Source organism: Rhodovulum sp. 12E13 (assembly GCF_003340565.1).
In the GTDB taxonomy this organism is placed as follows: domain Bacteria; phylum Pseudomonadota; class Alphaproteobacteria; order Rhodobacterales; family Rhodobacteraceae; genus HLUCCA09.
The window spans coordinates 55,516-168,749 of record NZ_QPLK01000007.1 but is presented as its reverse complement, the minus strand read 5'-3'; the positions used below and the strand labels follow the sequence as shown (position 1 = coordinate 168,749).

Here is a 113,234-nt window from a genome sequence, read left to right as displayed (position 1 = left end):
GACCTGCCCCGCATCTGGGAGGCACGGGGCACCACGACGCTGCTGGTGACGCATTCGGTGACCGAGGCGGTGACGCTGTCCGACCGCATCCTCGTCTTCTCGCCGCGCCCGGCCGAGGTGGTCGCCGACATCGCCGTGCCGCTGGAGCGTCCCCGCTCGGCCTCGGTCATCCACACCGACGCGGCGCGCGACATCGCCGACGCGGTGTCGGCCGCGCTCGCCGCAGGCGCGGCCGGCCGCGACCGGCCGCTCGCCGCGCAATGAGCCTCGCCGCCGCCGCCCCTGCCGGACTGGGCGAGGCGCCGTCGCGGGGGCAGACGGCGTTGGGGCTCGTCGCGATCCTTCTGCTTTGGGAGCTGGCCGCGCGGGCGCTCGCCGGGGCCTACCTGCTCGCCGGACCGGCCGAGGTGGCGGCCTATCTGGGGCAGAACGCGGGGTTGATGGGCCGGGCCTTGGCCGAGACGCTGAGAAACGCGGCGGCAGGCTTCGTGCTGGGCAACCTCGCGGCGGTGGCGCTGGCGGCGCTCGCCCTGATCGTGCCGCGCGCCGAGCGGGCCGTCGCGGCGCTGGCGCTCGTCGTCTTCTGCCTGCCGTTGGTGGCCACGGGGCCGATCCTGCGCGTCGTGTTCGGGCCCGGCGCCGGGCCGCAAGTCGCTCTGGCCGCGCTGGCCGTCTACTTCACCACGCTTGTCCCGCTGCTCGTGGGTCTGCGCGCGGCCCCCGCGACGTGGTTCGACCTCGTTGCCAGCTACGGGCGCGGGCGCGGCGCTGCGCTGGTGCATGTGCGCGCGATGGCCGCCCTGCCCTATCTCTTCGCCGGCCTGCAGATCGCCGCGCCGGCGGCCATCCTCGGCGCGATGGTGGGCGAGTTCACCGGGGCCGAGCGGGGGATGGGCGTGCTCGCCATCCAGGCCATGCGCGCGCTCGACGTCGAGGCGACATGGGCGCTGGCGACGCTGGCCGCCGCGACCTCGATCCTCGCCTACGCCGCGCTCGGCGCGCTGGGCCGGGCGCTGGCGCCAGAGGCGCCGCCCGCGTTGCTGGCGCCGCCGCCGGCCACGGAAGGCGCGAGGCGGCGCTGGAGCGACCGGGCGGTTCACGCGGTGGTGGTGACCGCGCTCGCGCTGGCGCTCTGGCAGGCGACGCCCTGGCTGCTCGGCCTCAACCCGTTCTTCGCCAAGGGGCCGGGTGACATATGGGCCTTCCTCGTCTCGGGGCCTGGCGCGGCCGAGCACCGCGCGACACTCGGCACGGCGCTCGGCGAAACCGCGCTCTATGCCGTGCCGGGCTACCTTGCCGGGCTCGCCCTCGGCGCGGGGCTGGCGATGGCGCTGGTGCTCGCGCCGGCGCTGGCCGCGGTGGCGATGCCGGTGGCGGTGGCCCTGCGCTCCGTTCCCATCGTCACCACCGCGCCGCTGCTGGTGCTGCTGCTGGGGCGGGGGGCGGTGGGCACGACCGTGATCGTGGCCGTGATGGTCTTCTTCCCCACCTTCGTGGCCTGCCTGCACGGGCTGCGGCAGGCGCCCGGTCAGGCGCTCGACGTGGCCGACAGCTTTGCCGCCGGGCGCCTCGCGCGGCTGGTCCACATGCAGGTGCCCGCCATGCTGCCCGCCTTCTTCGCCGCCGCCCGCATGGCCGTGCCCGCCGCCGTGCTGGCGGTGACGGTGGTGGAGTGGCTGGCGACCGGCCGTGGCCTCGGCGCGCTGATGGCGCTGTCGGCATCGCTGTCGGATTACGGCACGCTGTGGTCCTGCGTGGTGCTGGTCGCCGTCCTCTCGGCCCTGGGCTATGCCGCTGTTGGCGCGGCCGAGCGGCGGGTGCTGTCGGTCTACGCGGCCGAGCAACTCGCCCGATGAGGGCGCCGGCCGCCTTCGCCATCCCCGGCGACCTCTCCACCCGGACGGGGGGCTACATCTACGAGGGCCGGTTGCTCGAGGGGCTGCGCGCGCGCGGGCACGACATGACCTACCTGAAGCTGCCGGACAGCTTCCCCGATCCCACTCCGCAGGACATGGCCCAGGCGCTGGCGATGCTCGAGGCGGTGCCGCCCGAGCGCCCGCTGATCCTCGACGGGTTCGTCTTTGGCGCGGGCCAGGGGCTGGAGCGACTGCGTGCGCCCATCGTCGGCATGGTCCACCACCCGCTGGCGATGGAGGAGGGGCTGAGCGAGGCCCGTCGCGCGCACCTGCGCGCGACCGAGCGCGCGAACGTGGCCCGCGCCGCCCACATTCTCGTGCCGAGCCCGCATACGCGACAGGTGCTGGTGCAGCAGTACGGCGCCGACCCGGCGCGCGTCACCATCGCGCCGCCCGGCGTCGACCGGCCCACTCTGCCCCGCGCGCCGGAGGTGCCGCCGCTGATCCTGTCGGTCGGCATCCTGCACCCGCGCAAGGGCCACGACGTGCTGCTCGACGCGCTGGCGGCGCTGACCGATCTGGATTGGCGCGCGGTGATCGTGGGCAAGAGCTACGACGCGGCCCACGCCGCCGCTCTCGCGGCGCAGGTCGACCGGCTCGGCCTGGGCGGGCGGGTGACCCTCGCCGGCGAAGTCGAGCCCGCCGAGCTCGAGTCGCTCTATTCCCGCGCCGCGCTGTTCGCGCTCGCCACCCGCTACGAGGGCTACGGCATGGTCTTTGCCGAGGCGCTGGTGCGGGGTCTGCCGGTGGTCGCGACGCGCACCGGCGCGGTGCCCGACACGGTGCCGGCCGGCACCGGCCTGCTCGCGCCGCCGGGGCACGCGCCCGCCTTCGCCGCAGCGCTCCGGACGGTGCTGGCCGACGACGCGGAGCGCGCGCGGCTGACCGAGGCCGCGGCGCGCGACGGCGCCCGCCTGCCGACATGGGACGACACGGCCGAGATCGCCGGCGATGTGCTCGACCGCATCGCTGCAGGCGCGCGGTAGGGTCAGGCCGGTCGGGCCGCGCCCCTCGCCGCGAAACGGCCGGGGTGTCGCGACAGCGCCCGGCGCTGGTGTCAAGCAGGCCCCGGGCGCGGCAGGACCGGCACGCCGCGCCATCTTGACGGTTCCCATCCCCGGCGCGCTGGGCTACGCCCCGGGGCGTCACGTTCCTGTCATGCTGCCCCGGACACCGCCCGATGCCAACGCCCACCCAGCCCAAGCTGATCGCCGGAAACTCCAACCTCACGCTGGCCCACGGCATCGCCCGTCGCGTCTCGATGCATCGCGGCATGCAGGTCGGCCTCGTGGAAGCGCGGGTCGAGCGCTTCAACGACGCCGAGATCTTCGTCGAGGTGTTCGAGAACGTCCGCGGCGAGGACATGTTCGTCATCCAGTCGACGTCGAACCCCGCCAACGACAACCTGATGGAGCTGCTGATCATGGCCGACGCGCTGCGCCGCTCGTCGGCCGCGCGGATCACCGGCGTGATCCCCTATTTCGGCTACGCGCGGCAGGACCGGCGGACCAAGGCGCGCACGCCCATCTCGGCCAAGCTGGTCGCCAACATGATGGTCGCCGCGGGTATCGAGCGGGTGCTCACGATGGACCTGCACGCCGCCCAGATCCAGGGCTTCTTCGATATCCCCGTCGACAACCTCTACGCCTCGCCGATCTTCGCCCTCGACGTGCGCGCCGAGTTCAAGGGCCGGCTCGACGACATCGTGGTGGTCTCGCCAGACGTGGGCGGCGTCGCCCGCGCGCGCGAGCTGGCGCAGCGCATCGGCGCGCAGCTCGCCATCGTCGACAAGCGGCGCGAGAAGGCCGGCGAGGTGGCCGGCATGACCGTGATCGGCGACGTCGAGGGCAAGATATGCCTGATCGTCGACGATATCTGCGACACCGCCGGCACGCTGTGCAAGGCGGCCGAGGTGCTGCAGGAGCAGGGCGCGGTCGAGGTGCATGCCTACATCTCGCACGGCGTGCTCTCGGGCCCGGCGGTCGAGCGCATCACGAACTCGGTGATGAAGAGCCTCGTCATCACCGACTCGATCGAGCCGACAGAGGCGGTCAGGGCGGCGCCCAACATCCGCATCGTGCCGACCGCGCCGATCTTCGCTCAGGCGATCCTGAACATCTGGAACGGCACGTCGGTCTCGTCGCTGTTCGACCACGAGACCCTGGCGACGATCTACGAGGGCATGTACTGACCCTGCGCAGGGGTGCGCGTCAGAGTGCCCAGTCGTCGTCGTGCGGCAGGGGGCCGAGGGCCATCCATGCCACGCGCAGGCGGGCGATGCGCGTGTCGGCCCACACCTTGAACACGATGTCGGCGCTCTCGCCAGAGACATCCTCGGCGGTCAAATCGCCCCGGATGTTGGCCGAACTGTCGTAATCCCACATCTCGGGCGTGACGAAGACGGTTGGCGCCGCACGGAACGGGCGCAGGAAACGCACCGTGCGGCGCACGAGGCGGGGGCCGTCGCCCGTCCACATGGCGCCCCCCGTCTCGAAGTCGGAAAAGAGCATGAGGCTGCCCTTCGCGACGCCGAGGCCATTTCCGTCGATCCGCTCCATCACGCGCTCCCTGCCGCCGAAAGACGGCGGAATTGGGGCACGGCCGTGGAGACAGGCCAACAACGCGCTCCCTCAGCATTGATCGTGCACGATCGGGGCGACGGTTGCCGCGTGCGAGAGCGATTACGTCGGCACCGACGCACCGGCGGCCATCGACGGATCACCCCCCTGCGGGGAGGTGCGTTACACCATGTCCTCGATGAGTTGCACGAGATCGTCGACGAGGAGATGCGCGGCGTCGCGGTGCTCTTCCGGTGCCTCCTCCGCCTTGCGGCGGGCGGCCTCGAGATGGGCCTCGACCTCGGCCTTGTTGTCTGCGCTCGCGGTATAGGCGCGCTCTGCGAGCACCGCCGTGCCATCCTGCGTGATCTCGGCAAAGCCGCCGGTCACGGCGTAGCTCTTGACCGCCCCGTCGGCGGCGGTCACCACGACGAGGCCGGGGCGCAGCGTGGTGATCACCGGTGCGTGATCGGGCATCGCGGTCAGCTGGCCCTCGGCGCCGGGCAGGCGCACCTCGCGCGCGTCGTAGGAGTCGAGCCGCCGCTCGGGCGAGACCAGGTCGAAATGCATCGTGTCAGCCATCGTCAGCTCCCGATGAGCATGGCGCCGCCAACGGCCAGAGGCCCGGACTCATGGTCGAGGTTCCGGGCTCCCGGCCGAGGAGGGCGCGATCAGGCCGCCTCGGCGGCCATTTTCTCGGCCTTGGCGACCGCTTCGTCAATATCGCCCACCATGTAGAAGGCGCCCTCGGGCAGGTGGTCGAACTCGCCCGCGACCACGGCCTTGAACGAGGCGATGGTCTTTTCCAGCGGCACCTGCACGCCGGGCGAGCCGGTGAACACCTCGGCCACGTCGAAGGGCTGGCTGAGGAAGCGCTGGATCTTGCGAGCCCGGGCCACGGTCAGCTTGTCCTCTTCCGACAGCTCGTCCATCCCGAGAATGGCGATGATGTCCTGCAGGGCCTTGTAGCGCTGCAGGATCCCCTGCACGTCGCGCGCCACCTGGTAGTGCTCCTCGCCGACGACGGCGGGATCGAGGATGCGGCTGGTGGAATCGAGCGGGTCGACCGCGGGGTAGATCCCGAGCTCCGAGATCGCGCGGGACAGCACCGTCGTCGCGTCGAGGTGGGCGAAGGAGGTGGCCGGCGCGGGGTCGGTCAGGTCGTCGGCGGGCACGTAGATGGCCTGGACCGAGGTGATCGAGCCGGCATTGGTCGAGGTGATCCGCTCCTGCATCTGGCCCATGTCGGTGGCCAGCGTCGGCTGGTAGCCCACCGCCGAGGGGATGCGGCCGAGCAGCGCCGACACCTCGGAGCCCGCCTGCGTGAAGCGGAAGATGTTGTCGACGAAGAACAGGACGTCGGTGCCGGAGACGTCGCGGAACTGCTCGGCCATGGTCAGGCCCGACAGCGCCACGCGCATCCGCGCCCCCGGCGGCTCGTTCATCTGGCCGTAGACGAGCGCCACCTTCGACTTCGTCAAATCCTCGGCGTCGATCACGCCCGACTCGATGAACTCGTAGTAGAGGTCGTTGCCCTCGCGGGTGCGCTCGCCCACACCGGCGAACACGGAATAGCCCGAGTGCACCTTGGCAATGTTGTTGATCAGCTCCTGGATGAGCACCGTCTTGCCCACGCCGGCGCCGCCGAACAGGCCGATCTTGCCGCCCTTGGAATAGGGCGCGAGCAGGTCGATCACCTTGATGCCCGTGACGAGGATCTCCGACGTGGTGGCCTGCTGCGCGAAGGTCGGCGCCTCGGCGTGGATCGGCCGCGTCTCGTTGGCGCTGATCTCGCCCTTCTCGTCGATCGGCTCACCGACGACGTTCATGATCCGGCCGAGCGTCGCATCGCCCACGGGCACGGTGATCGGCCCGCCGGTGTTGCGCACATCCTGGCCGCGCACGAGGCCCTCGGTCGCATCCATGGCGATCGCGCGCACCGTGTTCTCCCCGAGGTGCTGGGCGACCTCGAGCACGAGCCGCTTGCCGTTGTTGTCGGTCTCGAGAGCGTTGAGGATGTCGGGGAGCTCGCCGTCGAAGCGCACGTCGACGACGGCGCCGATGACCTGCGTGATCTTGCCCTTGTTCTCAGCCATTCATTCGTCTCCGGTTCCCTTTGGGCGCCGCCGCCCGAATTCTTGTCATGCGTCCGTCGGGCGCATCCGCCCGGCCGACCGTATCGCCCTAGAGCGCCTCTGCGCCCGAGATGATCTCGATGAGCTCGGTCGTGATCGCCGCCTGGCGCGTGCGGTTGTATTCGAGTGTCAGGTCGTCGATCATCTCGCCGGCATTGCGGGTGGCGTTGTCCATGGCCGACATCCGCGCGCCCTGCTCGGACGCGGCGTTCTCCAGCAGCGCGGTGAAGATCTGAGTGGCCACCGAGCGTGGCAGCAGGTCGGCCAGCACCGCCTCTTCCGACGGCTCGTAATCGGTCAGCGTGCGCGCGCCCTCGCCTTCGCCCTCGGACTCGTCGAACTGGGCGGGAATGACCTGCTGTGCCGTCGGCTCCTGCGCGATCACCGACTTGAAGCGCGCGTAGAAGATCGTGGCGACGTCGAATTCGCCCTCGTCGAAGCGACCGAGAATGCCCTGCGCGATGCCGAGCGCGTCGTCGTAACCCAGCCGCTTGACGCCGGAGAGGTCGACATGGTCGTCGCCGAGCGTGTCGGGCTGGAAGCGCTTGAGCTGGTCGCGCCCCTTGCGCCCGACGGTCATGATGTGGACGCTCTTGCCCTCGCCCTTGAGCCGTTCGGCGTGCTGTCGCGCGAGCTTGACGATCGAGGTGTTGAAGCCGCCGCAGAGGCCGCGCTCGGCGGTCATGACGACCAGCAGGTGGCGCTGGTCGCTGCCGGTGCCGGCAAGCAGCTTCGGCGCGCTTTCGCTGCCCTGCACCGCGCGGGCGAGGCCGCCGACGACCGTCTCCATCCGCTCGGCATAGGGGCGCGCGGCCTCCGCCGCCTCCTGCGCCCGGCGCAGCTTGGCGGCGGCGACCATCTGCATCGCCTTGGTGATCTTCCGGGTCGACTTGACCGAGTTGATCCGGTTCTTGAGGTCCTTAAGGCTGGGCATGACGCTCCCTTATCCAGAGATCGGCCCGCCCTCAGGCGAAGCTCTTGGCGAATTCCTCGATCACGCCCTTCAGGCGGTCGGCGGCGTCGCCCTTGATCTTCGGATCCTCGTTGGTGATCCACTCGAGCACGTCGGAATGCTTGGTGCGCAGGTGGCGCAGCAGCCCCTCCTCGAAGCGGCTGACATCGCTCACGTCGACCTTGTCGAGAAAGCCCTGCGTGCCGGCGAAGATCACTGCCACGATCTCGGCGTTGGTGAGCGGCGAATACTGCGGCTGCTTGAGCAGCTCGGTCAGGCGCGCGCCGCGGTTGAGCAGGCGCTGGGTGGCCGCGTCGAGATCCGAGCCGAACTGCGCAAAGGCCGCCATCTCGCGATACTGCGCCAGCTCCAGCTTCATCGACCCGGCGACCGACTTCATCGCGCCGGTCTGCGCGGCCGAGCCCACGCGGCTCACCGAGAGGCCGGTATTCACCGCCGGGCGGATGCCCTGGTAGAACAGGTCGGTCTCGAGGAAGATCTGCCCATCGGTGATCGAGATCACGTTGGTCGGGATGAAGGCCGAGATGTCGCCGGCCTGCGTCTCGACGATGGGCAGGGCGGTCATCGAGCCGGCGCCCATGTCGTCGTTCATCTTCGCCGCGCGCTCGAGCAGGCGGGAGTGGAGATAGAACACGTCGCCGGGGAACGCCTCGCGGCCCGGCGGGCGGCGCAGCAGCAGCGACATCTGGCGATAGGCCACGGCCTGCTTCGACAGGTCGTCGTAGACGATCAGCGCGTGGCGGCCGTTGTCGCGGAAATACTCGGCCATGGCGCAGGCAGCGTAGGGCGCGAGATACTGCATCGGCGCCGGGTCGGAGGCGGTGGCGGCGACGACCGTGGTGTAGTCGATCGCGCCCGTCTCCTCGAGCTTCTTCACCAGCTGCGCGACGGTCGACCGCTTCTGGCCGACGGCGACGTAGATGCAGTAGAGCTTCTTGCTCTCGTCGTCGCCGGCGGCGTCGTTGTAGCTCTTCTGGTTGAGGATCGTGTCGAGCGCCACGGCGGTCTTGCCGGTCTGGCGGTCGCCGATGATGAGCTCGCGCTGGCCGCGGCCGATCGGGATCATGGCGTCGATGGCCTTCAGCCCCGTCGCCATGGGCTCGTGCACCGACTTGCGCGGGATGATGCCCGGCGCCTTGACGTCGGCCACGCGGCGCTCGGCCGACTTGATCTCGCCCTTGCCGTCGAGCGGCATGCCGAGCGCGTCGACCACCCGGCCCAGCAGGCCGTCGCCCACCGGCACGTCGACGATCGACTGGGTGCGCTTGACCGTGTCGCCCTCGCCGATGTCCCGGTCGGAGCCGAAGATCACGATGCCGACGTTGTCTTCCTCGAGGTTCAGCGCCATGCCGCGGATACCGCCGGGAAACTCGACCATCTCGCCGGCCTGCACGTTGTCGAGGCCGTGCACGCGGGCGATACCGTCGCCGACCGACAGCACGGTGCCGACTTCGGCGACCTCGGCCTCTTCGCCGAAGCCCTTGATCTGGTCCTTGAGGATCGCGGAGATTTCCGCAGCTTGCAGAGCCATTACCCGACCTCTTTCATGGCGTTCTGGAGGTTGGCGAGCCGCGTGCGGATCGACGTGTCGATCATCTTCGAGCCCACCTTCACGATCAGGCCGCCGATCAGTTCCTCGTCGACGGACGTGTTCAGCTTGATGTTGCGCCCGAAGCGCACGCGGAGCAGGTCCGCGATCTTGGTCTTCTGTTCGTCGGAGAGCGCGACGGCCGAGGTGACCTGCGCCTCGACCTCGCCCTTCTCTGCCGCAATCATGGCGTGCAGCCCCGACACGAATTGCGGCAGGGTGAAAAGCCGCCGCTTCTCAGCCATGAGACCCAGAGTATTGGCGGTCATCTTGGACAGGCCCATGGCGCCGGCGAGCGCCCCCACCATCGACACCATCTCGTCACGGCTGACGCGGGGCGAGGCGATCACGGCGCGCAACTCGTCGGAGGCATCGAGAGCCCCCGCAAGCGCGTCGGCATCGGCCTCCAGCGCCTCGAGGTCGCCGCCCTCCTTGCAGATGTCGAACAGGGCCTGGGCGTAACGCCCGGCAATGCTGGCTGAGATCGAAGCCGTCTCTGACACGTCCACCCCTTCGTCCTGTCGGCCCGCTCCGCCCCCGGCGGGCCAGGGGCGGACGGCACGCAAGGTCTCGCCCCCCTCGAAAGGGGCGCCCCCTTGGATTGGGAAGGCGTCTAGCAGAGCCATGTGGGCGCTGCAACTGCGTAGGCTGGCTCTTTCGCGGGTGCGGCGAGACGCGGCGGAAGCCCATTTTTAAAAGCAGGTTCAAAGGGTTGAAGCCAGTGCCAGCGTCGGGGCGTCGGCACAGGCCGCCCCGTTAGCGCAATCGAGCCGCCTGCGCCGCGGCACCGTCCGGCGGCCGGCCGCGGCGCGGCGCGGTCATCCCGGGTGCACGCGGGCGGGCTTGGGCGCGGGCGCGGTCACGCCGTCGAGGATTCTCAGAGGCGAGCGCACCTCGTCCTTCACCGAGGCGCCGCCGGGCCGCCGCCCCTCCTTGCATGCCTCGACGAGAAAGACCCCGCCGGCGAGCGAGTTCGACACGCGCCGCCCGGCCTTTTCCACCCAGCCCGCGCTCCTGAGCCAGAAGCGGCTTTCGGAGGGCGGCGAGAACAGGGCCGCCATGTGCCGCTCGGGCACGAAGGCGTGCCGCTTGAGCTGGGCCTCGAGCTGGCCGAGCGAATAGGGGCGGCCGAATCCGAAGGGCGTCGCGTCGCGCCGCGCCCACAGGCCCGAGCGGTTGGGCACCACGAACAGCGCCCGCCCCCCGGGGCCGAGAACGCGCGAGGCCTCCTCGAGCAGGGCGTGCGGGTTCTCGCAGGTCTCCAGCCCGTGCAGCACGATCAGCTTGTCGACGAAGCCGGTGTCGACGGGCCAGAGCGTCTCCTCGCAGAGGACAGAGACGTTCGGCGCGCCCGCAGGCCACGGCATCACCCCCTGCTGGGCGGGCATGAGGGCGATCACCCGCCGCGCCGTCTGCAGGTAGGGCCGCAGAAGCGGGACCGCGAAGCCGAAGCCGACCACGTTCTGCCCGCGCACCTCGCCCGGCGTCCAGAACGCCTCGACCCGGTCGCGCACGGCGCGCTGCGCGACCCGCCCGATCCGGGTCCGGTAATAGAAGTCTCTGAGGTCGAGCACGTCGAGATGCATTGCGCCGCGCCTTCGCTTCGGGCCACCCTCGGTGAACATATGCCGTCGACGGCGTTGACGGAACGCCCCCAGCGGAACGGACCGGATCAGGTGCATGAGGGGCACGCCGCGCTGTCTGCCGACCGAGTGGCGCCCTACGGACGAGGAGGAGACAAGATGACCGAAGCGCCTGCCAACCGTGCCCCCGAGATCGTGACCATCCCCTGCCGGACCGACAATTACGCCTTTCTCGTCCTCGACCCCGAGGGCACGGGCGCGGCCCTGGTCGACGCACCCGAGGCGAACCCCATCGCCGCCGAGCTGGAGCGCCGCGGCCGGAGGCTGACCGACATTCTCATCACCCACCACCACGGCGACCATGTCGCAGGCGTGGAGGCGCTGCGCGCGGATGGCGTCCGGGTGATCGGGGCACGCCGCGACGCCCACCGGCTGCCCGCCCTCGACGAGGCCGTGGAGCCGGGCGACACCTTCACGCTCTTCGGGCACGCGGTGCACGTCATGGAGGCGTCGGGCCACACCATGGGCCACGTTGCCTACCACCTGCCCAACGCGCACGCGGTGTTCACCGGCGACAGCCTGATGGCGATGGGCTGCGGGCGTCTCTTCGAGGGCGACGCGGAGACCATGTGGCACACGCTCTGCGGCCTCGCGGCCCTGCCCCCGGAGACGATCGTCTGCTCGGGGCACGAGTATACCGAGGCCAACTGCCGCTTCGCCGAGACCGTGGATGCCGGCAACCCCGCGCTCGAGGCGCGCATCCACGCGGTGAAGGCGCGGCGCGCGGCCGGGCAGCCCACCGTGCCCTCGCAGCTCGCCGAGGAACTCGCCGCAAACCCCTTCCTGCGCGCGCGCGAGCCCGACATGAAGGAAAAGCTCGGCATGGCCGGGGCGGAAGACGCCGAGGTCTTCGCCGAGATCCGCCGCCGAAAGGACGCGTTTTGACGGCCGCCGCCGGGGCGCTCCCGCGGGCGGCGGACTTGCGCGCGCGAGCGGGCGCTCCCATCTGTGCTCTCCGCCCGTCGACGCGGTGCACGAGCGGATCACAATTTGAGCATGCGCCGAAGGATACGGCGGATCGCGCAAGAAAAGACTTGAAGCCGCCGCTCGCCCAACCAAACTTTAATCTCATGAGGCCACGGTCGTTGCGGTCTCGCGCGCCCCGCGCGCCCCGTCGCGGCCCGACAGGAAAGGAACAGGTCACGTGCCGTCGTTCTCCAACACCCTAGAGCAAGCAATCCATGCCGCGCTGGGCCTGGCCAACGCGCGCCGCCACGAGCTCGCGACGCTGGAGCACCTGTTGCTGGCGCTGATCGACGAGCCCGACGCGGCCAAGGTCATGCAGGCCTGTGACGTCGATCTCGACGAGCTGCGAAAGACGCTAGAGGCCTTCATCGAAGACGATCTGTCGACGCTGGTGACCGAGGTCGAAGGGTCGGAGGCGGTGCCCACCGCCGCCTTCCAGCGCGTGATCCAGCGCGCGGCGATCCACGTCCAGTCGTCCGGCCGCACGGAGGTGACCGGCGCGAACGTGCTCGTCGCGATCTTCGCCGAGCGCGAGTCGAATGCCGCGTACTTCCTGCAGGAGCAGGACATGACGCGCTACGACGCGGTCAACTTCATCGCCCACGGCGTCGCCAAGAACCCCTCGTTCGGAGAGAGCCGCCCGGTCACCGGTGCGGGCGACATGGACGAAGACACCAGCGCCGAGGATGCCGCCGAGAGCGGCTCCGACAACAAGGAGAGCGCGCTCGCCAAGTACTGCGTCGATCTCAACGCCAAGGCCAAGAAAGGCGATGTCGACCCGCTGATCGGCCGCGAGAACGAGGTCGAGCGCTGCATCCAGGTGCTCTGCCGCCGCCGCAAGAACAACCCGCTTCTGGTGGGCGACCCCGGCGTGGGCAAGACCGCCATCGCCGAGGGCCTGGCGCGCAAGATCGTCGCCGGCGAGACGCCCGAGGTGCTTCAGGGCGCCACGATCTACTCGCTCGACATGGGCGCGCTGCTTGCCGGCACCCGCTATCGCGGCGATTTCGAGGAGCGGCTCAAGGCCGTCGTCTCGGAACTCGAGAACCACGCCGACGCGATCCTCTTCATCGACGAGATCCACACGGTGATCGGCGCCGGCGCCACGTCGGGCGGCGCGATGGATGCCTCGAACCTGCTCAAGCCGGCGCTGCAGGGCGGCAAGCTGCGCTGCATGGGCAGCACGACCTACAAGGAGTTTCGCCAGCACTTCGAGAAGGATCGGGCACTCAGCCGCCGCTTCCAGAAGATCGACGTCAACGAACCCTCGGTCGACGATGCGGTGAAGATCCTCAAGGGGCTGAAGCCCTATTTCGAGACCCACCACGAGATCAAGTACACGTCGGACGCGATCAAGACCGCGGTGGAGCTGTCGGCCCGCTACATCAACGACCGCAAGCTGCCCGACAAGGCGATCGACGTGATCGACGAGGCGGGAGCGGCCCAGCATCTTGTCGCCGAAAGCAAGCGGCGTAAGACGATCGGCCCGAAGGAGATCGAGGCGGTCGTCGCCAAGATCGCGCGCATCCCGCCGAAGAACGTGAGCAAGGACGACGCGATCGTGCTGAAGGAGCTGGAGCCGACGCTCAAGCGCGTGGTGTTCGGGCAGGATCCGGCCATCGAGGCGCTGTGCTCGGCCATCAAGCTGGCGCGCGCCGGCCTGCGCGAGCCGGAAAAGCCCATCGGCAACTACCTGTTCGCAGGGCCCACCGGCGTCGGCAAGACCGAGGTCGCCAAGCAGCTCGCCTCGTCGCTCGGCGTCGAGATGCTGCGCTTCGACATGTCGGAATACATGGAGAAGCACGCCGTGAGCCGCCTCATCGGCGCGCCGCCGGGCTATGTCGGCTTCGACCAGGGCGGACTTCTGACCGACGGCGTCGACCAGCACCCGCATTGCGTGCTCCTGCTCGACGAGATCGAGAAGGCGCACCCGGACGTGTTCAACATCCTGCTGCAGGTGATGGACCACGGCAAGCTGACCGACCATAACGGCCGGCAGGTCGACTTCCGCAACGTGGTGCTGATCATGACGTCGAATGCCGGCGCGCAGGAGCAGGCCAAGTCGGCCGTCGGCTTCGGCCGCGAGCGGCGCGAGGGCGAGGATACCGCCGCCATCGAGCGCACGTTCACGCCCGAGTTCCGCAACCGGCTCGACGCGATCATCAGCTTCCAGCCGCTGCCCAAGGAGACGATCCTGCAGGTGGTCGAGAAGTTCGTGCTCCAGCTCGAGGCGCAGCTGATGGACCGGAACGTGTCGATCGAGCTGACCAAGCCGGCCGCCGAATGGCTCGCCGAGAAGGGCTACGACGACAAGATGGGCGCCCGTCCGCTAGGTCGCGTGATCCAGGAACACATCAAGAAGCCTCTGGCCGAGGAACTGCTGTTCGGCAAGCTCGCCAAGGGGGGCGTCGTGCGCGTCTCGATGGAGGACGGCGCGCTGAAGCTCGACATTCAGGAGCCGGGCAACCCCCAGCTCTCGTCGAAGAAGCCGCCGCTCCTCACCGCCGAATGAGACCGGCCCACATCGGATCAGGGCGCCTTCGGGCGCCCTTTTTCGTTACTGTCGCGGCTCTGTCTGCGGGCGTCGCCGCCACGGCGGCGGCGCAGCAGCAGCCCCGGTTCGCGCTGCCCGTCGAGTGCACTCTGGGGCGCGACTGCTACATCCAGCAATACGTCGACCGCGACCCCGGGCCGGGCGTGCGCGACTTCGCCTGCGGCGCACTCGCCAACGATGGCCACAAGGGCACCGACATCGCCCTGCCCACCGAAGCGGCGATGCGCGCGGGCGTCGCCGTGACCGCTGCCGCGCCCGGCACCGTGCTACGCGTGCGTGACGGGATGGCCGACATCCGCCAGGGCACCGAGGGCGCCCCCGACGTGACCGGGCGGGATTGCGGCAACGGCCTTGTCATCAGCCACGGCGGCGGCTGGGAGACACAGTATTGCCACCTCCGGCAGGGCTCCGTCGCCGTCCGCCCGGGCGACCAGGTCGGCGCCGGCACCGTGGTCGGCCTGGTGGGCATGTCCGGGCTCGCGAGCTTTCCGCACCTTCATCTCTCGGTTCGCCACAAGGGCCGCGTGGTCGACCCGTTCCGCCCCGCCGCCGACGCATCCTGCGGCGGGGCGGAGCAGCCGCTCTGGGCTGATCCGATCGCCTACGATCCGGGCGGCGTGATCGACGCCGGCCTCGCCGAGTCCGTGCCGGAATACGACGCGGTCAAGGCCGGCCTGCCGGAAGACGGGCTCGGACCGGGCGCCCCCGCGATCGTGGCCTGGGCCTTCCTCGCCAACGGGCAGGCGGGCGACGTGGTCACCTTCGAGATCGCCGGCCCCGCCGGCCCCTTCGCACGCCACGAGGTGACGATCGAGCGCGCCCAGCCCTTCCTGTTCCGCGCGTTCGGCCGCCGCGCCCCCGAGGGGGGTCTGCCCGAGGGCAACTGGACGGCACGCGCCACGGTGATCCGCGATGGCGCCCCGCTCGACACGGCTGAGGTGCGTGCCGTGATTCCCTGAGCGCCTTCGCTCAACGCCGGGCGGCGAAGAACGTCTTGAGCAGCCGTTCCGCCTCGGCCTCGCCCACGCCGTCGATCACTTCCGGAGAGTGATGGGCCTGCGGATGGGTGAAGACGCGCGCCCCATGCGCCACCCCGCCTGACTTGGGATCGGCCGCGCCATAGATCAGCCGGGCGATCCGTGCCGCCGCGATGGCGCCCGCGCACATCGCGCAGGGCTCCAGGGTGACGTAGAGCGCGTGGCCCGGCAGCCGCTCGGATCGCAGCGCGGCGCAGGCGGCGCGAAGCGCCAGCATCTCGGCATGGGCCGAGGGGTCGGCCAGTTCGCGCGTGCGGTTGCCGGCGCGGGCCACCACCGCGCCGCCGGGCGAGACCACGACGGCGCCCACCGGCACCTCGCCCCGCGCCGCTGCCGCCCGCGCCTCGCCCAGCGCCGCCGCCATGTGCCCCGCAAACCGCATGGCCCCGGCCATGGCGCGGCCCGCGCCGCTTGGCAAGCCTGCGCCGCCCCGGTATGGGCGCCCCATGTCGGACATCCCCCAGAAGGGCGAGCGCATCGCCAAGGTCATCGCCCGGTCGGGCCGCGCCTCGCGCCGCGAGGCCGAGCGGCTGATCGGCGAGGGCCGCGTCGCGGTCAATGGCCAGCGCATCGACAGCCCCGCGCTCGACATCGCCCCCGAGGATCGCGTCACCGTCGACGGCCAGCCGCTCGCCGCACCCGAGCCGCCGCGGCTCTGGCTCTACCACAAGCCGCCCGGCCTCGTGACCACGGCGAGGGACGAGAAGGGCCGCCGCACCGTGTTCGACGCGCTGCCCGAGGGGATGCCGCGGGTCCTGTCGGTCGGCCGGCTCGACCTCACTTCCGAGGGGCTGCTGCTGCTCACCAACGACGGCGCGCTCAAGCGGCGGATGGAGCTGCCGTCGACCGGCTGGCTGCGCCGCTACCGCGTGCGGGTTCACGGCACGCCCACCGACGAGCGGCTCGCGCCCCTGCGCGAGGGGCTGGTGCTCGACGGAGAGCGGTTCCAGCCGATGCAGGTGAGCCTCGACCGCCAGCAGGGGGCCAACGCCTGGCTGACGGTGGCGCTGCGCGAGGGCAGGAACCGCGAGATCCGCCGCGCGCTCGAGGCGGCTGGCATGCCCGTCTCGCGCCTGATCCGCGTCAGCTACGGGCCGTTCCAGCTGGGCAAGCTCGCCCCCGGCGCGGTCGAAGAGGTGCGCGCCCGTGTGCTGCGCGACCAGCTCGGCCTCGACGAGCACTTTCGCCCCCGCGCGACGGAAAAGGCGCAATCGGCCGGACCCTCCCGGCCGACCGACAAGGCCCGCCCGCCACGCAAGCCGTCCGACAGGCCGGCGCCCCGCCGCCGCAAGCCCCCGGCGAGGGGCTGAGCCGCCAGACCCGGCACGATACGCCGGGGCAGCCGGCGCCCACGATCCGCCCGGGCGGCCCCCATGTCGCACCACCCTGCCCGCTTGTCGGGCCGCGTCGCACGGAGCGCCGCAGCCGCGCGCGCCCCCGCGCGCGGCCGGGCCCAACGGAGCGAGGGCGCGCAGCCGCCCGAGCGGAGGCGGGAGCGCCCCCGGCCCGGTCGCGCAGGGCGTCGGGCCGGGGGAGCCCCCTCAGCGGATGGCGGCCTTGAGCGCCTCTGTCAGATCGGTCTTTTCCCACGAGAACGCGCCGTCTTCCTCCGGCGCCCGGCCGAAATGGCCGTAGGCCGAGGTTTTCTGGTAGATCGGCCGGTTCAGCGCGAGGTGCAGGCGGATGCCGCGGGGCGTCAGGTCCATCGCCTCCGCCACGGCACGCTCGATGGCTGTATCGTCCACCTCGCCCGTTCCGTGCGTGTCGATGTAGATCGACAGCGGCCTGGCCACGCCGATCGCGTAGGAGATCTGCAGCGTGCACTTCTTCGCCAGGCCCGCCGCGACGACGTTCTTGGCCAGGTAGCGCGCCGCGTAGGCGGCCGAACGGTCGACCTTGGTCGGGTCCTTGCCCGAGAACGCCCCGCCCCCGTGCGGCGCCGCGCCGCCATAGGTGTCGACGATGATCTTGCGGCCCGTCAGACCGGCATCCGAATCCGGGCCGCCGATCACGAACGAGCCGGTCGGGTTCACCCACCATTCCGTCTTGTCGGTGATCCATTCGCCCGGCACCGCGGCGCGGATATAGGGCTCGACGATGGCGCGCACGTCGTCGGAGGTCAGGCCCGGGTCGAGGTGCTGGGTCGACAGCACGATCTGAGTCAGCTCGACCGGCATGCCGTCCTCGTAGCGCACCGAGAGCTGCGACTTGGAGTCGGGGCCGAGCTTTGGCTCCTTCCCCGCCTTGCGCGCCTCGGCCATCAGACGCAGGATCTTGTGGGCGTACTGGATCGGCGCCGGCATCAGCTCGGGCGTCTCGTCGGTCGCGTAACCGAACATGATGCCCTGGTCGCCCGCGCCCTCGCGGTCGACGCCCTGGGCGATGTTGGCCGACTGCTCGTGCAGGAAGTTCAGCACGTGGCAGGTGTTCCAGTGGAACTTGTCCTGCTCGTAGCCGATGTCGCGGATGCAGTCGCGCGCGAGCTGGGGGATGCGGCCCATGTAATCCTTCAGGCGATCCTGGTCGGACAGGCCCACCTCGCCGCCGATCACCACGAGGCCGGAGGTCGCGAAGGTCTCGCAGCCGACGCGGGCGTGCTCCTCCTCGGCGAGGAACGCGTCGAGGACGGCGTCGGAGATGCGGTCGCAGACCTTGTCGGGGTGGCCCTCCGAGACGGACTCGGAGGTGAGGATATAGTCTTTGCGGGCCATTGGGGGGTGCTCCATTGAGGTTACGCCGCCACGCCAGGAAGCCGTTGTGACGGACCGGCGATAGCGCCTACCCCTGCCCGCGGCCCCGCGCAAGCGCCTTGCGCAGCGAAAGCCCCGCGGCGATGCAGGCGAGCACGGTCAGCGCCGCCAGAACGGGCAGGCTGCCGAGGCGGGCAAAGGGCGTGGGCGGCAGGGCGCGCGGCAGCGCGACGTCGAGGTGCCCCGCCCGCCCGAGCGGGATCGCGGCCAGCACACGGCCATGCGCGTCGATCGCCGCCGAGACGCCGGTATTGGCCGCCCGCAGCACCGGCAGGCCGAACTCGACCGCGCGCAGCCGCGCCTGCCCCAGGTGCTGGTAGGGCCCCGAAAGCTGGCCGAACCATGCGTCGTTGGTGGCGTGAAGCAGCCATGCGGGCCGCTCGGGCAGGGCACGGATCTCGCGCGAAAAGATCGCCTCGTAGCAGATGAGCGGCATGGCGCGGCCCGCCGGTCCGAGATCCATCAGCCGCGCCCCCTGTCCGGGTCGGTAGCTGCCGGTGAGGTTGGCGGCGAGGCCGAAGATGCCCCAGCGCTCGAACACGTCGCCCAGCGGCATGTACTCGCCGAAGGGCACGAGGTGGTGCTTGTCGTAGACATCGACGGCCGCGCCGCCCGGGGCGAGGGCGACGAGCGAGTTGCGCCAATGCCCTCCCTCGTCCTGCCGCTGGATGCCGGCCGCGATCCACGCCGCGCCGGCCGCCTCGTCCATCCGGGCGAAGCCGGGCGCGGCGCTTTCGAGCAGGTAGGGCACCGACGTCTCGGGCCAGAGCACGAGATCGGGCGCGGGGCCCTCGGCGGGCGCGGCGGTGAGGTCGAGCGACCGCTCCCAGAACACGCCGATCATGTCGGGGCGCCACTTGAGATGCTGCGGCGCGTTGGGCTGGATCAGCCGCACGGTCACGGCGGGTTCGGCCGGGGGGAGAGGCGCGTCGGGCATGCGCCACGCGGCATAGGCGCCGGGCAGCGCCGCGAGCGCGGCCCCTGCGATGGCGCCGAGCAGCAGCCGGCGCGTGCCCATGAGGGTGGGCAGGGCGGCGGCCGCCAGCGTCAGCAGCGTCAGCGCGTCGGCTCCACCGAGGGCGGCGAGTTGCATCTGCGGCGTGCCGATCCAGATGTGGCCGATCAGCGCCCAGGGGAAGCCGGTGAACACGACCGAGCGCAGCATCTCGGCCCCCGTGAGCGCCACGACGAGCCAGAGCGCGCGCCCGGCCCGCCCCCGGCCCAGCGCCTGCGCGAGCCCGAAGGCCGCGGCCCAGAAGAGCGCCAGCCCCCCCGCCATGGCGACGAGCGCGAAGGGCGCCAGCCAGCCATGGCGCAGGGGGTCGACGAAGAAGGGCTCGACGATCCAGAACAGGGCGACGGCGAAATGCCCGGTGCCGAAGGCCCAGCCCCGCCACGCCGCGAGCCGCCAGCCGAGCGGGAGGGTGAACAGGCCGATGGCCAGCGCGCAAGCGCCGAGCGCCAGCCACGACCAAGACACCGGAACCTGCCCCAGCGCCGCCACGGCACCGAGCAGGAAGGCGAGGCCGAGGCCACGCCACCGCGCACCGACGAGGCGCAAGACGGGCGCAGGGTCGATCCGCGCCGCGCGCCGGCCGCCCGTGTCTGATCCTGTCGCGCTCACGGCACGAGGCAATCGCGTGGGCAGCCTGCGAGGGCAAGCCCCGATCGGGTCGCCCTCACGCCGCGGCGCGCATCACTCGGCCGCCTGCCGCGGCTGGCCCGTGGCGGACGCGCCCGGCATCCGCACCCGCAGCCGCTTGATGCGACGAGGATCGGCGTCGATCACCTCGATCTGCGCGCCCGAAGGGTGGGCGATCACCTCGCCCCGCGCGGGCACCCGGCCGGCCATCATGAACACGAGGCCGCCGAGGGTGTCGACCTCCTCTTCCTCCTCGGGCTCGACCAGCTTGAAGCCGACGGCCTCCTGGAACTCGGCGATGGGCGTGCGCGCGGCGGCGGCGTAGCAACCGGGCTTTTCCTCGGCCCACAGAACCTCGTCGTCGGTGTCGTGCTCGTCCTCGATCTCGCCGATGACCTGTTCGATCAGGTCCTCGATCGTCACGAGGCCGTCGACGCCGCCGTATTCGTCGATCACCAGCGCCATGTGGCTGCGATCGGTCTGCATCTTCTGCAGCAGCACGCCGATGGGCATCGAGGGCGGCGCGTAGAGCAGCGGCCGCAGCAGCGAGCGCAGGTCGAACTCGCGGTCGCGGTCGCCGTTGAACCCGTGGTTGAGCGCGAGATCCTTGAGGTGGATCAGCCCCAGCGGCGCGTCGAGCGTGCCGTCGTAGACCGGCAGGCGCGTGTTGCCGCTCTCGCGGAACACCTCGACGATGCCGTGCAGGTCGATGTCGACCGGCACCGCGGTGATCTCGACCCGCGGAATCGCCACATCCTCGACCCGCATGCGGCGGAGGTTGCCGAGGCCCGGTAGCGGCAGGCCGCCGTCCGTGTGGGTGATGTCGCTGTCCCCATGCACCTCGTCGGCACCGCCGAACAGGGTGGAGAGCCTGGCGAACAATCCGCCGCTCTGCTGGGGGTCTTCGGTGTCGTGCGCGCCATGCGCGGCGCTAGACGAATCGTCGGCCTTGTCGCCCATCTTTCCTTTTCCGGTTGCGGGCACCGTCACCCGGCCCCACTCTCACCCTCGCCGCGCGACGGCCCCTCCGAATATGGGTCGGGCTGCCCGAGCGTCGCGAGTATCTCGACCTCGAGCCCCTCCATCAAGGCGGCATCCTCATCGCAGATGTGATCGTAGCCCACGAGATGCAAGATTGCATGAACGATCAGGTGAAGGACATGCTCACCGAGCGGCTTGCCGCCTGCCTCGGCCTCGGCCGCGCAGGTCTCCCATGCCAGCGCGATGTCGCCGAGGAAAAGCTCGCCGGTCGCATCGGGCGCGGGACGCGGCGGCGCCTGCCCCGGCGCGGGCGGCGCGAGCGGCTGCGCGGGCCATGACAGCACGTTCGTCGGCGCGGGCTTGCCGCGGAAATCGGCGTTGAGCCGGGCCACCGCCGCGTCGGACGTGGCGAGCAGCGAGATCTCGGCCGGCCCCTCCATTCCCAGCCGCGCCAGCACCGCCTCTGCCGCCTCGTCCGCCAGCCGCTCGAGGTCGAGCGACTCCCAGCCCACGGCCTCGACGACGACGTCGACCTCAGCCGCCTTCGGCGTCGCGGTCATAGGCATGGATGATCTTAGCGACGAGGGGGTGGCGCACCACGTCCTTGCCCGTGAAGTAGGAAAAGCTGATGCCGTCGATCCCCGCAAGCAGCCGCTCGGCCTCTGCCAGGCCCGAGGCGATGCCGCGCGGCAGGTCGACCTGGGTGCGGTCGCCGGTGATGGCCATGCGCGAGCCCTCGCCCAGGCGGGTGAGGAACATCTTCATCTGCATGGCGGTGGCGTTCTGCGCCTCGTCGAGCACGACGGCGGCGTTGGCCAGGGTCCGGCCGCGCATGAAGGCGAGCGGCGCGATCTCGATCGTCTTTTCCTCCATCAGCTTCTGCAACTGCCGGCCGGGGAGGAAATCGTGCAGCGCGTCGTAGAGGGGCTGCATGTAGGGGTCGACCTTCTCCTTCATGTCGCCGGGCAGGAAGCCGAGGCGCTCGCCGGCCTCGACCGCGGGGCGCGCGAGGATGATCCTGTCGACCCGCCCGGCGATGAAGTGGTTCACCGCCACGGCCACCGCGAGGTAGGTCTTGCCGGTGCCCGCCGGGCCGATGCCGAAGGCGAGTTCGTGGCCGAACAGCGCGGCGACATACGCCTTCTGAGCGTCGGTGCGGGGCTCGACGATCTTCTTCCGCGTCTTGATCTCGACGTTGCCGCCCTGGAACATCTCGAGCTGGTCGGGCGCGTCTTCCGGCTCGGCCTCGCCCAGCCGGAGCGCCGTGTCGACGTCGGCGGGCTCTACCGGGCGGCCCGCCTCGAGCCGCTCGTAGAGGGTCTGCAGAATCGCGGCGCCCCGGTCCCGCGCATCTGCCTCGCCGACCAGCGACAGGTGGTTGCCCCGACGCAGGATCTGCACGCCGAGGCCGTGCTCGATCTGCGCGAGATTGCGGTCGAACTCTCCGCAGAGGTCGACGAGCAGCCGGTTGTCGGGAAATTCGAGCGAGGTCTCGACGATCTCGCCGTCGGGCGGGGGCGTGGTCAGGGCGTCGATTCCCAAAAGGGCGTCTCCGATCCGCGTGGGGCCGCTCGTCGCGCGCCCGTGGTCCGATGCTGCAACGGACAAGAGTGGGGTGGCAAGCGCGCGGGTCCAGTTTTCACGGCTTCGACACAAAAATCGGCGTGGCCGCCCCCGCCACGCGGAGGCACGCGGGCCGCGGCATCGGCAACGGCACGAATTGCCCACATTTCGAGCCGAATCGCCAGGCACGCGCCACGCGACACACGGGGCCGCGCGATCCCGACTGGTTCCGCTGACGATGGCAGGTCCGGGGCAGGCGGGGGCACCGATCCGGGGAATTGGCCGGGCAATTGGAAACGATCGCCGGCCCTTGCCGCGATTGTTCCGGTCAAAGGGGAGGATTCGACGCATTCGCTTCACACCTCGGGCAAGGGCGGTAATGTGCGCCCGTGGGCTTCACGACCCGATCGGCCAAGGGGGCGGCGGGGCGAGCGTGTGCGACAGCCCCACGGCAACCGCGCCCGGATGACAAGGGGAATGGGTAGATGAAACTGACTTCGCTCGCGCTGGCCCTCGCGGCCGGCCTCACGACGGCGGCAAGCGCCACTCTGGCCTCGGCGCAAGGCATGCCGTCGCCGCACAACGACGATCCCAACCTGATCAACATCAGCTGCTACCGCGGCCCGTTCGAAACGGTGGCCTGGGATCGTCCGAACTCCGTCTTCGTCGAGGATCTCGTCCAGATCGGCTACACGCGCGACCAGGCGACGGTAATCGGCGAACAGATCTGCCGCGACGAATACGGCGTGCGGAACCCCTCGCACCAGATCGACCAGCTGCGTCAGATCCTGCGCGACGATCCGCCGGGCCGCTGAGGCCCACCGCCTCACCGGGGCCGGAGGCCGGCGCCCCGGTCGGGCGGGCTCAGAGAGGCCGCCCGGCCAGCGAGTGCGGGGCGGCCCCGGTGACGAGCACGCGAAGCAGGGTGCCGGGCGCGGCATCGGCCTCGACATGCACCGCGTGCAGGTGCTCCGACTTGCCCACCATCTGCCCGGCCTCGCGGCCGGGCTTTTCGATCAGCACCTCCGCCTCGCGGCCCACCATCGCCTCGAGCGCCGCGCGCTGCTGCCGGGCGAGCAGGGCCTGCAGGCGCTGGAGCCGGTCGTCTGCCACATCCGCCGCGACCTCCTCGCGCTCGGCGGCGGGCGTGCCGGGACGCGCGGAATACTTGAAGGAATAGGCCTGGCCGTAATTCACCCGCTCGACCAGATCGAGCGTGGCGCGGAAATCCTCCTCGGTCTCCTCGGGGAAGCCAACGATGAAGTCGCCCGACAGCAGCAGGTCGGGCCGCGCCGCGCGCAGCCGGTCGATGATCCCGACATACTGCGCGGCGGTGTGCTTGCGGTTCATCCGCTTGAGGATCCGGTCGGAGCCCGACTGCACCGGCAGGTGCAGGTAGGGCATCAGCTTCGGCTCGTCGCCGTGGGCGTCGATCAGATCCTGCGCCATGTCGTTGGGGTGCGAGGTGGTGTAGCGGATGCGCGCGAGGCCGGGGATCTCGGCCAGACGCCGGATCAGCCACGCGAGCGAGCGCGTCTCGGCCCCATCGGCGCCGTGGTAGGCATTGACGTTCTGCCCCAGCAGCGTGATCTCGCGCACGCCCTCGTCGACCATGCGCGCCGCCTCGTCCAGCACGCGCGCCACCGGCCGCGAGACCTCGGCGCCGCGGGTATAGGGAACGACACAGAAGGCGCAGAACTTGTCGCAGCCCTCCTGCACCGTCAGGAAGGCGGTCGGCGCGCGCTTGCGGCGGCGCCCCGGCAGGGCGGCGAACTTGTCCTCGTCGAACTCGGTGTGCAGCGCCCGCTCGCCAGCGCGGGCCCGCGCCTCGAGCTCGGGCAGGCGGTGATAGCTCTGCGGCCCCACCACGAGGTCGATCGCCGGCGCCCGCTCCATCATCAGCGCGCCCTCGGCCTGCGCGACGCAGCCGGCCACGCCGATCCTGAGGTCGGGCCTGTCGTCCTTCAGCCGCTTGAGGCGGCCGATCTCGGAATAGACCTTTTCCGCGGCCTTCTCGCGGATGTGGCAGGTGTTGAGCAGGATCAGGTCGGCCTCGTCCGCGCGGTCGGTGGGCTCGTAGCCGCCCGCCAGCGCCTCGGCCATGCGCTCGCTGTCATAGACGTTCATCTGACAGCCGTAGGTCTTGATGAAGAGCTTCTTCGGCGCGCCCATGGGCGTTCCTCCTGTTCGCACGCGCGAGGGGTAGCCGATCTGCCGCGTCGGGGCAACGCGCGGCCGGCCCGATCCCCTGTCCGGGGCGGCCGAACGGGGGATCGGCCGGCAAGACGGGCGGCGCTCCCCCGGTGGCGGGCGATACCCGGTCGGGCTGGGGCCGCGGCCCTTCGCTCGGGCCCGGTTGCGCCACCTTCGCCCGGCGGGGGGCGGCCATCCGTTGCCCCGCCAGCGTGGATCGCGTAGCCAGTGTCGGCGGGGGGCGATGCAGGGGATAGCGGCACGGTGATCCGCTTCGACAGTCTCGACCGCTTCCGCGCGCGCGGGCGCGACGCCATCGGCCCGGGCCCCGCGGCCCTGATGATCGTGGAGGACAACGTCGAGCTCGTCTCGACCCTCGACCACCTCGGCGCCCGCGGCTTTCGCGCCGTCGTCGCCGCCGCCCCGCCCGACATCGCGCTGCCCGACCACCCGGTGCTGACCGCCGCCGTCACGCTGGACACGCGCGCGCCCAAGGCCTTCGTGCCGCTCGTCAACGCGGCCATCGCCGCTGCGCGGCCCGGCACCTGGCTGCATTACTGCTACAACGCCGAATACCTGCACTACCCGTTCTGCGAGCACCGAACGGTCGGCGAGATGCTCGCCTTCCATGCCGAGGAGCGGCGCGCGGCGATGCTGACCTACGTTGTCGACCTCTACGCGGCCGACCTCGCCACACACCCCTCGGGTGTCGACCGGGCCACCGCGCATCTCGACCGGGCAGGCTATTTCGCCCTTCCCCGGCCCGACCCTGCCAACAAGGACTGGCCGAAGGAGCGCCAGCTCGATTTCCATGGCGGTCTGCGCTGGCGCTTCGAGGAGCATGTCGCCCCCGACCGGCGGCGGATCGACCGGATCGGGCTGTTCCGGACGGCAAAAGGGCTGCGCCTGCGCGGCGACCACACCTTCGCCGATCAGGAATACAACACCTATGCCTGCCCCTGGCACCACAACCTGACCGCGGCGATCTGCTCTTTCCGCGCCGCCAAGGCGCTGCGGGCCAACCCCGTCTCGCGGGACGAGATCGACAGCTTCACATGGCCGGGCTCGGTGCCCTTCCGCTGGGAGAGCCGGCAGCTGATGGATCTCGGGCTGATGGAGCCGGGCCAGTGGTTCTAGCCTGACCGGGGTCTGCGCCGCCCCATCCGGCCCGGCGGCCAGAGTTCCAGCACCCCTGCCGCGAGCACCAGCGCCCCGCCCGCCAGCTCGAACGGCGCGAGGCGCTCGCCGTCGAGCCATGCGGCGGAGGCGGCGCCGACCGCGACCTCGGTCATCAGCAGGATGCCGACGCGCGCCGGTTCGAGCCGCGCCGCAGCCCAGATCAGCGCGGCGGTCGAGACCACCCAAAAGAGCGAAGCCGTCGCCAGCGCGAGGCCGAGCGCGGGCCAGAGCGCCACGCCCCCCGCCCTCGGCACGGGCTCGAGGAACGGGGCGAGCGCCGCCGCCGTGACGGCCGCGCCCAGGGCGAAGACGAGCGCCGCGCCCGCGGGCGGCACTTCCGGCCGGGTGCGGATGCCGGTGGTCGAGATTGCCCAGATCACCCCGCCCGCAAGGCCCATCCACTCGCCCGCGTCGCGCGGCACCGGCGGGCCGCCGCCCGCGCCCAGCATGGCGCCGAGGCCGGCGAGCCCCACCGCGATGGCGGCCAGCCGCAGGGGCGGCACCGCCCAGCCGAGCAGGACCCTCGCGATCAGCGTGCTCCAGACCGGCGTCAGGAACCACAGCAGGATCACCAGCGCCACGCGCCCGTAGAGAAAGGCGACGGAGTAGAGGGCGAACGCACCCCCACCGAGTGCCACGGCGACGAGCGCCACGCGATCCGCCCCCGCAAGGCTGCGCCGGACGAGCGCGACGGGCGCGAGCAGCGCGACCGCGCAGAGCGTGATCGCCAGCGTCCCCCAGGCGCCGGGCAGGCCGAGATCGGCGAGCCCGCGCACCGGGAGCCAGTAGAGCCCCCAGAGGGCGCCCGTTCCGGCGACGATGGCCGAGGCGAGCGCACCGGTCATGCCGGGGATCCGGCCCCGGTCACGCGGGTCGCCAGGCAGGATCTGCGGCCACGTCCGCGTCCGCCTCGACCGGCACGCTTCCGGCCAGCCGCGCGACCCAGTCGGGCGCGTGGCGGGCGTCGACCTCGGCCTCGCGGATCAACCCGTCGAAATGCTGCGACAGCGCGCGCACCCGGTCGCGCGAGCGGAAGGCGAGGTAGAAGCGGCCGACATAGACCACGCCGAGAAGCGGCCCGAACACGGTGACCGGCGCCGAGAACACCCGCCGCGCATCGTAGAGAAAGAGCCGCACCGCCGGGTAGAGCCGGTCGAGCACCTCGGCCATGTTGTCGAGCTGGCGCCGCCGCACGCCCGGATCGAGCCCGTCGTAGTAGCCCGCACCGGCCGCGAAGGCGCGCATCTCCCCCAGCGACACGGCGATCTCGTAGTCCGACAATTGCTCGCCCAGCCATTGATAGCGGTCCTGCGTGGCGCCGATGGCCTGCTGGGGCGTCTTGCCGAGGGAGCTCTGGTATTCCCAGCTCAGCACTTCCTCGGTCTTGAGCACGTCCGGCAGGGTGGCGGCGACGTGGCGGATCTTGTAGCCGGCCGCCTCGCGGTGCCATTCGAGCAACTGTTCGTCGGCCGAGGAGCGGGCGGCCTCGGTCACGGTGACGGCGGCGGCCAGCACGTCGCCCGGCCGCTCGGGCCGGTCGGACAGGCCCAGCAGGAAGTCGGCCGAGACGCCGAGCGCGCCCGCGCATTCCGCGGCGAGATGGGCGTTGGGCAGGCGCGCGTCGACGCCCGAGAGCAGTTGCGCGATGGTGGAGCGGTCGACCCCGCAGGCGCGGGCGAGTTCCGACCGGTTCACACCGCTCGCCTCCATCTGGCCCTGCAGGCGCGTGCGGAAGGTCTCGGCGCGAAGGCGCTTGTCCATCTCTGTCATGATCGTTGAATTATTTCAACAAGTCATAGGTTTCAATGACAAGATGCCAGATTTATACCCGCCCGCACTTTTCCTACATCTCGCGCCGGATCACGCGAAAACAGGAAAGGACGCACGCATGGAGACACCACTGCGCAGTCTGGCCAAGGCCGTCACCTGGCAGGCGCTCGGCCTTGTCACGATGACGGTCGTCACCTTTGCGCTCACCGGCTCGCTCGCCACGGGCGGGGCCGTGGCAGCGATCGGCGCCGTGATGGGCGCGATCTTCTATGTCCTCCACGAGCGGATCTGGGCACGCATCCGCTGGGGGCTTGACGAGGCACAGCGCCTGGCGCGGGGCGAGGAGAGCGGCCGCACGCCGCAGGTCTGAAGCCGGGAGGTCACCGCCAACGGCCCCTCCCCCTTTGCCGGCGGGCGCGCTCCCCGCGCGAATGGGGCGGCCAGTCGGCGCGGCGTGCGACACGGTGGCGGTGTGCGCCGCGCCTCGACCGTCGCCGAGGCCACGCCAGGCGATGGCGCCCGTGCCGCCAGAGCCGCCGCGATCGAGGCCCGGAACGCCGAGGCACCGGATTCTTTCTCGCAAGATCAGCGCCCTGGCAAGTAAATGTGAAAAACATTCACATCACGCCTTGCGGGGCGCGGCGCGCTCTCCCATCTTCCGGAATGTGAAAAGGGTTCACATAGAAACGGCAACGATGGAGACAGACATGACCACCGCCCAAACCGGGTCCCTCCACACCGCGACCGAGCAGGCCATGGGCTGGTTCGGCCGGGCCGAGGCCTGGCTCGACGCCCGCGGCAAGGGCGCCTGGATCGCCGCCATGGTGCTCGGATTCATCCTCTTCTGGCCGATCGGCCTCGCCCTTCTCGCCTACATGATCTGGAGCAAACGCATGTTTTCGGGCCAGTGCAGCCGCAGCCGCGGCACCATCCGCCGCAATGCCTACAGCCCCTCTGGCAACGCCGCCTTCGACGCCTACCGCGACGAGACGCTGCAGCGGCTGGAGGAAGAGCAGGAGGCGTTCCAGGCGTTCCTCGAGCGGCTGCGCGCAGCCAAGGACAAGGCCGAGTTCGACGCCTTCATGGACGAGCGCGCCAAGACCCGCGCGACCCGCACCGAGGGCGGCGACGAGGGCGAAGGCCAGCCGTCCTGACCCGGCCCGGCCCCGTGCCGCCCACGTGCCGGCCGCCTCCCCGCGGGCCGGCCCCCGCCCCGCCGCTCACGACAGCGGCGGGGCGCTTTCCGTCCCGCGGCGCGAGCCGCGACATTGATCCCGGCAGGAGGCTCTCCGATATGTCCGCCATGACCGATCTCGACTGGCAGCTGCCCGACCCCGACCGCCATCGCGAGTTCTATGCCGACGTGCCGGTGAAGCGGTTCGTGGCCTGGGTGATCGACGCCGCGATCGTGCTGGCCCTCACCCTGCTCGCCATCCCGCTGACGCTGTTCACGGCGCTGTTCTACCTGCCGTTCCTCTGGCTCGTGCTGTCCTTCGCCTACCGCACGGTGACGCTGGCGCGCGGCTCGGCCACATGGGGGATGCGCTTCATGGGGATCGAGCTGCGCACCTTCCGGGGCGAGCGCTTCGCCCTGCCCGAGGCCGCGCTGCACACGCTGATCTACTCGGTCTGCATGGCCTTCGTCATCCCGCAGATCGTGTCGATCGTGCTGATGCTGACGACGCCCCGGGCGCAGGGCATCCCCGACCTCGCGCTGAACACCGCGGCGCTCAACCGGCGCCGCTGAGGCCCGCTGCGGCTGCCCGCGAGGCGGGTTGCCGCAGGGCTTGGCGCGACGAGAATCGGCTGCTACGGTTTTGTGATAAAGCTGCCGCAGACTAGTCCGCCACGAGCCCCGTTCACGACCGACATCGCTGCCGCCCGTCCCGTATGCGCCACACGCTGCCCATCGCGCCCCAGTTCTACGTGACGGCGCCCCAGCCATGCCCGTATCTCAAGGGCCGGATGGAGCGTAAGCTGTTCACGGCGCTGCAGGGCGAGCATGCCGAGGCACTGAACGACACGCTGTCGAAGCAGGGCTTCCGCCGGTCGCAGAACGTGCTCTACCGCCCCTCCTGCGCCGATTGCTCAGCGTGCCTGTCGGCCCGCATCCGGGTGGCCGACTTCCAGCCCACCAAGAGCCAGAAGCGCACGCTCCGGAAGAATGCCGCGCTCGTCCGGCAGGCGACCTCGCCCTGGGCCACGGAAGAGCAATACGCGCTCTTTCGCCGCTACCTCGACTCGCGCCACGCCGACGGCGGCATGGCCGACATGGATATCTTCGAGTTCGCCGCGATGATCGAGGAGACGCCGGTGCGCTCGCGCGTGGTGGAGTACAAGCTGCCCGGCCTCGCCGACCGCCTGACGGCGGAGGCCGCGCCACGGGGCGGGGCGCATATCGAGAGCGACCTCGCCGCCGTCTGCCTGACCGACGTGCTCGATGACGGCCTGTCGATGGTCTACTCCTTCTACGAACCGGCGCTGAGACGGAACTCCCTCGGCACCTGGATCATCCTCGACCACGTCGAGATCGCCCGCGCGGCGGGGCTTCCCTACGTCTATCTCGGCTACTGGGTGCCGGGATCGCCCAAGATGGGCTACAAGGCGGGCTTCGGCGCGCTCGAGATCTACAAGGGCGGCCGCTGGCAGGACATCGGCGACCCCGCGAGCCATACAGGCGAGACCCACCCGCTGTCGGTCGACCCGATCGCCGAGCAGGTGGCCAAGATCACCCTTCCCGACATTCGCGCCCCACGGAAGTAGCGGCGTCCCCGGGCCACACCGCCGGACCGGGGGTTTTCCACCCCCCGGACCCCCGGAGGATATTTCCGGCAAGAAGAAGCGGGGGGCGGCGCGAGCCCCTGACGGACGCATGGGCCCTGCCGCGTGGCGACCCACGCGACGGCGCGAGGGGGGCGATGCGGCGGCTCCGCGCCCCAGGGGCGCTCGGGCGGTCCGCCGTGGGGACGCAGCCGGCACGGGCCGGTGCCGGCTGCGGCCCCCGCTCAGTTCGGGATCAGTTCGGGATCAGGTCGGGCACGAAGGTGACGATGCCGGGGAAGGCCCAGAGCAGGGTCAGGCCCAGCACCTGCACGAGAACGAAGGGCAGGACGCCGCGATAGATGTGCCCCGTGGTGATTCCGGGCGGCGCGACACCGCGCAGGTAGAACAGCGCAAAGCCGAAGGGGGGCGTGAGGAACGAGGTCTGCAGGTTGACCGCGATCATGATCGTTACCCATTTCGGGTCGAGCGTGCCGCCATAGATCACCGGGCCGACGATCGGCACGACGATGTAGATGATCTCGAGGAAGTCGAGCACGAAGCCCAGCACGAACAGCACGAGCATGACGATGAGGAACGCCACCATCTCGTTGTCGAAGCTGCGCAGCCATTGCTGGATGTAGTGCTCGCCGCCGAAGGAGATCAGCGTCAGGTTGAGGATCTGGCTGCCGATCAGGATGGTGAACACCATCGAGGTGACCTTGGCCGTCTCGCGCACCACGGGCGTCAGCACCGTCTTGCGCCAGAGGACCCAGCACGCATAGCCGATGCCGAAGATCGCGTAGAGATAGGCGGCCTGAGCCACGAGGAAGGCTGCCCAGTTCTCGAAACCCGCCGTCTCGGTCGTCACCCGCAGGTCGAAGTTCACGCCGACAAGGATCATCAGGACGATGGCAAAGGCGCCCTGGATGACGATCTTGCCCGAGCGGTTCTCTTCGCGCAGCAGACGGTAGGCGGCCAGCATGATCGCCCCGCCCGCGCCGAGCGCCGCCGCCGGCGTGGGGTTGGTGATGCCGCCGAGGATCGAGCCCAGCACCGCGACGATCAGCACGAGCGGAGGGAAGATCACCTTGAGCAGTTCCGACCGTCCCATCATGTCGATGGCCGCGCGCATCCCGTACAGGATCATCAGGAACGGCACGATCAGCCACAGGAAGCGCGCGCCGGGCGACATCAGCGGGTCGAACACGACGAGGTCGAACAGGAAGGCGAGACCGATGCCCGCAGCGCCGACGATCAGCGGCACCGGGTTGGCCGAGGGCGCGATCCCGCGACCGATGGACAGAAGCACCCCGAGCAGCGCGAAGCCAAGGGCGAAGCCCGTGCCGATGGGGGGCACCGCGGCGAGGGCCGCCTCGGTGCGCTCGGCGATCTCCTCGTCGGTGAGGTTGCGCCGCTCTTCGCCGCCCGCCGACTGGATGGCCTCTTGCTGGGCGACGGCGCGGTCCCACGCCTCCTGCCCGTGCAGGTCGATCATCGAGGCCTGGCACTGCTCGGAGACGTTGGTGCGCAGGCTTGCCTGGTCCGGCCCCGCGGTCGTCGTGCCGACCGACACGCCCTGCCCGCCGATCACCCCGGCGCCGCCCAGCAGCACCAGGGCGAGAACTATGGCCGACGGCACGCCGAGCAACCATGTCAGCCGCTCCTGCGGGCTGGCATAGTCGGCCGCCGCGGGGGCGTCATCCTCGAACAGGACGGGGGGGGCCTTGGCGGGGTTGTAGAGCGCATAGCCGAAGGCGAAGGCGGCATAGAGGCCGGCGAGCACGATGCCCGGCACGAGTGCCGCCTGGAACAGCGTGCCGACCGACAGCACCGCCGGCTCGCCGAGGAAGGTCAGCGCATCGGTGCAGCCGGCAAGGCGCGCGCGCGTCTCCTGCGCGGTCGAGTAGATGTCGCCCACCAGCGTGCCGAGCAGGACGATCACGATCGAGGGTGGAATGATCTGCCCCAGCGTGCCCGACGCCGCGATCACCCCCGTCGAGAGCTCGGGCGAGTAGTTGTTGCGCAGCATGGTCGGCAGCGCGAGCAGGCCCATGGTGACCACGGTCGCGCCGACGATGCCGGTCGAGGCGGCGAGGAAGGCGCCCACGACAACGATCGACACCGCGAGGCCGCCCGGCAGCGGGCCGAAGATGCGGGCCATGTTGGTCAGCAGGTCTTCCGCGATGCGGCTGCGCTCCAGCGTGATGCCCATGAGCACGAACATCGCCACCGCCAGCAGCGTCTCGATCGACTGGCCGGCGAGCACGCGCTCGTTGATCCGGTTGACCACGAAGGAGAGGTTGCGCTCGAGCGCCGTCTCCCAGCCCATCGGGAACACGGGCTCCTCGATGCGTGGCAGCTCCGGGTATCGGAAGATCGAGATCGTCTCCGGCCGAACGCCCTCGCCGATGAGCTGGGCATAGGCCTGCGACCCGCTGTCGATGGCCTGGTGGATGAGCAGGCCCGCCGAGTCGAGCGCCGCGATGATGGCGAACGAGATGACGCCCGCGCCGCCGATGGCGAAGGCCACCGGAAAGCCCGACAGGATCGAGGCGAAGAGCGTCAGGAAAACGATGATGAGGCCGATCTCGACCCCGTCCAGACCAAACAGCATGGGTCAGGCGGCTCCCGAATGGATCTCGTGTTGTTGTTCTTCGGCCGGGTCGCCGATCTTGTCGCGGTCGAGGTGCCTGTTCTCGCTCTCCTCGCCTTCCCGCATCTCGAGGATCGCGCGCCAGATCACCGCGATGGCCTGCATGAAGACGAGCGCCGCGAAGAGGACGAGCAGCACCTTGAACAGGAAATAGGCGGAGAAGCCCTGGGGCGCGAAGCCCGTGGTCTCGACGTTCCAGCGCAGGATCTGCGCGCGCTGGAGCAGCCGGTCGAGCGTGTCCGAGGCGGAGGGCGCCGGCACGACAAGGTGGCGCCACAGGAAGTACCATGCATAGTGCCAGATCAGCAGAGACATGGGGATCATGAAGAGAAGACCGCCCACCATGTCGATGATCTTGCGCGTGCGGAACGAGACGTTGGCGTAGAGGATGTCGACCCTGACATGCCCGCCCTGGACGTAGGTGTAGGACACGCAGAGCGCGACGAGCATGGCGTTGTAGAATTTCAGCGCCTCCGACCACCAGGACACGTCGAAGGTGACGGACGTGCCGAAGGCGAGCGAAATCTGGCTGACCGCGAAGATTCGCTGCACGAAGACGATAACGATCTGCTGCAGCACCATCAGAAGGCCGGCCCAGGCGGCCACCCGGCCGACCCCGTTGGCGATGCCCTCGAGCGTGCGCACACCGCCCCACATGAAGCCCGGGCGCCAGATCCCGATCAGCGTCAGCAGGACGACGGTGTTGAACACCACGAAGAACAGCTCGACCGAACCGCCGTAATAGACGACCCGTACGATCGCTTCGGGGTTCGACCAGTCCAGCCAGTCGCCCAGGTTCAGGATGGCATAGAAGAAATTGTAGAAGCCCAGCATGACCTGCTGGAAGAACCAGGCGATCGCGTCGAGCATCGCTCCCCCAATGGCGCCGTCGACGCGCCTTCCCGGGCTGCGGCCACCCGCGCCCTCGTTGTCTCGACCGCCGCCCCGACGTGGCCGGGGCGGCGCGATCTTCGGGCCGGAAAACCTGCGGAGGCCGGGCGCGGCGCCCTGCCGCGCCCGCCCCCGCAGGCCCGATCAGCCCGCGTTGACGCGGTTGCGCTGACGCATGTATTCGCCGTCGCCGATCTCGAACCAGGCCGACGACTCGGCCATGGAGGCGAAGTAGCTCTCGGCGATCTTGGCGTACATCGGATCGCCCATGCTCTCTTCGCGGACTTCGGCCGAGGCGCGGCCGAAGGCATCCCAAACGTCATCGGGGAACTGGCGTGCCACGACACCCTGGCTCTGCAGACGGGCCAGCGCGGCACCGTTCTCGGCCAGCGAAAGGGCGGTGTTCTGGGCGTGGGCCGCTTCCGTGGCGACCTTGCAGATGGTCTGCTGCGTCGGCGTGAGCGATTCCCAGACGTCGATGTTGAACACCATGTGCAGCGCCGAGCCCGGCTCGTGGAAGCCCGAGGTGTAGTAGATGTTGGTGATTTCCTGGAAGCCGAGGCGCTCGTCGGCATAGGGGCCGATCCACTCGGCGCCGTCGATCGCGCCCGAGGCCAGCGCCTGGTAGATCTCGCCGCCGGGAATGTTCTGCACCGACACGCCGAGGCGGCCGAGCACCTGGCCGCCCTGGCCGGGCATGCGGAAGCGCAGGCCCTGCAGATCTTCGGCCGAGGTGATCTCCTTGTTGAACCAGCCGCCGGGCTGCATCGCGGTCTGGCCGACCATCAGCGGCTTGAGGTTGAACAGGCCCGACAGCTCGTCGTGCAGTTCCTGCCCGCCGCGGCGGTAGTACCAGTTGTCATGCTCCTGCGTCGTCATGCCGAAGGGCACGCTGGTGAAGAACGCGAAGCCGGGATGCTGGTTGAGGAAGTAGTATTCGGCCGAGTGATAGACGTCGGCCTGCCCGGCGGACACGGCGTCGAACACCTCGAACGCGCCCACGAGCGATCCCGCGGACATCTTGTTGAAGCTCAGCTGGCCATCCGTCATCGCCGTGATGTAGTCGATGGCGAGCTGCGCGGCGTCGTCGAAAACCGCGAAGCCATCGGGCACCGAGGTGACCATCGTGAGCGTGCGGTTGCCCTGCGCGATGGCGGGCGCCGCAAGGCCCGACGCCGCGGCCGCGGCACCGCCCATCGCGGACGTTTTCAGAAACGAACGACGATCCATTGAGGACCTCCCCTTGTGTTCGGCTTGGCCCCTTGTTCACCGGAGCCGGTTCTTGAGTGGGGCGGACACTTACCCATCTGCGACAAAAGTGCAAACATAGAAACACGTCCCGCGACCGATCATTTCGCGGGCAGTGGCACAGAAGTTCGGCAGACACCCCCGCGACTTGCCCGGGTTTCCTAGAGAGACTCTCCCGTGGGTTGCGAGGCACGCGCCTCGACAAGCCGCCCCTCGTCGAGCCGCAGCACCCTGTCCATGCGCGCGGCGAGGCCGGGGTTGTGGGTCGCGACGAGGGCGGCGAGCCCGGTCTCGCGCACCAGCCCCATCAGCACGTCGAAGACGGCGTCGGAGGTCGCGGGATCGAGGTTGCCGGTGGGCTCGTCGGCCAGAAGCAGCCGCGGCCGGTTGGCCAGCGCCCGGCAGAAGGCGACGCGCTGCTGCTCGCCCCCCGACAACTCGGCCGGGCGGTGCCCGGCCCGCCCCGACAGCCCCACCGCGGCCAGGAGCTCCTCGGCCCGCGCCCGCGCCTCGGCGCGGCCCACGCCCGCGGCGAGCTGCGGCAGGACCACGTTTTCCGACGCGCTGAACTCGGGCAGCAGGTGGTGGAACTGGTAGACGAAGCCCACGAGATCGCGCCGCGCCGCCGTGCGGGCGGAGTCGGGCAGGTGGCTCATCTCGCGGCCGGAAAGCCAGACCTCGCCCGCATCCGCCGTGTCGAGCAGGCCGGCGATGTGAAGAAGCGTCGACTTGCCCGCCCCCGAGGGCGCGACGAGCGCCGCCACCTCGCCCGGCGCCAGCCGCAGCGCGGCGCCCGCGAGCACCCGCACCTCTCCCGGCTGGCCGGCCATATAGGTCTTGTCCAGCCCGCGCAGCTCCAGCACCGGCCGCGCGCTCTCGACCGGCGCGCTCGGGGAGCCCTCACTCATAGCGCAGCGCCTCGACCGGGTTCATCCGCGCCGCGCGCCTCGCGGGAAAGATCGTGACGACGAAGGACAGGCCCAGCGACAGCGCCACCGCCGAGGCGACGTCGCCCGCCTCGAGCCTGGCCGGCAGGGCGTAGATGCCGCGGATCGACGGGTCCCACACACCGCCGCCGGAGGCCCAGTTCACGAACGAGAAGATCGGGTCGATGTAGATGGCGAAGAGGCACCCGGCGGCCACGCCGATCGCCGTGCCCACCACGCCCACCGAGGCCCCGCACAGGAAGAACACGCGCAGAACCGAGCCTTCGGTCAGCCCCATCGTGCGCAGGATGCCGATGTCGCGCCCCTTGTTCTTGACCAGCATGATCAGGCCAGAAACGATGTTCATGGCCGCGATCAGCACGAGGATCGACAGGATCACGAACATCACGTTGTCCTCGACCTCGAGCGCCCGCAGGAACGAGCCCGAGGCGTCGCGCCATGTCCAGATCAGGGTGCGCTCGCCGCCCGCGCGCAGCAGGTCGAGCGTGTAGTCCTGCACCCGGTCGGGCTCTTCGACCATAACCTCCAGCTCGTCGGCCCGCCCCTCGCGGTTGAAGTAGGTCTGCGCCTCGGCGAAGGGCATGTAGAGGCGCGTGCGGTCGATGTCGTAGCGGCCGGCCTGGAAGACGTAGGTGACCTCGTAGGCATTGACGCGCGGGCTGGTGCCGAAGGGGGTGCGCGCCCCCTCTGGCGAGATCAGCCGGATCACGTCGCCCGGCGCCACCTGGAGTTCGCGCGCCACCTCCCAGCCGATCGCCACCCCCTCGTCGAAGCGGCCGATAGCGCCCGACGCCCGCTCGGGGTCGGCGACGCGCGGAATGGTCAGAAGGTCGGCCTCGGCGATGCCGTAGACCTCGACGCCCGCGCTGCGCCCGTTCGCGCTGGCCATCACCTGCCCCTTCACCAGCGGCGCCACGCGGGTGACGCCCTCGACCGCGCGGAGGCGCTCGGCCATCTCGACATAGTCGTCGATGGCGCGGTCGGGCTGACCGCCCTCGCCCACGGCCACCGAGCGGTAGACGGTGACATGGGCGTTGGCGCCGAGGATCGTGTCGACGAACTCGGCCCGGAAGCCCGAGCGCACCGCAAGCGTGGCCACAAGCGCGAAGACGGCGAGCGCGATGCCGATCAGGCTGATCCACGTCATCACCGACACGCCGCCCTCCGAGCGACGTGCGCGCAGGTAGCGCCACGCGATCATGCGTTCGTGGGCCGAGAAGGGGGGCGGGCTCTGGGCCAAGTCGGTCGCTCCGTTGTCGCGGCGCTTCTGTGGCCGCGTGCCGGGGCGGGGTCAACCGAAAGACTCGCGCCATGGCAGGGCGTGAAAAAAGTCAACAGACGGGGCGGGCTTCCCGCATCTGCGCGGCACGCCGGAAGGAATTGTCGCGCAAGCCGATTCCGCGACTTGGCCGGACGGGAGCGATGACTATACTCCCCACCGCAGCGAGGGGTGTCGGCAGCCGGGCGGGTGATCGTCCGAACGCAGCCCCCGAGATCGAAGAGAAGCGCCCGGCAGGCAGACACGCGGCGCCCAACCCATCACCCGACACACACAGTCACAACAGCGGAGGCCCCGATGGAGCCCGACCTTCACCCCGCCGCCCGTCTCCATGCGCGCGAGCATCTCGACGGCGCCCTGTCGCGGCGCGAGTTTCTCGCCCGCGCCACCTCGCTCGGCGTCTCGGCCACGGCCGCCTACGGCCTGATCGGCCTGGCCGCGCCCACGCCCGCCCGCGCGCAGCAAGAGCCGCAGATGGGCGGCACCCTGCGCATCCAGTCAGACGTGCGCGCGCTGAAGGATCCGCGCACCTACGACTGGCCGCAGATGTCGAACTTTTCCCGCGGCTGGCTGGAATACCTGGTGGAATACCAGCGCGACGGCTCGATCACGCCGATGCTGCTGGAGAGCTGGGAGGTCAACGAGGACGCCACGCAATACACCCTTCGCCTGCGCGAGGGCGTGACGTGGAACGACGGCGACCCCTTCACCGCCGCCGACGTGGCCTACAACATCCGCCGCTGGTGCGAGCAGAACGTCGAGGGCAACTCGATGGCCGCGCGCGTGTCGTCGCTGATCGACCCCGAGACGGGCGAGGCGCGGGAGGGCGCCATCGAGGTGGCCGACGACCTGACCGTCGTGCTCACCCTCGAGACGCCCGACATCACCCTGATCGCGGGCTTCTCCGACTACCCGGCGCCCATCGTGAAGGAGGGCTTCTCGGGCGACCCGATGGACAACCCCGTTGGCACCGGCCCCTACCTGCCCGAGGAGCTGACCGTCGGCGTCAAGGCGGCCCTCGTGCGCAACGATGCCCACGACTGGTGGGGGGCGGAGGTGTTCGGCGGCCCCTATCTCGACCGGATCGAGTACATCGACTACGGCACCGACCAGGCCGCGCACTTCGCCGCCGCGGAATCGGGCGAGGTCGACATGGTCTACGAATCGCTCGGCGAGTTCGTCGACCTGATGGACACGATCGGGTGGACGAAGTCGGAGGTGGTCACCGCCAACACGCTGGTCATCCGCACCAATCAGCAGGCCGAGATCGAGGGCATGCGCCCCTACGCCGACGCCCGCGTGCGCCGGGCGCTGGCGATGGCGGTCAACAACGCGGTCTGCCTCGAGCTCGGCTATGCCGACCGGGGCACGGTGGCCGAAAACCACCATGTCTGCCCGATCCACCCCGAATACGCCGAGCTCCCGCCACCCGTCTTCGACCCAGCGCAGGCCCTGGCCCTTCTGGAAGAGGCGGGCATGGCCGGGTTCGAGCACGAGCTCATCTCGATCGACGACAACTGGCGGCGCAACACTTCCGACGCGGTGGCCGCCCAGCTGCGCGATGCCGGCATCCCGGTGCGCCGCACCATCCTGCCCGGCGCCACCTTCTGGAACGACTGGACGGGCTACCCCTTCTCGACGACCGACTGGGCGCAGCGCCCGCTCGGGGTGCAGGTGCTCGCGCTGGCCTATCGCTCGGGCGAGGCGTGGAACGAGACGGGCTTTTCCAACGACGCGTTCGACGCCGCCCTGACCGAGGCGCTGGCCATCGCCGACGCCGACGCTCGGCGCGAGGTCTCCGCGCGTCTTCAGACGATCATGCAGGAGGAGGGGGTGGTCATCCAGCCCTACTGGCGGTCGACCTACCGCCACTACCGGCCGGGCGTGATCGGGGCGGAGCAGCACCCGACCTTCGAGATCCATGTCTACAAGCTGGGCCTCGCCGCCTGAGGCGGAGCACACGAGGCAGAACGGCGGCGGGGCGCGAGAGCGTCCCGCCGTCATCCGTCAGGGGGTGCGGTCAGACCTCGTCGCCGGCCGGAAACCGCACCACGTTGGGGCCACGGTCGAACGCGCCGTCGTCCTTGCGGGCGAGCAGGCGGGGCAGCACGGCGCGGCGCACCATCTCGGCCACGAGCGCCTCGCGGTTCACGGCGGCGGCGCTTGCCGCGCGTCCGGCAGACGGGGCGGCATCCCTCTCGTCGGGGGTGTTTCGGGGTATCATGGGCGTCCCTCGTTCTCGCCCGCTGGCGAGGCGGGCGTCTTTTTCCGGTTCCCGGTGCGGGGCAGCGCGTCGGAACCTCCCCGCTCCGGTATCGACCATGTCCCGCGCCGGATGGCGGCCGCCTTGATCTGGGTCAACGAAGTTCGCGCACCGGTTGAAAGGTCCGAGTCGGTCGCCGTCACTGCCGGCCGGAATGGGCGATGAAGGCTGCCGCCTGATCGGGCGACAGGGCCGCGCGGTCGAGCACGGTGGTGTGGATCGAGAAGACGACCGCCCCCGTTCGCGGCAGCTTGCGCAGGCATTGCCGCTCGATCCGCAGGAAGCCGCCCGCGCCATGCCCCTGCTCGCGCGGCTCGGCCTCGCGCCGGGTCTGGAACAGCGCCGGCGACGGATGGTCGAGCGCGTTCATCCGCATCAGGATGCGCCCGCCTGCCTCGACCGGCCGCATCCCGTCGAACAGCCGCTGCACCCGAGCGGCCAGCCCCGCGTCGTAGTCGGGCACCGGGCGGTGGATGGCGGCGAGGGGGCGGCCGATCTTCTCCGCCAGCGTCCACATCGCCGGGAAACACAGCACCGCGGCGGTGAGCACGTGCTCGTCCGCCCCCTCGGGCTTGTGGAGCAGGCACAGATCCTCCTGCACCAGCCGGCCCAGCGTTGCGAGCGGCGCGGCGCGATCCAGCGCCACGCGCCGACCGTCCGGCCGGCGCAGTGCCGCGCCCTCGCGGGCGTAGTCGGTCCGCGCGGCGAGGGCGTCGAGCACGGTGTCGATCAGTTCCGCCTGCGCGCCCTCCGAGCCGGGCACGTTTGCCACCACGTCGCCGGGCTGCTCGGCGATCAGCCTGTCGCGCTCGGCCATCTGGGCCGCATGGGCGTCGTCGACCGTCAACCAGGCATCGGATGCGACGGGCGTGGTGCCGGGCAGCCGCGCGGTCTGCGGGCTCTGCCAGGGCGCATGGGACAGGCGGGGATGCAGGATCGGCTCGGCCATGGAGCAGAACGCTAGCGCGGGGAGCGCCAGACGGAAAGGCGCCCGCCGCGACCGGCAAGCCCCACGCAGGCGACACGGGACGTGAAGCCGCGCCGCGCCACGCTGGCCGTCTTCGCGGCGGGCCGCACCGGCGCACCTTCCGGCAAAGAAACGCGCGGCCGCCGGCGCTGGAGCGCGAGCGACGCGGCCAACGCGCCTCGGCACGTCCGGGCGCCCGGCGGGCCGGTTGCAGACGTGCCACGGCGCGGGCGCACGAGCGATCTCACCATCGCGCGACGGGCTGACACAGACGCGCCTGCGCCCCTTGGACGGGCGCACCCGCGCGCCCATGCTGCAGTCGACCGCCAGGAAGAGGAGCACGGCGATGCAAAGGATCACATTCGAGGGCGCCCAGGGCGCGCGGCTCGCGGCCCGGCTCGAACGGCCCGACGGCGCGCATCGGGCGACCGCTCTCTTCGCCCACTGCTTCTCGTGCTCCAAGGACATCGCCGCCGCCCGCCGCATCACGCGCCGGCTGACCTCTGCAGGCTTCGCCGTCCTGCGCTTCGACTTCACGGGGCTCGGTCATTCCGAAGGCGAGTTCTCCAACACCACCTTCACCTCCAATGTGGGCGACCTGGTCGCGGCCGCCTCCTGGCTCGAGGCGCAGGGCATGGCGCCCGGCCTGCTGATCGGGCATTCGCTCGGCGGCGCGGCGGCCATCAAGGCGGCAGGCGCCATCGCGAGCGTCCGCGCCGTGGCCACGATCGGCGCACCGTTCGATCCCGCCCACGTCACCCACAACTTCGCCGACGCGCTCGACCGGATCGAGCGGGACGGGCAGGCCGAGGTCGATCTCGGCGGCCGCAAGTTCACCATCGGCCGCGATTTCGTGCGCGACGTCGACGCGGCCGAACTCGGCCCTGCCATCTCCGGGCTGAAACGGGCGCTGCTGGTGCTGCACGCCCCGCGCGACACAGTGGTGGGGATCGAGAATGCCACCAACATCTTCACCGCCGCCCGCCACCCCAAGAGCTTCGTGACGCTCGACGGGGCCGACCACCTGCTGACCGACCCCGCCGACGCCGACTACGCCGCGGGCGTCGTCGCCGCCTGGGCCGAGCGGTACCTCGACCTGCCGGCCCCCGCCCGGCCCGAAGGCGCGCCCGAAGGCGTCGTGCGCGCCAGCGAGGCCGATCCGGGCGGCTTCCTGCAGGACATCTCGAGCGGCCCGCACCACCACATGCTAGCCGACGAGCCGGAGGGCCACGGCGGCACCGATCGGGGACCCTCGCCCTACGGCCTCGTTTCGGCCGGCCTCGCCGCGTGCACCTCGATGACGATCCGCATGTATGCCCGTCGCAAGGGCTGGCCGCTCGAGCACGTCTCGGTCGACGTGACGCACGCAAAGGCCCACGCCCAGGACAATGCCGGCACCGGCGAGGGCGGCGGCGGCAAGATCGACCGCTTCGCGCGCCTGGTGCGCCTCGAGGGTGCGCTCGACGACGCCCAGCGCGCCCGGCTGATGGAGATCGCAGACCGATGCCCCGTCCACCGCACGCTCGAGGCGCGCGCAGAGGTGATCACCGAAGAGGAGCGGACGCGCGCCGGGACCGGCGGGAGCGCGCAAAAGTCTTGAACAAGACTTTTGCAAGTTCCTTCCCAAGGAACTTGCCCCTGCCCAGCCGGGTGGACATCGCGGCGGCGGCGGGGCACATCTCGCCCGTCGCAGGGAGGGCCACATGGCGCCGCGCAAGATCATCATAGACACCGATCCGGGGCAGGACGACGCCGTCGCGCTTCTGCTCGCGCTCGCCTCGCCGGATGAGCTGGAGGTGCTGGCGATCACCGCCGTCGCCGGCAACGTGCCCCTCGAACTGACGGCGAGAAACGCCCGCACCGTCTGCGAACTGGCGCGCATCTCCCATGTCCCCGTCCATGCAGGGTGCGCCGCGCCGCTGTCGCGCCGGCTGGTGACTGCCGAGCACGTCCACGGCAAGACCGGGCTCGACGGCGCCGACCTGCCCGCACCGACGCTGCCGCTCGCCTCGATGGGCGCCGTGGAAGCGATCGTCCACCATGTCCGCCGCGAGCCGCCGGGCACGGTCACGCTCTGCCCGCTGGGGCCGCTCACCAACATCGCCACCGCCCTGCGCCACGCCCCCGACATCGCCGAGCGGCTGGGCGGGATCGTGCTGATGGGCGGCGCCTATTTCGAGGTGGGCAACGTCACGCCGGCGGCCGAGTTCAACATCTACGTCGATCCCGAGGCGGCGGCCGAGGTGTTTGGCAGCGGCATCGACATCACCGTGCTCCCGCTCGACGCCACCCACAGGGCGTTGATCACCCCCGACCGCCTGCAGGCCATCGCCGGGATCGGCACGCCGGTCGCGCGCGCCGTGGCCGGCTGGCTCGACTTCTACGAGCGCTTCGACCTGGAGAAGTATGGCGGCGCCGGCGGGCCCCTGCATGATCCCTGCGTGATCGCGCACCTGCTCGCGCCCGACCTGTTCAGCGGGCGGCGGATCAACGTCGAGATCGAGACGGTCTCGGAGCTCACCCGCGGGATGACCGTGGCCGACTGGTGGGGCGTGACCGACCGCCCGGCCAACGCGCATTTCGTCGGCCACGTCGACGCCGACGCCTTCTTCCGCCTGCTGACCGAGCGGCTGGCCCGCCTGTGAGCGCGAGGCTCCACCTGTGCGGCGCCGAGGCGCTCGGCCGGCTCGACCCGATGGTGGCCGCCTTCCATGCCGAAACGGCGGTGGAGAGTGACCCCGAGCACCGCCGCGCGGGGCTCATGCCCCTCCTCGAGGGCTCGCCTTACGGCGCGGTCTATCTCATCGGGCCGGAGCGGGCGCCGGTCGGCTATCTGGCCGTCACCTTCTCCTGGTCGCTGGTGTTCGGCGGCATGGATGCCACGCTCGACGAGATCTGGATCCGCCCGGCCGTGCGCGGCCGCGGCATGGCGCGCGAGGCGCTCGAGGCGCTGATCGGCGCGCTCCGGACCGCGGGCGTCGCCGCCATCTCGCTGGAGGTAGAGCGGGGCGGGCCGGCAGAACGGCTCTACGTCGGGCTCGGCTTCGAGGGGCGCGGGCGCCTGATGCTGATGAACCGGCGCCTCTGAGGGGCTGGCGCGACGGGCCGTGGCTTCATACGTTTCCGCCGACAGACGGAGACCGCGCGACATGAACCTTCACGTCCCCTTCGACAACACCTACGCCGCCCTGCCCGAGCGGTTCTACACGAAGATGGCGCCCGAGCCCGTGAAGGCGCCCGAGATGCTGCTGCTGAACCGGGCCCTTGCGCAGGAGCTGGGCATCGACCCCGACGCGCTGCTCAGTGACGAGGGCGTGGCGGTGCTCGCGGGCAACGCGGTGCCCGAAGGCGCCGACCCGCTGGCACAGGTCTATGCCGGCCACCAGTTCGGCGGCTTCTCGCCCCAGCTCGGCGACGGGCGCGCGATCCTGCTGGGCGAGATCGTGGGCCGCGACGGCAGGCGCCGCGACCTCCAGCTCAAGGGCTCGGGCCGCACACCGTATTCCCGCATGGGCGACGGACGGGCGTGGATCGGCCCGGTGATCCGCGAGTTCCTCGTCTCGGAGGCGATGCACGCGCTCGGCGTGCCGACGACGCGGGCGCTCGCCGCGGTCGCCACGGGCGAGACGGTGCTGCGCGAGCGTCCCTTCCCCGGCGGGGTGCTGACGCGCGTGGCGTCGAGCCACATTCGGGTGGGCACGTTCCAGTTCTTCGCCGCCCGAGGCGACACCGAGGCGCTGCGCGCGCTGACAGACTACGCCATCGCCCGCCATTACCCGCAGGCCGACGGCCCGCTCGCCCTGCTCGAGGCGGTGATCGACGCGCAGGCCCGGCTCGTGGCGCAATGGATGGGGCTGGGCTTCATCCACGGGGTGATGAACACCGACAACACCGCCGTCTCGGGCGAGACGATCGACTACGGCCCCTGCGCGTTCATGGATGCCTACCACCCGGCGACCGTGTTCTCATCGATCGACCACGGCGGGCGCTACGCCTATGCCCGTCAGCCCGAGATCCTGGCGTGGAATCTCGCGCAGTTCGCCACTTGCCTGCTGCCGCTGATCGACGCCGACCCCGACCGCGCCGTCGCGCGGGCACAGGCGGCGATGGACCGCTACCCCGAGCGCGCGCAGGCGGAATGGGCGCGCGTGTTTCGCGCCAAGCTGGGGCTCGCGCGAGAGGAGGAGGGCGACGCCGACCTCGCCATCCGCCTGCTCGAGGCGATGGCGGCGGCCCGGGCCGACTTCACCAACGTCTTCCGCGGGCTCGCCGACGGCACCGCGCGCGACTGGTTCGCCGACCGCGCGCCCTTCGAGGCCTGGGAGGCCGACTGGCAGGCTCGCCTCGCCCGCGAGGAGGGCGACGTGACCGCCCGGCTGGCAGCGGCGAACCCGGCCGTCATCCCCCGCAATCACCGGGTGGAGGAGGCGATCCGCGCCGCGCTCGGCGGCGACCTGGAGCCGGCGCGGGCGCTTCACGCGGCGCTGTCCTCACCCTTCGCGGACCCTGACGCGAAGGCGCGCCCCTATACGCGCCCGCCCGAGGAAAGCGAGGTCGTGCATGCCACCTTCTGCGGCACGTGATGCCCGGACCCGGGCGGCAGCGTGATCGCGGGCTCCGGGCGGCGGCCCGGCGTCACCGGGGGCGGGCGCCGTCCGGGCCGATGGCGCTTCAGCGCAGGGCGCCCTCCGCGCGCAGCGCCTCCATCTTCGCGGGCTCGAACCACCAGTAATCCTCGCCGCGGATGTAGTCGGGCTTGAGCTCGGGGCGGCCGAACACGTCCCAGTAGGCGAGCCAGTGCGCGGCCTTCGACCAGTTCGAGACCCAGATGTGCTGCGAGCGCAGCACCCGGTCGAGCGCGCGGGCGGCGGCCAGCATCTCGTCGCGGCTGCCGGCGCCAACGACGCGGTCGATCAGCGCGTCGACCACCGGATCGGACACGCCCGACAGGTTGAACGAGCCGGGCTGGTCGGCGCTGGCCGAGCCGTAGATGTTGCGCAGCTCGACCGAGGGCGTGTTGCCCACCACCAGCCGCGCCACCGTCATGTCGTAGTCGAAGGTCTCCTGCCGCTGCTGCATCTGGGCGCTGTCGATCTGCACCCATTCGGCATCCACCCCGATGCGGCGCAGGTTCTCGACGTAGGGAAGCACGATCCGCCCGAAGGCAGGGCTGTCTGAGATGAACTCGACGCTCAGCACCTCGCCGTCCGCGTTGCGGCGCATCCCGTCGTCGCCCGGCGACCAGCCGGCCTCGTCCAGCAGGGCCGAGGCCTCGCGCACCGCGTTGCGATCGCCGAGACGTGGCGCGCTCACCGACGGCACGAAGGCGGGCTGGGTGAAGATCTCTTCCGGCAACTGGTCGCGGAACTCCTCCAGCAGGGCGAGTTCGGCCCCTTCTGGCAGGCCCCGCGCCTCCATGTCGGAGTTCTCGAAGAAGCTGTCGGTGCGCTCGTAGAGCCCGTAGAAGAGCTGCTCGTTCGACCATTCGAAGTTGAACATGCGCCCCAGCGCCTGCCGCACGCGCACATCCTGGAACTTCTCCTTGCGGGTGTTGATCCAGAAGCCCTGCGTGCCCGAGGGGCGGTTGTCGGGGATCACCTCCTGCACGACCCAGCCCGCATCGAGCGCGGGGAAGTCGTAGCCCGTCGCCCACTGGGCCGAGGTGAATTCCTCGTGGAACAGGTATTGTCCCGATTTCAGCGCCTCGAAGGCGGCGACGTTGTCGGCGAAGTATTCGTAGACGACGCACTGGAAATTGTCCTTGCCCACGTTCACGGGCAGGTCGGCACCCCAGTAATCGTCGCGCAGGCAATAGGTGATCGACCGACCGGGATCGGCGTCGGCAACTGCGAAGGGGCCGGACCCCACGGGCGGCTCCATGGTCGAGCGGGTGAAATCGACCGACTCGTAGTAATGCGCGGGCAGGATCGGGATCTGCCCGACCTCGCCCGGCAGGTCGCGCGTCATCGCGCCATCGCGGAAGTCGACCCGGATGGCGTGCTCGCCAAGGATCTCGGTGCCCGAAACGTCGTCGAGCAGGAGGCGGTAGGCGGGCAGCCCGTCCTCGGCCAGCGTCGCGAGGGTGAAGGCCACGTCTTCCGCCGTAACGGGCTCGCCGTCGGAAAAGCGCGCCTCGGGGCGGAGGTGAAAGATCACGAAGGAGCGGTCTGCGGGATACGCGATGCGCTCGGCCAGCAGGCCGTAGGCGGCGTCGGGCTCGTCATAGGCGCGGGCGAGCAGCGTGTCGTAGAGACGGGTAAGGCCCTGAGCGGGCTCGCCGGCCAGCACGAAGGCATTGAGGCTGTCGAAGGTGCGGCTGGCACCGGTGCCGCGAAAGCTGATCTCGCCCCCTTTCGGCGCGTCTGGATCGACATAGTCGAAATGCGGGAAGCCGGGTGGATACTTGAGCTCGCCGAAGGGCGAGAAGCCGTGGCTCTCGATCGTCTCCTGCGCCGCCGCGCCGCTCGCGAGCCCCACCGCCGCCGCGATCGCGAGCGCCAGCCTCACCGCTGGTCCATCGCCCCTGACACCCATCCCTTTCTCCCTGTGCCGTTCAACGCTGTCGCAAGGGTAGGGCATCGGTGCGGCGATGGGAGTCCCGAGGGCAGCGGAGCGAATGGCGGCAGGCCGATGCGACACGGGGCGCGGCACGCGTGCCGCCAAACCGGGCAGGCTCAGATCGGGCCGATCACCATGTTCTGCCACATTCCCCACATCGCGGTCACGAAGATCGAGACAACGCCGACGGCCTGAACCGAGAGCCGATGGCGCACGAGAACGCGGTGCAGCCCCTCGCCGTCGGCCGCGCGGATGCGGCGCGCCGTGCGCAGCGACAGCGCGAAGACGATGGAGAGGGGAAAGCCGAGCAGGAACAGCGCCTGGGCGAACTCGATGCCATAGACGAAGCCCACGATGGCCAGCGTCGTCAGGGCGAAACAGGCCAGGGCGAGAAGCCACAGACCGGCCGACTCGGCGATGTGCAGCAGGCGGTTGACGTTGACCCGCACCATGTCGCGCAGGTCCTCCTCGGCCTCGCCGCCGTCGCGCCGGGCGCGGGTTATCATGTCGTAAGGGACGCCAAGCACGTAGTGCGAGGCGGTCGACCAGACGACGGCAAGCGCGATCCAGAACCACAGGTTCGAGAACGACCGGAGGTCGATCACCTCGGTGACGGTGCGGTACAGTTCCTGCACGGGCGGCTGCTCTCCCTCGTGCGCCGGTCGTTACCGGTCTTTCCCTGGCGGTCAACGCGCCGCGTGCCGGGCGCCTGCCGTGCCGTGTCGCCCCCGTGCCAGCGTCGTGCCGGGTTGGTGCCTGGCGGCCGCGGTCGGCCATGGGTCGCTCCGGCGGCTGGACACTACTGGCGCCGTGCGCGGATTGTAACCCTTGAGATGGCCCCCGATCCATGCAACGTCGCGGCGCTCCCGAGGCCGGAAGAAGACGACGCGATGCGCCCTACCCAAGCCCCCTACCCCGCCGGCAGGCCGCGCCGGCTGCGCCGCACCGAACCGCTCCGAGCGCTGGTGCGCGAGACCCACCTGACGCCCGGCGACCTGATCTGGCCGCTCTTCGTGCGCGACGGCACGCGCGTGCGCGAGGAGGTGCCCTCGATGCCCGGCGTCGTGCGCCGCTCGGTCGATGGCATCGTGGAGGCGGCCGAAGAGGCGCGCGACCTCGGCATCCCGGCGATCTGCCTGTTTCCCTACACCGATCCCGCGCTCAAGACGGAAGGCTGCGAGGAGGCGTGGAACCCCGACAACCTCGCCAACCGGGCGATCCGCGCGGTCAAGGCCGCGGTTCCGGAGGTGGCGGTCATGACCGACATCGCGCTCGACCCCTACAATGCGCTCGGCCACGACGGGATCGTGCGGGACGGGGTGATCGTCAACGACGAGACGGTCGACGCGCTGGTGAAGATGGCGCTGGCGCAGGCCGAGGCGGGGGCCGACATCCTCGGCCCGTCCGACATGATGGACGGCCGCATCGGCGCGATGCGCCGCGCGCTCGAGGCGGCGGGGCACACGGATGTCGCCATCCTCTCCTACGCGGCGAAATACGCCTCGGCCTTCTACGGGCCGTTCCGCGACGCGGTGGGGGCATCGGGCGCGCTGAAAGGCGACAAGAAGACCTACCAGATGGACCCGGCCAACAGCGACGAGGCGATCCGGCTGATCGAGCGCGACCTGGCCGAAGGCGCCGACATGGTGATGATCAAGCCGGGGCTGGCCTATCTCGACATCTGCCGGCGGGTGAAGGACGCCTTCGGCGCGCCGACCTACGCCTACCAGGTGTCGGGCGAGTACGCGATGCTCAAGGCCGCCGCCGCGAACGGCTGGGTCGACGGCGCGGCGGTGATGATGGAAAGCCTGATGGCCTTCAAGCGCTCAGGCTGCGACGGCATCCTCACCTATTTCGCCCCCGACGCGGCGCGGCGCCTGCGCGCCGGCTGAACCCGGCGACACCCGTCGAGCACCGGCTCGGGCGGCGCCCTCCGACGTGACGCCCCGGACGGTCCCCACCGACGGGGACCGCCGACAGGGACCGAGCAGGCCCGCGCGGACCTCGGCTTCGCCATCGGCCCGCCCGCCCCTGCATCCCTCGCCTGCGCGCGCCGCCCGGTCCCCGGCCTGGCCGCCTGTCCGAAGTCGGCGATGGCCGCTGGGCGCATATGCCGGAGGCGTCAGCCGCCGGGGCGCAGGACCATCTGGGTCTGGGTGACGATGGCGGCGAGGGTGCCGTCGCCGCGGGCGATGCGCGTCTGCCAGACCATCGTCGTGCGGCCCTTGTGCAGCGGCTCGGTCACGGCCCGCACCGTGTCGCCCACCGGCACGGTGCGAATGAAGTTCGTCTTGCTCTCGATGGTCACCGTCCGCTCGTCGTCGGCGATGTTGAGCACCGTCGCCGTGCCGCCGAGGTTGTCGGCGATCGCCATGACCGCCCCGCCATGCAGCGTGCCGTTGCGGTTGGTGAGATCCGCCACGACCTCGATCTCGGCCACCAGCCGGTCGGGCGTGGCCGAGACGAGGCGCAGGCCCATCAGCCGCGCGAACGGAGGCTGCTCTTCCGCGAGTCTGCGCGTTCGGTCGTCTTCGGTCATGGCGCCCTGCCCCTCTCTGCCGTCCCCGCGCGAGCCTAGCCGCCCGCTGCCCTGGCGGCGAGAGGGGAGCGCGGGTTGCTCCCGCCCCCGCCGCCGCGTAAGCGGCAGACATGCGTGTGCTCGAGGGCATCCTCTCCGACCGCGGGTCGAGATACGCCGTCGCGGGCGGCCCCTGCCGATCGTCCGAGGAAGCGCGGGATTTCGTCAAGGCGCTGAAGCGGAGAAAGAAGTTCGCCCGTGCGACGCACAATTCGTGGGCGGTGCTGACCGAGGACGGCCCGATCAAGAACGACGACGGCGAGGCCGGCGCGGGCATGACCATCCTGCGGATGCTGGAGCGCGACGGGGTGAGAGACCACATCGTGGTCGTCACCCGCTGGTTCGGCGGCACGCCGCTGGGCGGCGACCGCTTCCGCCATGTCCAGACCGCGGTGCGCGCCTATCTCGACGCGCGGGCCGAGGGCGGCGGCTAGGGCGGCGGCTGGGGGCGGCGAGCAGGCCGCCGCCCCGCCCCCTCAGCTGTCGGCGCCGCAGCCGACGAGCGCCGAGGCGAGGTCGCGCATCATCGCGCCGTAGAGCTCCGCGCCCGGCTCGAGCGCCATGCCGAGCGGGTCGAGCACGGCGGTGCGCACGTCGACGCCCTCGGCCACCGCCGCGACGAGGCCGGGGTCGAACTGGGGCTCGGCCGCCACGCAGGCCGCGCCGAGCTCTTCGATCCGGTCGCGCACCTGCGCCAGCCGCGCCGCCGACGGCATCCGCGCATCGCTCATCGAGATGGCGCCCGCCGCCTCGAGCCCGAAGGCGGCCTCGAAATACTGGTACCCGTCGTGGAAGACGACGAAGGGCAGGCCCTGCACCGGCGCGAGCCTGGTCGAGAGCTCGGCCTCGAGCGCGCCGATCCGCTCCGCGGCCGCCCCGGCATTGGCCGCGTAGACGGCGGCATTGTCGGGGTCGATCTCCGACAGGGCGTCGGCCACGGCACGGACGATCGCCGTCGCGTTGTCCGGGTGCAGCCAGACATGGGGGTCATGCTGGCCGTGGTCGTGGTCGTGCGCATGCTCCTCGGCATGGCCGTGGTCATGCGCCTCGGCCTCGGCGTGATCATGCTCATGATCGTGGTCATGATCGTGCGCATCCGCCTCGGCGTGATCGTGCTCATGGTCATGGTCATGGTCATGGTCGTGATCGTGCGCCTCGGCATGGGTGTCGCCATGATCGTGGTCGTGGCCCGGAAAGACCGCGCTCTCCCGCATGTCGAGAAGGGTCACGCCCTCGGCTTCCATCGCCTCGAGCACGGCGGCATCGCCCGCGAGCGCGCCCAGCGCAGAGGAGAGCCACGGGGTCAGCCCCGGCCCGACCCACACGACCAGATCGGCCTCCTGCAGGGCGCGCGCCTCGGAGGGGCGCAAGGCGTAGCCGTGGGGCGACGCGCCGGGCGGCAGGACGAGCTCCGGAGTGCCCAGATCGCCCATCACCTGCGCCACCAGCGAATGGACCGGCGCGATGTCGACGGCCACGTGCGGCACCTCGGCCCGCGCGACGCCCGCTGCGCCGATCGCGGCGACAGACACCGCCAGCGCCCCCCGCAGGCCCCGGAACGGCCATCCGGCACTGGCATGACCGCTGAAAATCTTATTTAATCTCGTCGATGGATGCGGCATTGGACCCCTCCGCTTCTGTTCACGCGCAAAAAGTGTTACTGAGTAACAAGCGACTTTGCAAGGATGACGAATGAGCGACTCGCCTTCCAGCGACCCCTCGGACTCCGCCTCGGCTGACAGGACCGCCCCGGACCCGGATTCGGCAGGCACGCACACGTCGAATGGCGGCGGCGCCGTGGGCTTCGACCGGCACGACCACGCCCGCTGCATTGCCACGGCCCTCGCCGCGGCCGAGCGGCACTGCGCGCAGAGCGGGCTGCGCCTGACGCCGGCGCGTCGCCGGGTGCTCGAGATCCTGCTCGAGCAACATCGCGCGATGGGCGCCTACGAGGTGCTCGACCGCATGCAGAAGGAAGGGCTCGGGTCGCAGCCTCCGGCCGCCTACCGGGCGCTCGATTTTCTGGTCAGCAACGGGTTCGCGCACAGGATCGAGGGGCGCAACGCCTTCGTCGCCTGCGTTCATCCGGGCGAGCGCCACCTGCCCGCCTTCCTGCATTGCCGGTCCTGCGGGGCGGTGGCCGAGACGCGCGGCGACTTGTATGGCAGCCTCCTGGCACGCGCGGCAGAGGAGACGGGCTTCGGCATCGAGGAGACCGTGGTCGAGGCCAAGGGCCTTTGCCCCACCTGCCTGTCCGACGGCGGCCTGTCGGGGCAGTCCACCCCGGGCAAGGGGGAGCCGGGCGCGATATGACCGCGCATCGCACCGCCCCCCTGGCGCATGGCGACGTGGCGCGGCACCCGCTGGGGGCGCACGGCGCACCAGGGGCGCCCGGCGACGACGCGGCGTCGCGCCCGCTCGTGGCGGCGCAGGGCCTGTCGGTCGCGCTCGCCGGGCGGACGGTGCTGCGCGGCATCGACTTCAGCGTGAGCCCGGGCGAGATCGTCACCGTCGTGGGGCCGAACGGATCGGGCAAGTCGACGCTGCTGCGCGCGCTGATCGGCGCCGTGGCACCGGCCAAGGGCCGCGTGGTGCGCCGGGCGGGGCTGCGGGTGGGCTACGTGCCGCAGATGCTGCGGATCGACGCGACGCTGCCGCTGACGGTGTCGCGCTTCCTGTCGCTGCCCCGCCGCCGCTCGGCCGCCGAGACGGCCGAGGCGCTGGCCGCGGCCGGCCTGCCCGACCTGCACGCGCGCCAGATGACCGAGCTGTCGGGCGGACAGTTCCAGCGGGTGCTGCTGGCGCGGGCGCTGCTCGACCGGCCCGACCTCTTGCTGCTCGACGAGCCGACCCAGGGCCTCGACCAGCCGGGCTCGGCCGCCTTCTACCGCCGCATCGCCGCGGTGCGCGAAGAGACGGGCTGCGCCGTCGTCATGGTCAGCCACGAACTCCACGTGGTGATGAGCGCGTCCGACCGCGTGATCTGCCTCAACGGCCATGTCTGCTGCGAAGGGGCGCCGGCGCACGTCGCCTCGGCCCCCGAGTACCGCGCGCTCTTCGGCACCGGCACGGGCGGGGCGCTCGCGCTCTACCGCCACGAGCACGATCACAGCCACGACCACGACCATCCGCAGAGCCGCGATCCCGACCACGATCCGTGGGACGTGGCCGCCCGGAGGCATCCAGACGACCCGGCGTCGCCCACGCGCGGCCAGGACTGACGCCCATGCTCGACGACTTCCTCGTGCGCGCGGCCCTCGCCGGGGTCGGCACTGCCCTCGCGGCGGCGCCGCTGGGCTGCTTCGTCGTATGGCGCCGCATGGCCTTCTTCGGCGACGCGACGGCCCACGCCACCCTGCTTGGCGTGGCGCTGGCCCTGGCGCTCGACATCTCGATCTTCGCAGGGGCGGCCGCGCTCGCCCTGATCGTCGGCCTGACGGTCGACCGGATGGCGGGGCCGCGCCTGTCGGGCGACACGGCGCTGGGGGTTCTCAGCCACGCGAGCCTCGCCGCCGGCCTCGTGGCGGTCTCGTTCCTTTCCGGCGTGCCGGTGGACCTGTCGGGCTACCTCTTCGGCGACATCCTCGCGGTGTCGCGCACCGATCTCGCGGTGATCTGGGGTGGCGCGGCGGGAGTGCTCGCGCTGATCGCGTGGCGCTGGTCGGCCCTGCTGACCGCGACGGTGGCCGAGGATCTCGCCATCGCCTCGGGCCTTTCGCCAGAACGTGACCGGACGATCCTGACCGTCACGCTCGCCGTCGCCATCGCGGTCGCGATCAAGGCGGTGGGCGTCCTGCTGATCGCCGCGCTGCTGGTGATCCCGGCCGCCGCGGCGCGCGCGGTCGCGCGCACGCCCGAGGGCATGGCCGGGCTGGCCATCGTCATAGGCTGCGCCTCGGCGCTGGCGGGGCTGCAGGCCTCGCTGATGTTCGATACGCCGGCCGGCCCCTCGATGGTCTGCGCCGCGGCGGCCGTCTTCGCCGTCTCGCGCGGCGCGGCGGCACTGCGCGAGGCGCGCGGCTGAGCTGCCCGCTTGCACCGCTTCGCGCCCTGCGCCATCTCTGGCGCGGGAGGACACGTCGGGATGGAGGGGGCTCCGCAGAACGGGCCGCTGGCGGCGCCCGGCACGGCTGCGCCGGGGCCGGTGGCCGAGGCCGTGCGGCGGCTCGACACGCTCGAGGGGCGCGAGCCGCTCCTGCTCGAGCACGTCCTCGAGGCGTTCGGCGAGACGGCGTTCCTGCCTGTTCTGATCGTGCTGGCGCTGATCGTCGTCTCGCCGCTCTCGGGCATCCCGCTCCTGCCCACGGCGATGGGCACGATCATCGCGCTCGTCTCGCTGCAGATGCTGGCGGGCCGGCCGCGGATCTGGCTCCCCGCCATGATCCGGCGGCGCCGGCTGTCGGGGGCGCGGCTGCGGGCCACGATACCGCGCCTGCGGCGCTTCGCCGGCTGGCTCGACCGCACGGCGCGCAACCGGATGCGGCTTATCGTCAGCCCGCCGTTCGACGCTCTGTCCAAGGCCGCCTGCGCGGCCTCGGGGGCGGCGATGCCGTTTCTGGAGCTCGTGCCGTTCTCATCGTCGATCCTGGGCGTGGCGGTGGCGCTCTTCGCCACCGCGCTGCTCACGCGCGACGGTCTCTTCGCGGTGGGCGCGACGGCGATGATGGGGCTCGCCGCGCTGGTCCCCGTCGCGCTCTACGGCAACGTGATCCGCGCGATGGTGGGCGGCTGAGCGGGCCTCAGCCCTGCTGGGCGAACAGCGGCGCGATCCAGCCCGCCATCGTGCGGCTGATCGGGTCGGGCGCCATGACGAAGGCCGCCGCCTGGCCGGCCACGCCGGCCTCGGAGAGCGCGGCCACCCGGCCCGCGTAGTCGCCCTCGGGCATCGACGCCGCGGCGAGCGCCTTGAACATCACGACGGCCGCGACGATCGCCAGCGCGGGGCGCAGCACCGCGCGCTGCCCGCGTCGCGCCTGACGGGTGTAGTAGCTCTGCCCCAGCGTGCCCGCCGCTTCGAACCCGCCGCCCTTGCGGTGAATCCGCTGGATGCGCTTCAGGCGCTTGTCGAACTGCTTGTACTGTCGCTCGCTCACGGCAGGCCACTCCATCGCTGGGGGAACACACTGCCATGACCCTACGTCGAAGTTGGGGCGGAAATGTGGCGGAAGCCCCCGGAAAGACTCAAGTTTTCCGGAGACAAAGGGTCATCCAGCCGGCGATTTCGTCGGCCCGGTCGACAATGAGGCCCGTGGCCTCCCAGGCCTGTGCCACCTCGTCGCTCTGTTCGGCCAGCAGGCCCGACAGGATCGCCCAGCCGCCGGGGGCGATTGCGGCGCTCGCTGCGGGGGCGAGCTCGATCAGCGGCCCCTTGAGAATGTTGGCGAAGACGAGGCGGAACGGGGGCGCCGATTGCAGCTCCGGGTGGCCGAGGCCCGCCGCCTCGAGCACGCGCACATGGTCCGCCAGCCCGTTCGCCGCCACATTCGCCTCGGCCACCTCGACCGCCACCGGGTCGATGTCGGACGCGAAGACAGGCACGCCGGGCCAGACCCGCGCCGCCGCCATCGCCAGAACGGCCGTGCCGCAGCCGAGATCGGCCACGGGCCCCGGCGGCTCGCCCCGCGCCACCAGCCGGTCGAAGGCGCGCAGGCAGCCCAGCGTCGTGCCATGGTGCCCCGTGCCGAAGGCCATCGCCGCCTCGACGAGCAGCGGCTCGACGCCCTCGGGCACCGTGTCGGCATCGTGCGAGCCGTAGAGGTAGAACCGGCCGGCCTGCACCGGGGCGAGTTCGCGCCGCACCTTGGCGACCCAGTCGGTCTCGGGCAGCTCCGACACGGCGAAGGGCCGGGCACCGAAGGCGGCCGCCAGCAGCGCCAGCGCCGCCGCGTCGGGCCGGCCGTCGAAATACCCGCCGACCTCCCACAGGCCCGAGCCGTCCTCCATCTCGAACACGCCGATCCCCGTGGGAGCGGGCGTCATGTCCTCCATCGCCGTGCCGAGGGCTTCCGCGGGCTCCCGCCCCGGCAGCGTGGTCAGCGCCGTCCATGTCGCCATGCGTCTCCTCCGCTCGGCCCGCAACGGGCGGGGTGGGAGGTGTCACGGGCGGGCGCCACTGGCAAGGGCCTCGCCCGGCCCGACCTTGCGCCGACCCGCTCGCACCCCTCCCCGGACGGGACGCGGCTGCCGTCATGCCTCTGCGCCGCCTGCCTCCGCGCCGCCGCACCTCCGTGCCGCCGCGCCTCCGTGCCGAGCGCCATCCGGGCCGCGCGGGACCGGGCAAGCGCCCTTTCCTTCAGGAAATCCTTGCCTCCGCGGGCGCTGCGCGGTTTCTATGGCGGCCGTGCCAGGGGCGCCCGCCCCGCCGCGCCAAGCCGCCCGGGAGGCGGCACAAACAGGGAGAAGACCATGAAGCATCTCGCGATCACGGGCCTCGTCGCCGCGAGCCTTGCCCTGCCGATGCAGGCCAGCGCTCAGGACGGCGCCAGCTACATCCTCGCCACTGCCTCGACGGGCGGCACCTATTACCCCGTGGGCGTCGCGGTCGCCACGCTGACCAAGGTCCGGCTGGAGCCCTCGACCGGGATCGGCATGTCGGCCGTCTCGTCGGCCGGCTCGGGCGAGAACGTGCGCCTTCTGCGCGAGGGCGAGGCGCAGTTCGGCATCCTTCAGGGCCTGTTCGGCTTCTACGCCGCCACCGGCTCGGGCCCCATCGAGGGAGACGGCCCCCAGGAGCACCTGCGCTCGGTCTCGCTGCTCTGGCCCAACGTGGAGCACTGGGTGATCGACAACGAGCACGTCGAGAGCGGCACGTTCTCGGACTTCCTCGGCATCACCGGCGAGCCGGCCGCGCTCGGCCGCGCCAACTCGGGCACGATCGGCTCCAACGCGGCGATCCTCGACGGGTTCGGCGTGAACCTCTATGAGGATTTCGAGCTGGTCGAAGGCGGCTACGGCCCCTCGGCCGAGGCGCTGCAGAACGGCCAGGTCGAGGGCATCTCGACGCCCGCGGGCGACCCCGTCGGCGCGATCAGCCAGCTCATGGCCTCGGCCAGCGACAGCGTTACCATCCTCGACTTCACCGACGAGGAACTCGCGCAGGCCGACGGCGGGCGCGACCTGTGGTTCCGCTACATCATTCCGGCCGGCACCTACCCGGGCCAGGAAGAGGATATCGAGACGATCGCGCAGCCCAACTTCCTCGCCACGCACGAGAACCTGCCCGAAGAACACGTCTACCAGATCACCAAGACGATCTACGAGAACCTGCCCTTCCTGCAGGCGATCCACCCCGCGACCAACGCCATGTCGCTGGAGGTGGCGATCAACGGCCTGCCCGTGCCGCTGCATCCCGGCGCCGCGCGCTTCTACGAGGAGCAGGGGATCGACATCCCCGACCGTCTGATCGCCGAGTGAGCGGCACCGGGCGGCGCGCGGACCGGCGCGCCGCCCCCACAGGCAGGTGACCATGTCGGAGACCGACGACAGCCCGCTCCGGTCGCCCACGGGCCTGCCCGGCCGCGTGCTCGCCATCTATTGCGCCGCGCTCTCGGCGAGCCACCTGATCTTCGCGCTCTATCCGGGCGTCATTTCGGAGTTCCAGCGCAACGTCCTGCACTTCGCCGGGTTCGTCCTGCTCGCGTCGGCGCTCTACCCGCTGCTCCCTTCGCGCAAGAGTTCGGGCGCGCTCACCGCCCTCGACATCACGCTCGGGTCGCTCACGGCCCTCTCGGCCTTCTGGTTCGTTCTCAACGACACCCGCCTCTACGGCGAGACCCAGCCCTTCGGCGCGCTCGACTGGGCGGCGGCGATCATGCTCGTGATCGGGGCCACCGAGTTCACCCGGCGGGTGGCCGGGCCGGTCATCCCGATCCTGATCGTCATCGCGCTGACCTACATCGCCGAGTGGGGGTCGATGATCGACGGCGTGTTCCAGTTCCGCGGCTTCTCGTGGGAGTCGACGCTCTGGCGGTCGATCTACAACGACGAGGGCATCTTCGGCACCGTCGCGCGCATCTCGTCGACGACAGTGTTCCTGTTCATCATCTTCGGCGCCTTCCTCGTCCGCTCCGGCGCGGGCGACTTCGTGATCGCGCTCGCCACCGCGGTCGCCGGGCGGGTGCGGGGCGGACCCGGCATCGTCGCGGTGATCTCCTCGGGCCTGACCGGCACGATCTCGGGCTCGGCGGTGGCCAACACTGCCTCGACCGGCGTCATCACCATTCCGCTGATGAAAAAGGCAGGCTTTCAGCCCAGGTTCGCCGGAGGGGTCGAGGCCGCGGCCTCGACCGGCGGGCAGCTGATGCCGCCGATCATGGGGGCGGGCGCCTTCGTGATGGCCTCGTTCACCCAGATCCCCTACGAAACGATCGTCGCCACGGCCGCGCTGCCCGCCCTGCTCTACTTCCTGTCGGTCGGCTTCTTCGTGCGGATCGAGGCGTGCCGGCTCAACCTGCCGCCCCTCGAGGCCGAGGGCGAGACCATGTGGACGGCGCTGAAGCGGGGCGGCGCCCCCTTCATCGTGCCGATCTCGCTCCTGATCACCATGCTGGTCATGGGCTTCACCCCCAACTATGCGGCCGTCTTCGGCATCGGCGCGGTGATCGTCGCGTCCTGGGCCTCGGCCAACCCGATGGGACCGCGCGCCATCTTCGAGGCGCTCGCGCTCGGCGCGCGCTCGATGGTGATGACGGCGGTGCTCCTTTGCGCCGTGGGCCTGGTGGTCAACGTCATCACGACGGCAGGGGTGGGCAACGTCTTCTCGCTGATGATCGACCGCTGGGCCGACGGCAACCTGCTGATCGCCATCGCCATGGTGGCGCTCGCCTCGCTGGTGCTCGGGATGGGGCTGCCGGTGACGGCGGCCTACATCGTGCTCGCCACCCTCTCGGCGCCGGCCATCGCCGGCATGATCGGCGACCGCGAGGTGATCGCGCTCATCGCCGCCGGAGACCTGCCGAGCCAGGCGCAGGCGATCTTCATGCTGGGCGCCCCGGAGGCGGTGCCGCGCCTCGCCGCGCCCATGCCGCTGCCGGAGGCGCGCGCGCTCGTGCATTCGCTGCCGATCGAGGTGGCGCAACCCCTGCGCGAGATGGTCGTGCCGGCCGAAGCCGCCACGGTGGCGCTGCTCTCGGCACACATGATCATCTTCTGGCTGAGCCAGGATTCCAATGTCACGCCCCCCGTGGCGCTCGCCGCCTTCACCGCCGCCGCCATCGCCAAGTCGCCGGCCATGGCGACCGGCGTCGCCTCGTGGAAGCTGGCCAAGGGCCTCTACATCGTGCCCGTCCTGTTCGCCTATACCCCGTTCCTCTCGGGCGACTGGGGCGCGGCGCTCACTGTCTTCGCCTTCGGCGTCGTGGGCATCTACGGCCTGTCGGCGGCGCTCGCGGGCGCGATGGAGGGGCCGATCTCCTGGCCCCTGCGGATCGCCGCCGGCGCCGCGGGGCTCGCCGCGCTCTGGCCCGATCTGCTGATGGCCAACCTCGCCGGCGCCGCCCTTGTTCTGGCCCTGCTCGGCTGGTCGATCCGCACCGCGCCCGCCCCCCGCACCGCCTGACCGGCAATTCGACCGGGCCGCGTCAGGCACGCCGCGCACCTGATGGCAGCCGGGGCGACGTGCGTATTTGAGACAGAAAGAAGCCGGCAAGGCACAAGGCTCGCCCGTCCGCCTGCGGCCCGGGCGGGGGGCGCGGGTGGGCGGGTGGGGCGCCCGCCGATCGGGGCGCGGGCGGACGGGCGAGCGCCGCCTTGCCGCGATATCGGGCAGGAGCACAGCGCACGGGGGCCGGCGGCAGGGGCATCTCGTCTCACTCGGGCCTTGCGCTGTTGACCTGCATCAAGGCGGCCCGGACCGTTAGCGCGAACTCTCTGCGCAAGGGGCGGCCCCCCTGCCGCCCATGGGACCACAGGAGGAAACGCATGGCCCACGACGCGAGCATGACCCGTGTGAACGTGATCCGCTTCGACGAGCTGCGCCGCGGGGACGTGGCCCTCGTCGGCGGCAAGAACTCGTCGCTGGGTGAAATGGTGCAGGAGCTCTCCGAGGCCGGCATCCGGGTGCCGCCGGGCTTCGCCACGACCGCCGACGCCTATCGCGCCTTCCTCGCCGCCAACGACCTCAACGACAGGATCGCCGCTGCCGTCGCCGACTGGGACAGCGGCAAGCGGACCTTGCAGGAGACGGGCGCCAGGATCCGCGACATGATCGTCGAGGGCGACTGGCCCGACGACATCGCCCAGGACATCCTGCGCGCCTACCACGAGCTGTCCGCCCGCGCCGGCCATGACAGCCTGTCGGTCGCCGTGCGCTCGTCGGCCACCGCAGAGGATCTGCCGGACGCCTCGTTCGCCGGCCAGCAGGAGACGTTCCTCAACATCGTGGGCGAGGCGGCCCTGCTCGATGCCTGTCGGCGCTGCTTCGCCTCGCTCTTCACCGACCGGGCGATCAGCTACCGCAAGTACCAGGGCTTCGACCATGCGCAGGTCGCGCTGTCGGTGGGCGTGCAGCAGATGGTGCGCTCCGACACCGGCGGCTCTGGCGTGATGTTCTCGATCGATACCGAGTCGGGCTTTCCCAAGGCGGTTCTGATCAACGCCGCGTGGGGCCTCGGCGAAAACGTCGTGCAGGGCGCCGTCAGCCCCGACGAGTACGAGGTCTACAAGCCGTTCCTCGACCGGCCGGGGCTGTCGCCCATCATCGAGAAGGCCATGGGCGCCAAGGAGATCAAGATGATCTACGCGGGCGGCGACCCCACCCATGGCGGCCAGACCACCCGGAACGTCAAGACGTCGAAGGCCGAGCGCGCGCGCTTCGTGCTGTCGGACGACGAGATCCTGCAGCTCGCGCGCATGGCCGCCACCATCGAGGACCATTACGGCTGCCCGATGGACATGGAATGGGCGCGCGACGGCGAGACCGGCCCGCTCTACATCGTGCAGGCGCGCCCCGAGACGGTGCAGTCGCGCGCCGGAAAGGGCCTGTTGAAATCCTACACCGTTAAGGATGCCGGCAAGACCCTCGTCACCGGCCTCTCCGTGGGCGACGCGGTGGCGACGGGGCGCGTCTGCCTGATCGAGCACCCCTCCGAGATGGACCGCTTCGAGGATGGCGGCATCCTCGTCACCGGGTCGACAGATCCCGACTGGGTGCCGATCATGAAGCGCGCGGCGGCCATCGTGACCGACTCGGGCGGCCGCACCAGCCACGCCGCCATCGTCAGCCGCGAGCTCGGCCTGCCGGCCATCGTGGGCTGCGGCGACGCCACCCACCTGCTGCATGACGGGCAGGACGTGACGGTGAGTTGCGCCGGCGGCGCCGAAGGCGTCGTCTACGACGGGATCGCCGAATACGAGGTCGAGGAGGTCAGCCTTGCCGACCTGCCCGAGACCCGCACCAACGTCATGCTCAACATGGCCAACCCCACCGCTGCCGCCCGCTGGTGGCGGCTGCCCTCGCGCGGCGTCGGGCTGGCTCGGATGGAATTCGTGGTGAACAACGCCATCAAGGTGCACCCGATGGCGCTGCTCGACCCCTCGAAGGTATCGGCCGAGGATCAGGAGCAGATCGACCGCATCATCCGCGGCTTCGACAGCCCAGCGGACTTCTTCGTCAAGACGCTCGCGCGGGGGCTGGGGCAGATCGCGGCCGTCTCCTACCCCGACCCTGTCATCGTGCGGATGTCGGACTTCAAGACCAACGAGTATGCCGAGCTGCTCGGCGGCCATAATTTCGAGCCGCACGAGGAGAACCCGATGATCGGCTGGCGCGGTGCCTCGCGCTACTACGACCCGCACTACGCACCCGGCTTCCGGCTGGAATGCGAGGCGATCCGCTACCTGCGCGAGGAGATGGGCTTCGACAACGTGGTTGTCATGATCCCGTTCTGCCGCACGCCGGAAGAGGGCGACCGCGTGCTCGACGTGATGAAGGAGGCCGGGCTCGAGCGCGGCAAGGCGGGCCTGCAGGTCTACGTCATGTGCGAGATCCCGTCGAACGTCATCCTCGCCGAGGAGTTCGCCAAGCGGTTCGACGGCTTCTCGATCGGCTCCAACGACCTCACCCAGCTCACCCTCGGGGTCGACCGCGATTCGGGCGAGCTCGCCTCGCTCTTTTCCGAGCGCGACGCGGCGGTGCTGTGGATGATCCGCACGGTAATCGACAAGGCGCACGCGGCGGGGCGCAAGGTGGGATTCTGCGGGCAGGCGCCCTCGAACGACCCCGGCTTCGCGCGGCTCCTTGTCGAGGCGGGAATCGATTCGATCTCGGTCACGCCCGACAGCTTTCACGCCGTCACGGTCAACGTGGCCGAGGCCGAGGGCAGCTGAGGACGGCCGCCCGATCGTGCCGCCGGCGCAAGCGCGCCGCGAGGTCACGCGGCCTTGGTCTGCACTGCGGCGCCGATCTGCCCGGCGGCCGTCGGGTGCCCGTCACGCGCTCCGTTCGCCCGGCACGGCCCCGCCGGCGTTGGCGTCGCCGCGCGGGGCGGGTATGTCGCCGGCCGCAGGATCGGCGCGGGCAAAAGCCTTGATCAAGGCTTTTGCAAATCCCTTTCTTCAAGGGATTTGCGGCACCCGGTCGGGTCAGGCGCCGAGATCCTCGACCGTCACGACGCCGCCCACCGCCTTGAGCGCCCCGCGCAGCTGCGGCGAGACGGGCAGGCGGTCGCCGAGCTCGATGTCGATCTCGCCGGGCAGGTCGGGCGCCATCAGCGTCAGCAGGATCGGGCCACGCGGCCCGGCCTTCGCCTGTTCGGCGGCGCGCGCGAGGATGCCGCGCACCTTGGCCACCGCCTCGCCCCGTTCGAGGTAGACGCGGAAGCCCTCGGCCGCCCCGCCGCCGCCCGCCACCGCGCGGTCGATGGGCTCGACAGACCGGCAGAGCAGCTTGAGCTGGTCGGCCTCGAGCGTCGCCTCGGCGGTGATCGTCACGTTGCAGCCCGGCTCCAGGTGCTCGCGGCTCGCCTCCAGCGCCTCGGAGAACACGGTCACCTCGTAGAGCCCCGTCGGGTCCGACAGCCCGACGAAGGCGAACCGGTTCCCCCGCGCCGATTTCCGTTCCTGCCGGACCGAGACGGCACCCGCCATCTTGACCACCGCCGGTCCCTGCTCGGCCCGCTCCAGCACCTGGGCGAAGGTCAGTATCCCACGGCGCTTCAACGCTCCCATGTAATCGTCGAGCGGGTGGCCGGAGAGGTAGAAGCCGATGGCGGCGTGCTCTTCGGCCAGCCGCTCGGTGGGCAGCCAGTCGTCGGCGGCCGAGAGGCGCGGCTCGGGCAGGTCGTCGCCCGCCTCGCCGAAAAGCGACACCTGGCTCGAGGCGCGCTGCTCGTGGATCGCGGCCGAATAGGCCACCAGAGCGTCGAGGCTCTCGAGCGCGCGCCTGCGATTGGCGTCGAGCACGTCGAAGGCCCCGGCGCGTGCCAGCATCTCGAGCGGGCGCTTGCCGATGCGCTTGAGGTCGACCCGGCGGGCGAAGTCGAACAGCGTCACGAAGGGTTTGTCGCCGCGCGCGGCCACGATCGTCTCCATCGCGTCGAGCCCGACATTCTTGAGCGCGCCGAGCGCGTAGACGATGCGCCCGCCGTCGACGCTGAAGGCTGCCTGCGAGCGGTTCACGCAAGGCGGCACGATCCCGATCCCGAGGCCGCGGCGCACCTCGTCGGCATAGACGGCGAGCTTGTCGGTCAGGTGGATGTCGCAGTTCATCACCGCGGCCATGAACTCCACCGGGTGGTTCGCCTTCAGCCACGCGGTCTGGTAGCTGACCACGGCGTAGGCGGCGGCGTGCGACTTGTTGAAGCCGTAATTGGCGAACTTGTCGAGAAGGTCCCACACCTCCTGCGCCTTGGCGGCGTCCACCCCCTTCTCCTGCGCGCCCTTCAGGAACTTCGGGCGCTCGGCGTCCATCGCCGCCTGGATCTTCTTGCCCATGGCGCGGCGCAGCAGGTCGGCGCCGCCGAGGCTGTATCCGGCCATTTCCTGCGCGATCTGCATCACCTGTTCCTGGTAGACGATGATGCCCTGCGTCTCGTCGAGGATGTGGTCGATCAGCGGGTGGATGCCCTCGCGCTCGCGCAGCCCGTTCTTGACCTCGCAATACTTGGGGATGTTCTCCATCGGACCGGGGCGGTAGAGCGCCACGAGCGCCACGATGTCCTCGATGCAGGTGGGCTTCATGCGCCGGAGCGCGTCCATCATGCCCGTCGATTCCACCTGGAACACCGCGACCGTCCGGGCCTGCGCGTAGAGGCGGTAGGTCGCCTCGTCGTCGAGGGGGATCTGCCCGATGTCGTTCTCGGCGCCCGGATTGGGCGCGTAGATCTCGGTGCCGTCTGCGGCGACGTGCAGCGCGCGCCCCTGCCCGCGGATCAGGTCGAGCGCGTTCTGCACGACCGTCAGCGTCTTCAGTCCGAGGAAGTCGAACTTCACCAGCCCCGCCTGCTCGACCCATTTCATGTTGAACTGGGTCGCGGGCATCTCCGAGCGCGGGTCCTGATAGAGCGGCACCAGCTCGTCGAGCGGGCGGTCGCCGATCACGACGCCCGCGGCATGGGTCGAGGCGTTGCGCAAGAGGCCCTCGACCTTCTGCCCGTAGGTCAGCAGGCGGTTCACCGTCTCGTCCTTCGCCTCCTCGCGCAGGCGGGGCTCGTCGGCCAGCGCCTTCTCGATCGAGACGGGCTTGACCCCCTCGACGGGGATCAGCTTGGACAGCCGGTCGACCTGACCGTAGGGCAGTTGCAGCACCCGGCCCACGTCGCGCACCGCGGCTTTCGACAGCAGCGCGCCGAAGGTGATGATCTGCGCCACCTTCTCGCGGCCGTACTTGCGTTGCACATATTCGATCACCTCCTCCCGCCGGTCCATGCAGAAGTCGATGTCGAAATCCGGCATCGAGACCCGCTCTGGGTTGAGGAAGCGCTCGAAGAGCAGGTTGTATCGCAATGGATCGAGGTCGGTAATCGTCAGCGCATAGGCGACCAGACTGCCCGCGCCCGAGCCGCGGCCGGGCCCGACGGGGATGTCGCGCTCCTTGGCCCACTTGATGAAATCCGCCACGATCAGGAAATAGCCGGGAAAGCCCATCCCCTCGATGATGCCGAGCTCGAAGTCGAGCCGGTGTTCGTATTCGTCGACCGGCGCGGCATGGGGGATGACGGCCAGTCGTGCAGCGAGCCCTTCCTTCGCCTGCCGGCGCAGTTCCTCCACCTCGTCGTCGGCGAAGCGCGGCAGGATCGGGTCGCGCTTTTCGGCGCGGTAATGGCAGCGGCGGGCGATCTCGACGGTGTTCTCCAGCGCCTCGGGCAGGTCGGCGAAGAGCGTCGCCATCTCCTCGGGCGACTTCAGGTAGTGCTGCGGCGTCAGCACCCGGCGGGGGGCCGACTGGTCGACATAGGCGCCCTCGCTGATGCAGATCAGCGCGTCGTGCGCCTCGTACATCTCCGGGCCAGGGAAGTAGACGTCGTTGGTGGCCACCAGCGGCAGGTCGTGGGCATAGGCGATCTCGACATGGCCGCGCTCCGACAGACGCTCGGCCTCGGGTAACCCGTCCTCGCCGGGATGCCGCTGCAGTTCGACATAGAGCCGCGTCGGGAAGGCGGCGGCGAGGCGGGTCACCAGCGCCTCGGCCTTCGGCCGCTGGCCCGCGCGCAACAGCCGCCCCACCGGGCCGTCGGGGCCGCCGGTGAGGCAGATGACGCCCTCCGAGTGGCGCTCGAGCTCGTCGACCCTCACGCGGCCCTGCTGCCCGTCGTGCCGAAGATGGAAGCACGATTGCAGCTTCATCAGGTTGCCGTAGCCCGCCTCGTCCTGCGCGAGCAGGACGATCGGCGCGGGCGGCACCGGCTTCTCCCCGGGCGCCGCCTCGCCATGGGCAAGGTCGATCTGGGTGCCCATGATCGGCTGCACCCCCTTGCCCGCCGCGCCGACCGAGAACTCGAGCGCGGCGAACATGGCGTTGGTGTCGGTCACCGCGACGGCCGGCATCCCCATGTCGGCCACGAGGCCCGGCAACGCCTTGAGCCGCACGGCGCCTTCGAGCAGCGAATACTCGCTGTGAACCCGCAGGTGAATGAATCGGGGCGTGTCGCGCATGCCCCGGAACTAGCGTGGCCGCCCGCGCGGCGCCACCAGCCGTCGACCCGAGCCGCGCCGAAGCGGCGGATAGGGCACGTTAACGGGTGTCTCCTAGGATCGTCGCGCCGCAGGGCCGGGCCGCCGGGGCCGGCCTGCCCCAACGCGAGGAGACGCCCCCATGAAGATCGACGTCACCCCCATCGACGCGGCGGGCCCGGCAGCCCTCGCCGCGCATCTCGAGGCCGCCGGCGCCGCGCCGGCCTTCGCGACCCTGCACACCGGCTGCACCCGGGACCCGGCTCCGCTCATCGAGTGGGCGCGCGCGCGGGGCATCGCGCTGATGGGCGGCACGTCGTGCCGCGGGGCGCTGACCGCGGCCGGCCGCGCCACCGGCGCGCTGTTCACGATCGACGATCCGGGCGGCGACTACGGCTGCGCCCTGCGCCCCTTCACCGGCCCCGGCGCCGCCGCCGCAGAGCAGGCGGGGCGCGAGGCCGTTGCCGCGGCGATGGCCGCTGCCGACCGCCCCGGAGAGCGGCCCGATCTCGTCTGGGTCTACGGCACGCCCGGCCAGGAGGAGCGGGTGCTTGCCGGCATCGAATCGGTCGTGGGCGCCGAGACGCCCATCCTCGGCGGCAGCGCGGCCGACGACGACGTGTCGGGCCAGTGGTGGATCGTGGCGGGGGGCGAGGTGGCGCGCGAAGGCGTCGCGGTGGGCGTGCTCTACCCCTCCACGCGGCTTTCGGTCGCCTACCAGAGCGGCTACGCCCCGACCGAGTGCGCCGGCACCGTCACCCGCGCCGAGGGGCGCCGCATCGCCGAGATCGACGGCCGCCCCGCGGCCGAAGTCTACGCAGAGTGGACGGGCGGCGCCGTCGATGTCTCGCCCCTGCGCGAGGCCGCCGTCGCTGGCGGTGGCGCATCGGGCCTTGCGCCGCGCAACATCCTGTCGCCCAGTGCCTTCTGGCCGCTGGGGCGCGAGGTGACCGAAGTCGCCGGTGTGCCCTACCACCTTCTCGCACACCCCGCCGAGGCCGATCCCGAGGGGGGGCTGACCCTCTTCGCCGATGTCGCCGCGGGCGAGCGGCTGGTGCAGATGACGGGCTCGGCCGACGGGCTGACGGCGCGGGCCGGCCGCGTCGCCCGGCTCGCGGCCGAGGCGGGCAACATCGCCGCGGACGACGTCGCCGGCGCGCTGCTCGTCTATTGCGGCGGCTGCATGCTCAGCGTCGAGGACAGGCTCGACGACGTGACCGAGGGGATGCGCACGGCCCTGCCCGGCACCCCTTTCGCCGGTGTCTTCACCTTCGGCGAGCAGGGGCCGATCCTCGGCGCCGGCAACCGTCACGGCAACCTGATGATCTCGTGCGTGGTGCTCTCCCGCAAATGACGCCGCAGCCGCGCATGGACGAGGGCGAGCGCCTGCGCGAGGCGCTGCACGAACTCCAGGTCCTGCGCGAGCGGGAGAGGTCCTCACACGCCGCGACCCGCGCACTGCTCGACTGCGTGCAGGCCTACGCCACTGCCTCCGACCCGACCGAGGCGACGCTGGCGCTACTCGGCGCGCTCGCCCGCGCGATCGGGGCGGCGCGCGTGCTGATCCTGGCCCGCGAGGGCGGGCAGGTGCAGGTGCTGCGCGCGCTGGCGGGCGCCGAGGCGGCCCGCGGCCGGCCGGATGGGGCGGCGCGCAGCGGCGAAGGGGCGGGCACCGCAACGGCGGGCGCCCGGGCGAGCATGGGAGAGGGCAGCCGTCGCGGCGCAGCGGAGGACGCGACCGAGCCGCCGCTCGACCTTTTCAAGCGCGCCCGAAACGTGGCCGACCTGTCGATGCTGGGCGCCTGGCCCGACGCGATCGACCCGGCCCCGCACCGCAGCCTCGTCAGCGCCCCGGTCCCCGGCCGCCCTCACCGCACCCTCTGCGCGCTGCATGCCGCGCCGGGCGGCTTCTCGCGCGCCGATCTCGCCCTCGTCGAACACCTCGCGCCGCTGCTCGGACAGGCGCTCGCGGCCGAGGCGCTGGCCGACGACAACGCCCTGCTCGCGGGCGTGATCGCGGGCAGCCCCGCCCCCGTCGCCGTCGCCGACGCGACCCGCCCCGGGCGCCCGGTGGTCTATGTCAACGCGGCGCAGGCGCGGCTCGCCGGCGCGCCGCCCGAGGCGCTCGCGGGCCGCCCCCTCGCCGCGCTGGCCGCGCCGCCCGCGCACGGCGCCCCCGACAGGGTGGGCGCGACCGCCGACTCGAGCGGCGCGGTCGACCGCGCGCTGTTCGAAGGCGCCGTCGCGGCCGGGCTCGAGGCCCGCTTCCTCGTCCGTGCCGGCCGCGCGGACGGGACGGATTACTGGGCCGACATGACCCTTTTTCCCGTGGGCGTCGCGGGCGACGACCGGCGGCGCCACCTCGTCGCCACCCAGACCGACGTGACCGACCGGGTAGAGGCCGAGCGCGAGCGCGACCGCCTGCGCGCCCGGCTCACCGGCGCGCTCGGCGTGACGGAGGATGCGTTCCTCATCGTCGGCGCGGGCGGCGAGGTGCTGTTCGCCAACGCCGCGCTGGCCGATGCCCTGCCCGCCCCCGGCCCCGGCTGGGCCACGGGCACGGCCCTGGCCGAGAACCTGCACGCCTTTCGCCGCTACGCCGCCGCGCGGCCCGCCGATCCGCCCCCCGGCCCCGACGACCTGCACGAACTCGCCCGCTCGGGCGGCGGACGCGAGCTGAGCCTGCCCGACGGCCGCAGCTTCCTGGTCCGGGCCCGGCATGGCGCCGACGGCACGCTCGTGGTGACCGCCGCCAACGTCACCCGGCTCAAGCGCATCGAGGCGCAGATGCGCGCCCGCGTCGCCGCGATCGAGGCGGCGCGCGACGGCATCCTGCTGGTCGATTCGGCCGAGCGGATCGTCTATCTCAACCGCGCCGCCGCCGAGCTGCTCGGCTTCGACGCGCCCGAGGCAGGGCTGGGGCGCGACTGGCGCAAGCGTTACGCCGCCCCCGACCTGCCCGGAACGGGCGCCGTGCTCGCCCGCCGAACCGACGAATCGGGCCGCGCCCGCGCCCACGAGATCACGCGCTCCCCCCTGCCCGCCGACGGCGCCGCCCCGCCGGGCGCCGTGCTGATCGTGCGCGACGCAACCGAGCGGCTGGCCGACGAATCGCGCGCCGCCGACCTGCGCGCCGCGCTCGGCCGCGCCCAGCGGCAGGAGGCGGTGTCGCAGCTCGCCGCCGGCCTCGCCCACGAATTCGCCAACCTGCTCGCCACGATCAACACCGCCGCCCATGCCATCGGCACCGGGGCGGCCGCGATCGGGGCCGCGGGCGCGCCGCTCGCCGCACCCGCCCGCCGCATCGAGGAGGCCGCCGCCCGCGCCGGCCGCCTCGTGGCGCGGCTGCGCGATCTCGGCGCACCGCCGCGCGCGGGCGGCACGGCCGACCTGAGCCCGCTGCTGGCCGCGCTGCCCGGCGCCGCGGGCGAGGCTCTGCCGCGCGGCACGCGCCTCGAGGTCGAGACAGGCGATACCGCCCTGCCCGCCCCCGCCGCGGAGGAGGCCGCCCATGCCTGCCTCGGCCTCGCGCGCCTCGTCGTAGCGCGCGGTGCCCCCCGCGCCCGACTGCGCATCGAGATCGTCCAGCCCGAGAGCGCCCGCCCCCTCGATGCCGGCCTGCTCTCGCCCGGCTGCCCCTACGCGGCGCTCGAAATCTCCGCCCCCGGGCGCACCACGCCGCTGCCCGCCCTGCCCCCTCCGGCGGAGCGCCCGGCCCGGGCGGACGGGCGGGCGCCGTGCGGGACCACTGCCGAGGCCGCGTTCGAGAGCGGCGCCGCGCAGCCCCGATTCGGCGACCCGGCAGACGCGCTTTCGCTCATATGCTTGCAGGCACGGGCGGCAGGCGGCGCGATAGAGCGCGGCATGGCAGACGACGGCGCCCCGGCGTTTCGGCTATACTGGCCGCTCGCCACGGGCGCCGACGAGGCCGACGGCATGGCGCCCGGCCCGGGCAGCCCGAGCCTTGCCGGCGCCACGCTGCTCGTCGTCGATCGCGACCGCGAGACGGGAGAGGTGCTGCACGCCTTCCTCGAGGGGCTGGGCGCAGAGGTCGCGCTGTGCGATTCCGCCGCCATCGCCGCCGAGGCCATCCGAGAGGAGCCGGGCGGCTGGACAGCTGTGATCGCCGACGATGACGCGCCGGGGAGCGACGTGCTCGCCACGCTGCGTGCGCCCGCGCCCGACCTGCCCCTCATCCTCGTCACCGCGCGCGAGCCTGCAGCGGCGCCCGGCACGGCGCAGGCCGGCGCCGCCGGCGTCTTCACCAAGCCTGTCGATCTCGCGGCCCTGGCAGACCGCCTGGCCGCCCTGCCGCCGCGCCCGGGGCCCGACGCCTGATCTCCCGCCCCGCGCCGCGGCACCTCAGAATGTGCGGAACGTGAGCGTGGTCAGCGAGCGCTCGATCTCGGGAACGTCGAGCAACTCCTCGTTGATGTAGCGCCCGATATCGGCATCATCGGGGATGTAGAGCTTCAGAAGCAGGTCGTACTCGCCGCTCGTCGAATACATCTCGGAATGGATTTCCTTCAGAGCGATCGCGTCGGCCACCCGGTAGGCGGTGCCCGGCCGGCAGCGCAGCTGTACGAAGACGCAATGCGACATGGGCGAACCTCCCTTTCGGCCGGGCGAGCCTAGGCGCGGGCGCCACGCCCCGCAAGCCGCCGTGACGGCCCCGCTTTCCCCGGTCGGCGGAGAAGTGTAGAGACCCGCGCGCCGGTCCCGATCGCCGGCCCGCCCCGGGGAAGCTCCATGCGTCACGCCCACATCCATCGCGCCACCGCCGAAACGAAGATCGCCGTCGATCTGACCCTCGACGGGACGGGCGCCTACGACAACCGCACCGGGGTCGGCTTCTTCGACCACATGCTGGACCAGCTCGCGCGGCATTCGCTGGTCGACATGACGGTGCACGCCGAGGGCGACCTTCACATCGACGACCATCACACGGTCGAGGATACCGGCATCGCGCTGGGGCAGGCGCTCGCGCAGGCGCTTGGCGACAAGCGCGGCATCCGCCGCTACGGCGCCTGCCTGCTGCCGATGGACGACGCGCTGGTGCGCGCCGCGCTCGACCTGTCGGGCCGGCCTCATCTCGTCTGGTCCGTTCCCTTCGAGACGGCGAAGATCGGCACCTTCGACACCGAGCTGGTGCGCGAGTTCTTCCAGGCGCTCGCCACCCATGGCGGGATCACCCTGCACGTCGAGCGACTGTCCGGCGTCAACGCCCACCACGTCGCCGAGGCGGCGTTCAAGGCCGTCGCCCGGGCCCTGCGCGAGGCGGTGGAGACCGACCCGCGCAAGGCCGACGCGGTGCCCTCGACCAAGGGGAGCCTCTGAGCGCGATGACGACGGTCCTCGTCGACTATGAGAGCGGCAACCTGCACTCGGCGGAAAAGGCGTTCCGGCGGATGGCAGGCGAGACCGGGGCAGGCGGCGTCATCGTCTCGGACCGGGCCGAGGACGTCGCCGCCGCCGACCGGATCGTGCTGCCGGGCGACGGCGCCTTCCCCGCCTGCAAGCGTGCGCTCGAGGCGCGCGAGGGCCTGCACGAGGCCATCGTCGAGGCGGTGGAGCGCAAGGGGCGCCCGTTCCTCGGCATCTGCGTCGGCATGCAGATGATGGCGCGGGCGGGCCACGAATACGAAACCGTGCCGGGCTTCGGCTGGATCGACGGAGAGGTGGTGCGCATCGCTCCCCCGGACCCGGCGCTGAAAGTCCCGCACATGGGGTGGAACGACCTGACGCTGCTACGCGACCACCCGGTGCTGGAGGGGCTGGCGACGGGCGACCACGCCTACTTCGTCCATTCCTACCACATGGCGATGGACGCGCCCCGCCAGCTGCTCGCGACGGCCGACTACGGGATGCCCGTAACGGCGATCGTTGCCAACGGCACGACGATCGGCACCCAGTTCCACCCCGAGAAGAGCCAGGGGCCGGGCCTGCAGCTCATTGCCAACTTCCTGACGTGGGCCCCCTGAGCGCCCGACCGGCCGGAGGGGCGCAAGAGCCTTGAGCAAGGCTCTTGGCAAATCTCTTCCGACAAGAGATTTGCGCCCGGTTCGGCGCGGTCGCCCGGCGGCGGCCGTCGCGCCCCGTCGATGCGCGTCGAGGTCTTTTCCCCGCGGACCGGAACGGCTCGGAAAGACGCGATGAGCCGCCCCGCGTCCGACAGCTCCACCGCCAAGCGGCGGGGGTCTGTCACCGTCCCGCCGCCCGTATGCGCCCGCCCCGCCTGTCGATCGCCCCCACCGCTGCCGTGTCCCCATCATCCGATTGCCTGCGGCCCTCGACTCCTCCGCCTGCCTGGCAGGCAGGCAGGCAGGCGCATCGGAACGCGGCGCAGATCCGGGCGCCGCTGTCGGGGATTCGGACGCTTGCGAAGGCGCCGTGATCGCCCGGCCGCTGCCGGCCGCATCCCGACCAGGGGGTCGGGCGCCGCGCCCCGCGACCGGCCAGGCGGGCGTGCCGAGCGCCGCCACGAATGCCCTTCGCATGTCCCGGCTCCCTGATCGCCTGCCCGAATCCGGCGCACGCGTCATGCCGCGATCGCGCGTCGAATGTCGGCCCTTTGCATCCCGCGCCGCGCCATGGCAGGAGGCCGCGTCCGCGACGGAGCGCAACCGATGATCCTCTACCCCGCCATCGACCTGAAAGACGGCCAATGCGTCCGCCTGCTGCGCGGCGACATGGGGTCGGCCACCGTCTTCGGCGACGACCCCGCCGCACAGGCCCGCAGCTTCGCGGAGGCGGGCTGCGACTGGCTCCACCTCGTCGATCTCGACGGGGCCTTCGCGGGCCGGCCTGTCAACGCCGAGGCGGTGCGCGCGATTCTCGCCGCCGTGGACGTGCCGGTTCAACTGGGCGGCGGCATCCGCGACCGGGCAACGATCGAGGCCTGGCTCGAGACCGGCGTGGCGCGGGTGATCCTCGGCACGGTGGCCGTGGAGGCGCCCGACCTCGTGCACGAGGCGGCAGCAGCCCATCCCGGCCGCATCGCCGTCGGCCTCGACGCGCGGGGCGGCAGGGTGGCGACGCGCGGCTGGGCCGAGGCGACGGAGCACGAGGCGACCGACATGGCCCGCCGCTTCGAGGATGCCGGCATCGCCGCGCTCATCTACACGGATATCGACCGCGACGGCGCCATGGCCGGCCCCAACGTCGCCGCCACCGCCGCGCTCGCCAGTGCCGTCTCGATCCCGGTGATCGCCTCGGGCGGTGTCTCTTCGCTTGCCGACCTCGTCGCCCTGCGCGACGCCGGCCCGATCGCCGGCGCCATCTCGGGCCGTGCCCTCTACGACGGCGCGCTCGACCTGACCGAAGCGCTCGCCGCCCTGCGCAACTGACCCTCCTGACCGGGCGGGTCGCCGCCGAAGGCGGCGATACACTCCTGCGCTCGCGCCGGCACGCCGGCCCCGCGCCCGCCCCCGAGCGGCGGGCGCGGGTGGGCGGGCGGGGCGACCGCCGCTCGGGGGCGGGCGCGGGGCCTCTCCGTCAGTTGCCTCGCGCGAGGCGATCGCCGGTGCGAAAGACGCAGCCGTCCGAGATCAGTTGCGGCGGGCTGAGGCAAAGACCGCGTGCCAGCCGCCACGCCGCGAGCACCTTGGGCACGTAGTCGCGCGTCTCGGCGAAAGGTGGCACGCCGTCGTGCCGAGCCACCGCCCCCTCGCCCGCGTTGTAGCCCGCGAGCGCCAGCACCGCGTCGCGCCCGAAATGGTCGAGCAGCCACTCCAGGTAGGCCACGCCGCCGCGGATGTTCTGCCGCGGATCCATCCGGTCGGTCACGCCGAAGCGCTCCGCGGTGGCCGGCATCAGCTGCATGAGTCCCGCCGCGCCGGCATGGCTGACAGCCTGCGGCCGGCCGGCGCTCTCCACCGCGATCACTGCGAGCACGAGAGCGGGCGACACGCCACGTCCCGCCGTCGCGGCGAGAATGTCGCGGCCGTGCGCGTCGGCGATCCGCTGCAGTGTCGAGAGTCGCGGCGCAGGCACCGCCGACGGGCCGCGGCCAAGCGCGGCCTCGGCGAGGGACAGCCGGCCGGAGCTCGCGTCGGCGCGCGCGGGCGACACGAGGTCCCAGTACCAGCCGAGCGCCGTCGCGGGCGCCGCGCCCGGGCCCTCGCCCGCTCGCTTGTCCAGTCCTGCCGCGCCGCGACCGATGTCGAAGGGCACGTCGGGCGGTCGCGGCACGGCAGGGTTTGCGGCGAGAATCCGGGCCTGCTCTTCCCCGTCGATCTGAACCGTGATCCGCCGCGTGCCGGGCGCGTGGGAGCCGACCTTGATGCGGCGAAAGCTCGGACCGGGGGCCGGCTCCGAAACCGCGGACGCGACCGAGGAGGACGGCGCGGCGGCGTCGCTCGATGCCTCCGCGGCGGCGGGCTGCGCCCCCGGCTCGGCACGGGCCGGGCTTGCGCCGCCGGGTGCGAGGGCGGGCAGCAGGCCGGACACCAGCGCGACGGCCGCGGCAGCGCCAAATGTCCCACGGCCCGCCCGGTCGGGCGCGGTGCGGAATGTAAGTCTCATGCTCTCTGCCTCGTCGCCGGCGATCTGACGCGCCAGTCTCCAGGCGAGTGTCCCGCAAGGCTGCGCCCGTGGCCAGCGCAGCCGCGCGGCGCGACGATTTTCCTCCGTCCGATGGGCCTTGCGGGCAACGCCAACCGTTCCATCGCGCCTGCCCGATCACGCACGGCGAAAAAAATTTCTCTTCAATTCAATATGTTGATGCGTCGTTCAGGGTGTTTTCAGCCGGGTCTAAAAACGTACGATCCGCAACAAAGTCTTGCCCCAATCCGAGGGCTTATTCGCAATCAGCCAAGGCGGCGGACGGGTCAAAGAGAGAGGCTGACCCGGATGAGGCCGACGCGGCGCACCATCGAAAGTGATCCTCTGGAGGGACGTAACATGAAACTCTTCGACTTCATCAAGAACTTCGGCAAGGACGAAGACGGCGCCGTGACCGTGGACTGGGTCGTGCTGACCGCCGCGCTCGTCGGCCTCGGCATCCTGGTGCTCACCGTCGTCCGCGGCGGCCTCGAGGACCTGTCGTCCGACATCGCGACCGAGCTGTCGAACATCGAACCGGGCACGGCCGTCGGCGGCAGCTAATTCGCCGTCTCGACGACGGGAACAGGGTCGCGTCTCGTGCCGAGGCGCGGCCCTTTCTCGTTCGGCCCGGGGCGAAACTCGGTCCTCACCGGCTTTGCTTGCACTGCACCGCCTCGGCCTCAATGCACCGTCGCCAGTTCGTGCACGTTGCGTTGAGCACCACGCCGCCCACGTCACCGGGGTAGCCACGAACCACCCCGCTTTGGCCACATTCGGCCCCCACCCTCGAACATGAGATCGATATCGGCGCATAGCGCCAAAACAGGAGTTCGTTATGTTCGCTTGCATGTCTGACCTCGCCAACCGCATCCGAGCGTTCCGCAGGGAGACCTCGGGCGCGGTGACGGTGGATTGGGTGCTGCTGTCGGCCGGCACCATAGGCCTTGCGCTGCTGGTCATCAGCATCCTCGGCGACTCGTTCCGGCCCGGTGCGGAGAACATCGGCACGGCACTGGGCGAACAGACCGTCCATACGATACTCGACTGACCGTCGACCGGCCTGGCGGTGCGCTCAGCCTTGGCGCCATCGAAGCACCCGCTTGGCGCCCTGCTTTGGCCGCAATCGGGAGCGAGATTGGAAACGATCGGTCGCTCGGGCCTTCATCATCCCGGATGGGGTCTGCCGGCCGACCCGTCTCCGCGCTCGTGGAGGACGTTCTGTGCAGTGTCGCTGCGGCGGCCTCGAAAGTAGGGGAAGAACATGCGTCTCGTCTTCGCTCTGGTTCTTGTCGCGGGGGTCGGCCTCGCGGGATTCGCCGTCTACATGGCACAAGGATTCATCGACGGCATGCGAGCCGAGGTGCAACGCCTGGAAGCGGAGAAGGCGAAGATGCCCGCGATGACGCGCATCGCCGTCGTCACCCAGCCGCGCGCCTATGGCGAGGTCCTCGACCGCGAGTCGGTCAAGCTGATCGCGTGGCAGGCCGACAGCGTGCCCGAGGGCGCCTTCACCGATCTCGACGCCCTGTTCCCCAGCGGCGAGGATCCGCGCTTCATCCTGCGCAGCGTCGAGACGTTCGAGCCCGTCCTCGCCTCCAAGGTCACCGAACCGGGGGAGGATGCCGGCCTGACCTCGCGCCTCGGGCGGGGCATGCGCGCCTTCGCCATCCGGGTCGACGTTGCGTCGGGCGTTTCCGGCTTCCTGCGGCCGGGCGACCGGGTCGACGTCTACTGGACAGGCAATGGCGACAGTGAGTCGGATCTCAGCCGCGAGATCACCAAGCTGATCGAGACGAACGTGCGCATCATCGCCATCGACCAGATGGCGGATACCGACCGCACCGGTCCGGTCGTGGCGCGCACCGTGACCGTCGAGGCCACGCCGCAGGAGGTCGCGTCGCTCGCACAGGCGCAATCGACCGGCCGCCTGTCGCTCAGCCTCGTGGGCGCGGAAGACACCCTCGAGGCCGAGGTCGTGGAGGTGAACCAGAACGACCTTCTCGGCATCGTCAGGGCTGCGCCGGAGATCGTCGAGCAGGAACAGGTCTGCACGACCAAGATCCGTCGCGGCGCCGAGGTCATCGAGCAGGAAATCCCCTGCACCAACTGATCGAAGGCGCCGACCCACGCGCGCCCCGCCCGGACAGGACGCCGGCGCGGGGCGCGCGCTCGTTCGGAGCGCGCACGCAAGATGGCGCGGCCGGCGCTCGGCGTGCTAGGGGCGGCCCGACGATGATGGGGCCGAAGCGGGAGGTGTGATGAACGGCAGGGTGCAATGGGGAATCCTCGGCGCGTCGGCCTTTGCCGAGCGCATCATGGGGCGGGCGATCCACGCAGCGCGGGGGGCCGACCTCGCGGCGCTCGCCACGCGCGACGCGGCGCGCGCCGATGCCTTTCTTGCCTGGGCGCCGGGCCTGCGGGTGCATGAGGGCTACGAGGCGCTGCTCGCCGACCCCGACATCGACGCAGTCTACATCCCCCTGCCGAACACTCTGCACGCCGAATGGACCGAGCGGGCGCTCGACGCCGGCAAGGCGGTGCTCTGCGAAAAGCCGGCGGCGATGTCGGTGGCCGAGATCGACCGGGTGATCGCGGCGCGCGACCGGGCGGGGCGGCTCGCGGCCGAGGGCTTCATGATCGTGCATCATCCGCAATGGCAACGGGTGCGTGCGCTGATCGCCGACGGTGCCATCGGCGAGGTGCTGCATGTCGAGGGCGCCTTCGCCATCGACCTGCGCGACCGGGCCAATATCCGCAACAGGGCCGACCTCGGGGGCGGCGGCCTGCGCGACCTCGGGGTCTACCCGCTTGGCGCCGCCCGATTCGCGCTCGCCGCCGAGCCCGAGATCGCCTCCGCCGCCGCGACATGGGAGGCGGGCGTCGACGCCCACCTGACGGCGTCGGGCCGAATCGGTGGCGCGCGGCTGTCGATCCGCACCTCGATGCGGCTGGCGCCGTGGCAGGAGATGACATTTCACGGCACCGACGGGCTGATCCGGCTCTCGGCGCCCTTCACACCCGGCAGTTACGGCCTCGCCGAAGTCGAGATGATCCGCTCCGGCCGCGAGCGGGCAACAGAGCAGTTTCCGGACGCGCACCAGTATGTTGCGCAAGTGGAGACATTCTGCGCCTGCCTGCGCGGCGGCCCCCCCTACCCCGTGCCCCTCGAATGGAGCAGCGGCACCCAGGCGGCGATCGACGCCATCCTCGCGCGGGCCGGGCCGCCCCCGGGCTAGGGCGGCACCGCGCGGTCAGGCCCAGGCGAGCGGGTCGTCGAGGACGCCGGCGATCTCGACCACCACCTCGTCGCTCGCCGCCTCGCCCGCCGCATCGCGGAAACCGGCGATCAGGTCTCCGGCCGCGCCAAGGCTGCCCGCACGGTCGGCCACCGAGTAGACCTCCATTGCCGCGCGGGCGTTCGCGCCATTCGTCAGACCGTGCGCCACCGCGTAGGACAGGCCGATATCCGTCTTGTCGGTCAACGTGCGGCGATCGCCCTCGGCAGCCGCGTTGGTCTCGGAGCCGCGGATCAGCGCCAACATGAAATCGGCCCGATCGACTCGCCCCGATTCCAGCTCGTCCAGCCACCACGCACGGCCTGCCGCATCCGGCGCCCGCTCGAGCAGGTTGGAATAGGCCGCGTCGATCAGGGCGCCGGCATCACCCGGATCGGGAAACAGCGCGCGCGTCTCCGGCTGGTTGAAGAAGTCGCGCGCGATGTCGCGCAGGCTCATCCCCTCCGACATCTGCGTCGCCCAGAAGACAAGGCCGAGCGCATCGGGAGCCCGATCGAAATAGGCGATGTAGAGCCGCGCGAGCGTCGCCAGATCGTCGACGTCCACCCCGAGCGCGCCCGACAGGGTGTTGACCCGCACCGCGCCCTCGGCGCCGAACGAGATTCCGTCGCCGAAGCGGAGGTACTCGATCCCGGTCAGCAGGTCGCGGCCCGTGCCGTCGGCGCGCTTGTCGGTCGCCTCGATCCCCGCCGCCGACAGGCGCAGCACGTAACTGCCGAAGCCGCCCGCGAACACCGCGGTATCGCCGTTGCCGGCGCCGCCGCCGAGCGTGTCGTCGCCCGCGCCCCCCTCGAGCGTGTCGTCTCCCGCGCCCCCCTCGAGCACGTTGTCGAGCGCGTTGCCGAGCAGAACGTCGTCGCCCCGACCGGCTCTGGCATTCTCGATCCACGTCTCGGGGCCGATCGCGAGGCCCCCCTCGAGCCCCCCGACGTCCGAGGCCGCGCCGGGGCGCAGATCGATCCGGGCGTCGCGCCCGTCATGCGACCAGTCGATCGTGTCCTGCCCGCCGGTATCGACCAGCGTGGCGATGACCGGTTTCGATCCGCCCGCGAGCGCCGAGAGGGGGCCGTCGAGGTGGGTGCCGCGGCCATAGACGGTGTCGCCCGGCCGCACCGCCTCGGCCGTGCCGTAGAGCGCGCGGATCGCCAGAATATCGGCCGGCTGCGGCGTGACGGGCCAGGCGCGCGAGCCGAACATGTGGGTGTGCCCGTCATGCCGGAAGTAGGACATGACCGACATCAGCTCGGTATCCTCGTCGAACAGCCGCCCGCCCGAGCGCGCCTCTACGAAGCTGCCATAGGCACCGGGATGCCCGAGACCCAGTGCATGGCCCACCTCGTGCAGGAAGGTCGCGTAGGTCCAGCTTCCCCATTCGGTGCCGTGCAGGGTGGCAAGGCCGGCCTCGATGTTCACCGTTGCGCCGAGATAGGTCGCCCGCGTCTCGCCGAAATCGTAGCGCCAGCGGTTGAACGCGCCCGGCTCGTCGTCCTGGAAAACGATCTGTGCCCCGTCGGCCGGCGCCTCGCGGAACGACAGGTTGGCGATGTCGGCCCACGCGGCGAGCGCGGCCTCCGCCAGCGGCCGCACCGTGGCCGCGATCCCCTCGAAGCTGACGGTGATCTCGCCCTCGGGGCCGGAGACGTGCACCGGCTGCGCGAGATAGCCCGTCTCGTCGAGCCAGGAGAGGTAGCCGCCGGCGAGGTAGTCGGCGATCGCCACCGCGGCGTCGACGGTGGCCCCCTCGGCCGACGCCCCGGTGCCGCCGGGCGTGATCGTGCCGTCGGGCACGACCGCGCCGCCACCGGGCGGCGGCGCCCCGATAACCGGCTGGGCGGGGTAGTCGCAGTCCGGCCCGCAGGCGGGACGGGCGGCACAGATCAGGCACATGGACGACGGGCTCCCTTAACGCATCGTTTACCCCCGTCTTGATGCGTTAAGGGAGCGGTAACCCTCGTTCAACGAGAGCCTGAACAAAGGGTTAACGGACGGAAAGGCCGCAGGGACAGGCGTCAGGGCAGACGTGCGCGCAGCACCCGCAGCATGTTTTCTCCCGCGATCTTGCGGATCTGCGCCTCGGTCAGGCCGGCCTCGCGCATGGCGTGGGTCAGCGCCGCAAGGCCGGCGGCGTCGAAGCCGACCGTCACCGACCCGTCCCAGTCGGAGCCGAGCGACACGTGATCCTCGCCCAGCAGGTCGACCGCGGCGCGGATGGCCGACGCGATACCTGCGGGGCTCGCGTCGCAGGTCACGTCGGCCCAGAACCCGATGCCGACCACGCCGCCCCCCGCCGCCGCCCCGTTCTCGACGATGCGCCGCATCAGATCGTCGGGAAGGTTGCGCGGCGTGTCGCAATGCGAACGGATGCCGGTATGCGAGACGACGAGCGGCATGTCGGTCAGCGCGATCACTTCGTCCGCCACCGCGGGCGAGGCGTGCGCGAGATCGAGGATCAGCCCGCGCCGGTCGATCTCGCCCACCAGTGCGCGGCCCATGTCGGTCAGGCCGCGGTTGCCCTGCCCGTGCAGCGAACCGCCCACCTCGTTGTCGAAGAAATGGGTGAGCCCGACGAGGCGGTATCCGGCCTCCGTCAGCCGGTCGAGACTGGCCAGGTCGCCCTCGAGCGCGTGCGCCCCTTCGAGGCCGAGCAGCCCCCCCACCACCGTCTCGCCGCGCGCGCGGGCGGCGAGCACCGTGTCGAGATCGGCCTCGTCGCGGATCATCGCGAGCCGCCCCTCCGCGGCGCCCGCCGCCCGCTCCAGCCGCTCGGCCTGGTAGAGCGCGCGCTCGAGCAGGCTGCCCCAGGTGCGCGGCGGCCAGAGCTGGCCCATGGCCAGCGGCGTGATGTTGTCGAAGGCGTCGGCCTCGTTCGCCTCGTAGTTCTGGCCGGCGGGCGACCTGGTGACGGCGGTGAAGACCTGCACCGCCACGTTGCCCTCGATCAGCCGGGGCAGGTCGACATGGCCGCGCCCGCCGCGCTCGAGGATGTCGCGGTTCCACAGCAGCGTGTCGGCGTGCCAGTCGCCGATCACGAGACTGTCGTGGAGCGCCGCGGCCTCGTCGCTCACCGGCCAGGGCCCGCCCGGCGCGATGGCGTTGCGGCCCCGCTCGACCATGCCGGGGCCGATCGTGACGAGCACCGTCGCCGCCATGGCCGCAAGAGCCACCAGCCCGAGGCCGACGGCGAGAACGCCCCGCAGGAGTCGTGCCATCGCTCCCCCTCCTGTCCGGTCACGGGTCAAGTCTAGTCGGCCCGCCTTGCCTGCTGCCAGCGCGACCTTGCGGCCCTTCGCGCTTCGCGTCAGGCTTGCGGCCAGCCGAGGGAGGCCCGCGATGGACGAGGACAGACGGCAGACGACGGACGCGGGCCACGGCGCGCAGCCCGACAGGCTGGCGGGCCGGCTGCACGGCCCGCAACCCGACCCGGGACCGGCCGAGAACATCTTCCTGCGGCTGGTCTACATGGTGATCATCTGGGTCATGCTGTCGCTCGCCAACACCGTACTGACCGTGGCGACGGTGATCCAGTTCGTGATCATGCTGCTGAACAACAAGCAGCCCAACGAGCGGCTCGCCGAGTTCGGCACCGATCTCGGCGTGTGGATCGCCAAGGCCGCCCGCTTCCAGACCGGAGCGTCGGAGGTCAAGCCCTGGCCGTGGACCGAGCTGGACTGAGCCGCGCGAGAGGGCGGTACGGACGGAGGGGGCCCTGCCCCCGGGCCGTTCTGGTTCGTGTGTCTCGATGGGCCAGAAAACCTCTCAGGGCTGTTATTCGATAACGCCTGTCAAGTCACGTATTCTCGATGCCCTGCGGGAGGTCAGGCGTGCCCTCGTCCATCACGCCTCAACTTCGAGTAGGTTTGGCGAGCATCGAGGGCCTTGCGAGCGACTGTCGCGTTCGAATCACGGTTCTGAACGCGACAGCTCGTGCCAATCTCCCTTACGAGAAGGAAATCCTTGACCGAAACCCGAACCTGACAGGCAGAGTGTCCGCATGGCGCCCCAAGACAAGAACACCCTCAGCTCGTTCATCTGGCCTATCGCGGAGCTCCCGCGAGGTGACGTGAACCCGTCGGAATACGCCCGGGTCATCCTGCCCTTCGTCGTCCTACGTGTCCCGTCCCGGATGATCACATAGGCCCTCGCGGACGGGCGCTGTTCGTGGCAGGCAAGCTCAGGCACCTGCCGGAGTCACCCTGCACAACACCATCTCGGATGGTCCTCGCCTGACGCCATCCAGAGACGCCCACACAACCCGCGAAGAAGCCTCTATTGGTCATGAAAATGGGAGGTAAGGCACGCTGCGAATAAAACCGCGATTACTCGCCACGCCGCGCAAATGTTTCGGGGTGGATCAACTCGAACGAGATCTCGTCGCGCCAGTGCGGAATTCCGGCAGGCGGCTGTATGCCATCCAACTGGGAATAGAGATACACCCGCGAGCCGGTTTTCCGCTCCAGATAACGCGCGCAAAGCCAGGTGCAATTGACGACGATGGTGTCATGGGGCGCAATTCTGCCGGCAACGGAACTCGTGCGCACAGACCAGTAATCGTTGGCCGGGTCGCTGAACGGGACGATCGCGGCGAAGAAGTTGTGAACGCCAAGCATCAGGACGGCGGCAAGCGCCACGCGTTTGCGGCTTGCGCCTTCGGGCCCGCGCAGACGCATGGCCACGAACAACGCGAGTGCGGCCAGGACATGGATCCAGAACTCCCGGTTGAGGGCCTCCCACACCGTTGCCAGCACCGCGTAGAGCAAGACGAAAACGAGAAGGTAAAGCTCGATCGGATCGACAGGCGCTTTCCGGTGCCCCCTCAAGCTCGCGATCAGCAGGGCGAGGCAGAGCACGGAGGCGATAATCGCGAGAACGACGAGGGCAACGGACGCGAGCGGGCCAAGAACCTCGTGCGCGACGAAAACCTCTTCCACCACGACCCTGTTCACCATTGGGCCCTCGGCTAAGCCTGCAAGGCCCGGAATGACGAAGACAGGCGCAATGAAGACAATGCCGGTCGCGATGCCGACAGCGGCAAAAAACGGCGTGCGCAAGGAGGGCTCGAGCCATAGTCCATCGCGGGCATGGCCCTTTGCCCAGTCGAACAGGCCTGCAAGACCCTGCGTGTCGTCCCCTACGACGGTGAGATAGCTCAACCAGTATGCGCCGAGGATGGCGGCACCGGCCACGAAGGCGTAGAGCATCGCGTCGCGAAGCCCCTGCATGCGCCGGTCGCCGGCGCGGAGAAGGAAAACGAACAGCAACGCGGCGTGAAAGACGTAGAGCTGGTGGATCAGCACCGCCGATGCGGCAGCGAGCGCAAGCAGTACGGCAAACAGAGGTCGGCGCGTGGCCAGGTAGCGGTCGAGAAACACGAGCGACACCAGAGCCATCGATAGGGCGGGCACATAGGCGTCCACGACCTTGCCGTAGTGCCAGTAGCCGTATGATGCCGCGATCAGCCCGACACCCAGCAATCCCGCCGTCGTCCCCGCGCGCGGCAGGATGAGAAGATAGGCGGCGGCGAGGCCGACTAGGGCAAAGACCGTCGTGAAGCCCTGCAGCATCAGCTCCGGACGCACCTGTGGCCAGACGCCCGCGAAGAGTTGCAGCAGGGCATGGTACAGTGGCTCGAACAAAAGGTGGTTCGGGTGGAACGCCGGCGTTCCGGAAACGATCCGGCTCGACATGAGGATCGAGTCTTCCGCCTCGGTATACGTGGCGTTGGGCCAACCGACATAGGCCGCCAGGATCAGCAACAGAACGACGACGCGTGACCACGTCTCTCGCGAGAAAGCCCGACGCTGCTCGAAGTCCGGATGCATCGCGCGCGCGAGCCTCTCGAATTTTCAATCGTTACCCGACATTCTCCAAGTGGCATGCCGTTGAAGGCAAAATCGCTGGACGTGGCCGGTCGATCAAGTGTTTTCCGTCCTCTGCGTCGCAAGAGGTCGCGAATGCGCCCGTAATCGGGCGGGTTGGGCCGAAGGCGGTGTCAGCAAACCGTGTTGGTTCGCCCTTTGTTCTTGTCCGTCAGTAGAGTAGGATCGGCGGCTTCTGAGCCTGCCGGAGACCTGCCATGCCCCGCTTCGATCCGACCGAGTTCGGCCGCCTGCTCGCCCGTCTGTCACCGCAGGAGCTGCGGCAGGTCGAGGGGATGGTGGCAGAGGCGCGGGAGCGGGCCGAAGCGGTGCTCGAGATCAACGCCCGCGCCGACGTGGGGGGAGCGGCGGCCGCTTGCCCGCGCTGCGGTGGTGGCGAGCGTATCCGGTGGGGCCGGACCCGGACGGGCGCGCAACGGTGGTCCTGCTCGGGATGCGGGGCGACGTGGTCTGGTCGGAGCGGCACGCCGCTCGCCCGGGTGCATTGCCCCGACCTCGTGGTGGCTCTGGCGCGCGACATGATCGAGGCGCCGCAGCCGATGTACTTCGGGGCTTACGCGGCCGCACTGCGGCCACGGTCCCCTGCGAACTCCATCACGGTCGTGTCGACGATCACCGCCTCGGCGGAGCGCTCGCGGATCACGCCGGCCTCGCGCCCCGCCTCGATCGAAGAACGCCCAGTCGATGAGCGCCTCGAGCCGGAAAAGCTCGTGACGCATGTCGGTCAGACGCGGGCGCGAGCCAGGTCGCCCTGTTCGGGGGCGCGGGACTTCGGCTTCATGGGGTATCCGGAATTGCCGGGTTTCGGGCGGAATCGTAGCAAACCCTGCGGTTCCAGAATAGCGTGGACGCCTTCTCAGCCAGGAAAATCAGAGGCTTGGGCGTCGTGCAGGACCAACTCCTTATCCGTTCAAGGCCTTGGAGGCCTTGGACCGAATGGGAAGGAGGATGGTGCCCGAGGCCGGACTCGAACCGGCACGCCTTGCGGCGGGGGATTTTGAATCCCCTGCGTCTACCATTTCGCCACTCGGGCCACCGCGTCGCGTTCTATCCGCCCGCGCCCGCCCGCGACAAGGCGAAAGCGGCTCAGATCGCGGCGGCGAGCCATAGCGTCAGCCCCGGAAAGGCGACGAGCAGGCCCACGCGCAGGATGTCGGAGCCGATGAAGGGCAGCACGCCCGCCCAGGTGCGCGCCAGCGAGACGTCGCGCGCCACGCCCGCGATGATGAACAGGTTCATGCCGACGGGCGGCGTGATCAGCCCCACCTCGACCACGATCAGCACCAGCACGCCGAACCAGATCGCCGCCTCTTCCGGGGTGAGGCCGAAATCGAGCGCCTCGACGACGGGCAGGAAGATCGGGATGGTCAGCAGGATCATCGACAGCGAGTCCATCACGCAGCCCATCACGAGATAGACGAGCAGGATCGCCACCAGCACGACGACGGGCAGGTAGCCCTGCGCCAGAACCCACTCCGCCAGCAGGTCGGGCGCGCGGGTGAGCGCGAGGAAGCCCTTGAAGAGTTCCGCCCCGAGCAGGATAGCGAAGATCATCGCCGAGACCTGCGCCGTCTCGAGGAAGCTCGCGCGCAGGCTCTCCCGTGTCAGCCGCCCCGCCGCCCAGCCGTAGAGGGTGGTCGCCGTCACGCCGAAGGCCGCCGCCTCGTTGGGGGTGAAAAGCGCCTGCGTGCCCGCGCGCGCCCAGTTCCAGTCGCCCACCAGGCCGCCGATCGTGAGACCGAAGATGGCGATGACGGGCCAGGTGGCGGCGAGCCTGCGCCATCGCGCCGACCAGGGCACCCGCTCGGCCGCCGGCCCGGCGCCCGGCCGGAGGCGGACATAGAAGGCCACGGTGACGAGGTAGCCCGCCACCGCGATCAGACCCGGGATCAGCGCGGCCGCGAACATCTTGACCACGTTCTGCTCGGCGAGGATGGCGTAGATGACAAGAATGACCGAGGGCGGGATCAGGATGCCGAGCGTGCCGCCCGCGGCCAGCACGCCGGTGGCGAGGTCGTCGGCGTATCCGCGCTTGCGCATCTCGGGCAGGGCCACCTGCCCCATCGTCGAGGCCGTGGCGAGCGAGGAGCCGCAGATCGCGCCGAAGCCCGCGCAGGCGCCGACACTCGCCATCGCCATGCCGCCCCGCCTGTGCCCCACGAAGTCGGCCGCGGCCGCGAAGAGGGCGGCCGACATGCCGGTGCGGGTGGCGATCTGGCCCATCAGCAGGAACAGCGGCACCAGCGCGAGGCCGGGATTGGCGAAGGTGTCGTAGGCCAGCGTCTTCATCTGCGCCATGGGCGCGGCGGGCGAGCCGAGCACGACCCATGTGCCGCCGACGCCCGCCAGCCCCATCGCCACGGCGATGGGCACGCGAAGGGCGACCGCCACCAGCATCGCGGCCAGCGTCGCCAGGGCGAGGGCGATGCCGCTCACAGGGCCGGCTCGCGGCCCAGGGCGACCCAGCGGGCGGCGCGAGCGCAGCAGTAGAGGCCCGTGACCAGCATCGCCGCCGCGCCGACGAGGGCGGCGCCGTGGAGCGACCAGACCGGGATCTGCAGCTCGAAGGTCGTCTCGGGGAAGAAGGGCGGCGGCCCCATGCCGAGCCCGCCGCGAAGGGGCTCCGAGCCATGCGGAAACCGCTCGGCGAAGGCAAGCCAGAGCTGGCGCAGGATGACCGCCGAGGCGAGCGTCACCAGCACGTCGCCCGCCAGGCCCAGCGCGGCGTGGACACGGGGCGGCAGGCGCTGCGACACGAGATCGACGGTGACGTGGCCGCGGCTGAGCTGGCACCACGGCAGCGACCAGAAGATGGCCAGTGCCACGCCGTTGGCCACGAGTTCGTAATCGCCCGGCACCGGCCCGAGGCCGACGCCCGACAGCGCGCGTCCGACGATGGAGACCACCGTCATCAGCGCAAGCGCCAGCAGCGCCGCCCCCCCTGCAAGGGCGAGGCCCCGCGCCAGCGCGGCGATGGCCCGGCCCGCCGGCCCCGGCGCCTCGAGTGCCCCCTTGCGAGCCTCCTCCTGCTGCATTGTGCCCCCTGCCCCGACGCCGCGCGAGTGTCGTCTGTCGCCTCTCACAGGTAGGTCACGCCCTCAAGTCCGGCGAGGCCATGACGGGGGCGCCCGGTCGTCCGGCCAAATCGCCACGCCAATGGCGCGCGCGGTCACCCGGCCGATCGCGCGCCCAAGGGCGTTCCCGGTCGCATGCCTGCCGCGAGTTGCCCGCCCATGGCGGGCGTGCGTCGCACCGATGTGAGGGTGCCGCGCGGGCTGTGCCGCGTGTCTGCCCTGCGGCATCCTCCTTGCTTCGGGCACGGCGGTGCTTGACCGCCGCCACCCCGCATGATCGATGCCGCCGCGGGAGACGGAGGGGCAGGTGTGCTGCGAGGGCTCTACGACTGGACGATGTCGCTCGCCGGCCACCGGCACGCGCTGTGGGTGCTCGCGGCGGTGTCGTTCGTCGAAAGCTCGGTCTTTCCGATTCCGCCCGACGTGCTGATGATCCCGATGATCCTCGCCGCGCCGCACCGGGCCTTCCTGATCGCGGGGGTCTGCACGCTGGCCTCGGTGCTGGGCGGCATCGCGGGATACGGCATCGGCCATTTCTTCTACGAACAGATCGGCGCCCCGGTGCTCGAGTCGCTCGGCAAGGCCGACTCGATGGCCGAATTCAACCAGCGGTTCAACGACGTGGGCTTCTGGGCGGTGCTGGTCGCCGGCCTCACCCCCTTTCCCTACAAGGTCATCACGATCATGTCGGGCTGGACGGCGATGCCGATGGCCACCTTCATCGTCACGTCGATCCTTGCCCGCGGCCTGCGGTTCTTCATCGTGGCGTGGCTGCTGTGGAAGTTCGGCGCGCCCATTCGTGACTTCATCGAGCGGCGTCTCGGGCTTATGTTCACCGCGTTCGTCGCCCTGCTGATCGGCGGCTTCCTCGTGCTGAGAGTGCTCTGAACGCCATGACCCCCAGCCCCGCATCGACCGATCTGACGCGCCGCGGCCTCGTCGCGCTCGCCGGCGCGGGCTCGCTGGCGCTGCTGCTGGGGGCCTATGCCTTCGAGTTCATCGGCGGCTACGCCCCTTGCGCGATGTGCTACTGGCAGCGCTGGCCGCACCTCGCCGCGATCGCCGTCGCCGTGCTGGGCGCGGGAGCCCTGCCCCGCGTCGCCGGGATCGCCGTCGGCGTGGCGGGGGCGCTTGCCGCGTCGGCCACGGGGCTGATCGGCGTCTACCATTCCGGCGTCGAGCGCGGCTGGTGGCCGGGGCCGTCGTCGTGCACCGGCGACGCGGCCGGCCTCGGCGGGCTGTCGGGCGAGGCGCTGCTCGACCCGGCAGGCGTCGCGCCCGTGGTGATGTGCGACGAGATCCCGTGGACGCTGCTCGGCCTGTCCATGGCCAACTACAACGCCGCCTTCTCGCTGGCCCTTGCCGCCGTGTGGATCGTCTCGATCCGGGCCGCGATGCGGCCGGCCGATCGGTGACCGGCACTGGCCCGGACCTCAGTGGGGCCTCAGTGAACGGTGAACTCGCCGGTGACGTTGCGCCATTCGCCGGGCGCGACCAGCTTGCGATGGGTGAACCGCACCGAGTGCAGCGGCCCCTCGATCTCGGCCTTCCAGTAGTCGATGAAGGCGAAAAGCTTCGGATGGTCCGGCGCCAGATCGTAGTCTTGCCAGACGAAGGTATTGAGAACGTTTCGATAGTCGGGCATGCGGTAGAAGAACTCCGCCGTGGTCAGCCCATACCCCTTGAGAAGCAGTTCGGTCTCGCTCATCGCTGCTGATTCCCGCTCCTGTTGCTTGCCGCGTGCGATGATGATGCAAGCTGCGGATTAAAGATCAACGAAAACAGTATGTTGGCACTCGGCCGAGAGTGCTGCCAGTGCATATCCGCCCCCACGCCTTGCGGCGCATCTGGTTGATCGGATACAACAAATCCCAATATATTGGGTGACGCGGAAAAACCGGGCAGAGACATGACAGACACGCCGGAGCCCCCCGAGACCGACGACGAGCGCCCGGAGCGGCCTGCCCCGTCCGGCCCCACCGTCTCGATCGCCGACGAGATGAAGTCGAGCTATCTCGACTACGCCATGTCGGTGATCGTCAGCCGGGCGATCCCCGACCTGCGCGACGGGCTGAAGCCGGTGCACCGGCGCATCCTCTTCGCCATGCACGAGACCGGCAACACCCACGACAAGCCCTACCGCAAGTCGGCCCGGCCCGTGGGCGACGTGATGGGCCAGTATCACCCGCACGGCGATTCAGCCATCTACGACGCGCTGGTGCGGATGGCGCAGGATTTCTCGATGTCGCTGCCGCTGCTCGACGGGCAGGGCAATTTCGGCTCGATGGACGGCGACAACCCGGCGGCCATGCGCTACACCGAAGTGCGCATGGCCAAGGCCGCCCAGGCCCTTCTCGCCGACATCGAGAAGGACACGGTCGACTTCCAGGACAATTACGACGGCAAGCAGCAGGAGCCGACCGTCCTGCCCGCCCGCTTCCCCAACATGCTGGTCAACGGCGCCGGCGGCATCGCGGTGGGGATGGCCACCAACATCCCGCCCCACAACCTGGGCGAAGTGGTCGACGCCACGCTCGCGCTGATCGACGAGCCCGACCTGTCGACCGAGCGGCTGATGGAGATCGTTCCGGGGCCCGACTTTCCCACCGGCGGCGTGATCCTCGGCCGCTCCGGCATCCGCAAGGCGTATCTCGAGGGGCGCGGCTCGGTCATCGTGCGCGCCAGGACGCGCATCGAGGAGACCAAGGCGGGCCGCGCCTCGATCATCCTCGACGAGATTCCCTACCAGGTGAACAAGGCGGCGATGATCGAGCGCATCGCCGATCTGGTGCGCGAGAAGAAGCTCGAGGGCATCGCCCATGTTCAGGACGAATCAGACCGGGTGGGCGTGCGCGTGGTGATCGAGCTCAAGCGCGACGCGACGCCCGACGTGGTGCTGAACCAGCTCTGGCGCTTCACGCCCATGCAGACGACCTTCGGCTGCAACATGCTGGCGCTGAACGGCGGCAAGCCCGAGCAGCTGACGCTGCGTGACTTCCTCACGCATTTCCTCGCCTTCCGCGAAGAGGTCGTCGCCCGCCGCACCGCCCACGACCTGCGCAAGGCGCGCGAGCGGGCGCACATCCTCTGCGGCCTCGCCGTGGCGGTGTCGAACGTCGACGAGGTGGTGCAGACCATCCGCTCGTCGCGCGACGCGGCCGAGGCGCGCGAGCGGCTGATGGCGCGGCGCTGGCCCGCTGCCGAGATCGCGCCGTTCATCCGCCTGATCGACGACCCCACCCACACGGTCAACGAGGACGGCACCTACAACCTGTCCGAGATCCAGGCCCGCGCCATCCTCGATCTGCGCCTCCAGCGCCTCACCCAGCTCGGCGTGCAGGAAGTGACCGACGAGCTCGAGGAGCTCGCCGGCAAGATCCGCGACTACCTCGACATCCTGCGCTCGCGCGACCGGATCATGGGGATCATCGCCGACGAGCTGCGCCAGGTGCGCGCCGACTTCGCCGTGCCGCGCCGGACCGTCATCGAGGACTGGTCGGGCGACATGGACGACGAAGACCTCATCGAGCGTGAGGACATGGTCGTCACCGTCACCCAGTCGGGCTACATCAAGCGCACGCCGCTGTCGGAGTATCGCGCACAGAAACGGGGCGGCAAGGGCCTGTCGGGCGGCGGGCTCAAGGAAGACGACGTGGTGACATCGCTCTTCGTGGCCAACACCCACACGCCGCTTTTGATCTTCACGACCGACGGGATGGTCTACAAGCTCAAGACGTGGCGGCTGCCGCAGGGCGGGCGCACCACGCGGGGCAAGGCGCTCGTCAACCTGCTGCCGATCCGGACGGGAACGGGCATCGCCGCGATCATGCCGGTCGACCGCGACGAGGACCACTGGGACGACCTGCAGATCGTCTTCGCCACGTCGGCCGGCGACGTGCGGCGCAACGCGCTGTCGGACTTCACCAACGTCATGCGCAACGGCAAGATCGCGATGGAGCTGCCCGAGGGCGTCAGCCTCGTCAACGCGCGCATCTGCTCGGAGGACGACGACGTGCTGCTCGTCACCGCCGGCGGCCGGGCGATCCGCTTCCGCACCACCGACGTGCGGGTCTTCAAGGGCCGCAAGTCGACCGGGGTGCGCGGCGTGCGGCTCGGCAAGGCCGACCGCGTGGTGTCGATGGCCGTCATCCGGCATTTCGAGGCGACGGCGGAGGAGCGCGCCGCCTACCTCAAGATGCGCCGCGCCATGGCCGGCCTTGCCGATGAGGCCGATGGCGAGAGCGACGAGGAAGAGACGATCGCCGCCTCCGATTTCTCGAACGACCGCTATGTCGAGATGTCGGCGGCCGAAGACCTGATCCTGACGATCACCGCGCGGGGCATGGGCAAGGTGTCGTCGTCCCACGACTACCCGGTGCGCGGGCGCGGCGGCCAGGGCGTCCGCGCGGCCGATCCGGGGATGCGCGGCGGCCCGCTGGTGGCTGCCTTCCCGGTGCAGCTTGACGACCAGATCATGCTCGCCACCTCCACCGGTCAGTCGATCCGCGTGCCGGTCGACGGGATCAGTTTCCGCTCGCGGGGCGCGGGCGGCGTGAAGGTGTTCGACACCGCGCCGGGTGAGGAGGTGGTTTCGGTCGCCTACATCGCCGAGCAGACCGGCGACGCCCCCGACGAGGGCGAGCCCGAGTCGTGACCGTACCGGGGAACGCCCCGGAGTATCGCACGAGAATAAGCCGCGATCTTTCGTACGAAAGATCGGGGGGACAGCGTCTCAGAAACCGAAGGTGATGGCGAGGGCACCGACGATCTGACCCTCGTCCTGTCCCTCGAACTCCTCGGTCAGGTAGGATGTGCCGGCGAAGACCGACCAGCGCTCGCCCGCCCACATTGCGCCGACGCGCGCCCGCGCGCGGGTGTCCTCGGGGCCGGGGCGGCCGTCGTCGCCCGGCAGGTAGGCCGACGCGCCCATCGCCGCAATGTCGAGCCCCGCCGACCAGCCGAAGCCGGTCGCCGGCCCGCGCACCGCCTCGACGAGGTGGCCGGTCGCGTAGTCGCGCACGAGCAGCCCGCCCGAGGCAAGCGACCCGCCCAGCAGGTCGGCGCCGACGCGCAGATAGGTCTCGTCGCCCACCCGCGCCTCGGCAAAGGGGCGCACGGTCACCACGCGGCCCAGCGCCCAGGGCCGCGCCGCCTCGGCCGAGACGGTGAGATACGCCGCGTCGCCGATCTGTTCGTCGGCGGCGGCCGAGGGGTCGGGCAGGTCCTGCGCCTCGTGAAGCGCCTCCTGCAGATCGGACAGGCCGGTCTGCGGGCCGGTTATCACGAGATCGGCGCCCGCGCGGAGGTCGAACCCGCCCTGCCGCCAGTGCGAATGCACGCCGAAGGAGAGCGAGGTCGCGTAGGGCCGGTCGCCCGGTGCAGGGTTGTCGACGCTCTCGGGGCTCAGGATCTGTCCGTGGAACCGCAGCTCCAGCACCTCGCCGAAGCGCACGTCGCCCGCGGGCGGCCAGCCCGGCCCCCGCACGCCGTGCACCGACAGCGCGCCCGAGCGCCAGCGGTCGAGGATGTCGGGAGCGAGAAAATCGTCGTTGCTGCCCGTGATCGCGATGCCGAGGGTCTGGTCCTCCTGCGCCCATGCCGCATCGGCCAGGGCCAGAGGCCCCAGGGCGAGCGCAAGGGCCGTGCCGGTCAGGGTCTGTGTCAGTCGCATCGGGCCGCCTCCACCATCGCTCTGCCCTGACCTGCCCAAAGCGGCGGGCGATTGCAACGGTCTCACCCTGTCCGGCCCGGTCGCCGCCTCACCGTGCGGCCGCGGCGCCCAGGATCGCGCCGTGACCCGCCTGCTGCACGATAACGGCAGCATGGTCGGCGCCCGGCACGTCGAGCAGCAGCGACAGGGGCTCGGCCCCGGTCCATTCGCTCACCACGTCCCACGCGGTCACGATGTTGGAATAGGTGAAGGTGTGGCCCGCATTCTCGCCCCGCTTGATCGTCACCGTCTCCCGGGGCCGGTAGCGGACAAGCTGCACGACCATCCGCCCCGCGACCGCACCTCCCGGCGCCACCGCCTCGACCGCCAGCGTCTCGCCGCGCCGCTCCGCGTCGACGCGCACCGGCGCGGGCGTCTGCGCGTAAGCCTCGATCGCGTCGACAACCTTCATCGCGCGCGCGCCCACCACGCGGTGGGTGCCCCCCACGACGATCTGCGGGGTGTACACCATCCGCTCCCCCGCCGCCTCGGCGTAGGCGCGCTGGCGGGCGGTGTGCTCGGGCCGGGCGAAACTGTCCTTCCAGCCGATGTAATCCCAGTAATCGACATGCAGCCCGAGCGCGATCACGTTATCGCGGCCGGCGAGATCGGCCAGCAGCCGGTCGGCCGGCGGACACGACGAGCAGCCCTGCGAGGTGAAGAGTTCCACCACCACCGGCGCCTCCTCGCGGCCTTGCGCGAGCGCGACGCCGGCCAGCATGGCCACCCCCGTGGCCGCCGCAGCCACGACCCCCGCGACGATACTGCCCCTTCCCGTGATCCGCATGACTGCCCGATGCTGCTGCCGTTCCATCCGTCGCTTCTAGCCCCGGCCCGATGCCGCGACCAATCAACGAATTGCGAGAGGCTGTTGCAGGGGCCCGGCGGTGCGCCCGCCTGACCACGCTTCGAGGGGCCTTGAACTTACGGTGCACCACGGTATACAAAATCGCCGCAGGCGCCGTTTCTCCCTTGCCGGCAGGCCGCCGAAGGGTCAGATGCGGCGCGACACCATTCGCCCCGAAGCCAGTCGCCACATCGCCAGGAGGCAGACATGCCGATCACCGTCGGACAGGACACTGCAAAGACTCGCCGCACCCTTCAGGCCGGCGGCGCGAGCTATGCCTACTATTCCATCCCCGCCGCCGAGGAGGCCGGGCTCGGCACCTTCTCGCGCCTGCCCGCGGCGCTGAAGGTGGTGCTCGAAAACATGCTGCGTTTCGAGGACGGGGGCCGCACCGTCTCGGTGGACGACATCAAGGCGTTCTCCGACTGGGCCGACAAGGGCGGACGGAACCCCATCGAGATCGCCTACCGCCCTGCCCGCGTTCTGATGCAGGACTTCACCGGCGTGCCGGCCGTGGTCGACCTTGCCGCCATGCGCGACGGGATCGTGGCGCTCGGCGGGGATGCCACGAAGATCAACCCGCTCAATCCCGTCGACCTCGTGATCGACCACTCGGTCATGATCGACGAGTTCGGCAATCCGCGCGCCTTCCAGATGAACGTCGACCGCGAGTATGAGCGCAACATCGAGCGCTACACCTTCCTCAAATGGGGGCAGAAGGCGTTCGACAATTTCCGCGTCGTGCCGCCGGGCACCGGCATCTGCCACCAGGTCAACCTCGAATATCTCGCCAAGACCGTCTGGTCGGACAAGGACCAGTCGGGCGAGGAGGTGGCCTACCCCGACACGCTCGTGGGCACCGACAGCCACACAACGATGGTCAACGGTGCCGCCGTGCTCGGCTGGGGCGTGGGCGGCATCGAGGCCGAGGCGGCCATGCTCGGCCAGCCCATTTCGATGCTCATCCCCGAGGTCGTCGGCTTCAAGCTGACCGGGGCGATGACCGAAGGCACCACCGCGACCGACCTCGTGCTCAAGGTCGTTCAGATGCTGCGCGAGAAGGGCGTGGTGGGCAAGTTCGTCGAGTTCTACGGCGACGGGCTCGACCACCTGCCGCTGGCCGACCGGGCGACCATCGGCAACATGGCCCCCGAATACGGCGCGACCTGCGGCTTCTTCCCCATCGACGACGAGACGCTGCGCTACCTGCGCCAGACGGGCCGCCCCGAAGAGGTGCTGAGCCTCGTCGAGACCTACGCCAAGGAGAACGGCATGTGGCGGGGGCCCGATTACGACCCCGTCTACACCGATACGCTCGAGCTCGACATGGGCGAGGTCGTGCCGGCCATCTCGGGGCCGAAGCGCCCGCAGGATCACGTCGCCCTCGACCGCGCGGCCGAAGACTTCATCCGCGTCGTCGCCGAGCATCGCGGCGAGGACGAGGGGCCGGATGCCCACCGCATGGAAGGCGAGGGGCCGACGCCCGACAAGTTCGCCTCCGACCCGCGCAAGAGCGCCGCCGTCGACGGCGAAGACTATACCCTGCGCGACGGCTCGGTGGTGATCGCCTCGATCACCTCGTGCACCAACACGTCGAATCCCTACGTCATGATCGGGGCCGGTCTCGTGGCCCGCAAGGCGCGCGAACTGGGCCTCACGCGGCGCCCATGGGTCAAGACCTCGCTCGCGCCGGGCAGCCAGGTCGTGTCGGCCTATCTCGAGGCGGCCGGCCTGCAGGACGATCTCGACGCGCTCGGCTTCAACCTCGTGGGCTACGGCTGCACCACCTGTATCGGCAATTCCGGGCCGCTACAGAAGGAAATCAGCGAGGCCATCGCCAGGGAAGACCTCGTGGCCTGCTCGGTGCTCTCGGGCAACCGCAACTTCGAGGGCCGCATATCGCCCGACGTGCGCGCCAACTATCTCGCCTCGCCGCCGCTCGTGGTGGTCTATGCCATCGCGGGCGACATGTCGGTGGATCTCACCAACGACCCCATCGGCGAGGATCGCGACGGCAAGCCCGTCTACATGAAGGACATCTGGCCCACCCAGAAGGAAATCGCCGAACTCGTCGAGCGCACGGTGACGCGCGAGGCGTTCCAGTCGAAATACGCCGACGTCTTCAAGGGAGACGACAAGTGGCAGACGGTCGAGACGACCGACTCGCTCACCTACGACTGGCCGGCCGCGTCGACCTACGTGCAGAACCCGCCCTATTTCGAGGATATGGGCACGGAGCCGGGCGAGATCGAGAACGTCGAGAATGCCCGCATTCTCGCCATCCTCGGCGACATGGTCACCACCGACCACATCAGCCCGGCCGGCTCGTTCAAGGAGACCACGCCCGCGGGCAAGTATCTGGTCGAGCGCCAGGTCGCCCCGCGCGAGTTCAACTCCTACGGCTCGCGCCGCGGCAATCACGAGGTGATGATGCGCGGCACCTTCGCCAACATCCGTATCCGCAACGAGATGCTGGAAGGTGTCGAGGGCGGCTACACGCTGGGGCCCGACGGCAGCCAGATGCCGATCTTCGACGCGGCCATGGCCTATCAGGAGCAGGGCACGCCGCTCGTGGTGATCGCGGGCGAGCAGTATGGCGCCGGTTCAAGCCGCGACTGGGCAGCCAAGGGCACCGCGCTGCTGGGCGTGAAGGCGGTGATCGCCGAGAGCTACGAGCGCATCCACCGCTCGAACCTCGTCGGCATGGGGGTGATTCCCTTCGAGTTCACCGGCGGCGAGACCCGCAAGACACTGGGCCTGACCGGCACCGAGACGATCTCGATCGGGGGACTCGAGGGCGATCTCAAGCCGCAGGACGAGGTGCCCTGCACGATCACCTGCGCCGACGGGACGGAGAAGACGATCACCCTCCGGTGCCGCATAGATACCGGCGTCGAGAAGGAATACGTCGAGAACGGGGGCGTGCTGCACTACGTGCTCCGCTCGCTCGCCAAGGAACCCGTCGCCGCCGAGTGAGGCCCTGCGTCACCCGAACCGGCAGAGGCGCGCGCCCCGCGCCTCTGCCCACGCGCTGCACCCCGGCCCCAGCCGCTTGACGCGTCGTTTCGCCCAAGGGGGCGCATTACCCCTTTCCCGACGTTTACACTGTTGTATATGCTACACGCGAAAGGGATTTTTACCGGGGGACTCCGTCTATGCTGCGCCTCGCGCGTTCAAGCGATGGCCGGCTTGCGCTCGGTGCGCTGACAGGGAGATTCGACACCGACCAGGTGCTGCGCGAGGTGACGCGCGCCTACCGCATGGGCGACCTCGCGCCGGGACGTGACTCGGTCGTCGTTTACGAGCCCGGAATCGTTGTCGGACACGTCGCGGTTGCAGATCTCGTGGCGATCCGCGACTGCGTCGCCCGGCACGAGGGCACGCGCCATACCGGGCCACCCTATCGCGGGGTCCTCGTCGCTGCGGAGCGCGAGGCGCAGATCGTCTCCAACGTCTATGCCGCCACGTGGCGTGCCGCGGGCCTGCCGTTGCCCGAGCACAGCGTCGTCGCCACGCTGGAGGAGGCCGAGCTGATGCTCGGTTGCGGGCCGCTCTCCGAGGAGATCGCGGCGCTCAGACCGACGCCACTTGTGCGCTACATCGGCTGATGGCGGGCGACCGGCCCCTCAGGCGCGCGCGTCACCGCTGGCCTGCCCCTGATCCGGCAGCCGAGGCACCGCCTGTTCGAGCAGTGCGACAGACATCCGGCGCGACGCCTCGGCGAGCTCGACCTGGCTCTTCGTCACCAGCTCCAGCGCCTCGGAGGGCGGCATCATCCAGGCGGCGCCAAGGCCCGACATGCGCATGCCCATGATCGCCGCGCTCTGCATCTGGCGCCGCCAGACGCCAAGCCCGGCCAGCGCGACATCCATCGGTGTGACCATCTTCGACACGAGCAACTCCGATTGCAGATGCTCCAATACGCAAGCCGATAGCGACATATCCTTGTGCAAGGGTTTCGTCACGCGCGAATCTTGAGCATGGCGCTCAATGCCGCGGCAACGTGACAACGCGGCATCACGCCTTCGGGGGGCGCAGCCGGCGGATCAGCGACGAGGTGTCCCAACGCCCGCCGCCCATCGCCTGCACGTCGGCGTAGAACTGGTCGACGAGCGCCGTCACCGGCAGCGTCGCCCCGATCTCCTGCGCCGTGTCGAGGCAGATTTTCAGATCCTTGCGCATCCAGTTGACGGCGAAGCCGTGCTCGAACTCGTCGTCGAGCATGGTGCCGTGGCGGTTGACCATCTGCCACGAGCCCGCCGCGCCGCCGCCGATCACCTCGACCACGCGGCGCCCGTCGAGCCCCGCCTTCTCGGCAAAGGCGAGCCCCTCCGACAGGCCCTGCACCAGCCCCGCGATGCAGATCTGGTTGACCATCTTGGTCATCTGCCCGGCGCCCGTCTCGCCCAGCCGGCGCGCCAGCTTGGCATAGGCGCCCATGATCGGCTCGGACCGTGCATAGGCGTCTTCCGGGCCGCCGCACATGATCACGAGCTGCCCGTTCTCGGCGCCGGCCTGCCCGCCCGACACCGGCGCGTCGACGAAGGCCACGCCCCGCGCCGCCGCCGCCTCGGCCAGCTCCATCGTCACGCGCGACGAGACGGTGGTGTGATCGACGAACACCGCGCCCTCGCCCATGCCGTGAAGCGCACCGCCCTCGCCCGCCACCACCTCGCGCAGGTCGTCGTCGTTGCCCACGCACGCCATGACGAACTCGGCGCCCTCGGCCGCCGCGCCCGGCGTGGGCGCGTGCCGCCCGCCATGCTCCGCCACCCAGGCCTCGGCCTTCTCCCCGGTGCGGTTGTAGACGCAGACGTCGTGACCGGCAGCCGCCAGATGCCCGGCCATTGGGTAGCCCATCACCCCCAGCCCGATAAATGCGCACTTGGCCATCACGATCTCTCCCTGCCCGTCGTTGTCGCTTGATCCTCGGCCCGCCCGCTCCTAAGCCGGCGGCTCGCAGGGTCTAGCCGACACGGGCCGCATGGCACAACTCTTCCTCTGGTCGCTCCGCCTGTTCACGGCGCTGGCGCTGCTGGCCGTCGCGGTGGCGGGTCTCGCCTACATCTTCGCCGCGCGGTCGCTGCCCGACTACGACGAGACGCATACCGTGCGCGGCATAGGCGGCGAGGTCGAGATCGTGCGCGACAACGCCAACGTCCCGCATATCTTCGCCGGGTCGGAGGCCGACGTGTTCTTCGGTCTCGGCTTCGCCCATGCGCAGGACAGGCTGTGGCAGATGACCGTTCTGCGCCGCCGCGCGCAGGGCCGCCTGTCGGAGATCTTCGGCGCGCGGACCCTGGCCGAGGACGAGCTGATGCGCCGCCTCGGCCTCGCCCGTGCCGCCCGCGAGAGCCTCGCCGCGCAGACACCGGCCACGCGCGCCGCGCTCGAGGCCTACGCCGCCGGCGTGAACGCCTGGATCGCAGAGGTCAACGAAGGCGCACGCGGCCGCGGCGCGCCGGAGTTCTTCCTCTTCGCGCCCGAGATCGCGCCATGGCAGCCGCAGGACTCGATCGCGGTTCTCAAGCTGCTCGCGTGGGAGATGACGGCCCACCCCGAGGCCGAGGTGCTGCGCGCCCGCGCCGCCCTGCGCCTGCCCGACAACCGCCTGGCCGACCTCATGCCCGACGTCCCCTCGACCGGCCCGGCAACGGGGCCGCACCGCCCCCCCGCGATTCCGGTGACCGGCCCGCTGCCCCCGCCCACCGCCGAGCCCGACCGCATCGGGCCCGCGTCGCCGGGCGACGGCGCGGCGCTGCCCATCCCCGAGGGCTTCGAGAGTGACGCCAACGGCGGCGGGCCGGGCGGCGGCGCCTCCAACGCCTGGGCCGCCGCGCCCTCGCGCTCGGCCGCCGGCGGCTCTCTCCTCGCCAACGACCCGCACGGCCCCTTCACCGCGCCGACGCGCTGGTATCTCGCGCGCCTGCAACTCGCCACGGGCGGCGTGATCGGGGCCACCGTGCCGGGCGTTCCGCTGATCCTCGCCGGACGGTCGGAGCAGGTGGGCTGGGGCGTCACCGCCGCCTGGGCCGACGACGCCGACATCTACATGGAAGAGCTCAACCCCGGCGACACCTCTCAGTATCGAACGCCGCGCGGCTGGCGCCCCTTCGAAACGGAACGCACCATCGTGCGGGTGGCCGATGCGCCCCCCCTTACCCTGACCCTCCGCCGGACAGAGAACGGCCCCGTGCTCCCGGCCGCGATCTACCGCGTGGACGATGTGACCCCGCCCGGCCACGTCGCGGCCCTCGCCTGGACCGGCGCGGACAGGGCCGACACCACCATGTCTGCGGGCCTCGCCCTGATGCGCGCGGGCTCGGTGGACGAGGCGATGGCGGCGGGCGAGGGTTTCGTGGCGCCGGCGCTGGTCCTGACGCTCGTCGACGAGAGCCGCATCGCCATGCAGCTCGTCGGCCGCCTGCCGGCGCGCGATCCGGGCCAGACCGGGCAGGGCCGCATCCCCGCGCTCGGCTGGAAGGAGACGAACCGCTGGCAGGGCGCTCTGCCCTACGAGCGGAACCCACGCTTCCTCGAGCCCGCCTCGGGCGTGCTCGGCACCACCAACAACCGCATCTCGGACCGGGCCTTCCCCGACCATGTGAGCCATGTCTGGGGCGACAGCCAGCGCATCGAACGACTGCGCCGCCTGCTCGCGGACAGGGAGGTGCATACCCGCGAGAGCTTCATCGCCGCGCAGCTCGACACAGTCTCCTACACCGCCCGGGCGCTGCTGCCGCTGATCGCGCGCGAGCTGTGGTTCCAGGGCGAGGCCGCGCCCGAGGGCAGCCCCGAGCGCCGCCGGCAGCGCGCGCTGGAGCTGCTGGCCGAGTGGAACGGCGAGATGAACGAGCACCTGCCCGAGCCGCTGATCTATGCCGCATGGATGCGCCGGCTGCAGGCGCGGCTGGTGGCCGACGAGCTGGGGCCGCTGGCCGATGCCTTCGCCCGCCCCGAGCCGCTGTTCATCGAGCGGGTGTTCCGCAACGTGGGCGGCGCCGCGGCCTGGTGCGACATCGTGCAGTCGACCGCGGTCGAGACCTGCCCCGACCTCGCCCGGATCGCGCTCGACGAGGCGCTGATCGAGATCGAGGAGACATGGGGCGGGCAACTGGAATCGCTGCGCTGGGGCGATGCACACGAGGCCACCCATCGCCACCCCGAGCTCGGCGACGTGCCGGTGCTCAAGTGGCTCGTCAACATACGCCAGTCGACCTCGGGCGGCGACCACACGCTGAATCTCGGCGCGACGGCGGGCGCGCCCGGCGCGCCCTTCGCCAACGTGGCAGGGCCGGGCTATCGCGGCGTCTACGACTTCGCCGATCCCGACTCGTCGGTTTTCGTGATCGCCACGGGCCAGTCGGGCCATCCGCTGTCGCGCCACTACGACGATCTCGGTGCGCTGTGGCGGCGGGGCGAATACGTGCCGATGACGCTCGACCCCGACCTCGCCCGCGCGGGCGGCGTCGGCGTCACCACGCTGCGCCCCGAGTGAGGCCGGGCGCCGAACTCTCCTCCGAAAACCCGGGCCGGCGGCCATGCCGCGGGCTGAGGAATCTTCCGGGAGGTTCCTTTCGGCGACACCGTGGCGCGACGGGCGGCGTCAGAGCCGGTGGAATGCGTCGCGCTGGCGCGGCGCCCACCGAACGGTGATGCGCCAGCCGTCCTCCGTCTGGCGCTCGTCCGTCACCACGCGGTTCTCGTGCAGCCAGGCGCGCTTGCGGCCATCGGCGAAGGCCAGCTCCAGCACCGCATCCTCGCGCGCCCCGTCGAGCGCCTCGGTGATCGCGGCGACCACCTCGGCCACCCCCTCGCCCGTCGCGGCCGACATGAGCAGCACGTCGTCACGCCGCGCGGCGATGGCGTCGGCTGCCGCGCGCGCTTCGGCGTCGAGCCGGTCGACCTTGTTCCACAGCTCCAGGCGCGGCGTCTCGTCGGCCACGCCCAGGTCGTGCAGGATCGCCTCGACATCCTCGGCCTGGGCCGCGCTTTCCGGGTGCGAGACGTCGCGGACATGCAGGATCAGGTCGGCCTCCAGCACCTCTTCCAGGGTCGCGCGGAAGGCGGCGACGAGCTGCGTCGGCAGCTCGGAGATGAAGCCCACCGTGTCCGACAGGATGACCTTGGCGCCGGTCGCGAGCTCCACGCCGCGCATCGTGGGGTCGAGCGTGGCGAACAGCATGTCCTCGGCCATCACCTCGGCGCCGGTCAGACGGTTGAACAGCGTCGACTTGCCGGCATTCGTGTAGCCCACCAGAGCCACCACCGGAAACGGCACCTTCGCCCGCGCCGCACGGTGGAGCGTGCGCGTCTTCTGCACCTTGTCGAGCTGCCGGCGCAGGCGCACGATCGCCTCGTCGAGCGCGCGGCGGTCGGCCTCGATCTGCGTCTCGCCGGGGCCGCCGACGAAGCCGAGGCCGCCCCTCTGGCGCTCGAGGTGGGTCCAGGCCCTCACCAGCCGCGTGCGCTGGTAGGAGAGCGCGGCGAGCTCCACCTGGAGCACGCCCTCGCGCGTGGCCGCGCGGTCGGCGAAGATCTCGAGGATCAGCCCTGTCCGGTCGAGCAGCTTGGCCTTCCACGCGCGTTCGAGGTTGCGCTGCTGGACGGGCGTCACCGGGCCGTCGACCAGCACGAGGCCGATCTCGCCGGCGGCCACACGGGCGCCGATCTCGTCGACCTTGCCGGGGCCGAAGAGCGTGCCGGGCCGCGCCTCGCGCAGCGCGACGACGTCGGCGCCGGCCACCTCCAGCCCCGGCAGGGCCTGCGCCAGCGCCACGGCCTCGTCGAGACGCGCCTGCGGATCGCGTCGCGCGGGGTCGCCGCCCATGTCAGGGTGCAGCACCAGCGCGCGCGTCACCGGGCGGTCGGTCTCGAAGGCCGGGCGCCCGCCGCCGGAGCGCAGGCCGGACCCGGTCTTGCCGGGCCGCCCCGGCCCGCCGCCTGCCCCCCGCTCTGACTCCTCGCCGGGGATCAGCTCTCCCCGCCGTCGTAGAGGTTGATCGGCTGGCTCGGCATGATGGTGGAAATGGCGTGCTTGTAGACGAGTTGCGATTGCCCGTCGCGGCGCAACAGGACGCAGAAATTGTCGAACCAGGTAATCACGCCCTGGAGCTTCACGCCGTTGATGAGAAAGATCGTGACGGGAACCTTGGTCTTGCGGACGTGATTGAGAAACGCGTCCTGCAGGTTCTGCTTGTCACCGGCCATGTATCGTTGCCTTTTTTTGTGCTTGTGGTCGTCGTCTATGTCGGTCGTCCTGCGAGCGGGCGGCCCGCTTCGGCCGGCCCCGCGCGCGCCCCTTTCCCGGCGGCACTATGGCGGGAAACGGCAGGCGGGGCCAGCCCCCCGCGTGGGGGTTTTTCGGGCTCGCGCCAGGGCGCGCGCAGTCAGCGGCGCCAGAACGCGGGGTTGGCGAGCGCGATGATCGCGAGTGTCTCGAGGCGACCGAGCACCATTGCGGCGGCGAGCACGGCCTTGGCCGCCGTGTCGAGCGCGACGAAGGAGGCCGGTGCGTCGAGCACGACGCCGGCGATCGGGCCGGTATTCGACAGCGCCGCCACCGTCAGCACCATGGCCTCGTCGAAGGGCACCCCCGTCGCCGCGAGCGTGACCGAGACCGCCGTAAGCGACAGGGCGAAGAGCATGAAGAAGACCCAGGCGATATGGGCGCCCTCGCGGCGCAGGCGCCGCGCCGCCGGCCCGGCGCCGCCGACCGAGGAGGGGTGGCTCAGCCGGTCCATCTCGCGCGCGCCGTGGAGGTAGAGCGCGTAGACCCGCAGCAGCTTCACGCCGCCCGCCGTCGTCGCCGCGCCCCCCCCGATCAGCCCGAGCCCGAGCAGGATGAGGCCGGTCGTGCCGAGGCCCGACCAGGCCTGTGCCGTGTCCCATTCCGACGACAGGAAGCCGGTGGTGGATAGGAAGGACCACGTCGTGAAGGCCGCGCCCCAGAGCGCGCCGAGAGCGCCGCGCAGGTCGGCCACCATCGCCACCTCCCACGCGCCGAGCCAGTGGCGCAGGAACAGCACCGACGGCACCAGCACCAGCAGCGCCAGCGCGATGCGCAATTCGGGGTCGCGAGAGAGCTGCGCGAGGCGCCCCTCGCCGGCCATCGGCGAAATGGCGACGCGGGTGAGCGCGAAGACGAAGAAGACGAGGATCAGCGCCTCGCCGCCGACCCCTGCCGTCCCGTGTTCCAGCCCTCCGACGGGGCTGATGCCAGAGGTCGCCATGACCGCCATGGCATGGCAGGCGGCGACGAAGGGGCGCTCTCCCACCACGACGAGGCCGAGCCACAGCACCAGCGTCAGCCCGCCATAGACCGGCGCGAGGCGCAGGGCGTGGCGCACCACGCGGTCGCGCCTCTCGGCCGCCTGCCCTGGCCGGTCGATCCGCTCGGGCGCGCCGGCGGGCGCCGTCGACAGCACCTCGTAGCCGCCGAGATTCATCGGCGCGAGGATGGCGACGGCCGCGAGCAGGATCAGGTATCCCCCCAGCCAGCCCACGATCGCGCGCCACAGATGCACCGTGCTCGACAGACGCTCGGGCTCGAACAGCGTCGCGCCGGTCGTCGTCAGGGCCGAAAGCATCTCGAACCAGGCATTCAGATAGCTCGTCGTGCCCACCGCCTCGTGGAAGGGCGCCGCGAGCATCACGGGCAGCACGGTGAAGGCCGCCACCAGCGTCAGCAGCCGGGCGCGGGCGGGCTGTCGCGCCTCGCGATAGGCGGTGGCGATGCCGATCAACACCGCCAGCAACAGAAAACCCGCCCCCCACCGCAGGAACACCGCCGCCTGGGCCCGGTCGCCCACGGCGGCGCCGTGCGCGGCGGGCACCAGCATGGCCAGCGCGAAGGCCCACATCAGCACCACGAAGAGCGGCAGGTCGGCGACCCAGAGCAGCCCCCCGGCCGGGCCGCGCCCGCCCGGGTCGCCCTCGCGGGTGGTGGGGGCCGGCGGGCGGCGCATCTCAGAAGAAGTCGATGGAGACCTGCAGCAGGCGCTCCACCTCGGGCACGTCGTCGGACATGGCGAAGATCATCACCAGATCGCCCTCGACGATCCGGGTCGTGCCGCGCGGCCGGATGATCTCGCCCCCCCGCTTGATCGCGCCCACCAGTGCCCCCTCGGGAAAGTCGACGTCGCGGATCAGCTTGCCCGCGATCGAGGAAGTCGAGAGCACCTGCGCCTCGATCACCTCGGCCTCGGCGTCGCCGATGGAATAGACGCCGCGCACCCGCCCGTGGCGGATGTGGCGCAGGATCGAGCTGACGGTGGTGGCGCGCGGGCTGATGTAGGCGTCGATGTCGAGCGCGGCGAGCAGCGGCACCAGCGAGGGGTCGTTGACGAGCGCGATGGCGAAGGGGCACCCCTTCTGCTTGGCACGCACGGCGGCGAGCAGGTTCACCTTGTCGTCGTCGGTGACGCAGAGCACCGCGTCGGCCCGCTCGATGTTGGCCTCCTGCAGGAGCGAGCTGTCCATCCCGTCGCCGTTGAGCACGATCGTCCGCTCCAGCGCGTCGGCCGCCCGCTCGGCCACGCCGCGCGAGCGCTCGATCACCTTGGCGCGCACCCGGTGCTCCGACGTCTCGAGCGCGCGCGCAACCGCGAGGCCGACATTGCCGCCGCCGACGATGACCACGCGCTCCTGCTTCCTGGCGGTCTTGCCGAAGATCTCGAGCGTGCGGTCGATGTCGCTCTGGTGCGTGGCGACATAGATCTGGTCGTCGGCGAAGAGCTGGTCGCGCGCCCCGGGGGTAAAGAGCGAGCCCTCGCGCCGGATGCCCACGACCCGCGCGTTGAGCGTCGAGAACAGGTCGGTCAGCTCGCGCAGGGGCGTGCCGAGGACCGGACAGTCCTCCTCGAGCTGTATGCCGAGAAGCTGCACCGCCCCGTCGAGGAAGCTCTCGGTGTCGAAGGCCGCGGGCGCGGCGAGGCGCTGCAGCGCGGCCTCGGCCACCGCGCGCTCGGGCGAGATCACCACGTCGATCGGCATGTGATCGCGCCGGTAGAGGTCGGAGTAGATCGCCGTGAGGTAGCTCTGCGCACGCAGGCGGGCGATCTTGCGCGGCACGGCGAAGACCGAATGCGCCACCTGACAGGTGACCATGTTGACCTCGTCGGAATAGGTCGCCGCGATCACCATGTCGGCATCGCGGGCGCCGGCGCTGTCGAGAACGTCGGGGTAGCTCGCGTGGCCCGTGATGCCCTGCACGTCGAGCGTGTCGGTCGCGCGGCGCACGAGGTCGGGGTTCTGGTCGACGACGGTGACGTCGTTGCGCTCGCCGGAGAGGTGTCGGGCGATCTGCCAGCCGACCTGGCCCGCCCCGCAGATGATTACCTTCATCGCGCCGCCATCGCCGCCCTCACCGTCGGGCCGACATGGCAGAGCCCCGCGCGACCGTCAACGCTCGCGGTGAGCTGTCGTGAAGACAGGCGCGCTCAGGCCGGGCTGCCGGCCGGGGCGGCTGCGCGGTCGGCCAGCCAGTCGGCCAGCGCCTCCGCCTCGAGCGGCGGGGCGAAGAGGTGGCCCTGCAGCACGTCGCACCCGAGGCCGCGCAGCGCGTCCGCCTGCGCCTCGGTCTCGACCCCCTCCGCCGAGAGGCGGATGCCGAGGGCGCGGGCCATGTCGGCAATGGCGCGGATGAGCGGCGAGCCGCCCGCACCCTCGCCGTCGAGCGCGGCGACGAGGCGGCGGTCGATCTTGAGCCGCTCGGGGCGGAGCTGCAGCAACGTGGAAAGAGAGGCGCGGCCCGAGCCGAAATCGTCGATCTCGATCTCGCAGCCCTGTTCGCGCAGCGCGTCGATCGTCCACATCAGCTCGCCCCCGTCGCGGTCGAAATCGATCGTCTCGAGCAGTTCGAAGGCGACGCGACAGGGCAGCGGCGCGAGGCGGGCGACCTCGGCCGACAGGTCGGCCCGCGCGAGACGCCCGTAGCTGACATTGACCGACACCTTGGGCAGGGCGACCCCCCGCGCGGCGAGGGAGGCGGCGGTGTCGAGCGCCGCGCGCAGGATGCGCCGGTCGATCTCGGCGGTCACGTCGAGGTCGTCGGCCACGTCGAGGAAGGCGTCGGGCGGCAGCACGCCCCGCTCGGGGTGGTGCCAGCGCACCAGCGCCTCGACGCCCGCCATGCCCCCGTCGGCGGCCCGGATCTGCGGATGGTACCAGGCGCGAATCTGTTCGCCGCCCTCGAGGGCGCGCAACAGGTCGTCGCCCAGCCGCTTGCGGTCTTCGGCGGCGTGGCGCAGGTCGGCACTGAAGCGCGCGGCGCGGTTTCGCCCCTGCGCCTTGGCCGCATAGAGGGCGATGTCGGCGTTCTCCATCAGGCCGGCTGTCCCGCCGCTCTCGGGCGCTATGGCGATGCCGATGCTCGCGCCGAAGCGGCAGGCCACCCCGTCGTGGAACACCGGCAGGCGGCAGGCCTCGATCACCCGCGCAGCGACCCCGTCGGCGACGCGGCCGACATCCTCTGCCTCGATCAGGATGGCGAACTCGTCGCCCCCCACGCGCGCCACGTAATCTTCGGGGCGGACCGAACGGCCGAGGATGCCGGCGACCTCCTGCAGCACCCGGTCTCCCGCGGCGTGGCCCGACATGTCGTTGATCTGCTTGAAGCGGTCGAGATCGATATGGAGGAAGGCACGGCCCTGGCCGGGCGGCGGCGGCCGCTCGCCCATCGCGCGCAACTGCAGATCGAGGCCCCGACGATTGCCCAGGCCGGTCAGCGTGTCGGTGCGCGCGAGCTCACGCATCCGTTCCATCTGCTCGGCCAGCGCCTTCGCCTGGCTCTCGAGCATGCGGCTCTGGCGCTTGAGCTCGGTCACGTCGATGCGGAAGCCCACGGTGTCGCCCTCGGGCGTGCGCTGCTCGCGGATCTGCAGGTGGCGGTCGCCCGGCAGCTCCTGGTCGAGGGGGCCCTTCGGCTCGCGGTGCCGCGCGAGGCGCACCGCCAGCCACTCCTCCTCGCGGCCGGCGGCATCGGGGTATTGCCCCCGCGCCAGCCCCTCGCGCAGGATCTCCTCGAAGGGCGTGCCGAGCGTGAGCGCCGCGCGCGATTCGCCGTAGAGTTCGCGGTAGCGCTCGTTGAACATGACCAGCCGGTCGTCGGAATCGTAGAGCGCGAAGGCGTCGGGCGCGGCCTCGATCGCCGCCCAGAGGCGGGTGCGCATGCGCTCGGCCTCGGCCTTGGCGCCGGCAAGCGCGTCGCGCAGGTCCATGTCGGGGGTGATGTCGCGGATCAGGAACACCCAGTGCGTGCAGCCGCCATCCTCGCCGGTGCCGAGCGGGCTGGCCTGACACTCGCCCCAGAGCGTCGCGCCGCAGCCCGTGCGGAACGGTAGCATCCCGCGAAACGGACGGCCGGCGGCCAGCGCGGCCGTAAGCCAGTAGCCAAGCTCGGCATCGGCCTCGTCGCCCAGCAGCGCCGAGAAGTCTTCGCCGTGCAGATCGACCGCGTCGCGGCCGGCCGCGCGGGCCATCTCCGCGTTGCACCAGATGACCGACAGCGACTCGCCCGCGCACGCGCAGACCACCGCGGGATCGTGCCCGACGACCCCGAGAACGGCGATGACCTCTTCGATGCGCACAGCCTGTCCGCTGCCTCCCCGTTGCGCCCCGGCATCCGTCACGCCTGATCCCCGCAGCGCCGGTATGCGCGGTGCGTACGGAATCGGACATCCGAAGGACACTCGCTACATTGTGGCAAGTGCAATGAACAAATCGTTGCCGCGCCCTGCGAGGCGATGGCGCGATCCCGGCCTCGCGGCCGGGGGAAGCCCCGTGTCGGGCCGGCGCCTCACTCGGCCGCGTGGTTCGGCGCCGCCGCGTCGAGATGGGCCGCGCGTGCCCCGCCGCGGGCCGAGGTCACCACGCCGAGCGACTTGAGCTTGCGGTGCAGGGCCGAGCGCTCCATTCCGACGAAGGTGGCGGTGCGGCTGATATTCCCGCCGAAGCGGTTGATCTGCGTGAGCAGATACTCCCGCTCGAACAGCTCGCGTGCCTCGCGCAGGGGAAGCGTGGCGAGTGCCCCCGACAGCACCACGCGGCCGTCCTCGATCTCGGCGGGCTCGCCGCCCTCGAGCTCGCGCGGGCTGATCGGCTGCTCGGTTTCGCCAAGGATCAGAACGCGCTCGATGACGTTCTTCAATTGCCGCACGTTGCCGGGCAGATACATGGTCTGCAACAGCGCCTCGGCCTCTTCCGACAGGTCACGGCGCGGCAGGCCCTGTGTTTCGTTGAGCTGGTCGATGAAATGGCGGGCCAGTTCGGGAATGTCCTCGCGCCGTTCCTCCAGCCCCGGCACCCGGATCGGCACCACGTTGAGCCGGTGATACAGTTCCTGCCGGAAGGAGCCGCGCTCGATCTCGGTCTGAAGGTCGCGGTTGGTCGACGAGATCACACGGATGTCGACCCGCACCTTGTCGGAGCCGCCGACGCGCTGGAACTGCTGGTCGACCAGCACGCGCAGGATCTTCGACTGGGTGCCGAGCGGCATGTCGGCCACCTCGTCGAAATAGAGCACGCCGCCATGCGCCTCTTCCAGCATGCCGGGCTCGACGCCGCGCTCGGCGCCCTCGCGGCCGAACAGCACCTCCTCCATGCGCTCGGGCTCGATCGAGGCCGAATTGACCGACACGAAGGGCGCGTCGGCGCGCGCCGAATTGGCGTGGATGTAGCGCGCGGCGATCTCCTTGCCGGCACCCGACGGGCCGGTCAGCATCACCCGTCCGTTCGACTTCGTCACCTTGTCGAGCTGGTTCTTCAGCGACTTGAAGGCGGAACTCGCGCCGACCATCTCGGCCACGGTGACATCCTTGCGGCGCAGCTCCGTGTTCTCGCGGCGCAGGCGCGATGCCTCCATCGCGCGGCGGATCACGACGAGCAGCTGGTCGATGTTGAAGGGCTTCTCGATGAAGTCGTAGGCGCCCTGCTTGATCGCGGCGACGGCGATCTCGATGTTGCCGTGTCCGGAAATGATGACCACCGGCACCTCCGGCATCTCGCGCTTGACGTGCTTGAGGATGTCGATCCCGTCCATCCGGCTGTCCTTGAGCCAGATGTCGAGCACCATCAACGCCGGCCGCTCCGCGGCGAGCTCCTCCATGCAGCCTTCGGAGGTGCCCGTGAGCCGCACGGTAAAGCCCTCGTCGCGCAGGATGTCGCCCACCAGCTCGCGGATGTCGCGCTCGTCGTCAACGATAAGAATGTCACGCATCTGCCTGCTACTCCTCTATTATTCTGCTGCCTGCTCGAGCCCCATGGCGCGCGGCAGACGGATCTCCGCGCACGCGCCGCGATGGGCGTTGCCCTCGAAGAGCGGCGCGTCGGTCAATTCCAGCGTCCCGCCATGCTCCTCGACGATCTTGCGGACGATGGGCAGGCCTAGGCCGGTGCCCTTCTCCCGCGTGGTGACATACGGCTCGAAGAGCCGCGCGCGGTCTTCCGGCAGGCCGATGCCGTTGTCGGCGATCGTCACCACGGCCTGCGTCCCGGTGAGCGCCAGAGACACCCGGATCTCCGGCCGATAGCCCTCTGGCTCGCCCTTTTCACGAAGCGATTCGATCGCTTCGCCCGCGTTCTTGATGAGGTTGGTGAGCGCCTGTCCGATCATGGTCTCGTCGACCTCGACCGAGACCGCGGTCTCGGGCAGGTCGGCCCCGACCGACTGGCCCAGTTGCTGCCGCTGCAACATCACCGCGTGGCGCACCAGTTCGGTCAGGTCGGTCAGCTTGCGCTCGGGCTCGGGCATGCGCGCGAACTTGGAGAACTCGTCGACGATGCGGCGCAGATCGCCGGTCTGCCGCACGATCACGCCCGTCAGTTCCTCGAGCGATTCGGCATCGGCCGCCTCCAGCTTGCGGCCGAACTTGCGCGCGACCCGCTCGGCCGACAGCTGGATCGGCGTGAGCGGGTTCTTGATCTCGTGGGCGATCCGGCGCGCCACGTCGCCCCAGGCCGCCATGCGCTGGGCCGCCACGAGATCGGTCACGTCGTCGAAGGCCACGACGTATCCCTCGAGTTGCCCGTCTTCCGAGCGGCGCTCGGCCATGCGCACCAGCAGGTTCTCCAGCTTGCCGCGGCGGTTGAGGCGGATCTCTTCCTGCATCGTGCCGCCCTCGCCCGAGCGCAGCCGCGCCAGCAGCCCGGCGAATTCGGGCACCGCCTCGGCCAGCGCCTCGTGCTGATCGTCGCTTTCCCCGATGTCGAGCATGCGCAGCGCCGAGCGATTCATGAAATCGACCCGCCCCTCGGCATCCAGCCCGATCACGCCGGCGGTGACCGACGACAGCACCGAATCGAACAGGCGCCGCCGCCGTTCGATCTGCGCGTTGGCGTCGAGCAGGGTATCGCGCTGCGCCTTGAGCTGCCGTGTCATCTGGTTGAACAGGCGGCCCAGCATCGCGATTTCGTCGTCGCCCCGCTCCTCCTTCACGCGCACCGACAGGTCGCCCGAGCCGACACGCTGCGCCGCGCCCGCAAGCCGGCCCACGGGGCGCGAGAGCCGCTCGGCAAACCACAGGCCCAGCCAGATCGCGGCGAGGATGAGGATCAGCGCGAAACCGAGATACAGCAGCGAAAACTCGAACAGCAGCCGCCCGCGCTCGCTCTCCAGCTGGTTGTAGAGGCGGACGGATTGCTGCGTGTCGTCGAGCAGGGCGAGCAATTCGCCGTCGACCGCGCGAGACACGTAGAGGTAGCGCTCGCCGAGGCCCGCGAGCTCGATCAGGGCGCGGAACTCGTTGATGTCCCAGTCTTCGATCACCACCGTCTCGCCCGCGCGGGCCCGGGCGAGCGCCTCTTGGGCGGGTTCTTCGTAGTTGAAGGCCCAGGACGAGCCGATGCCACGGGCCCGTATCTCGCCTGCCCCGTCTATGACATACGCCTCTCTCAAGCCGCGCTGGATCTGGCTCTGGCCCTGACCGAGCAGTTGGCGCAGCTCGCCGTCGGTGGGCACGAAGGGCCCGCGCGTGGCGTTGTCCAGGAAGCGGGCGAGCGCCTCGGCATCGATGCGCAGGTCGCGCACCTGCTCTGCCTCGTAGGCCTCGGCCGCCTCCAGCGAGGCGCCGACCACGTTGCGCACCCGGTCGGAGAACCAGCCCTCGAGCCCGACATTGATCGTCAGCCCGGCGAATACGGCGACCGAGACGGTCGGGATCAACGCGATGAGGGCGAAGACGCCGACGAGCCTCAGGTGCAGCCGGGAGCCGGCCGAGCGCGCCCGGCGGGCCGCCACCATGCGCGCCACGCGCCCGAGCACGAGCGCCGCGACGACGAGGATGTAGACGAGATCGGCCAGCAGCACGACGCGAAGCGCCGGCGAGGCGGCCCCCTGCCCCAGCGGCCCCAGCATCAGGAAGGTGAGCGCGGCGAGGAGCGGCCCCAGCACGACGAGGCCCAGCGTCGCGGCCGTCCGGACGCGGCGAGACCGGTAGAGCCCCGCCAATCCGTCGAGCGTCATGCGCCGGCCGAGCCGTGCCACGTGCCTGCCCCCATCCTGTCGGCATGTGGCACGCGTGCCGCCCAGATCTAGCACGCCCGACGCCCTGCCGCCGCATCATCCCGTGGCTCGACCGAGGCGAGGTGCCCCGCCGGCCACGGCTTGTTGCCTGTTTACATCAACTTGCGGCGGCGTGTCACGCGAATATCGAGATCGGTGATCTTCTTCCTCAAGGTATTGCGGTTGATGCCCATGAGTTCGGCACATTTGGCCTGGTTTCCGCCTGTTGCGTCGAGCGCGATCTCGATGAGCGGCACCTCCACCTCCTTGAGCACGCGCTGGTAGAGGCCGGGCGGGGGCAGCACGCCGCCATGCAGGTCGAAGTAGCGGCGCAGGTGCTTGGCGACCGAGGCCGACAGCTTCTCGCCGTCGCCGCCCCCCACCAGAGGCTCGATCTCGGGCTGGTTGCCGAGCACCAGTTCGACTTCCGGGCGGGTGATCTCCTCCTCGGGCGAGGTGACGACCAGGCGGCGGATCGTGTTCTCGAGCTGGCGCACGTTGCCGGGCCACGAATAGGCGCGCACGAGATCCATCGCCGGCTCGGCGAAACGGCGCGCGCCGATCCCGTCGCGCTCGGCCCGGACGAGGAAGTGCTCGGCGAGGAGCGGAATGTCGTCGACCCGCTCGCGCAGGGAGGGCACCGCGATCGTCACCCCGCCGAGGCGGTAGAACAGATCCTGCCGGAACTCGCCCGCCTCCATCCGCGCCATCAGGTCGTTCTGGGAGGTGGCCATGATGCGCGGCGACTCGGCTGGCATCGCGTCGAGCATGCGCACGATGCGCCCCTGCGTCTCGGGGTCGAGGTCGCCCACCTCGTCGAACAGGATCGAGCCGCCCCGCGCGCGGGAGAGGATGCGCGCCGGCCCCTCGGGATCGCGCAGGTCCTCGGCGTTGGCCACCACGAAAGGCAGGTTGCGCCGGTCGGAAAAGTCGTGGATCGCCCGCGCGATCAGCGACTTGCCGGTGCCGCTCTCGCCGGTCACCAGCACCGCGAGGTCGGTGTTCATCACCCGCGCGACCAGCCGATAGAGCGACTGCATCGCCGGCGTCCGCCCCACCAGCGGCAGCTCGCCGCCCGCGGCCTCCTCGACCGGGCGCTCCATCCGGGGCGGCGGCGCCGCGCGGCGCTTGGTCTCGAGCGCCTTGGCCGCGCGCTTCATAAGGTCGGGCAGGTCGAAGGGCTTGGGCAGGTAGTCGTAGGCATCGGCCTCGGCGGCCTGGATCGCCGTCATGATCGTGTTCTGCGCCGAGATCACGATCACCGGCATGCCCGGCCGCTCGGAGCCGATCTTCGGCAGCATTTCCAGGCCGTTGCCGTCGGGCATGACGACGTCCGAGATCACGAGGTCGCCCTTGCCCTCCTCCACCCACCGCATCAGCGTCACGAGGCTCGAGGTCGCGTGCACCTTGCAGCCCGCGCGCGTCAGCGCCTGGGTCAGAACGGTGCGGATCGTGCGGTCGTCGTCGGCGACGAGAACGGTGCCGTCCATGCGGGTCTCCTACGGGGTGGGGGCGTCGGATGTCGGAGGCGGCGTCGCGCCCTCCGGCGCGACGGGCAGCGACAGGCGGAAGGCGGTGCGCCCGGGGGCGCTGTCGACGGAGATGAAGGCGCCGTGATCAGCCACGATCTTGGACACGAGCGCGAGCCCGAGGCCGGTCCCGTTCTCGCGCCCCGACACGAAGGGC

96 protein-coding genes, 1 tRNA gene and 1 riboswitch (2 of these 98 only partly in view) are annotated in these 113,234 nt (G+C 70.9%); of the genes, 45 read left to right on the top strand and 52 right to left on the bottom strand.

From position 1 onward, the window contains the following. From DLJ49_RS08685 to DLJ49_RS08670, 4 genes are all read left to right on the top strand, one after another. A protein-coding gene (locus DLJ49_RS08685; RefSeq protein WP_115393141.1) for an ABC transporter ATP-binding protein crosses the window boundary here: on the top strand, nt 1–264 show its 3' end. Its footprint begins 540 nt before the window's first position; 264 of the gene's 804 nt are visible here — the last part of the coding sequence; its start codon lies beyond the left edge, outside the window; the stop codon is at nt 262–264. Beyond that, nucleotides 261–1,856 carry an ABC transporter permease gene (locus tag DLJ49_RS08680; RefSeq protein WP_115393140.1) on the top strand — a complete coding sequence of 532 codons (1,596 nt, stop codon included), beginning with the start codon at nt 261–263 and terminating at the stop codon, nt 1,854–1,856. Before DLJ49_RS08685 ends, DLJ49_RS08680 begins: the two co-directional genes overlap by 4 nt. Then, the gene (locus DLJ49_RS08675; protein ID WP_115393139.1) at nt 1,853–2,902 is read left to right on the top strand and encodes a glycosyltransferase family 4 protein; all 1,050 of its coding nucleotides are present in this window, start codon (nt 1,853–1,855) and stop codon (nt 2,900–2,902) included. Before DLJ49_RS08680 ends, DLJ49_RS08675 begins: the two co-directional genes overlap by 4 nt. Before the next feature lie 194 nt (nt 2,903–3,096). Continuing rightward, on the top strand, nt 3,097–4,107 hold the full coding sequence (locus tag DLJ49_RS08670) for a ribose-phosphate pyrophosphokinase (RefSeq protein ID WP_115393138.1): 1,011 nt from the start codon (nt 3,097–3,099) through the stop codon (nt 4,105–4,107). 19 nt (nt 4,108–4,126) lie between these two features. Here the strand turns inward: DLJ49_RS08670 and DLJ49_RS08665 are convergent, their stop codons facing one another. The 7 genes from DLJ49_RS08665 to DLJ49_RS08635 all read right to left on the bottom strand — a co-directional run bounded on the left by DLJ49_RS08665 (nt 4,127) and on the right by DLJ49_RS08635 (nt 10,756). Continuing rightward, complete coding sequence (locus DLJ49_RS08665) at nt 4,127–4,474, bottom strand: H-type lectin domain-containing protein (protein ID WP_115393137.1); 348 nt, start codon at nt 4,472–4,474, stop codon at nt 4,127–4,129. Nucleotides 4,475–4,657: 183 nt separating this feature from the next. Next, nucleotides 4,658–5,056 carry an ATP synthase F1 subunit epsilon gene (gene atpC, locus DLJ49_RS08660; RefSeq protein ID WP_115393136.1) on the bottom strand — a complete coding sequence of 133 codons (399 nt, stop codon included), beginning with the start codon at nt 5,054–5,056 and terminating at the stop codon, nt 4,658–4,660. Nucleotides 5,057–5,145: 89 nt separating this feature from the next. Next, nucleotides 5,146–6,570: a F0F1 ATP synthase subunit beta gene (gene atpD / locus DLJ49_RS08655; protein ID WP_115393135.1), complete on the bottom strand. Its 1,425-nt coding sequence runs from the start codon at nt 6,568–6,570 to the stop codon at nt 5,146–5,148. An 88-nt stretch (nt 6,571–6,658) separates the two neighbouring features. After that, nucleotides 6,659–7,543, bottom strand: a complete 885-nt coding sequence (locus DLJ49_RS08650) for a F0F1 ATP synthase subunit gamma (protein ID WP_115393134.1) — start codon at nt 7,541–7,543, stop codon at nt 6,659–6,661. A 31-nt stretch (nt 7,544–7,574) separates the two neighbouring features. Continuing rightward, nucleotides 7,575–9,113, bottom strand: coding sequence for a F0F1 ATP synthase subunit alpha (gene atpA, locus DLJ49_RS08645; protein WP_115393133.1), 1,539 nt, complete (start codon nt 9,111–9,113; stop codon nt 7,575–7,577). Next, nucleotides 9,113–9,679 carry a F0F1 ATP synthase subunit delta gene (locus tag DLJ49_RS08640; RefSeq protein WP_115393132.1) on the bottom strand — a complete coding sequence of 189 codons (567 nt, stop codon included), beginning with the start codon at nt 9,677–9,679 and terminating at the stop codon, nt 9,113–9,115. The genes atpA and DLJ49_RS08640 overlap by 1 nt, the downstream gene beginning before the upstream one ends. A gap of 309 nt (nt 9,680–9,988) precedes the next feature. Next, on the bottom strand, nt 9,989–10,756 hold the full coding sequence (locus DLJ49_RS08635; RefSeq protein ID WP_115393131.1) for a methyltransferase domain-containing protein: 768 nt from the start codon (nt 10,754–10,756) through the stop codon (nt 9,989–9,991). Nucleotides 10,757–10,912: 156 nt separating this feature from the next. On the opposite strand from DLJ49_RS08635, the gene gloB reads away from it, so the two are divergent. The 3 genes from gloB (at nt 10,913) to DLJ49_RS08620 (ending at nt 15,292) form a co-directional block, all read left to right on the top strand. Further along, nucleotides 10,913–11,698, top strand: a complete 786-nt coding sequence (gloB, locus tag DLJ49_RS08630) for a hydroxyacylglutathione hydrolase (protein ID WP_115393130.1) — start codon at nt 10,913–10,915, stop codon at nt 11,696–11,698. A 259-nt stretch (nt 11,699–11,957) separates the two neighbouring features. Next, on the top strand, nt 11,958–14,291 hold the full coding sequence (gene clpA, locus DLJ49_RS08625) for an ATP-dependent Clp protease ATP-binding subunit ClpA (protein ID WP_115393129.1): 2,334 nt from the start codon (nt 11,958–11,960) through the stop codon (nt 14,289–14,291). After that, nucleotides 14,288–15,292 (top strand): M23 family metallopeptidase, encoded by a 1,005-nt coding sequence (locus DLJ49_RS08620; RefSeq protein WP_115393128.1) that lies wholly within the window; start codon nt 14,288–14,290, stop codon nt 15,290–15,292. Before clpA ends, DLJ49_RS08620 begins: the two co-directional genes overlap by 4 nt. A 10-nt stretch (nt 15,293–15,302) precedes the next feature. On the opposite strand, the gene DLJ49_RS08615 is transcribed toward DLJ49_RS08620, so the two are convergent. Then, on the bottom strand, nt 15,303–15,752 hold the full coding sequence (locus DLJ49_RS08615; RefSeq protein ID WP_115393185.1) for a nucleoside deaminase: 450 nt from the start codon (nt 15,750–15,752) through the stop codon (nt 15,303–15,305). Between the two features lie 64 nt (nt 15,753–15,816). On the opposite strand from DLJ49_RS08615, the gene DLJ49_RS08610 reads away from it, so the two are divergent. Further along, nucleotides 15,817–16,680 (top strand): pseudouridine synthase, encoded by an 864-nt coding sequence (locus tag DLJ49_RS08610; protein ID WP_115393186.1) that lies wholly within the window; start codon nt 15,817–15,819, stop codon nt 16,678–16,680. A 231-nt stretch (nt 16,681–16,911) separates the two neighbouring features. Here the strand turns inward: DLJ49_RS08610 and metK are convergent, their stop codons facing one another. From metK to DLJ49_RS08585, 5 genes are all read right to left on the bottom strand, one after another. Then, nucleotides 16,912–18,081, bottom strand: a complete 1,170-nt coding sequence (gene metK / locus DLJ49_RS08605) for a methionine adenosyltransferase (protein WP_115393127.1) — start codon at nt 18,079–18,081, stop codon at nt 16,912–16,914. A 7-nt stretch (nt 18,082–18,088) separates the two neighbouring features. Beyond that, nucleotides 18,089–18,137, bottom strand: a riboswitch (SAM-SAH riboswitch). A gap of 11 nt (nt 18,138–18,148) precedes the next feature. Continuing rightward, the gene (gene lnt, locus DLJ49_RS08600) at nt 18,149–19,681 is read right to left on the bottom strand and encodes an apolipoprotein N-acyltransferase (RefSeq protein ID WP_115393126.1); all 1,533 of its coding nucleotides are present in this window, start codon (nt 19,679–19,681) and stop codon (nt 18,149–18,151) included. Between the two features lie 135 nt (nt 19,682–19,816). Further along, complete coding sequence (locus DLJ49_RS08595) at nt 19,817–20,722, bottom strand: transporter associated domain-containing protein (protein WP_115393125.1); 906 nt, start codon at nt 20,720–20,722, stop codon at nt 19,817–19,819. Between the two features lie 26 nt (nt 20,723–20,748). Beyond that, entirely contained in the window at nt 20,749–21,303 is a 555-nt protein-coding gene (gene ybeY / locus DLJ49_RS08590; RefSeq protein WP_115393124.1) for an rRNA maturation RNase YbeY, read from the bottom strand. After that, entirely contained in the window at nt 21,278–22,285 is a 1,008-nt protein-coding gene (locus tag DLJ49_RS08585; protein ID WP_233488872.1) for a PhoH family protein, read from the bottom strand. The genes ybeY and DLJ49_RS08585 overlap by 26 nt, the downstream gene beginning before the upstream one ends. A gap of 506 nt (nt 22,286–22,791) precedes the next feature. Between DLJ49_RS08585 and DLJ49_RS08580 the strand changes: the two genes are divergently transcribed. Beyond that, a complete protein-coding gene (locus DLJ49_RS08580; protein WP_115393122.1) occupies nt 22,792–23,121 on the top strand; it encodes a hypothetical protein in 330 nt (109 codons plus the stop codon). 49 nt (nt 23,122–23,170) lie between these two features. Here DLJ49_RS08580 and miaB read toward each other — a convergent pair whose 3' ends face one another. Next, nucleotides 23,171–24,478: a tRNA (N6-isopentenyl adenosine(37)-C2)-methylthiotransferase MiaB gene (miaB, locus tag DLJ49_RS08575; RefSeq protein WP_115393121.1), complete on the bottom strand. Its 1,308-nt coding sequence runs from the start codon at nt 24,476–24,478 to the stop codon at nt 23,171–23,173. Nucleotides 24,479–24,766: 288 nt separating this feature from the next. Here miaB and DLJ49_RS08570 point away from each other — a divergent pair, with 288 nt between their 5' ends. Next, nucleotides 24,767–25,636 (top strand): hypothetical protein, encoded by an 870-nt coding sequence (locus tag DLJ49_RS08570; protein WP_115393184.1) that lies wholly within the window; start codon nt 24,767–24,769, stop codon nt 25,634–25,636. Here DLJ49_RS08570 and DLJ49_RS08565 read toward each other — a convergent pair. Then, nucleotides 25,633–26,523, bottom strand: a complete 891-nt coding sequence (locus DLJ49_RS08565) for a DMT family transporter (protein ID WP_115393120.1) — start codon at nt 26,521–26,523, stop codon at nt 25,633–25,635. The two genes, DLJ49_RS08570 and DLJ49_RS08565, sit on opposite strands and share 4 nt — an antisense overlap. A gap of 19 nt (nt 26,524–26,542) precedes the next feature. Further along, nucleotides 26,543–27,448, bottom strand: coding sequence for a helix-turn-helix domain-containing protein (locus tag DLJ49_RS08560; protein ID WP_369932507.1), 906 nt, complete (start codon nt 27,446–27,448; stop codon nt 26,543–26,545). A gap of 118 nt (nt 27,449–27,566) precedes the next feature. Between DLJ49_RS08560 and DLJ49_RS08555 the strand changes: the two genes are divergently transcribed. The 4 genes from DLJ49_RS08555 (at nt 27,567) to DLJ49_RS08540 (ending at nt 30,211) form a co-directional block, all read left to right on the top strand. Further along, nucleotides 27,567–27,818 (top strand): DUF2061 domain-containing protein, encoded by a 252-nt coding sequence (locus tag DLJ49_RS08555; protein WP_115393118.1) that lies wholly within the window; start codon nt 27,567–27,569, stop codon nt 27,816–27,818. A 337-nt stretch (nt 27,819–28,155) separates the two neighbouring features. Then, nucleotides 28,156–28,602 (top strand): DUF2852 domain-containing protein, encoded by a 447-nt coding sequence (locus DLJ49_RS08550; RefSeq protein WP_115393117.1) that lies wholly within the window; start codon nt 28,156–28,158, stop codon nt 28,600–28,602. Nucleotides 28,603–28,751: 149 nt separating this feature from the next. Further along, nucleotides 28,752–29,195, top strand: coding sequence for an RDD family protein (locus tag DLJ49_RS08545; RefSeq protein ID WP_199533331.1), 444 nt, complete (start codon nt 28,752–28,754; stop codon nt 29,193–29,195). 143 nt (nt 29,196–29,338) lie between these two features. Then, nucleotides 29,339–30,211, top strand: coding sequence for an arginyltransferase (locus tag DLJ49_RS08540; RefSeq protein ID WP_115393115.1), 873 nt, complete (start codon nt 29,339–29,341; stop codon nt 30,209–30,211). Between the two features lie 253 nt (nt 30,212–30,464). Here the strand turns inward: DLJ49_RS08540 and DLJ49_RS08535 are convergent, their stop codons facing one another. From DLJ49_RS08535 to DLJ49_RS08515, 5 genes are all read right to left on the bottom strand, one after another. Further along, nucleotides 30,465–32,825 carry a TRAP transporter large permease gene (locus DLJ49_RS08535; protein ID WP_115393114.1) on the bottom strand — a complete coding sequence of 787 codons (2,361 nt, stop codon included), beginning with the start codon at nt 32,823–32,825 and terminating at the stop codon, nt 30,465–30,467. 3 nt (nt 32,826–32,828) lie between these two features. Further along, complete coding sequence (locus DLJ49_RS08530) at nt 32,829–33,734, bottom strand: TRAP transporter small permease subunit (RefSeq protein WP_115393113.1); 906 nt, start codon at nt 33,732–33,734, stop codon at nt 32,829–32,831. 165 nt (nt 33,735–33,899) lie between these two features. Beyond that, entirely contained in the window at nt 33,900–34,985 is a 1,086-nt protein-coding gene (locus DLJ49_RS08525) for a TRAP transporter substrate-binding protein (RefSeq protein WP_115393112.1), read from the bottom strand. A gap of 179 nt (nt 34,986–35,164) precedes the next feature. Next, nucleotides 35,165–35,911, bottom strand: coding sequence for an ABC transporter ATP-binding protein (locus tag DLJ49_RS08520; RefSeq protein ID WP_115393111.1), 747 nt, complete (start codon nt 35,909–35,911; stop codon nt 35,165–35,167). After that, the gene (locus DLJ49_RS08515) at nt 35,904–37,190 is read right to left on the bottom strand and encodes a lipoprotein-releasing ABC transporter permease subunit (protein ID WP_115393110.1); all 1,287 of its coding nucleotides are present in this window, start codon (nt 37,188–37,190) and stop codon (nt 35,904–35,906) included. The genes DLJ49_RS08520 and DLJ49_RS08515 overlap by 8 nt, the downstream gene beginning before the upstream one ends. A gap of 336 nt (nt 37,191–37,526) precedes the next feature. Between DLJ49_RS08515 and DLJ49_RS08510 the strand changes: the two genes are divergently transcribed. Continuing rightward, nucleotides 37,527–39,179 carry an ABC transporter substrate-binding protein gene (locus DLJ49_RS08510; RefSeq protein ID WP_115393109.1) on the top strand — a complete coding sequence of 551 codons (1,653 nt, stop codon included), beginning with the start codon at nt 37,527–37,529 and terminating at the stop codon, nt 39,177–39,179. A 70-nt stretch (nt 39,180–39,249) separates the two neighbouring features. Here the strand turns inward: DLJ49_RS08510 and DLJ49_RS08505 are convergent, their stop codons facing one another. Together DLJ49_RS08505 and DLJ49_RS08500 are read right to left on the bottom strand one after the other, a co-directional pair. Then, entirely contained in the window at nt 39,250–39,453 is a 204-nt protein-coding gene (locus DLJ49_RS08505; protein WP_115393108.1) for a hypothetical protein, read from the bottom strand. 178 nt (nt 39,454–39,631) lie between these two features. Next, entirely contained in the window at nt 39,632–40,441 is an 810-nt protein-coding gene (locus DLJ49_RS08500; RefSeq protein ID WP_115393107.1) for a heme-dependent oxidative N-demethylase family protein, read from the bottom strand. A gap of 364 nt (nt 40,442–40,805) precedes the next feature. Between DLJ49_RS08500 and DLJ49_RS08495 the strand changes: the two genes are divergently transcribed. The 4 genes from DLJ49_RS08495 to DLJ49_RS08480 all read left to right on the top strand — a co-directional run bounded on the left by DLJ49_RS08495 (nt 40,806) and on the right by DLJ49_RS08480 (nt 45,042). Beyond that, the gene (locus DLJ49_RS08495; protein WP_115393106.1) at nt 40,806–42,059 is read left to right on the top strand and encodes a bifunctional alpha/beta hydrolase/OsmC family protein; all 1,254 of its coding nucleotides are present in this window, start codon (nt 40,806–40,808) and stop codon (nt 42,057–42,059) included. Between the two features lie 103 nt (nt 42,060–42,162). Continuing rightward, nucleotides 42,163–43,104, top strand: coding sequence for a nucleoside hydrolase (locus DLJ49_RS08490; protein ID WP_115393105.1), 942 nt, complete (start codon nt 42,163–42,165; stop codon nt 43,102–43,104). Next, nucleotides 43,101–43,547, top strand: a complete 447-nt coding sequence (locus DLJ49_RS08485; RefSeq protein ID WP_115393104.1) for a GNAT family N-acetyltransferase — start codon at nt 43,101–43,103, stop codon at nt 43,545–43,547. The genes DLJ49_RS08490 and DLJ49_RS08485 overlap by 4 nt, the downstream gene beginning before the upstream one ends. Nucleotides 43,548–43,608: 61 nt before the next feature. After that, the gene (locus DLJ49_RS08480; protein WP_115393103.1) at nt 43,609–45,042 is read left to right on the top strand and encodes a protein adenylyltransferase SelO; all 1,434 of its coding nucleotides are present in this window, start codon (nt 43,609–43,611) and stop codon (nt 45,040–45,042) included. An 88-nt stretch (nt 45,043–45,130) separates the two neighbouring features. Here DLJ49_RS08480 and DLJ49_RS08475 read toward each other — a convergent pair whose 3' ends face one another. After that, nucleotides 45,131–46,966 (bottom strand): extracellular solute-binding protein, encoded by a 1,836-nt coding sequence (locus DLJ49_RS08475; protein WP_233488870.1) that lies wholly within the window; start codon nt 46,964–46,966, stop codon nt 45,131–45,133. A gap of 167 nt (nt 46,967–47,133) precedes the next feature. Then, entirely contained in the window at nt 47,134–47,652 is a 519-nt protein-coding gene (locus tag DLJ49_RS08470) for a component of SufBCD complex (RefSeq protein WP_115393101.1), read from the bottom strand. A gap of 255 nt (nt 47,653–47,907) precedes the next feature. Here DLJ49_RS08470 and hemB point away from each other — a divergent pair, with 255 nt between their 5' ends. Continuing rightward, entirely contained in the window at nt 47,908–48,909 is a 1,002-nt protein-coding gene (gene hemB / locus DLJ49_RS08465; RefSeq protein WP_115393100.1) for a porphobilinogen synthase, read from the top strand. A 230-nt stretch (nt 48,910–49,139) separates the two neighbouring features. Here the strand turns inward: hemB and DLJ49_RS08460 are convergent, their stop codons facing one another. Continuing rightward, a complete protein-coding gene (locus DLJ49_RS08460) occupies nt 49,140–49,556 on the bottom strand; it encodes a PaaI family thioesterase (RefSeq protein ID WP_115393099.1) in 417 nt (138 codons plus the stop codon). Nucleotides 49,557–49,666: 110 nt separating this feature from the next. Here DLJ49_RS08460 and DLJ49_RS08455 point away from each other — a divergent pair, with 110 nt between their 5' ends. Then, entirely contained in the window at nt 49,667–50,029 is a 363-nt protein-coding gene (locus tag DLJ49_RS08455) for a YigZ family protein (protein WP_115393098.1), read from the top strand. A gap of 42 nt (nt 50,030–50,071) precedes the next feature. Here the strand turns inward: DLJ49_RS08455 and DLJ49_RS08450 are convergent, their stop codons facing one another. Further along, entirely contained in the window at nt 50,072–51,127 is a 1,056-nt protein-coding gene (locus DLJ49_RS08450) for a zinc ABC transporter substrate-binding protein (protein ID WP_233488868.1), read from the bottom strand. Nucleotides 51,128–51,287: 160 nt separating this feature from the next. Here DLJ49_RS08450 and DLJ49_RS08445 point away from each other — a divergent pair, with 160 nt between their 5' ends. From DLJ49_RS08445 to DLJ49_RS08430, 4 genes are read left to right on the top strand one after another with little or no spacing between them, the layout of a single operon-like run. Beyond that, nucleotides 51,288–51,908 carry a Fur family transcriptional regulator gene (locus tag DLJ49_RS08445; protein WP_115393096.1) on the top strand — a complete coding sequence of 207 codons (621 nt, stop codon included), beginning with the start codon at nt 51,288–51,290 and terminating at the stop codon, nt 51,906–51,908. Next, nucleotides 51,905–52,816, top strand: coding sequence for an ATP-binding cassette domain-containing protein (locus DLJ49_RS08440; RefSeq protein ID WP_115393095.1), 912 nt, complete (start codon nt 51,905–51,907; stop codon nt 52,814–52,816). Before DLJ49_RS08445 ends, DLJ49_RS08440 begins: the two co-directional genes overlap by 4 nt. A 5-nt stretch (nt 52,817–52,821) precedes the next feature. After that, nucleotides 52,822–53,619 carry a metal ABC transporter permease gene (locus tag DLJ49_RS08435; protein WP_115393094.1) on the top strand — a complete coding sequence of 266 codons (798 nt, stop codon included), beginning with the start codon at nt 52,822–52,824 and terminating at the stop codon, nt 53,617–53,619. A 60-nt stretch (nt 53,620–53,679) separates the two neighbouring features. Then, nucleotides 53,680–54,327 carry an exopolysaccharide biosynthesis protein gene (locus DLJ49_RS08430; RefSeq protein ID WP_115393093.1) on the top strand — a complete coding sequence of 216 codons (648 nt, stop codon included), beginning with the start codon at nt 53,680–53,682 and terminating at the stop codon, nt 54,325–54,327. Between the two features lie 7 nt (nt 54,328–54,334). On the opposite strand, the gene DLJ49_RS08425 is transcribed toward DLJ49_RS08430, so the two are convergent. After that, on the bottom strand, nt 54,335–54,688 hold the full coding sequence (locus DLJ49_RS08425; protein ID WP_147277287.1) for a hypothetical protein: 354 nt from the start codon (nt 54,686–54,688) through the stop codon (nt 54,335–54,337). Nucleotides 54,689–54,776: 88 nt separating this feature from the next. After that, complete coding sequence (locus DLJ49_RS08420; RefSeq protein WP_115393091.1) at nt 54,777–55,649, bottom strand: 50S ribosomal protein L11 methyltransferase; 873 nt, start codon at nt 55,647–55,649, stop codon at nt 54,777–54,779. Between the two features lie 351 nt (nt 55,650–56,000). On the opposite strand from DLJ49_RS08420, the gene DLJ49_RS08415 reads away from it, so the two are divergent. The 3 genes from DLJ49_RS08415 to ppsA all read left to right on the top strand — a co-directional run bounded on the left by DLJ49_RS08415 (nt 56,001) and on the right by ppsA (nt 61,919). Continuing rightward, nucleotides 56,001–57,008: a TAXI family TRAP transporter solute-binding subunit gene (locus tag DLJ49_RS08415; RefSeq protein WP_115393090.1), complete on the top strand. Its 1,008-nt coding sequence runs from the start codon at nt 56,001–56,003 to the stop codon at nt 57,006–57,008. A gap of 52 nt (nt 57,009–57,060) precedes the next feature. Beyond that, nucleotides 57,061–59,151 (top strand): TRAP transporter permease, encoded by a 2,091-nt coding sequence (locus tag DLJ49_RS08410; RefSeq protein WP_115393089.1) that lies wholly within the window; start codon nt 57,061–57,063, stop codon nt 59,149–59,151. Between the two features lie 362 nt (nt 59,152–59,513). After that, complete coding sequence (ppsA, locus tag DLJ49_RS08405) at nt 59,514–61,919, top strand: phosphoenolpyruvate synthase (protein ID WP_115393088.1); 2,406 nt, start codon at nt 59,514–59,516, stop codon at nt 61,917–61,919. Between the two features lie 255 nt (nt 61,920–62,174). Here the strand turns inward: ppsA and dnaE are convergent, their stop codons facing one another. Continuing rightward, complete coding sequence (gene dnaE, locus DLJ49_RS08400; protein WP_115393087.1) at nt 62,175–65,684, bottom strand: DNA polymerase III subunit alpha; 3,510 nt, start codon at nt 65,682–65,684, stop codon at nt 62,175–62,177. Nucleotides 65,685–65,844: 160 nt separating this feature from the next. Between dnaE and DLJ49_RS08395 the strand changes: the two genes are divergently transcribed. Then, nucleotides 65,845–67,056 carry an FIST signal transduction protein gene (locus DLJ49_RS08395; protein WP_115393086.1) on the top strand — a complete coding sequence of 404 codons (1,212 nt, stop codon included), beginning with the start codon at nt 65,845–65,847 and terminating at the stop codon, nt 67,054–67,056. Between the two features lie 14 nt (nt 67,057–67,070). Beyond that, a complete protein-coding gene (locus DLJ49_RS08390) occupies nt 67,071–70,040 on the top strand; it encodes a response regulator (RefSeq protein WP_158547426.1) in 2,970 nt (989 codons plus the stop codon). 24 nt (nt 70,041–70,064) lie between these two features. On the opposite strand, the gene DLJ49_RS08385 is transcribed toward DLJ49_RS08390, so the two are convergent. Further along, entirely contained in the window at nt 70,065–70,304 is a 240-nt protein-coding gene (locus DLJ49_RS08385) for an Lrp/AsnC ligand binding domain-containing protein (protein WP_115393084.1), read from the bottom strand. Nucleotides 70,305–70,451: 147 nt separating this feature from the next. On the opposite strand from DLJ49_RS08385, the gene hisB reads away from it, so the two are divergent. The 3 genes from hisB (at nt 70,452) to hisA (ending at nt 73,048) form a co-directional block, all read left to right on the top strand. Continuing rightward, entirely contained in the window at nt 70,452–71,039 is a 588-nt protein-coding gene (hisB, locus tag DLJ49_RS08380; RefSeq protein WP_115393083.1) for an imidazoleglycerol-phosphate dehydratase HisB, read from the top strand. Between the two features lie 5 nt (nt 71,040–71,044). Then, nucleotides 71,045–71,683, top strand: coding sequence for an imidazole glycerol phosphate synthase subunit HisH (hisH, locus tag DLJ49_RS08375; protein WP_115393082.1), 639 nt, complete (start codon nt 71,045–71,047; stop codon nt 71,681–71,683). 645 nt (nt 71,684–72,328) lie between these two features. Next, the gene (gene hisA / locus DLJ49_RS08370; protein WP_115393081.1) at nt 72,329–73,048 is read left to right on the top strand and encodes a 1-(5-phosphoribosyl)-5-[(5-phosphoribosylamino)methylideneamino]imidazole-4-carboxamide isomerase; all 720 of its coding nucleotides are present in this window, start codon (nt 72,329–72,331) and stop codon (nt 73,046–73,048) included. A 148-nt stretch (nt 73,049–73,196) separates the two neighbouring features. Here the strand turns inward: hisA and DLJ49_RS08365 are convergent, their stop codons facing one another. After that, complete coding sequence (locus DLJ49_RS08365; protein ID WP_115393080.1) at nt 73,197–74,225, bottom strand: lytic transglycosylase domain-containing protein; 1,029 nt, start codon at nt 74,223–74,225, stop codon at nt 73,197–73,199. Nucleotides 74,226–74,603: 378 nt separating this feature from the next. Here DLJ49_RS08365 and DLJ49_RS08360 point away from each other — a divergent pair, with 378 nt between their 5' ends. The 4 genes from DLJ49_RS08360 (at nt 74,604) to DLJ49_RS08345 (ending at nt 77,482) form a co-directional block, all read left to right on the top strand. Further along, nucleotides 74,604–74,807, top strand: a complete 204-nt coding sequence (locus DLJ49_RS08360; RefSeq protein ID WP_115393079.1) for a Flp family type IVb pilin — start codon at nt 74,604–74,606, stop codon at nt 74,805–74,807. A 286-nt stretch (nt 74,808–75,093) separates the two neighbouring features. Beyond that, nucleotides 75,094–75,294 carry a hypothetical protein gene (locus DLJ49_RS08355; RefSeq protein WP_147277286.1) on the top strand — a complete coding sequence of 67 codons (201 nt, stop codon included), beginning with the start codon at nt 75,094–75,096 and terminating at the stop codon, nt 75,292–75,294. A 213-nt stretch (nt 75,295–75,507) separates the two neighbouring features. Next, complete coding sequence (cpaB, locus tag DLJ49_RS08350) at nt 75,508–76,356, top strand: Flp pilus assembly protein CpaB (RefSeq protein ID WP_115393077.1); 849 nt, start codon at nt 75,508–75,510, stop codon at nt 76,354–76,356. 148 nt (nt 76,357–76,504) lie between these two features. Continuing rightward, entirely contained in the window at nt 76,505–77,482 is a 978-nt protein-coding gene (locus DLJ49_RS08345) for a Gfo/Idh/MocA family protein (protein WP_115393076.1), read from the top strand. Nucleotides 77,483–77,497: 15 nt separating this feature from the next. On the opposite strand, the gene DLJ49_RS08340 is transcribed toward DLJ49_RS08345, so the two are convergent. Beyond that, on the bottom strand, nt 77,498–79,429 hold the full coding sequence (locus DLJ49_RS08340; RefSeq protein WP_115393075.1) for a M10 family metallopeptidase C-terminal domain-containing protein: 1,932 nt from the start codon (nt 79,427–79,429) through the stop codon (nt 77,498–77,500). Between the two features lie 122 nt (nt 79,430–79,551). Beyond that, on the bottom strand, nt 79,552–80,751 hold the full coding sequence (locus DLJ49_RS08335; RefSeq protein WP_115393074.1) for a dipeptidase: 1,200 nt from the start codon (nt 80,749–80,751) through the stop codon (nt 79,552–79,554). 121 nt (nt 80,752–80,872) lie between these two features. Between DLJ49_RS08335 and DLJ49_RS08330 the strand changes: the two genes are divergently transcribed. Together DLJ49_RS08330 and DLJ49_RS22845 are read left to right on the top strand one after the other, a co-directional pair. Beyond that, nucleotides 80,873–81,214, top strand: coding sequence for a DUF4389 domain-containing protein (locus DLJ49_RS08330; RefSeq protein WP_115393073.1), 342 nt, complete (start codon nt 80,873–80,875; stop codon nt 81,212–81,214). 319 nt (nt 81,215–81,533) lie between these two features. Then, nucleotides 81,534–81,677, top strand: a complete 144-nt coding sequence (locus DLJ49_RS22845) for a type I restriction-modification system subunit M N-terminal domain-containing protein (protein ID WP_115393072.1) — start codon at nt 81,534–81,536, stop codon at nt 81,675–81,677. Nucleotides 81,678–81,858: 181 nt separating this feature from the next. On the opposite strand, the gene DLJ49_RS08320 is transcribed toward DLJ49_RS22845, so the two are convergent. The 4 genes from DLJ49_RS08320 to DLJ49_RS08305 all read right to left on the bottom strand — a co-directional run bounded on the left by DLJ49_RS08320 (nt 81,859) and on the right by DLJ49_RS08305 (nt 86,453). Then, a complete protein-coding gene (locus DLJ49_RS08320; protein WP_115393071.1) occupies nt 81,859–83,361 on the bottom strand; it encodes a hypothetical protein in 1,503 nt (500 codons plus the stop codon). A 1,006-nt stretch (nt 83,362–84,367) separates the two neighbouring features. Next, nucleotides 84,368–84,451: transfer RNA gene (locus DLJ49_RS08315), tRNA-Leu, on the bottom strand. 53 nt (nt 84,452–84,504) lie between these two features. Continuing rightward, nucleotides 84,505–85,854, bottom strand: a complete 1,350-nt coding sequence (locus tag DLJ49_RS08310; RefSeq protein ID WP_233488866.1) for a TRAP transporter large permease — start codon at nt 85,852–85,854, stop codon at nt 84,505–84,507. Continuing rightward, entirely contained in the window at nt 85,851–86,453 is a 603-nt protein-coding gene (locus DLJ49_RS08305) for a TRAP transporter small permease (protein WP_115393070.1), read from the bottom strand. Before DLJ49_RS08305 ends, DLJ49_RS08310 begins: the two co-directional genes overlap by 4 nt. Nucleotides 86,454–86,801: 348 nt before the next feature. On the opposite strand from DLJ49_RS08305, the gene DLJ49_RS08300 reads away from it, so the two are divergent. Together DLJ49_RS08300 and DLJ49_RS08295 are read left to right on the top strand one after the other, a co-directional pair. Further along, complete coding sequence (locus tag DLJ49_RS08300) at nt 86,802–87,380, top strand: YqaA family protein (RefSeq protein ID WP_115393069.1); 579 nt, start codon at nt 86,802–86,804, stop codon at nt 87,378–87,380. 5 nt (nt 87,381–87,385) lie between these two features. Further along, entirely contained in the window at nt 87,386–87,907 is a 522-nt protein-coding gene (locus DLJ49_RS08295; RefSeq protein WP_233488864.1) for a disulfide bond formation protein B, read from the top strand. A 29-nt stretch (nt 87,908–87,936) separates the two neighbouring features. Here the strand turns inward: DLJ49_RS08295 and DLJ49_RS08290 are convergent, their stop codons facing one another. Continuing rightward, on the bottom strand, nt 87,937–88,200 hold the full coding sequence (locus DLJ49_RS08290) for an usg protein (RefSeq protein WP_115393068.1): 264 nt from the start codon (nt 88,198–88,200) through the stop codon (nt 87,937–87,939). Nucleotides 88,201–88,401: 201 nt separating this feature from the next. Between DLJ49_RS08290 and gyrA the strand changes: the two genes are divergently transcribed. Continuing rightward, nucleotides 88,402–91,146 carry a DNA gyrase subunit A gene (gene gyrA / locus DLJ49_RS08285; RefSeq protein ID WP_115393067.1) on the top strand — a complete coding sequence of 915 codons (2,745 nt, stop codon included), beginning with the start codon at nt 88,402–88,404 and terminating at the stop codon, nt 91,144–91,146. A 78-nt stretch (nt 91,147–91,224) separates the two neighbouring features. Here the strand turns inward: gyrA and DLJ49_RS08280 are convergent, their stop codons facing one another. Next, nucleotides 91,225–92,163, bottom strand: coding sequence for a lipid A-modifier LpxR family protein (locus DLJ49_RS08280; RefSeq protein WP_158547425.1), 939 nt, complete (start codon nt 92,161–92,163; stop codon nt 91,225–91,227). An 88-nt stretch (nt 92,164–92,251) separates the two neighbouring features. Then, nucleotides 92,252–92,989 carry a DUF1223 domain-containing protein gene (locus tag DLJ49_RS08275; RefSeq protein ID WP_233488862.1) on the bottom strand — a complete coding sequence of 246 codons (738 nt, stop codon included), beginning with the start codon at nt 92,987–92,989 and terminating at the stop codon, nt 92,252–92,254. Nucleotides 92,990–93,256: 267 nt separating this feature from the next. Here DLJ49_RS08275 and acnA point away from each other — a divergent pair, with 267 nt between their 5' ends. Next, entirely contained in the window at nt 93,257–96,025 is a 2,769-nt protein-coding gene (gene acnA, locus DLJ49_RS08270; RefSeq protein WP_115393065.1) for an aconitate hydratase AcnA, read from the top strand. 179 nt (nt 96,026–96,204) lie between these two features. Beyond that, complete coding sequence (locus DLJ49_RS08265) at nt 96,205–96,657, top strand: hypothetical protein (protein ID WP_115393064.1); 453 nt, start codon at nt 96,205–96,207, stop codon at nt 96,655–96,657. 18 nt (nt 96,658–96,675) lie between these two features. Here the strand turns inward: DLJ49_RS08265 and DLJ49_RS08260 are convergent, their stop codons facing one another. Further along, nucleotides 96,676–96,990, bottom strand: a complete 315-nt coding sequence (locus DLJ49_RS08260) for a hypothetical protein (protein ID WP_147277285.1) — start codon at nt 96,988–96,990, stop codon at nt 96,676–96,678. Between the two features lie 76 nt (nt 96,991–97,066). Then, the gene (locus tag DLJ49_RS08255; RefSeq protein ID WP_115393062.1) at nt 97,067–97,942 is read right to left on the bottom strand and encodes an NAD(P)-dependent oxidoreductase; all 876 of its coding nucleotides are present in this window, start codon (nt 97,940–97,942) and stop codon (nt 97,067–97,069) included. Between the two features lie 91 nt (nt 97,943–98,033). Between DLJ49_RS08255 and DLJ49_RS08250 the strand changes: the two genes are divergently transcribed. Beyond that, nucleotides 98,034–100,547: a penicillin acylase family protein gene (locus tag DLJ49_RS08250; protein WP_115393061.1), complete on the top strand. Its 2,514-nt coding sequence runs from the start codon at nt 98,034–98,036 to the stop codon at nt 100,545–100,547. Between the two features lie 108 nt (nt 100,548–100,655). Here DLJ49_RS08250 and hflX read toward each other — a convergent pair whose 3' ends face one another. The 9 genes from hflX to DLJ49_RS08205 form a co-directional block, all read right to left on the bottom strand. Beyond that, nucleotides 100,656–101,879 (bottom strand): GTPase HflX, encoded by a 1,224-nt coding sequence (gene hflX, locus DLJ49_RS08245; RefSeq protein ID WP_115393180.1) that lies wholly within the window; start codon nt 101,877–101,879, stop codon nt 100,656–100,658. 143 nt (nt 101,880–102,022) lie between these two features. After that, nucleotides 102,023–102,259, bottom strand: coding sequence for an RNA chaperone Hfq (hfq, locus tag DLJ49_RS08240; protein ID WP_115393060.1), 237 nt, complete (start codon nt 102,257–102,259; stop codon nt 102,023–102,025). Nucleotides 102,260–102,438: 179 nt separating this feature from the next. Beyond that, nucleotides 102,439–104,016, bottom strand: coding sequence for a potassium transporter TrkG (locus DLJ49_RS08235; RefSeq protein ID WP_115393059.1), 1,578 nt, complete (start codon nt 104,014–104,016; stop codon nt 102,439–102,441). A 1-nt stretch (nt 104,017) separates the two neighbouring features. Next, nucleotides 104,018–105,394: a Trk system potassium transporter TrkA gene (gene trkA / locus DLJ49_RS08230; protein WP_115393058.1), complete on the bottom strand. Its 1,377-nt coding sequence runs from the start codon at nt 105,392–105,394 to the stop codon at nt 104,018–104,020. Between the two features lie 95 nt (nt 105,395–105,489). Then, the gene (locus DLJ49_RS08225; protein ID WP_158547424.1) at nt 105,490–107,637 is read right to left on the bottom strand and encodes a putative bifunctional diguanylate cyclase/phosphodiesterase; all 2,148 of its coding nucleotides are present in this window, start codon (nt 107,635–107,637) and stop codon (nt 105,490–105,492) included. 209 nt (nt 107,638–107,846) lie between these two features. Further along, nucleotides 107,847–109,265, bottom strand: coding sequence for a nitrogen assimilation response regulator NtrX (locus tag DLJ49_RS08220; protein WP_115393056.1), 1,419 nt, complete (start codon nt 109,263–109,265; stop codon nt 107,847–107,849). 18 nt (nt 109,266–109,283) lie between these two features. After that, nucleotides 109,284–111,509 (bottom strand): sensor histidine kinase NtrY-like, encoded by a 2,226-nt coding sequence (locus DLJ49_RS08215; protein ID WP_115393055.1) that lies wholly within the window; start codon nt 111,507–111,509, stop codon nt 109,284–109,286. 152 nt (nt 111,510–111,661) lie between these two features. Then, nucleotides 111,662–113,038, bottom strand: coding sequence for a response regulator (locus tag DLJ49_RS08210; RefSeq protein WP_115393054.1), 1,377 nt, complete (start codon nt 113,036–113,038; stop codon nt 111,662–111,664). 9 nt (nt 113,039–113,047) lie between these two features. Beyond that, on the bottom strand, nt 113,048–113,234 hold the end of the coding sequence (locus DLJ49_RS08205; RefSeq protein ID WP_233488860.1) for a two-component system sensor histidine kinase NtrB. Its footprint extends 917 nt past the window's final position; 187 of the gene's 1,104 nt are visible here — the last part of the coding sequence; the start codon falls outside the window, past its right edge — the gene reads right to left on this strand; it ends in the stop codon at nt 113,048–113,050.

Excerpts from the sequence above, each read along its gene's own strand:
- acnA (WP_115393065.1), top strand. The coding sequence starts at position 93,257 with ATGCCGATCACCGTCGGACAGGACACTGCAAAGACTCGCCGCACCCTT.
- DLJ49_RS08495 (WP_115393106.1), top strand. The coding sequence starts at position 40,806 with ATGCAAAGGATCACATTCGAGGGCGCCCAGGGCGCGCGGCTCGCGGCC.
- trkA (WP_115393058.1), bottom strand. The coding sequence starts at position 105,394 with ATGAAGGTAATCATCTGCGGGGCGGGCCAGGTCGGCTGGCAGATCGCC.
- atpD (WP_115393135.1), bottom strand. The coding sequence starts at position 6,570 with ATGGCTGAGAACAAGGGCAAGATCACGCAGGTCATCGGCGCCGTCGTC.
- DLJ49_RS08680 (WP_115393140.1), top strand. The coding sequence starts at position 261 with ATGAGCCTCGCCGCCGCCGCCCCTGCCGGACTGGGCGAGGCGCCGTCG.
- DLJ49_RS08415 (WP_115393090.1), top strand. The coding sequence starts at position 56,001 with ATGAAGCATCTCGCGATCACGGGCCTCGTCGCCGCGAGCCTTGCCCTG.
- DLJ49_RS08610 (WP_115393186.1), top strand. The coding sequence starts at position 15,817 with ATGTCGGACATCCCCCAGAAGGGCGAGCGCATCGCCAAGGTCATCGCC.
- DLJ49_RS08665 (WP_115393137.1), bottom strand. The coding sequence starts at position 4,474 with ATGGAGCGGATCGACGGAAATGGCCTCGGCGTCGCGAAGGGCAGCCTC.
- DLJ49_RS08355 (WP_147277286.1), top strand. The coding sequence starts at position 75,094 with ATGTCTGACCTCGCCAACCGCATCCGAGCGTTCCGCAGGGAGACCTCG.
- DLJ49_RS08265 (WP_115393064.1), top strand. The coding sequence starts at position 96,205 with ATGCTGCGCCTCGCGCGTTCAAGCGATGGCCGGCTTGCGCTCGGTGCG.
- DLJ49_RS08320 (WP_115393071.1), bottom strand. The coding sequence starts at position 83,361 with ATGCATCCGGACTTCGAGCAGCGTCGGGCTTTCTCGCGAGAGACGTGG.
- DLJ49_RS08335 (WP_115393074.1), bottom strand. The coding sequence starts at position 80,751 with ATGGCACGACTCCTGCGGGGCGTTCTCGCCGTCGGCCTCGGGCTGGTG.
- DLJ49_RS08675 (WP_115393139.1), top strand. The coding sequence starts at position 1,853 with ATGAGGGCGCCGGCCGCCTTCGCCATCCCCGGCGACCTCTCCACCCGG.
- DLJ49_RS08550 (WP_115393117.1), top strand. The coding sequence starts at position 28,156 with ATGACCACCGCCCAAACCGGGTCCCTCCACACCGCGACCGAGCAGGCC.
- DLJ49_RS08260 (WP_147277285.1), bottom strand. The coding sequence starts at position 96,990 with ATGTCGCTATCGGCTTGCGTATTGGAGCATCTGCAATCGGAGTTGCTC.
- DLJ49_RS08330 (WP_115393073.1), top strand. The coding sequence starts at position 80,873 with ATGGACGAGGACAGACGGCAGACGACGGACGCGGGCCACGGCGCGCAG.
- DLJ49_RS08620 (WP_115393128.1), top strand. The coding sequence starts at position 14,288 with ATGAGACCGGCCCACATCGGATCAGGGCGCCTTCGGGCGCCCTTTTTC.
- DLJ49_RS08505 (WP_115393108.1), bottom strand. The coding sequence starts at position 39,453 with ATGATACCCCGAAACACCCCCGACGAGAGGGATGCCGCCCCGTCTGCC.
- DLJ49_RS08360 (WP_115393079.1), top strand. The coding sequence starts at position 74,604 with ATGAAACTCTTCGACTTCATCAAGAACTTCGGCAAGGACGAAGACGGC.
- DLJ49_RS08520 (WP_115393111.1), bottom strand. The coding sequence starts at position 35,911 with ATGAGTGAGGGCTCCCCGAGCGCGCCGGTCGAGAGCGCGCGGCCGGTG.
- DLJ49_RS08365 (WP_115393080.1), bottom strand. The coding sequence starts at position 74,225 with ATGAGACTTACATTCCGCACCGCGCCCGACCGGGCGGGCCGTGGGACA.
- DLJ49_RS08305 (WP_115393070.1), bottom strand. The coding sequence starts at position 86,453 with ATGCAGCAGGAGGAGGCTCGCAAGGGGGCACTCGAGGCGCCGGGGCCG.
- hflX (WP_115393180.1), bottom strand. The coding sequence starts at position 101,879 with ATGGGCGGCGACCCCGCGCGACGCGATCCGCAGGCGCGTCTCGACGAG.
- DLJ49_RS08220 (WP_115393056.1), bottom strand. The coding sequence starts at position 109,265 with ATGCGTGACATTCTTATCGTTGACGACGAGCGCGACATCCGCGAGCTG.
- DLJ49_RS08290 (WP_115393068.1), bottom strand. The coding sequence starts at position 88,200 with ATGAGCGAGACCGAACTGCTTCTCAAGGGGTATGGGCTGACCACGGCG.
- DLJ49_RS08510 (WP_115393109.1), top strand. The coding sequence starts at position 37,527 with ATGGAGCCCGACCTTCACCCCGCCGCCCGTCTCCATGCGCGCGAGCAT.
- DLJ49_RS08440 (WP_115393095.1), top strand. The coding sequence starts at position 51,905 with ATGACCGCGCATCGCACCGCCCCCCTGGCGCATGGCGACGTGGCGCGG.
- DLJ49_RS08295 (WP_233488864.1), top strand. The coding sequence starts at position 87,386 with ATGACCCCCAGCCCCGCATCGACCGATCTGACGCGCCGCGGCCTCGTC.
- DLJ49_RS08435 (WP_115393094.1), top strand. The coding sequence starts at position 52,822 with ATGCTCGACGACTTCCTCGTGCGCGCGGCCCTCGCCGGGGTCGGCACT.
- DLJ49_RS08420 (WP_115393091.1), bottom strand. The coding sequence starts at position 55,649 with ATGGCGACATGGACGGCGCTGACCACGCTGCCGGGGCGGGAGCCCGCG.
- DLJ49_RS08430 (WP_115393093.1), top strand. The coding sequence starts at position 53,680 with ATGGAGGGGGCTCCGCAGAACGGGCCGCTGGCGGCGCCCGGCACGGCT.
- hfq (WP_115393060.1), bottom strand. The coding sequence starts at position 102,259 with ATGGCCGGTGACAAGCAGAACCTGCAGGACGCGTTTCTCAATCACGTC.
- cpaB (WP_115393077.1), top strand. The coding sequence starts at position 75,508 with ATGCGTCTCGTCTTCGCTCTGGTTCTTGTCGCGGGGGTCGGCCTCGCG.
- DLJ49_RS08235 (WP_115393059.1), bottom strand. The coding sequence starts at position 104,016 with ATGCGCCGCCCGCCGGCCCCCACCACCCGCGAGGGCGACCCGGGCGGG.
- gyrA (WP_115393067.1), top strand. The coding sequence starts at position 88,402 with ATGACAGACACGCCGGAGCCCCCCGAGACCGACGACGAGCGCCCGGAG.
- DLJ49_RS08255 (WP_115393062.1), bottom strand. The coding sequence starts at position 97,942 with ATGGCCAAGTGCGCATTTATCGGGCTGGGGGTGATGGGCTACCCAATG.
- DLJ49_RS08530 (WP_115393113.1), bottom strand. The coding sequence starts at position 33,734 with ATGCTCGACGCGATCGCCTGGTTCTTCCAGCAGGTCATGCTGGGCTTC.
- DLJ49_RS08385 (WP_115393084.1), bottom strand. The coding sequence starts at position 70,304 with ATGTCGCATTGCGTCTTCGTACAGCTGCGCTGCCGGCCGGGCACCGCC.
- DLJ49_RS08615 (WP_115393185.1), bottom strand. The coding sequence starts at position 15,752 with ATGCGGTTTGCGGGGCACATGGCGGCGGCGCTGGGCGAGGCGCGGGCG.
- DLJ49_RS08500 (WP_115393107.1), bottom strand. The coding sequence starts at position 40,441 with ATGGCCGAGCCGATCCTGCATCCCCGCCTGTCCCATGCGCCCTGGCAG.
- DLJ49_RS08445 (WP_115393096.1), top strand. The coding sequence starts at position 51,288 with ATGAGCGACTCGCCTTCCAGCGACCCCTCGGACTCCGCCTCGGCTGAC.
- DLJ49_RS08410 (WP_115393089.1), top strand. The coding sequence starts at position 57,061 with ATGTCGGAGACCGACGACAGCCCGCTCCGGTCGCCCACGGGCCTGCCC.
- DLJ49_RS08215 (WP_115393055.1), bottom strand. The coding sequence starts at position 111,509 with ATGACGCTCGACGGATTGGCGGGGCTCTACCGGTCTCGCCGCGTCCGG.
- atpC (WP_115393136.1), bottom strand. The coding sequence starts at position 5,056 with ATGGCTGACACGATGCATTTCGACCTGGTCTCGCCCGAGCGGCGGCTC.
- DLJ49_RS08395 (WP_115393086.1), top strand. The coding sequence starts at position 65,845 with ATGAAGATCGACGTCACCCCCATCGACGCGGCGGGCCCGGCAGCCCTC.
- metK (WP_115393127.1), bottom strand. The coding sequence starts at position 18,081 with ATGGCCCGCAAAGACTATATCCTCACCTCCGAGTCCGTCTCGGAGGGC.
- DLJ49_RS08650 (WP_115393134.1), bottom strand. The coding sequence starts at position 7,543 with ATGCCCAGCCTTAAGGACCTCAAGAACCGGATCAACTCGGTCAAGTCG.
- atpA (WP_115393133.1), bottom strand. The coding sequence starts at position 9,113 with ATGGCTCTGCAAGCTGCGGAAATCTCCGCGATCCTCAAGGACCAGATC.
- hisH (WP_115393082.1), top strand. The coding sequence starts at position 71,045 with ATGACGACGGTCCTCGTCGACTATGAGAGCGGCAACCTGCACTCGGCG.
- DLJ49_RS08555 (WP_115393118.1), top strand. The coding sequence starts at position 27,567 with ATGGAGACACCACTGCGCAGTCTGGCCAAGGCCGTCACCTGGCAGGCG.
- DLJ49_RS08595 (WP_115393125.1), bottom strand. The coding sequence starts at position 20,722 with ATGGGCGACAAGGCCGACGATTCGTCTAGCGCCGCGCATGGCGCGCAC.
- hisA (WP_115393081.1), top strand. The coding sequence starts at position 72,329 with ATGATCCTCTACCCCGCCATCGACCTGAAAGACGGCCAATGCGTCCGC.
- ybeY (WP_115393124.1), bottom strand. The coding sequence starts at position 21,303 with ATGACCGCGACGCCGAAGGCGGCTGAGGTCGACGTCGTCGTCGAGGCC.
- DLJ49_RS08280 (WP_158547425.1), bottom strand. The coding sequence starts at position 92,163 with ATGCGACTGACACAGACCCTGACCGGCACGGCCCTTGCGCTCGCCCTG.
- miaB (WP_115393121.1), bottom strand. The coding sequence starts at position 24,478 with ATGGGCGCGCCGAAGAAGCTCTTCATCAAGACCTACGGCTGTCAGATG.
- DLJ49_RS08455 (WP_115393098.1), top strand. The coding sequence starts at position 49,667 with ATGCGTGTGCTCGAGGGCATCCTCTCCGACCGCGGGTCGAGATACGCC.
- dnaE (WP_115393087.1), bottom strand. The coding sequence starts at position 65,684 with ATGCGCGACACGCCCCGATTCATTCACCTGCGGGTTCACAGCGAGTAT.
- DLJ49_RS08345 (WP_115393076.1), top strand. The coding sequence starts at position 76,505 with ATGAACGGCAGGGTGCAATGGGGAATCCTCGGCGCGTCGGCCTTTGCC.
- DLJ49_RS08210 (WP_115393054.1), bottom strand. The coding sequence starts at position 113,038 with ATGGACGGCACCGTTCTCGTCGCCGACGACGACCGCACGATCCGCACC.
- DLJ49_RS08545 (WP_199533331.1), top strand. The coding sequence starts at position 28,752 with ATGACCGATCTCGACTGGCAGCTGCCCGACCCCGACCGCCATCGCGAG.
- gloB (WP_115393130.1), top strand. The coding sequence starts at position 10,913 with ATGACCGAAGCGCCTGCCAACCGTGCCCCCGAGATCGTGACCATCCCC.
- DLJ49_RS08390 (WP_158547426.1), top strand. The coding sequence starts at position 67,071 with ATGGACGAGGGCGAGCGCCTGCGCGAGGCGCTGCACGAACTCCAGGTC.
- DLJ49_RS08490 (WP_115393105.1), top strand. The coding sequence starts at position 42,163 with ATGGCGCCGCGCAAGATCATCATAGACACCGATCCGGGGCAGGACGAC.
- DLJ49_RS08275 (WP_233488862.1), bottom strand. The coding sequence starts at position 92,989 with ATGCGGATCACGGGAAGGGGCAGTATCGTCGCGGGGGTCGTGGCTGCG.
- hemB (WP_115393100.1), top strand. The coding sequence starts at position 47,908 with ATGCGCCCTACCCAAGCCCCCTACCCCGCCGGCAGGCCGCGCCGGCTG.
- DLJ49_RS08565 (WP_115393120.1), bottom strand. The coding sequence starts at position 26,523 with ATGACCGGTGCGCTCGCCTCGGCCATCGTCGCCGGAACGGGCGCCCTC.
- DLJ49_RS08635 (WP_115393131.1), bottom strand. The coding sequence starts at position 10,756 with ATGCATCTCGACGTGCTCGACCTCAGAGACTTCTATTACCGGACCCGG.
- ppsA (WP_115393088.1), top strand. The coding sequence starts at position 59,514 with ATGGCCCACGACGCGAGCATGACCCGTGTGAACGTGATCCGCTTCGAC.
- DLJ49_RS08560 (WP_369932507.1), bottom strand. The coding sequence starts at position 27,448 with ATGACAGAGATGGACAAGCGCCTTCGCGCCGAGACCTTCCGCACGCGC.
- DLJ49_RS08580 (WP_115393122.1), top strand. The coding sequence starts at position 22,792 with ATGAAACTGACTTCGCTCGCGCTGGCCCTCGCGGCCGGCCTCACGACG.
- DLJ49_RS08250 (WP_115393061.1), top strand. The coding sequence starts at position 98,034 with ATGGCACAACTCTTCCTCTGGTCGCTCCGCCTGTTCACGGCGCTGGCG.
- DLJ49_RS08480 (WP_115393103.1), top strand. The coding sequence starts at position 43,609 with ATGAACCTTCACGTCCCCTTCGACAACACCTACGCCGCCCTGCCCGAG.
- DLJ49_RS08540 (WP_115393115.1), top strand. The coding sequence starts at position 29,339 with ATGCGCCACACGCTGCCCATCGCGCCCCAGTTCTACGTGACGGCGCCC.
- DLJ49_RS08525 (WP_115393112.1), bottom strand. The coding sequence starts at position 34,985 with ATGGATCGTCGTTCGTTTCTGAAAACGTCCGCGATGGGCGGTGCCGCG.
- DLJ49_RS22845 (WP_115393072.1), top strand. The coding sequence starts at position 81,534 with ATGGCGCCCCAAGACAAGAACACCCTCAGCTCGTTCATCTGGCCTATC.
- DLJ49_RS08535 (WP_115393114.1), bottom strand. The coding sequence starts at position 32,825 with ATGCTGTTTGGTCTGGACGGGGTCGAGATCGGCCTCATCATCGTTTTC.
- DLJ49_RS08340 (WP_115393075.1), bottom strand. The coding sequence starts at position 79,429 with ATGTGCCTGATCTGTGCCGCCCGTCCCGCCTGCGGGCCGGACTGCGAC.
- DLJ49_RS08460 (WP_115393099.1), bottom strand. The coding sequence starts at position 49,556 with ATGACCGAAGACGACCGAACGCGCAGACTCGCGGAAGAGCAGCCTCCG.
- DLJ49_RS08670 (WP_115393138.1), top strand. The coding sequence starts at position 3,097 with ATGCCAACGCCCACCCAGCCCAAGCTGATCGCCGGAAACTCCAACCTC.
- hisB (WP_115393083.1), top strand. The coding sequence starts at position 70,452 with ATGCGTCACGCCCACATCCATCGCGCCACCGCCGAAACGAAGATCGCC.